General features: G+C 40.0%; 93 protein-coding genes and 2 pseudogenes (1 of these 95 running past the window's edge). 12 read left to right on the top strand and 83 right to left on the bottom strand.

Features of this window, described 5'->3' with window-relative positions:
• From BUB11_RS19865 to BUB11_RS19795, 15 genes are all read right to left on the bottom strand, one after another.
• Positions 1-103, bottom strand: partial view of a MarR family winged helix-turn-helix transcriptional regulator gene (locus BUB11_RS19865; RefSeq protein ID WP_242947619.1) — the 5' end (the start) only. Its footprint begins 335 nt before the window's first position; 103 of the gene's 438 nt are visible here — the first part of the coding sequence; the start codon lies at positions 101-103; its stop codon lies off the left edge, out of view.
• Positions 104-319: 216 nt separating this feature from the next.
• On the bottom strand, positions 320-2,215 hold the full coding sequence (locus BUB11_RS19860; RefSeq protein WP_073031650.1) for an ABC transporter ATP-binding protein: 1,896 nt from the start codon (positions 2,213-2,215) through the stop codon (positions 320-322).
• Positions 2,212-3,939, bottom strand: a complete 1,728-nt coding sequence (locus BUB11_RS19855) for an ABC transporter ATP-binding protein (protein ID WP_073031647.1) — start codon at positions 3,937-3,939, stop codon at positions 2,212-2,214. Before BUB11_RS19855 ends, BUB11_RS19860 begins: the two co-directional genes overlap by 4 nt.
• A gap of 23 nt (positions 3,940-3,962) precedes the next feature.
• A complete protein-coding gene (locus BUB11_RS19850; RefSeq protein ID WP_073031645.1) occupies positions 3,963-4,412 on the bottom strand; it encodes a MarR family winged helix-turn-helix transcriptional regulator in 450 nt (149 codons plus the stop codon).
• Between the two features lie 577 nt (positions 4,413-4,989).
• On the bottom strand, positions 4,990-6,114 hold the full coding sequence (locus BUB11_RS19845; RefSeq protein WP_073031643.1) for a toxic anion resistance protein: 1,125 nt from the start codon (positions 6,112-6,114) through the stop codon (positions 4,990-4,992).
• A 131-nt stretch (positions 6,115-6,245) separates the two neighbouring features.
• Positions 6,246-8,651 carry a YceG family protein gene (locus tag BUB11_RS19840; RefSeq protein ID WP_073031641.1) on the bottom strand — a complete coding sequence of 802 codons (2,406 nt, stop codon included), beginning with the start codon at positions 8,649-8,651 and terminating at the stop codon, positions 6,246-6,248.
• A gap of 86 nt (positions 8,652-8,737) precedes the next feature.
• Positions 8,738-9,079, bottom strand: coding sequence for an arsenate reductase family protein (locus tag BUB11_RS19835; RefSeq protein ID WP_073031639.1), 342 nt, complete (start codon positions 9,077-9,079; stop codon positions 8,738-8,740).
• A 355-nt stretch (positions 9,080-9,434) separates the two neighbouring features.
• A complete protein-coding gene (locus BUB11_RS29125) occupies positions 9,435-10,913 on the bottom strand; it encodes a TerD family protein (RefSeq protein ID WP_073031636.1) in 1,479 nt (492 codons plus the stop codon).
• A gap of 389 nt (positions 10,914-11,302) precedes the next feature.
• Complete coding sequence (locus tag BUB11_RS19825) at positions 11,303-11,851, bottom strand: universal stress protein (RefSeq protein WP_073031634.1); 549 nt, start codon at positions 11,849-11,851, stop codon at positions 11,303-11,305.
• A 185-nt stretch (positions 11,852-12,036) separates the two neighbouring features.
• The gene (locus BUB11_RS19820) at positions 12,037-12,609 is read right to left on the bottom strand and encodes a universal stress protein (RefSeq protein ID WP_073031633.1); all 573 of its coding nucleotides are present in this window, start codon (positions 12,607-12,609) and stop codon (positions 12,037-12,039) included.
• 50 nt (positions 12,610-12,659) lie between these two features.
• Complete coding sequence (locus tag BUB11_RS19815) at positions 12,660-13,262, bottom strand: hypothetical protein (RefSeq protein ID WP_073031632.1); 603 nt, start codon at positions 13,260-13,262, stop codon at positions 12,660-12,662.
• Positions 13,263-13,485: 223 nt separating this feature from the next.
• Complete coding sequence (locus BUB11_RS19810) at positions 13,486-14,199, bottom strand: hypothetical protein (protein ID WP_073031631.1); 714 nt, start codon at positions 14,197-14,199, stop codon at positions 13,486-13,488.
• A complete protein-coding gene (locus BUB11_RS19805) occupies positions 14,196-15,497 on the bottom strand; it encodes a sulfite exporter TauE/SafE family protein (protein ID WP_073031663.1) in 1,302 nt (433 codons plus the stop codon). Before BUB11_RS19805 ends, BUB11_RS19810 begins: the two co-directional genes overlap by 4 nt.
• 905 nt (positions 15,498-16,402) lie before the next feature.
• The gene (locus BUB11_RS19800) at positions 16,403-16,924 is read right to left on the bottom strand and encodes a universal stress protein (RefSeq protein ID WP_073031630.1); all 522 of its coding nucleotides are present in this window, start codon (positions 16,922-16,924) and stop codon (positions 16,403-16,405) included.
• A 2-nt stretch (positions 16,925-16,926) separates the two neighbouring features.
• Entirely contained in the window at positions 16,927-17,397 is a 471-nt protein-coding gene (locus BUB11_RS19795) for a hypothetical protein (RefSeq protein ID WP_073031629.1), read from the bottom strand.
• A gap of 315 nt (positions 17,398-17,712) precedes the next feature.
• Between BUB11_RS19795 and BUB11_RS19790 the strand changes: the two genes are divergently transcribed.
• Positions 17,713-17,955 (top strand): hypothetical protein, encoded by a 243-nt coding sequence (locus BUB11_RS19790; RefSeq protein ID WP_073031628.1) that lies wholly within the window; start codon positions 17,713-17,715, stop codon positions 17,953-17,955.
• A gap of 21 nt (positions 17,956-17,976) precedes the next feature.
• Here the strand turns inward: BUB11_RS19790 and BUB11_RS19785 are convergent, their stop codons facing one another.
• From BUB11_RS19785 to BUB11_RS19770, 4 genes are all read right to left on the bottom strand, one after another.
• Positions 17,977-18,426, bottom strand: a complete 450-nt coding sequence (locus tag BUB11_RS19785) for a hypothetical protein (protein WP_427846324.1) — start codon at positions 18,424-18,426, stop codon at positions 17,977-17,979.
• A 271-nt stretch (positions 18,427-18,697) separates the two neighbouring features.
• Positions 18,698-19,981, bottom strand: a complete 1,284-nt coding sequence (locus BUB11_RS19780) for an ArsB/NhaD family transporter (protein ID WP_073031625.1) — start codon at positions 19,979-19,981, stop codon at positions 18,698-18,700.
• A 100-nt stretch (positions 19,982-20,081) separates the two neighbouring features.
• Positions 20,082-21,539: an SLC13 family permease gene (locus BUB11_RS19775; protein ID WP_073031624.1), complete on the bottom strand. Its 1,458-nt coding sequence runs from the start codon at positions 21,537-21,539 to the stop codon at positions 20,082-20,084.
• A gap of 728 nt (positions 21,540-22,267) precedes the next feature.
• Entirely contained in the window at positions 22,268-23,788 is a 1,521-nt protein-coding gene (locus BUB11_RS19770; RefSeq protein WP_073031622.1) for an ATP-binding protein, read from the bottom strand.
• 344 nt (positions 23,789-24,132) lie between these two features.
• On the opposite strand from BUB11_RS19770, the gene BUB11_RS27895 reads away from it, so the two are divergent.
• The 3 genes from BUB11_RS27895 to BUB11_RS19760 all read left to right on the top strand — a co-directional run bounded on the left by BUB11_RS27895 (position 24,133) and on the right by BUB11_RS19760 (position 27,326).
• A complete protein-coding gene (locus tag BUB11_RS27895; RefSeq protein WP_200797958.1) occupies positions 24,133-24,306 on the top strand; it encodes a hypothetical protein in 174 nt (57 codons plus the stop codon).
• 144 nt (positions 24,307-24,450) lie between these two features.
• Positions 24,451-25,059: a hypothetical protein gene (locus BUB11_RS19765; protein ID WP_073031620.1), complete on the top strand. Its 609-nt coding sequence runs from the start codon at positions 24,451-24,453 to the stop codon at positions 25,057-25,059.
• Between the two features lie 533 nt (positions 25,060-25,592).
• Positions 25,593-27,326 (top strand): SulP family inorganic anion transporter, encoded by a 1,734-nt coding sequence (locus BUB11_RS19760; RefSeq protein ID WP_073031618.1) that lies wholly within the window; start codon positions 25,593-25,595, stop codon positions 27,324-27,326.
• Positions 27,327-27,808: 482 nt separating this feature from the next.
• On the opposite strand, the gene BUB11_RS19750 is transcribed toward BUB11_RS19760, so the two are convergent.
• The 14 genes from BUB11_RS19750 to BUB11_RS19680 all read right to left on the bottom strand — a co-directional run bounded on the left by BUB11_RS19750 (position 27,809) and on the right by BUB11_RS19680 (position 46,152).
• Complete coding sequence (locus tag BUB11_RS19750) at positions 27,809-29,164, bottom strand: sigma-54-dependent transcriptional regulator (RefSeq protein WP_073031614.1); 1,356 nt, start codon at positions 29,162-29,164, stop codon at positions 27,809-27,811.
• An 88-nt stretch (positions 29,165-29,252) separates the two neighbouring features.
• Positions 29,253-29,840, bottom strand: a complete 588-nt coding sequence (locus tag BUB11_RS19745; protein ID WP_242947618.1) for a hypothetical protein — start codon at positions 29,838-29,840, stop codon at positions 29,253-29,255.
• Between the two features lie 730 nt (positions 29,841-30,570).
• Complete coding sequence (locus tag BUB11_RS19735) at positions 30,571-31,188, bottom strand: hypothetical protein (RefSeq protein WP_073031608.1); 618 nt, start codon at positions 31,186-31,188, stop codon at positions 30,571-30,573.
• Between the two features lie 253 nt (positions 31,189-31,441).
• On the bottom strand, positions 31,442-31,981 hold the full coding sequence (locus BUB11_RS19730) for a universal stress protein (protein WP_073031606.1): 540 nt from the start codon (positions 31,979-31,981) through the stop codon (positions 31,442-31,444).
• Between the two features lie 37 nt (positions 31,982-32,018).
• Positions 32,019-33,830: a SulP family inorganic anion transporter gene (locus tag BUB11_RS19725; protein ID WP_073031605.1), complete on the bottom strand. Its 1,812-nt coding sequence runs from the start codon at positions 33,828-33,830 to the stop codon at positions 32,019-32,021.
• Positions 33,831-34,700: 870 nt separating this feature from the next.
• Positions 34,701-35,048, bottom strand: coding sequence for a YlbF/YmcA family competence regulator (locus BUB11_RS19720; RefSeq protein ID WP_073031602.1), 348 nt, complete (start codon positions 35,046-35,048; stop codon positions 34,701-34,703).
• A gap of 231 nt (positions 35,049-35,279) precedes the next feature.
• Positions 35,280-37,169, bottom strand: coding sequence for an adenylyl-sulfate reductase subunit alpha (aprA, locus tag BUB11_RS19715; RefSeq protein WP_073031600.1), 1,890 nt, complete (start codon positions 37,167-37,169; stop codon positions 35,280-35,282).
• 40 nt (positions 37,170-37,209) lie between these two features.
• Positions 37,210-37,647: an adenylyl-sulfate reductase subunit beta gene (gene aprB / locus BUB11_RS19710; protein ID WP_073031598.1), complete on the bottom strand. Its 438-nt coding sequence runs from the start codon at positions 37,645-37,647 to the stop codon at positions 37,210-37,212.
• A gap of 79 nt (positions 37,648-37,726) precedes the next feature.
• The gene (sat, locus tag BUB11_RS19705; RefSeq protein WP_073031595.1) at positions 37,727-38,896 is read right to left on the bottom strand and encodes a sulfate adenylyltransferase; all 1,170 of its coding nucleotides are present in this window, start codon (positions 38,894-38,896) and stop codon (positions 37,727-37,729) included.
• A gap of 251 nt (positions 38,897-39,147) precedes the next feature.
• Complete coding sequence (locus BUB11_RS19700) at positions 39,148-40,317, bottom strand: (Fe-S)-binding protein (protein ID WP_073031593.1); 1,170 nt, start codon at positions 40,315-40,317, stop codon at positions 39,148-39,150.
• Positions 40,318-40,398: 81 nt separating this feature from the next.
• Entirely contained in the window at positions 40,399-42,621 is a 2,223-nt protein-coding gene (locus tag BUB11_RS19695) for a hydrogenase iron-sulfur subunit (protein WP_073031592.1), read from the bottom strand.
• A gap of 4 nt (positions 42,622-42,625) precedes the next feature.
• Positions 42,626-43,867: a CoB--CoM heterodisulfide reductase iron-sulfur subunit A family protein gene (locus tag BUB11_RS19690; protein ID WP_073031590.1), complete on the bottom strand. Its 1,242-nt coding sequence runs from the start codon at positions 43,865-43,867 to the stop codon at positions 42,626-42,628.
• Positions 43,868-44,623: 756 nt separating this feature from the next.
• Positions 44,624-45,514: an NAD(P)-dependent oxidoreductase gene (locus tag BUB11_RS19685; protein WP_073031588.1), complete on the bottom strand. Its 891-nt coding sequence runs from the start codon at positions 45,512-45,514 to the stop codon at positions 44,624-44,626.
• Positions 45,515-45,768: 254 nt separating this feature from the next.
• Positions 45,769-46,152: a desulfoferrodoxin gene (locus BUB11_RS19680; RefSeq protein WP_073031586.1), complete on the bottom strand. Its 384-nt coding sequence runs from the start codon at positions 46,150-46,152 to the stop codon at positions 45,769-45,771.
• A gap of 243 nt (positions 46,153-46,395) precedes the next feature.
• Between BUB11_RS19680 and BUB11_RS19675 the strand changes: the two genes are divergently transcribed.
• The 4 genes from BUB11_RS19675 to BUB11_RS19660 all read left to right on the top strand — a co-directional run bounded on the left by BUB11_RS19675 (position 46,396) and on the right by BUB11_RS19660 (position 51,565).
• Positions 46,396-48,111: a long-chain-fatty-acid--CoA ligase gene (locus BUB11_RS19675; RefSeq protein ID WP_073031584.1), complete on the top strand. Its 1,716-nt coding sequence runs from the start codon at positions 46,396-46,398 to the stop codon at positions 48,109-48,111.
• Between the two features lie 161 nt (positions 48,112-48,272).
• Entirely contained in the window at positions 48,273-49,406 is a 1,134-nt protein-coding gene (locus tag BUB11_RS19670; protein WP_073031582.1) for a 2-hydroxyacyl-CoA dehydratase family protein, read from the top strand.
• Between the two features lie 15 nt (positions 49,407-49,421).
• Positions 49,422-50,663: a 2-hydroxyacyl-CoA dehydratase subunit D gene (locus tag BUB11_RS19665; RefSeq protein WP_073031580.1), complete on the top strand. Its 1,242-nt coding sequence runs from the start codon at positions 49,422-49,424 to the stop codon at positions 50,661-50,663.
• Positions 50,664-50,785: 122 nt separating this feature from the next.
• Complete coding sequence (locus BUB11_RS19660; RefSeq protein ID WP_073031578.1) at positions 50,786-51,565, top strand: acyl-CoA dehydratase activase; 780 nt, start codon at positions 50,786-50,788, stop codon at positions 51,563-51,565.
• Between the two features lie 34 nt (positions 51,566-51,599).
• On the opposite strand, the gene BUB11_RS19655 is transcribed toward BUB11_RS19660, so the two are convergent.
• The 11 genes and pseudogenes from BUB11_RS19655 to BUB11_RS19600 form a co-directional block, all read right to left on the bottom strand.
• Complete coding sequence (locus tag BUB11_RS19655) at positions 51,600-52,652, bottom strand: M14 family metallopeptidase (RefSeq protein ID WP_073031577.1); 1,053 nt, start codon at positions 52,650-52,652, stop codon at positions 51,600-51,602.
• Between the two features lie 366 nt (positions 52,653-53,018).
• Positions 53,019-54,374: a VWA domain-containing protein gene (locus tag BUB11_RS19650; RefSeq protein WP_073031576.1), complete on the bottom strand. Its 1,356-nt coding sequence runs from the start codon at positions 54,372-54,374 to the stop codon at positions 53,019-53,021.
• A gap of 45 nt (positions 54,375-54,419) precedes the next feature.
• Positions 54,420-55,298 carry an AAA family ATPase gene (locus BUB11_RS19645; protein WP_073031575.1) on the bottom strand — a complete coding sequence of 293 codons (879 nt, stop codon included), beginning with the start codon at positions 55,296-55,298 and terminating at the stop codon, positions 54,420-54,422.
• 52 nt (positions 55,299-55,350) lie between these two features.
• Positions 55,351-56,178, bottom strand: coding sequence for an MBL fold metallo-hydrolase (locus tag BUB11_RS19640; RefSeq protein WP_073031661.1), 828 nt, complete (start codon positions 56,176-56,178; stop codon positions 55,351-55,353).
• Between the two features lie 87 nt (positions 56,179-56,265).
• Entirely contained in the window at positions 56,266-57,426 is a 1,161-nt protein-coding gene (locus BUB11_RS19635) for a DEAD/DEAH box helicase (protein WP_073031574.1), read from the bottom strand.
• 221 nt (positions 57,427-57,647) lie between these two features.
• Positions 57,648-58,865 (bottom strand): thioredoxin-disulfide reductase, encoded by a 1,218-nt coding sequence (gene trxB, locus BUB11_RS19630; RefSeq protein ID WP_073031573.1) that lies wholly within the window; start codon positions 58,863-58,865, stop codon positions 57,648-57,650.
• A 39-nt stretch (positions 58,866-58,904) separates the two neighbouring features.
• Positions 58,905-59,231: a thioredoxin family protein gene (locus tag BUB11_RS19625; protein WP_073031572.1), complete on the bottom strand. Its 327-nt coding sequence runs from the start codon at positions 59,229-59,231 to the stop codon at positions 58,905-58,907.
• A gap of 374 nt (positions 59,232-59,605) precedes the next feature.
• A complete protein-coding gene (locus BUB11_RS19620; protein WP_073031571.1) occupies positions 59,606-61,648 on the bottom strand; it encodes an alkaline phosphatase family protein in 2,043 nt (680 codons plus the stop codon).
• Between the two features lie 278 nt (positions 61,649-61,926).
• Positions 61,927-63,399: pseudogene (gene mttB / locus BUB11_RS28455) on the bottom strand ([trimethylamine--corrinoid protein] Co-methyltransferase).
• Positions 63,400-63,459: 60 nt separating this feature from the next.
• On the bottom strand, positions 63,460-64,092 hold the full coding sequence (locus BUB11_RS19605) for a cobalamin B12-binding domain-containing protein (RefSeq protein ID WP_073031565.1): 633 nt from the start codon (positions 64,090-64,092) through the stop codon (positions 63,460-63,462).
• A 142-nt stretch (positions 64,093-64,234) separates the two neighbouring features.
• A complete protein-coding gene (locus BUB11_RS19600) occupies positions 64,235-65,665 on the bottom strand; it encodes a trimethylamine methyltransferase family protein (protein WP_073031563.1) in 1,431 nt (476 codons plus the stop codon).
• Between the two features lie 725 nt (positions 65,666-66,390).
• On the opposite strand from BUB11_RS19600, the gene BUB11_RS19595 reads away from it, so the two are divergent.
• Positions 66,391-67,812 (top strand): sigma-54 interaction domain-containing protein, encoded by a 1,422-nt coding sequence (locus BUB11_RS19595; RefSeq protein WP_084110419.1) that lies wholly within the window; start codon positions 66,391-66,393, stop codon positions 67,810-67,812.
• 90 nt (positions 67,813-67,902) lie between these two features.
• Complete coding sequence (locus tag BUB11_RS19590; protein ID WP_073031559.1) at positions 67,903-68,820, top strand: LysR family transcriptional regulator; 918 nt, start codon at positions 67,903-67,905, stop codon at positions 68,818-68,820.
• 322 nt (positions 68,821-69,142) lie between these two features.
• Here BUB11_RS19590 and BUB11_RS19585 read toward each other — a convergent pair whose 3' ends face one another.
• The 34 genes and pseudogenes from BUB11_RS19585 to BUB11_RS19415 all read right to left on the bottom strand — a co-directional run bounded on the left by BUB11_RS19585 (position 69,143) and on the right by BUB11_RS19415 (position 106,391).
• Positions 69,143-70,708: a BCCT family transporter gene (locus BUB11_RS19585; protein ID WP_073031557.1), complete on the bottom strand. Its 1,566-nt coding sequence runs from the start codon at positions 70,706-70,708 to the stop codon at positions 69,143-69,145.
• 496 nt (positions 70,709-71,204) lie between these two features.
• On the bottom strand, positions 71,205-72,584 hold the full coding sequence (locus BUB11_RS19580; protein ID WP_073031555.1) for an MATE family efflux transporter: 1,380 nt from the start codon (positions 72,582-72,584) through the stop codon (positions 71,205-71,207).
• The gene (locus tag BUB11_RS19575) at positions 72,581-74,917 is read right to left on the bottom strand and encodes a type IA DNA topoisomerase (protein WP_073031553.1); all 2,337 of its coding nucleotides are present in this window, start codon (positions 74,915-74,917) and stop codon (positions 72,581-72,583) included. Before BUB11_RS19575 ends, BUB11_RS19580 begins: the two co-directional genes overlap by 4 nt.
• 299 nt (positions 74,918-75,216) lie before the next feature.
• Positions 75,217-76,476 carry an adenosylhomocysteinase gene (locus tag BUB11_RS19570; protein ID WP_073031551.1) on the bottom strand — a complete coding sequence of 420 codons (1,260 nt, stop codon included), beginning with the start codon at positions 76,474-76,476 and terminating at the stop codon, positions 75,217-75,219.
• Between the two features lie 260 nt (positions 76,477-76,736).
• On the bottom strand, positions 76,737-77,387 hold the full coding sequence (locus BUB11_RS19565; protein ID WP_073031549.1) for a class II aldolase/adducin family protein: 651 nt from the start codon (positions 77,385-77,387) through the stop codon (positions 76,737-76,739).
• A gap of 119 nt (positions 77,388-77,506) precedes the next feature.
• A complete protein-coding gene (locus BUB11_RS19560; RefSeq protein WP_073031547.1) occupies positions 77,507-78,208 on the bottom strand; it encodes a response regulator transcription factor in 702 nt (233 codons plus the stop codon).
• A 15-nt stretch (positions 78,209-78,223) separates the two neighbouring features.
• Complete coding sequence (locus BUB11_RS19555; RefSeq protein ID WP_073031545.1) at positions 78,224-79,648, bottom strand: sensor histidine kinase; 1,425 nt, start codon at positions 79,646-79,648, stop codon at positions 78,224-78,226.
• A 9-nt stretch (positions 79,649-79,657) separates the two neighbouring features.
• Positions 79,658-80,410, bottom strand: coding sequence for an ABC transporter permease (locus tag BUB11_RS19550; protein WP_073031543.1), 753 nt, complete (start codon positions 80,408-80,410; stop codon positions 79,658-79,660).
• Complete coding sequence (locus BUB11_RS19545; protein ID WP_073031540.1) at positions 80,382-81,122, bottom strand: ABC transporter ATP-binding protein; 741 nt, start codon at positions 81,120-81,122, stop codon at positions 80,382-80,384. Before BUB11_RS19545 ends, BUB11_RS19550 begins: the two co-directional genes overlap by 29 nt.
• A gap of 82 nt (positions 81,123-81,204) precedes the next feature.
• Positions 81,205-82,470: a hypothetical protein gene (locus BUB11_RS19540; RefSeq protein ID WP_073031537.1), complete on the bottom strand. Its 1,266-nt coding sequence runs from the start codon at positions 82,468-82,470 to the stop codon at positions 81,205-81,207.
• A 306-nt stretch (positions 82,471-82,776) separates the two neighbouring features.
• Positions 82,777-83,202, bottom strand: coding sequence for a DUF350 domain-containing protein (locus BUB11_RS19535; RefSeq protein ID WP_073031534.1), 426 nt, complete (start codon positions 83,200-83,202; stop codon positions 82,777-82,779).
• A gap of 15 nt (positions 83,203-83,217) precedes the next feature.
• Positions 83,218-84,465 (bottom strand): glutathionylspermidine synthase family protein, encoded by a 1,248-nt coding sequence (locus tag BUB11_RS19530; protein ID WP_200797957.1) that lies wholly within the window; start codon positions 84,463-84,465, stop codon positions 83,218-83,220.
• On the bottom strand, positions 84,455-84,856 hold the full coding sequence (locus tag BUB11_RS19525; RefSeq protein WP_073031529.1) for a hypothetical protein: 402 nt from the start codon (positions 84,854-84,856) through the stop codon (positions 84,455-84,457). The genes BUB11_RS19530 and BUB11_RS19525 overlap by 11 nt, the downstream gene beginning before the upstream one ends.
• A 28-nt stretch (positions 84,857-84,884) precedes the next feature.
• A complete protein-coding gene (locus tag BUB11_RS19520) occupies positions 84,885-85,334 on the bottom strand; it encodes a hypothetical protein (RefSeq protein WP_073031527.1) in 450 nt (149 codons plus the stop codon).
• 245 nt (positions 85,335-85,579) lie between these two features.
• Positions 85,580-85,897, bottom strand: a complete 318-nt coding sequence (locus BUB11_RS19515) for a TusE/DsrC/DsvC family sulfur relay protein (protein WP_073031526.1) — start codon at positions 85,895-85,897, stop codon at positions 85,580-85,582.
• A gap of 180 nt (positions 85,898-86,077) precedes the next feature.
• Entirely contained in the window at positions 86,078-87,238 is a 1,161-nt protein-coding gene (gene dsrP, locus BUB11_RS19510) for a sulfate reduction electron transfer complex DsrMKJOP subunit DsrP (protein WP_073031525.1), read from the bottom strand.
• Positions 87,231-88,034, bottom strand: a complete 804-nt coding sequence (gene dsrO / locus BUB11_RS19505) for a sulfate reduction electron transfer complex DsrMKJOP subunit DsrO (RefSeq protein WP_073031524.1) — start codon at positions 88,032-88,034, stop codon at positions 87,231-87,233. The genes dsrP and dsrO overlap by 8 nt, the downstream gene beginning before the upstream one ends.
• Positions 88,031-88,513, bottom strand: a complete 483-nt coding sequence (gene dsrJ, locus BUB11_RS19500; RefSeq protein ID WP_073031523.1) for a sulfate reduction electron transfer complex DsrMKJOP subunit DsrJ — start codon at positions 88,511-88,513, stop codon at positions 88,031-88,033. The genes dsrO and dsrJ overlap by 4 nt, the downstream gene beginning before the upstream one ends.
• A complete protein-coding gene (gene dsrK, locus BUB11_RS19495; protein ID WP_073031522.1) occupies positions 88,513-90,132 on the bottom strand; it encodes a sulfate reduction electron transfer complex DsrMKJOP subunit DsrK in 1,620 nt (539 codons plus the stop codon). Before dsrK ends, dsrJ begins: the two co-directional genes overlap by 1 nt.
• A gap of 6 nt (positions 90,133-90,138) precedes the next feature.
• Positions 90,139-91,140 carry a sulfate reduction electron transfer complex DsrMKJOP subunit DsrM gene (gene dsrM, locus BUB11_RS19490; protein WP_073031521.1) on the bottom strand — a complete coding sequence of 334 codons (1,002 nt, stop codon included), beginning with the start codon at positions 91,138-91,140 and terminating at the stop codon, positions 90,139-90,141.
• Positions 91,141-91,157: 17 nt separating this feature from the next.
• Positions 91,158-91,703, bottom strand: a complete 546-nt coding sequence (locus BUB11_RS19485) for an RsbRD N-terminal domain-containing protein (protein ID WP_073031518.1) — start codon at positions 91,701-91,703, stop codon at positions 91,158-91,160.
• A gap of 442 nt (positions 91,704-92,145) precedes the next feature.
• The gene (htpG, locus tag BUB11_RS19480; RefSeq protein WP_073031515.1) at positions 92,146-93,993 is read right to left on the bottom strand and encodes a molecular chaperone HtpG; all 1,848 of its coding nucleotides are present in this window, start codon (positions 93,991-93,993) and stop codon (positions 92,146-92,148) included.
• A gap of 111 nt (positions 93,994-94,104) precedes the next feature.
• Positions 94,105-94,563 (bottom strand): YaiI/YqxD family protein, encoded by a 459-nt coding sequence (locus BUB11_RS19475; RefSeq protein ID WP_073031512.1) that lies wholly within the window; start codon positions 94,561-94,563, stop codon positions 94,105-94,107.
• Positions 94,564-94,622: 59 nt separating this feature from the next.
• Positions 94,623-95,468 carry a CvfB family protein gene (locus BUB11_RS19470; protein WP_073031510.1) on the bottom strand — a complete coding sequence of 282 codons (846 nt, stop codon included), beginning with the start codon at positions 95,466-95,468 and terminating at the stop codon, positions 94,623-94,625.
• A gap of 629 nt (positions 95,469-96,097) precedes the next feature.
• On the bottom strand, positions 96,098-96,850 hold the full coding sequence (sdhB, locus tag BUB11_RS19460; protein ID WP_073031505.1) for a succinate dehydrogenase iron-sulfur subunit: 753 nt from the start codon (positions 96,848-96,850) through the stop codon (positions 96,098-96,100).
• Positions 96,851-96,862: 12 nt separating this feature from the next.
• Complete coding sequence (gene sdhA / locus BUB11_RS19455; protein ID WP_073031503.1) at positions 96,863-98,602, bottom strand: succinate dehydrogenase flavoprotein subunit; 1,740 nt, start codon at positions 98,600-98,602, stop codon at positions 96,863-96,865.
• A gap of 72 nt (positions 98,603-98,674) precedes the next feature.
• The gene (locus BUB11_RS19450) at positions 98,675-99,280 is read right to left on the bottom strand and encodes a succinate dehydrogenase/fumarate reductase transmembrane subunit (protein WP_143187667.1); all 606 of its coding nucleotides are present in this window, start codon (positions 99,278-99,280) and stop codon (positions 98,675-98,677) included.
• Positions 99,281-99,496: 216 nt separating this feature from the next.
• Positions 99,497-99,820 (bottom strand): annotated as a pseudogene (locus BUB11_RS19445) (sigma 54-interacting transcriptional regulator); the annotation flags it as partial.
• 50 nt (positions 99,821-99,870) lie between these two features.
• Positions 99,871-101,151, bottom strand: a complete 1,281-nt coding sequence (locus BUB11_RS19440) for a TRAP transporter large permease (RefSeq protein ID WP_073031497.1) — start codon at positions 101,149-101,151, stop codon at positions 99,871-99,873.
• 4 nt (positions 101,152-101,155) lie between these two features.
• The gene (locus tag BUB11_RS19435; protein ID WP_073031495.1) at positions 101,156-101,656 is read right to left on the bottom strand and encodes a TRAP transporter small permease; all 501 of its coding nucleotides are present in this window, start codon (positions 101,654-101,656) and stop codon (positions 101,156-101,158) included.
• A 106-nt stretch (positions 101,657-101,762) separates the two neighbouring features.
• Positions 101,763-102,797, bottom strand: coding sequence for a DctP family TRAP transporter solute-binding subunit (locus BUB11_RS19430; RefSeq protein ID WP_073031493.1), 1,035 nt, complete (start codon positions 102,795-102,797; stop codon positions 101,763-101,765).
• Between the two features lie 104 nt (positions 102,798-102,901).
• Entirely contained in the window at positions 102,902-103,930 is a 1,029-nt protein-coding gene (locus BUB11_RS19425) for a DctP family TRAP transporter solute-binding subunit (RefSeq protein WP_073031491.1), read from the bottom strand.
• 125 nt (positions 103,931-104,055) lie between these two features.
• Positions 104,056-104,751: a response regulator gene (locus tag BUB11_RS19420; RefSeq protein WP_073031489.1), complete on the bottom strand. Its 696-nt coding sequence runs from the start codon at positions 104,749-104,751 to the stop codon at positions 104,056-104,058.
• Between the two features lie 47 nt (positions 104,752-104,798).
• Positions 104,799-106,391, bottom strand: a complete 1,593-nt coding sequence (locus BUB11_RS19415; RefSeq protein ID WP_073031487.1) for an ATP-binding protein — start codon at positions 106,389-106,391, stop codon at positions 104,799-104,801.
• A gap of 269 nt (positions 106,392-106,660) precedes the next feature.
• On the opposite strand from BUB11_RS19415, the gene BUB11_RS19410 reads away from it, so the two are divergent.
• On the top strand, positions 106,661-108,751 hold the full coding sequence (locus BUB11_RS19410) for a glutamine synthetase III family protein (RefSeq protein ID WP_073031485.1): 2,091 nt from the start codon (positions 106,661-106,663) through the stop codon (positions 108,749-108,751).
• 248 nt (positions 108,752-108,999) lie between these two features.
• Here the strand turns inward: BUB11_RS19410 and BUB11_RS19405 are convergent, their stop codons facing one another.
• Both BUB11_RS19405 and BUB11_RS28060 read right to left on the bottom strand, forming a co-directional pair.
• Positions 109,000-111,120: a ComEC/Rec2 family competence protein gene (locus tag BUB11_RS19405; RefSeq protein ID WP_073031484.1), complete on the bottom strand. Its 2,121-nt coding sequence runs from the start codon at positions 111,118-111,120 to the stop codon at positions 109,000-109,002.
• Positions 111,121-111,454: 334 nt separating this feature from the next.
• Positions 111,455-111,640: a hypothetical protein gene (locus tag BUB11_RS28060; protein ID WP_207650050.1), complete on the bottom strand. Its 186-nt coding sequence runs from the start codon at positions 111,638-111,640 to the stop codon at positions 111,455-111,457.
• A gap of 709 nt (positions 111,641-112,349) precedes the next feature.
• Between BUB11_RS28060 and BUB11_RS19400 the strand changes: the two genes are divergently transcribed.
• Complete coding sequence (locus BUB11_RS19400) at positions 112,350-112,805, top strand: hypothetical protein (RefSeq protein ID WP_073031481.1); 456 nt, start codon at positions 112,350-112,352, stop codon at positions 112,803-112,805.
• 603 nt (positions 112,806-113,408) lie between these two features.
• Here BUB11_RS19400 and BUB11_RS19395 read toward each other — a convergent pair.
• The 3 genes from BUB11_RS19395 to BUB11_RS19380 all read right to left on the bottom strand — a co-directional run bounded on the left by BUB11_RS19395 (position 113,409) and on the right by BUB11_RS19380 (position 115,288).
• Positions 113,409-113,636 (bottom strand): YdbC family protein, encoded by a 228-nt coding sequence (locus tag BUB11_RS19395; protein WP_073031479.1) that lies wholly within the window; start codon positions 113,634-113,636, stop codon positions 113,409-113,411.
• A gap of 72 nt (positions 113,637-113,708) precedes the next feature.
• Entirely contained in the window at positions 113,709-113,915 is a 207-nt protein-coding gene (locus tag BUB11_RS19390; RefSeq protein ID WP_073031478.1) for a hypothetical protein, read from the bottom strand.
• 422 nt (positions 113,916-114,337) lie between these two features.
• Complete coding sequence (locus tag BUB11_RS19380) at positions 114,338-115,288, bottom strand: ABC transporter permease (protein ID WP_073031659.1); 951 nt, start codon at positions 115,286-115,288, stop codon at positions 114,338-114,340.
• Positions 115,289-115,343: the final 55 nt, after the last annotated feature.

Raw genomic sequence — 115,343 nt, 5'->3', positions numbered from 1 at the left:
AAAAGCTGCTTTCGTAATAACGATGGACCTTTCTCATCACCCTGCTGAGTTTGTAGCAGACATACTTTGACGGCCTGCTGCTGTTAGTCTTAATCTCGTTCACTAATTTACACCTCAATATTGTTGGTAAGACATTTATTTGTATATCATTAATTGTATACAAATAATTATGAGTAAATTATATCTCATTTTCTTTTTTTTGGCAATATGAATTCGTATTCATTCCTTAGATATTTTGACTGTATAAAAAAAGATGCTGTCTCTTACCCTGACAGCATCTTTTTTTAGAATAATGGACTAATTGGTTGCAACTATATTTTTACACTGCATCATTAACTAGATCCGCTCCAGTGAACTGACTGTTGTAAAGATCTGCATAGAAACCGTTCTTTGCAAGAAGTTCAACATGATTACCCATTTCAATAATACTTCCTTTGTTCATAACCAAGATCAATTCTGCCTCTCTAATCGTCGAAAGTCTATGGGCAATTACAAAACTGGTTCTTCCTTGCATTAGTTCCGTCATCGCTCTTTGAATATAAACCTCAGTTCGCGAATCAACACTGCTTGTCGCTTCATCCAGAATTAAGATTGCAGGATCTGCCAGGATTGCCCGAGCAATTGTGAGAAGTTGTTTTTGACCCTGAGAAATATTAGACGCTTCCTCATTCAAGATCGTGTTATAGCCATCAGGCAGTGTTTTAATAAAGTGATGAGCATGAGCAGCTCTGGTTGCTTGCATAACCTCTTCTTCTGTAGCACCTTCACGACCGTAGGCTATATTTTCCATAATTGTACCGTTAAAGAGCCAAGTATCTTGAAGCACCATGCCAAACATACTGCGTAAAGCTCCACGCTTAATATCTCGGATATCAACTCCATCGATCGTGATTTTACCGGCATCTAGTTCATAGAACCGCATTAATAGATTTACTAGAGTCGTTTTGCCGGCACCCGTTGGTCCAACGATAGCGATTGTATTTCCCTGTTTGACATCAATATTCACGTTCTTGATCAGTGGTTCTTCCTCTTTATAGCTGAAATCTACATTTTCGAATCTCACTTCTCCCTTAGGCAAAGCAATAACTTTAGCATTAGCACTATCCGGTAATTCTTCAACCTCATCAAGAAGTTCGAATACACGCTCAGCCGATGCCACAGTCGATTGAATAATATTAGCTATATTGGCAGTCTGAACGATTGGCATCGTGAATTGTCTTGAATATTGAATAAAGGCTAGAATATCACCAATAGTAATCGAACCATTAATGGCAAAAAGAGCGCCTACAACACTGACAATCACATACCCCAAATTGCTGACTAATCTCATTAAAGGCATTATTATTCCTGATATAAACTGCGCTTTATAACCAGCAGTATATAGTCTGTCATTAATAGCATTAAAGGTTTCGATGGAATCACCTTCTCGTCCGAATGCCTTAACAATTCTATGCCCAGTGTACATTTCTTCAACATGCCCATTAAGTTCTCCCAGTGACTTTTGCTGAGCCGAGAATTGTTTCTGAGAGTGTTTGGCAATATTCATAGTCACTACAACATAGAGTGGAAGAGTTAAAATAACAATAAGTGTTAATATAGGGCTTATTGAAAGCATCATAACAACTACACCAATAATAGTTGCGATAGAAGTTATCAGTTGGGTAAGACTTTGCTGCAAGGTAGTTGAAATATTGTCAAAGTCATTAGTTACCCGGCTCAAAATTTCGCCATGTGTTCTGGCATCAAAGAACTTAAGCGGTAAACGGGAGAGTTTCTCATCAACTTCTTTACGCATATTATAGACGGTTTTTTGGGAAACTCCCGCCATAATATATTGTTGCAAATAACTGAATGCTGCACTAATAAGATATAATCCTAAAAGAATTAACACGATCTGACCTATATACGTAAAATCCATAGGTGGAACAGGCTGATTCATCTTTAGGGCCATCATTTTACCCGCAAAACCTTCACCTATTTTTGTGATCGCCTTACCCATTACTTTGGGTCCCACAATACTGAAAATTGAGCTCAGGAGGGCAAAGATAAACACTGCAATGAATTTGGTTCTCTGAGGTTTTAAATATCTGAGCAACCTGAAAAGTGTCCCTTTAAAATTCTTTGCTTTTTCTACCGGTTTTCCTAGAGATCCTGCCGGGCCCCCTGCTTTTCCACCAAACCCTTGAGATTTATCTGCTTTACGTTCTTCGCTCACGCTAATTCCTCCTCTGACAGCTGGGAAGCCACAATCTCTCGATATACCTTACAGGTATTTAGCAGTTCTTTATGCGTTCCAATGCCAGAGATCTCCCCCTCATCTAAGACGATAATTCGATCAGCATCCCGAACTGTTGAGACACTTTGAGCAATAATAAAAACCGTAGAGTTTGCAATTTCAGGTTTAAGCGCCGCCCGCAACTTGGCATCAGTTTTAAAATCCAGGGCGGAAAAACTGTCATCAAAAATATAGATCTCAGCTTTTCTGATTAAAGCACGGGCAATTGAAATCCGTTGCTTCTGTCCACCCGAAACATTAGTACCTCCCTGGGCAATAGGATGATCAAAGCCTGCTTCCAACCCAGAGACGAACTCCGTTGCTTGGGCAACCTGCGCCGCATGTTCAATCTCTTCCTTAGTAGCATTTTGTTTTCCGTATTTTATATTTTCAGCAATGGTACCCGAAAACAGCACGGTTTTTTGAGGAACGAACCCGATCTTGGCACGAAGCGCTTTCTGACTCATTTCCCGAACATCGACTCCATCGACCAAAACACTGCCGCTTTCAACATCGTAGAAACGTGTCATTAAATTAATCAATGTGGATTTACCTGAACCGGTACCTCCAATGATCGCTGTCAGCTCACCCGGCTTGGCACTAAAGGTTATATTGTTAAGAGCTGGTTGGTCTGCACCAGGATATCTAAAGGAAACCTCCTTAAATTCAACAAAACCTCTTTCATCGTTCACTTGTTTTGATTTTTCAGGATCAATGATGTCTAGATCCGTATCAAGGACTTCATTGATTCTTACTGCTGAAACCTGAGCACGAGGTACCATAATAAATAACATTACCAGCATGAGCAAGGAGAATAAGATTTGAGCAGCATATTGAATAAAAGCTAAAAGTGACCCAATTTGCATTGATCCCTCGTCGATTCTAAGAGCACCGAACCAAACGAGTGCTACAGTGGTTAAGTTCATAATTAGCATCATAGCAGGCATTAAGACAGCCATGATTAAATTGACCTTGATTGCGTTGTCCATGAGGTCTGCGTTGGCCTCATCAAATCGAACTCTTTCTTTTTCGATGCGATTAAAAGCACGTATGACTCTAATTCCGGTAAGCTTTTCCCGTAGAACAAGATTTAATCGATCAATCTTTTCCTGCATTACCTTAAACAAAGGCAACCCTCTCTTCAAGGTTAGACCGATAATAGCGAAAAGTATGGGAATTGCAACCACAAGTACCCAAGCTAAGGACGTATCCTGTTGCAAAGCCATAATAACTCCGCCAATACAGGTTAAAGGCGCAGTAATCATCATACTAAGGATCAAAACAGATACTTGTTGAATTTGAGTTACATCATTTGTCGTTCTTGTAATCAGTGTAGCAGTTCCTAATTTATCGAACTCATGCAAAGAGAAACTTTCAACTTTGGTGAAAATCTTTTCACGCAAAATCTTGCCAAAACCGACGGCAGTTTTTGAGGAGAGATAGGTCGCTATAATCGCGCATATAGTTCCTCCGGCTGCAATGAACAGCATGAAACCACCAATTTTAATGATATAATTAACATCTTTGTTAGCTAACCCTATATCAACAATATCAGCCATTAGGGTAGGTAAATAGAGATCTGAAAGCACTTGTACAAAAAGAAGTACAATCACAACTGCTATCTCTAAGGTATATTGTTTTAATAATTTAAACAGTTTAATCATATCTGTCTCCTCGTCTTTTAATGTTATTGATTGTTTTTCCCAGTGTCACTCAAAAGATTTTTCAGGGTATTAAGACCCTGAAAAATCTCATTGAGATCTTCTTGGGTTCCTTGTTTCAAGACTTTTTCAATATTAGACTTCAAATTTTTATGCATTTCTTGATGAACGTCCTTGAAGTGGGGAGAAATACTCACATAGACGACTCTCCGGTCCTCTAGACTTCGTTCTCTGACTACCATTTCTTGTTTTTCAAGGCGATCCAGAATTCCTGATAAAGTACTATTAGGCAAGCTAAGTTTACTGCTGAGTTCGGTTATCTTGACCTTTTTTTCCATACTTATAATTCGAAGCACCATACTCTGCAACGCTGTAATTCCTGAATCCTCAAAAACTTTACTCATACTCTGCTTAAAAAGGACCATCACTTCCTGAAAAAGGTTTGCTACTTTGGTGCTTTCATTAAAATTGTCCATTTCTTCTCACTCCTCAAACAATTCGCACACATACATTTCCATCTCGAATATTTCGTCAACGTTTATTTCGCACATGAAGTATATTACTCTCAAAATTATCTATAGTCAACAAAGAAACCCTTTCATCCTTTAGGATATTGAATAATTTTACAGATACTATATTTGTCCCTCAAAAAATACTGCTTCATTCCAACAATCGGAAATTAGTGCATGTTTTCTGATTACCAATTATTTCAACTTATAGCTTTTTCTATCACCAAGCCACAGGCGGGGGATTGACCTTAGTTGTCGTTTATGGCGCTGGCCATGACTCGAACAGGACTTCGAGATTATATATGGACTATTACAACAATGACCGTTACCAATGAAACCTATCAAAACGGTACCTAATCAATATGCCACTTAATTGAAAAGTAGTGAGTATCCAATAAAAATACAGAAGAATACCCTCACATCATTATTTGACATGAGGGTATTCTTATTTTAGCCTTTTTTAAATTTTCCTTGACACATGGTCCATTTTATAAATATTGTGATTACCACGTTTTTTTTACTTGTCAGACCCCGCGTAACTGCACTATCTTACAATCCCGCGATTAACAAAGTCTTGTTTTAGCACCTCTAATCTTTTTGTTCCATCCAGACGTTTTTGTCTCATTTCTTCTTGGATCGCTTTTGTTTCCTCGATGCCATTAACAATGGTCTGCCATGATTTTTCAAGGGTTTCAATACTTACAGAACTTCCTGTAGCCAGCTTGGCAACCATCTTTGATTGCAACGCAGTATTTTCAGCATTTCGAAGTAAAAGCTCATTGGTCTTCTCATCTAAGGCACTCATCGCTTTTGCTTGAACGGATTGGCGTTTTAACATGATAGCTTGTACTAAGCATTGCTTAAAGATTGGCATTGTGATCACAAAAGCAGAATTGATCTTGCGTACTAAGTTATAATTACCATATTCAATGGCCTTAATGGTAGGCATACTTTGGACGGCTACATTTTCCGCAAGTTGCAGATCGTAAATTCGTTGTTCCATAATCTCTTGTACCTGCATGAGGTTATTAACCGCAATTTGGTCCAGCCTCTCCCCAGTCTGATCAGCTTTGGCTTGGGCAGTAGGGATAATATTATTCTTAAGCTCAGCCAGAACGACTTGACCAGCATATATGTATTGCCCTAATTGCTCGTAATACTCGCTATTTTTGTTGAACATATCTTCCAAATGTTTGTTAGCAACGCCAATTTCCGCTTCGTATTTTTTCAGGGTGACAAAAACCTTATCAACTTCATCACCCATTGAGTTGTATTTCTTAAAGAGCGCATCCACTGAATTCTTAGCTTTAGAAAATATCTTTTCTAAAAAGCCGGGAGGTTTATCCTTAAAATCTTTAATGTCAAACTTTTCCATGATCTTATTGAGTTGAATTAACAGTTCTCCTGAGTCCTCGACTTTTGTAGACTGCATGGAATGAAGAATAGCATCTGAAAACCTCGAAACCTCTTCTGCGGTGTTTTTACCAAAGGTCATAATAGAATTTACATCTTCTATATTAATTTGGCGTACAATACTGCGAACCTCAGGGCTTTCCATAACTTTAGCCATAACTTCGTTTTTCTTCTTTTCAAGATCAAATTCTGGAATGAGTGCCGGAACTAAGCTTTTATCCTCAGTTAGTTTCGTTGTAAAACCTTGAATCTCCATTTACGCTCCCCCTTTAATTAAATTGCTGTCATCTTGCTAAGTCTAATGGCTGAAAGATTCGCACAAAGCGTTGAAATTAAGCAATGGTCTGTCCAAAATCCTGCCTATTAATAATATTGCGGCAGTATTGATCAACGAAGTTTGAAAAACCGAGATAAAAGCCCGGGTTTCTGGCTGAGAGCCGCCGGAATGTTGTTTAAGACCGGAAGTACTAAGTCGTATTTTACTTGTGGAAGCTGATATAGATCGAAAAGACTCGGCTTAATGAAATGCTCAATGGTCCTGTAATTAGTTGGCGTAAAGATGAGAATATCAAGGCCGATAAGATTAAAATAGGCAAGCAGAATGGAATCGTTTTCAGTGAAAGATTCTTTTTTATTGTCATAGATAATGATTTTGGGTATTTCTTGAGGATAATCAAATACTTCAATGAGTTTGAGCATTTCATCATCCAAGGTTAAAATTGTCATGATAATCTTAAGTTTAAATTTTTCATCTACCGGTGTTAAAAATATTCCTGAACAAAATAATTCGTTGATTTTCATAATTAGAAAATGCTGTAGCGGTGCTTTAAGATAGCCAAACTTGTAATGACTGCTCTTTACTGCCTTGAGCTCATCCAAAAGACCCTGTTCGTCCAATAAATAATTTGAGTGATATAGTTCTGGTTTGGTGTAATTGATCTTCGTAAACGGAACATTTTCCATGAGCCTGGTATTAGGAGCTGTGGAAAGCTCTTTTAGGTCTTGCCAATAAGCAGTTAGCTCCTCGCTAACACCATTGATTTTTGCAAATAAATTAGGTACATACACTTTTTTATTCTGAATTTTAAACTCTGGACGAAGTTTAGATGGTTCTCTCCAAAGTATTTTGAGTTCGTCATAGGTGGTTTTAAGGGTAATAGGCTGTGTCACGTAACTTTCAAACTGCCACGGTTTAAAAAGACCCACCTCTTCACTATAAATCACTTCCTCAATCTCTTTAGAAGCATTATAGGCAATTGTGCTTTTGCGTATCAATCTCTCCCCTTTTGGAAAGGGTTCCAACGGCAAATTATGCTTATTTCTAATAAGATGGGTCAACGTATTCTCCTCATCAAAGATTTGAAACGGCCTATCTCCATCTTCATCAGAATGCATAAAAAGCACATCGCATCCTAACCTGTGAAAAGCGGTTAGCAGAAAGATTTCATGAGCTTTAATATTTCCATAGAACAAGATTTTGGGGTTATGTTCGTAATTAAAGGCCTCGATCCCAGCGTTATTGTTTAGATTCCCTTTTGGAAATAGTTGGGGAAGATATCGATTGAACCAGCTAATTATTTTCAACGAGAAATTTAAAACTATAGAAATGTTAACATTTTTGCTCTTCTCTGCAAAAAGATTAACTATCTCAACAAAGGTATTTCTGATTGTATTATCCAAAAGCTCATCGTGCATTTGAGGAAGTATCTTATCCATAAGAATTTGTTCAATAATCTCAAATCGATTTTGGAATCGATAACCTATAAGCCTATTGGGAATCATATCGCTTTCCTCTGCACTCGGAGCAGCAATGCCTTCCATGAATTTAAGATAAAAGCCCGACATCTGCAATGATCTGTCCAAATTATAAAGACTATTGTAGTATTCCGCCTCCCAATCATCTGAAGAGCCGGGTACCCCAATATAACGAACAAAATATGCCGGAAGTATGGGATATGGTTTACCGATATAGCCGCTTCGTTTGTTTAAGGGAACAAGTATATCCTCTAAAATCGTCTCAGTTCTCTTAAGTTTTACCACTGCTGCCGGATCACTCAAGAAGCTATTATCCAGTTCATTTTGTTGGGTTGATTCAGTTTTCTTCTTCTCCGATTTAGGCTGGGCAGTCATAATCTTCATTTTTTCTAGAGTGTTCTGTGCTGCGGGAAAGGCTCCAATGGGAAGTTCATTGGGATATTTTATAATCATGGAAAATTCATTGTATTTATCTATATTATCGAACTTATCTCTTAGAGATGTATTAAGTACAAGAACATCACACCCTATGAGGGACATTAGGATAAGGAAATAAATTTCATGTTTCTTGGGACTTCCCCAGTAAACCACCTTAGGATTAAAGGGTGATTTCTTGCTAATTTGTTTACCGTAATCTCCAAACCAGAGCAAGATTTTAGTACCAAAGTTTACAGCAATACTTAAATTAATCACTTTCTCATTTGTTATAAAAAGATTAAGAATTATGCCAAATGCATTTTTTATCCTTCGATTAACTTGGCTATCTGAGCTTAATGAAAAATAGCCCTTTGAATCTAACAGATTTAAAAGTGCTCCATTGCTAAAATCCTTAAGCGGGACTGGCTCAAACAACTTTCTTGCACGGTCGATTATTTTAGAATCAGTACTGACAGGAATTGATTTTTCAAACAAAATGTAGTTGCCCGTTATTTTTAGTTCTTCAACTAAACTAAATATCTTAGAGAGGTACTCTCTCTCGTCATTACATCCAACAATACGATAGAAATAAACATAGGGTTGTGAACCCCTTTCTTTCAAAGGAGACAGTATATCTTTAAAAATATCATTGGATTGTTTTAAGACAGTTCTAGTTTCCTTACTTGTCTCCGTATCTTCTCACTCCTTTATTCTTGCCACGACTCCCAAATACTCGGTACGTAACCTACTGTCGCTTGTTTTCCATTGCGTACGATAGGAGTATTATAAAGACTGGGATTATTCAAGATCATTTCCTCCCTGCCAGACTCCGAAATGATGTGATCCATATTTAACCTTTTGTAATCTTTAGCGTTAAAATTAATCAAATTCTTTAATCCAACAGCAGTTTTGACACTTTGTAGTTCTCCTTTACTCAAGCCTTTCATTGTCAAATCAACAAATTGATATTTTATCTTTCTCTCTTTAAAATAACGTTCAGCTTTTTTAGTGTCAAAACATTTCTTGACTCCAAATATTTGAATATTCATTCTTAGTTCGTCTAACTCCTCAATTCAACTTCTCTAATTAGATTATGGCAATATTCATTCTAAGTAATACTTCATCTCTCTAATTATTCTACAGTAATATATCTAATTCCTTTATATATGTGAGAAAATAAGGTTTTACTGGATAAAATAGCATTAAAATGCCCCTAACCCTTATGGCGGCCAGAGGCATTTTTTGCTATTAAGCTCAATTGTCTATTTTAGGTTAATTATTCAATGCTAATGGTTGCCTATTTACTCCCATGACAGGCCTAGTACCTACAACCCGTTGCAGACCAAAATCGCGGTATCACCTAACTTTTGCACCTTCTGTCTAGAAGCCGAATTGCAAGGAAACCTAAAATATGAACTCCCTAGGGTCTAAGTGAACCTCGTAGCAAATCTCTTCCACAGTTTTCTTTTCTACCGGGGCAAATTCCCCGTCGGCAAAACCAATTGCACAACACAACCGAACCACCAAACGTGCCGCTTCAGGTTTACTAGCTAATTTCCCGATCGCTCTCAATGCTTCAGCCTTACCTAACATACGATCACTCTGAATTCGTTGTACATAGTAATTAAAACGAGAATCTACTTCAGTAATATTAATCCCACGCATTTCCTGACTAGTACGGAAATAATCAATGAGCTTTTCCCTTTCAGAAGGTTCGAGAACCCCGTCCGCTACGGCCACCAATGCGCTGCCGGCAACCAAGGCTTCTGTGAGATCTTTCCCCATATATTTGTTCACAATGCTTTTAGCATTTTCAGTTTGCTTTTGCAACCACTCAGCGGTATTTGTATTACTGCCCGAATTCCAGCGTTCCTTGCAGCTTAAACAGACAAATTCCACATTTTTGCTTCCAATAAACCCAGCCAACAACCCTACTGGACCTAACAAAACACCGCCAATTGCAGCCTTGCCAAGACCAAACCCTTTCTTACCCGCAGTTACCTGATTCGAATGGCAACGCGGACAGGCCATTCCACCTTGATGGCCGGCATTCTGAGCTTGTCCATAGGATTGTGAATTATTCTGGCTAAAGGACTGAGAGTTATTCTGGCTAAAGGACTGAGAGTTATTCTGGCTATATGATTGAGGACTGTTTTGTCCATGAGAATTATATTGGTTGTTTTGGGGACCGCCGTAAGGCACAGCAGAGCTGCCTGTTCCCTGATTTCCAAAGTTAGCATTTCCAGTATTTCCATAACCAGAGTTAACTGAAGGATTAGCAGCTGCAGAGGATTTTTGTTCTTCTTCAACTTCCAACCCAAAATTATGGCAAAGAGCAGCTAACCCCCCTTGAAATCCACTTCCAATAGCATTGAATTTCCACTCCCCGGCATGGCGGTAAATTTCAGCGGCAACAATAGCCGTTTCCACGGAGAATTCCTCGCCAAGTTCATATTTGAGCAATAATTCGTTCGTGCTGGCATTTAGAATCCTTACATAAGCATTCTTGATATCTCCAAAACTTTGCCGTTTCATTTGGGCGTCATTAATAGTAATAGTAAAAGAAATTCTCTCGATATACGCAGGTACTCCTGACAGATTGATGCGAATCTGCTCGTCATCCCCCTCCCCGGAACCCTTCTTATGATCTCCGCTGTGATTTACGGAACCTTGACCGCCAGATGGATTATTATAGAAGACAAAGTCACTTTCATCCTTTACCTTACCATTAGATCCAATTAAAAAAGCCGATGCATCTAAATCAAAATTATAACTGCTTGCTGACGAATTTGAAGCCCAACCTAACCCGACAATTATTTCCTTTAAGTTAGGATTGCTTTTTGTAAGGTCTACTTTTTGCCCTTTGCTAAGTCTTACTGCCATTGCTCTTCCACCTTTCTATTCATACCAGTAGTGCTTCAACTTGCACAATAAATATCCGTCTATAAAAATTAAAGATAAAATAAACCCTTCTAACAAATGCATTTTACCATATTAAGCCAAGCACAAGCAAACTTCGAAGCAAAGACATCTCAGTGCCTGAATTTACATCTTCATATTTCCTTCACAAATTTATTGTTTGTGTATTTATATCATATAATATTAACGGGCTTGGTATTAGGAATGGGCTCTTGAAATTCCAGAAAATATCTTGACGTAATCAAATAAGCCCCGAAGAGATGCAATATCTCTCCTGGGCTTATTGACACATAATATAAAAGTCATCTAATACTACTATTAGAATATATATTATTTAAGATTAGCAACATTCGTTACTCATCGTCGACAGAGCAATAATTATCAATAAATTCTTGAGGGAGCTTCTTAATCAATAAGACCGGTATATCCGACTTGTTAAGCACACTGTGAGCCAAACTTCCATAAATCAGACCTTTTAAACTATTAAGTCCTCGCGTTCCCATTATTATTAACTCAAAGTTCTTTTTTGTTGCGTAGCTAAGAATTGCCTCAGTGATGTCCGGTATATTGTAATTTGAATAAATCACCTGACGATTGACATTTTGTCCTTGTTTAGAAAAAATATTATTGGTTTTTGCAAGAATTTCAGAGTACTCCCTTCCCTGATCCGAATCTTCATCTATTAAGTGTTCTACCCAATCTGTGTTAGGGTTAGAAGACCAAGTTTCCAACAAATTATAATCTCCTTCAATAGACCCTTGAGCACTTTCATGTATATGCAATATTGTTAATTGCATATTGGATAAACTAGAAAACAAACTGGCAGCGTATACAGTTGCCGAAAAAGAATGCGGTGAACCATCCGCGTAAAGAAGTACCTTAAGAGATTTCGAGTCAATCATGACAATTCCACCTTTAAAACGATTTAATCTTAATTATATCATAATTTAGTATATGATATAATAGCAAATTAATGATAAATGCTTGTCATAAATCAAGAATAGAACTAAAAAACACAAGCCTTTGGATTTCCATAGGACATGTGTTTTTTAAATTCTGCTTTACGCTGGGTGATTGAAGACAACTGCTAGTACTTCATAAAGCTCTGGGGAAGCTTCTTAACTAACATCATTGGTATAGGAGAACTATTAACTAAACACCCGAAAAGCAAAACTTTCAAAGTGTTAAGTCCCCGTGTACCCATAATAATCAAATTATAAGAATTTTTTGCTGCATAATCATAAAGTGCCTCTAAGGTATCTGAAATACCCGGATTGCAATATATCACAACATGACTGACATCCTCTGCTCTTTCCGTAAACACTTCGTTAGTTTTGGAAAGAATCTCATTATATTTGTTTTGAATCGAAGAACTGGATCTTCCAAAAACACGATTTATCCAATCAGAGGTTGAGCTTATTGGCCATTGATATTCAGTCCCCTTAACATTACCTCTTGCCAGGGCCCATGTTACTAGATCCTTTGTATCGATCCAACTATATTCCGTAATCTTTGAATCTTCACACCCTTCTCGTGCCTGGACAACGGTCAAATGCATATTGGGCATATTTCTCAAAAGCGTTGCCGTATGAACTACCGCGTAAAAAGCTTGCTGTGAGTCATCAAAATAGAGGAGCACATTAAACTTTGGATGATTCAAATCAGTCACCTCCTCCCTAAAGATGGCAATATGGCATAATGCAGGTGGCATTAATTGAAACTGACGTTATTAATCCAAATATTAAGTCGGTCCTTGTTCTCAATAATCTTTTCAGCCAATTTTGTACCAACATAATGATAGTAATTCTCGCCGTCTTTCCTGCAGAAATAATTGTAAGTGTCAATAAAGTTAGCACTTGCTCCAACTCGGTGAAGTAAGGGAATTATATTGGTTTTCTTAATGTCAAAGTTCTCGATGGCTCTTTCAAATTCCTCTCCTAAGTTAGCGGTACTCCATGCCTTTGGTCCCTTTTCAGGCTTGATCTCATAGACACGCCTTAAAAATTCATAGGCAAAAGCACCTAAAGATATTAGGATTTTCGGTTTATAATCAAAGGAAATATCCCGGAATAACTCAATTTCTTTATCTACTTCAGGTCCCCACCAATTTAGGGTATTAGGAACTATTCTACTATCGCAAACAGCATTTCTAAAATAAATATTCGCAGTTTCAATTCTTGTATTCATTTCTCTATATACTTTGTCCTGAATTTCATCTAATACAGGTGTCCAATTGTCGTGGCTTATAGGGTGTTTGGGATTAATTAATACCCAAATGGGATAACTTCTTTCCCCCGAATCTCTCTTCATCATTTCTCAATCCCCTCATCAACAGAGTAAGGCTATCAAAAACAACGGGATATGAAATGCCTTTTATGCTAGAAAAGTAAAACCTTTTGCTGCAACTAACAAGTCTCTAATTGTGCCACTAATCGCAGCAAAAGGTTAAGTCTCATTGTATTGACTAAACTGGGCTTAAGACATCTGGTCCGCAATCACCTTAGAACGACAATTCATCCTCTGGTAATGCATGATTTTATGCAGTTTTCTTCTTCGGTTTGGCTACGACAATACCAAGACCATCAAAGAGATAATAGAGGCCAAAGCCATACCACACGGTATATATAAGGTAGAAGCTGAGCAAAAAGGCGAGACTGAATTTATTCTCACTAACCTTCTTAATTTCTACTCCGTAATAGTTGTAGGCAGGCTCAAGGGCCTTTTGTTGTACTTTAACCAAGTCAAATTCTTCCTGAAATTGTGATTTGGCTTTTAGGGCTGCGTCAATTTTCTTAAGAGAGCTGTTCCAATTGTAGGTCGCTTCGCGACCGTCGTACCCATATTTTTTTTCCAATGGTTGACTATCATTGTGATACATGAAATCGCTGTCAGTCACGACGGCGCCTAGAATTTTACCATAATCCCCATTGATGGTCAGCGAAGATTCATTAATTGTCACATCGGCGCCTGCAACAGTGTACAACTCACCCCATTTTACAGCCTCTTCAGGCGATGAAGCTTTAATTGCCAGGTTAATGTTTTTTCCGATTTGACCATCAGCAACTTTTTGAGACTCATCGATAAAATAGGCTGAGCCCTTAGACAAAGAGTTAAACATATCATCCGCGTATTGCAGGCCATTCCTGCCGTTACCAAAGTTTGGAGACATCATTCCCACATAGCATAGTACAAAAGTTAGAAGCATTGAAACACCGATCACAAAAGTTTTTTTGTTTCGAACAACACTCATTGAGAAACACCTCCCTTGGTGACGTTAGTATCATACTCTTCAGCAGCCTCAGCCCGGAGCTTAGGAATATTTCTGATAAATGTGCTAATAATCCAGAAAGCAAAGATCGAAACTAGGCCGAAGAATAACCACACTCCAATCTTGGTAATCAAAGCACCAGAGGCAGCGGACAGGGTGATATACCCCATCTGAGTTAATTTTTCCGGCAGTGCGAAAAGTCTGTTGACAAAGCCCGCCAATATAGCTAATGCATAGAAGGCCTTGATCTGTGTGCCAGGGACTACTTTAGTAGTAATTGCCCCAATTTGGATGCCGAATAACGAACCTAACAACATCCCCATTGCTAAGGTATAGAATACATATCCATAGATGGCGTACTGTGCAATAGAGCCATAACCAGCTGTGAAAATTATTTGAAATATATCTGTCCCAACTGTGGTTGCGGTGGAGATCCCCAGTCCGTATACAAACATAGGAAACGTTACAAAACCGCCGCCAACACCCAGTATTGAAGCTAAAAAGCCAGTAACAGCTCCGCATGCTGCTACAAAGAAACCAGAAATCCTTCTCCCGCCTGGGACTACGTGGTCATCAAACTTAATCATGGGAGCTAGGTTAATAGCTTGGAGCTTTGCTCCAAGGGCCGTTATTTTTTCCGGGCCGCCATGTGCATCTCCGCCGTCTTTAGGTGCATTTTTTCTCATACTCAGATATTCGCTCATCGCAAAGATGCCTAGGAATCCCAATAGAACCACGTAGATAGAACTTATTACAAAGTCGCTCATTATAGGGTTGAAATTATATAATGCACGATTTATCTTACCTCCGCCTGTGACCCCTAAACCAGAACCAATCAGAAAGGCGATGGCTAGACCAGCGTGGACGTTACCCATTTTCTTATGCAGGGTTGTTCCCATGATAGCTTTCGCAAAAATGTGAAACATATCAGTCCCTACAGCCAATATACCCTTTACTCCCAAACTCATCAGTGCCGGAGTAATGACAAAGCCACCGCCTGCTCCTATACACCCGGTAATAAGTCCTGCAATAACGCCCACGGCTATGGAGCCATAAAACGTAGCGGGTGAAAAATAGGACGGACCGAAAGCTGCTTTCCCTCCGATAAAGGCGGGCAGTGTTGCTGCCGCATGAGCCATCGCCGGAATGAGTAAGGGCAGAGCCATTACGAACAATATCAATAGCTTCTTCCGATTTTTTATAATGTTAAATGAAGTCTCAATCTCCCACTGGGCATGACCCCTAGCTGCGTACATTAAAGAGTTGTACAAATCTTTCATAGTCATCTTTCCCTCCTCCAATGATCTCCACTTTACAATTTGGAGCGTATATTTTTGTTCTTTGACAACCTCACTTTTTAAAAGATTTGTGATATAATTACTAGTGATTAAATTCTTTTGCGGCCTTTTATATAGGCTGCTTTTTTTCTTGAAGAGGTACCGATTTACTTCGAAGACTAACTATCGAATAGTCTCTCATTTAAATTTGTGATATTTAGAACAATTCTAGGAGTGACTTTTAGATAATCCGCTACTAAGATAGCAAATGTTATTCGATCCTCCTCAATTATATTGACCACCATGAAACCAAATAGTTGTTTACTTTCCTCTCCTTTCTTTGGAATTAGATTCACAAGTAAAGAGTAGCACTGCATTAGAAATGTGTCTATAGCGTATCCGTATTCTGATAATCAGGGATTCCTATAGTCAATTTACATGATTCGTTTATCGATGCCCATATCCAATATTTTTTGTTATATATACAAGCCCAGTTACTTGTTTTGAGATATTTTGATCATTCGGACTCAAAACTAATTTCTTTCAGAGTTAATGATTCTTGTATATCAAAATTTTATCAGTTTTAAGTGCTTGATGTCTCAAAGTCTTGGATAAATCAGCAAGACAACGTACACTGGATTATTGTTTTTCTTTCTGATGGAAGGATCAATAAGCAAGTACTCTTTGGAGAAGAGTACTTCATACTTCAGTTTATTAAATACAAAAAATAATTCATGGTAATTTAAATTCTCAATGCAAAACTTGTACAATTCGAAATTTTATTTTAAAAACTGAACGAGGGTACTTTGGTTCCCTAAAATCCGAAACTTAGTTTTCCTTCTAAAACATATAAAGAAGTGTAACAGTGTTACACTTCAAGAAATATCAGATATTCATATTAATTCAGGCTATCTTTCATAGTAGTCATTTTTGAACAATCTTAGGGTTGGTTTTGATCTGTAATTATCAAGATAATCCTCTGGAAAATTCTTAACCAACAAGACCGGTATAGAAGACCTTAATTGTAAGTTATGCGCTAGGCTACCGAAAATTAAATTCTTTATAGTTCTACATTCTCCAGTACCCATAACTATTAGCTGGATTGACTTCTTTCTTGAAAACTCAATAAGGGCGTCTACCGTATCAGGAATATTCGGATTACAATAGATAACCTGATGACGAACGTCCACTGACCTAATTTTAAATATATCCGTAACGTCTTGCATCTCGTCCGAGTTTAGATTGATTGACCCCGAATTAAGCCAGTTATCTTCACTTTCCCTTAAGCCATTGCTGCTTTCTTTTAGCTTCACAACAGTTAAATGCATGTTGGGCATATTCATCATTAGCATAGCTGAGTATATAACTGCGTAATAAGCAGGCTCAGAATCATCCAAATATAGCAGTACATTAAACCTGGATTCAGCCATCTCTAATACCCTGAAGACATCGCTAAAGCGTTGCTGGAGAAAATATTATAGCAATTTAGATTCATTACTCCACTCATCCACAATTCTGAGATTACATTATCATTCTCCTCTTCTGAATTATTTCGAATCGGGCAAGTTATTTTTATAATAAATTCTTCCTCTGAGGGGTTACCTCCTAACTCCCGAAACATTAGCAAGGCGATGTCCGTTGGTAAATCGCTCAATTCCTCTTGGCTAAATGGCACATCTGGTCTGATTTCCAAAGTAGCATTAAAAGATCGTTTAAACATACCTTCTCGGATAACTGTACCCGCGCTGGTAATAAGCGTTGCTACAGGTCGTTTAGCCCGTACCCGATTATTATAGAGTTCAAACTTAAAATCACGATCAGCCTTAGATTGATACACTGGTACAACATTTAAAAACTTGCCCCTAGTGAACCTTACCCCATAATCAAGAGATTCCTCTCCCATAATTAAAACCCTCCTTCAACATGGAGTGAAATATTAGTGTAATGAAAGCAATTAAATTTCTTAGCGGCCTTTAGACAGCTTTTTATAGTTTGTTTTGAAATTAAAAACAAAATAAACTGGTTAAACTTTCTTATGAGACTGTTCAAGTTTGGAATCCAGCCTCCTTTAGTGATCATTCTTTACAATAATAGATTATCATCCCATTTAAATCAGGTATATAGCAAAACCAAATCTTCATAATTATTTAATGTAATGGCGATAATTTAGGGGAAACAGGTATATCTTAGACACATCTTGGACCGGAGGGAACAATCAATGAAAAACGCAAGTACATCCTTAGAACCGCTTTTAGAATTTGAAAAGAAGTATTGCTGCTCATCAAAGTTAGCTAACTCTCAAATGATGTATTGGTATTACAAAATTTTAGGAGATAATTCATGGAAAAAGGTTATTCCAGAAATCGACAATTGGGTTTATCACTATGAGCAATTCTTAAATGATGGTGGAGATCCGTACCAGTTGAAACAAGCAGGTACTTTTCTGGGACAGTACTTTTAGTTAAATATGACAAATAGAATTTCATTTAATCCATATCTCTAAACTGTCCTTGTTCTGAATAATCCTTTCAGATATGTTTGTCCCTGCATATTGAAAGTATTGCTCGGTGCCATCATTGGGAATTATGCGACGAAGCAAAGGAATAATATTGGTATGGTCCACATCGAAATTATTAATTGATCTATCAAATTCATTCTTTAAAATAGAAGGGCTCCAGTACTTAGGTCCTTTTTTAGGTTTAATTTCAAAGACACGTCTCAAAAATTCATATGGAAACCCGCCAAAGGAAATGAGTAATTTCGGGTTATATTCAAGAATAATTTTCCTTAACAACTTTATTTCTGATGCAACCTCGTTACCCCACCAATTTAATGAACTTGGGACTATTCCACAATCACTGACTGCACTCCTAATGTAGATATTACTAGTATCAATTCTAGAGTGTATTTCCCTATAAACTTTATCTTGCATTTCATCTAAGACATGTCTCCAAATGTCATCGACAACGGTAGGATATTTTGGATTAATTAATAGCCAGATCGGATAGTTTATATCTCCTGAATCCCTTTCGACTAAAGGTATATATTTATCACGTGCTAAGCCGACAACAAATCTCTCCTTTCTTATTTTTGATTAACATTCCAAAGTCTCAAAAACATCTTTACCTCTGGGATCTGGAATTTGGCCTCTCCTTTATTGAATTGAAATAAATGCTGATACTGACCAGTGATTAAATTTCTTCCTATGTCAGATAGAAGAAATACAGATAAACCGAGGAAATGAGAATTGAAACAATCATTAACGGAAATGCCACTTTCATAAAACCTATGAAAGTAAATTTGTTGCCTCTTTTCTCTGCCATGCCTACTACCACAACATTGGCAGACGCTCCAATAATTGTACCGTTACCTCCAAGGCAAGCGCCGAGGGATAATGACCACCAGAGAGGATTGAGGTCTGTAATACCGCCTAATCTGCCCATATCCTCAATTAAGGGGATCATTGTGGCCACAAAGGGGATATTGTCCACAAAAGCCGAAGCTATAGCAGAGAGCCAAAGGATTAACATTCCGGTAGGCAAGATTTCTCCACCCGTAAATTTCAACGACTCCATTGCAATCCATTCAATAACGCCCACATGTTCCAAGGCTCCAACCAGCATAAATAGTCCTGCAAAGAAGAATATCACGGGCCATTCCACTGCACCTAACGCATGCTCTGGGTCATCACGAGTTATTAACAATAGTAACGCTGCTCCAGTCAGAGCAATAGTAGCTGATTCAAGGTGAACATACTTGTGAATGAAAAATCCAAAAACTGTAAGCGAAATTACAAATAGTGACTTTTTTAATAAGGTCGAATCTTTTATTTCGCTGGTAGGATCCATCATCATAATGTTGTTCTTCAATTCTTCACGAGTAACCATTTGTTTATGATAAATCAATTTTAGTAATAATACAGTCACAATCATGATTACAATGACAACTGGTGCAAGGTTAATAACAAAGTCCATAAAGCCCAAGCCTGTCGCAGAACCAATCATAATATTAGGAGGATCACCGATTAAAGTTGAAGTACCGCCAATATTAGACGCAAAGATTTCCGAAAATAAAATTGGCATTGGGTTGATCTCCAGGGCCTTAGCAATTGAAAAGGTAATAGGGACGATTAACAATACCGTTGTAACATTATCTAAGAGCGCAGAAAGGATTGCTGTGATAATTGTAAGTGAGACCATAATCTTCAAAGGATCTCCCTTACTTTGTTTGGCAGACCATACTGCCAGGTATTCAAAAAGCCCTGAGTTTCTGGCTATTCCCACAATGACCATCATTCCCACTAATAGCCCAATGGTATTGAAGTCAATAGCCTCAATCGCTTGTTCTTGGCTTATAACCCCGCCTATGATGACAAGCATTCCCCCAAATAAGGCGACAACTGTCCTGTGAATCTTTTCGGAGATAATAATTGCATAGGAAATTAAAAATACCGCAGTAGCATATATTATTTGGCTGTTACCTTCCACCGACATCCCCTCAATTCTAATTCAAAATATTAATCAAATTTAAAGTTGATACACCTAGATCAAAACCCAGGTGTATCAGTTCATAATTACTTCTACTAACCTACTTTAGAAGTGGTGACAGCCCTACAATTGGCCAGTAGGTAAAAGTCATGAGTACCAGGACCCCCATGATAAGCGCACTTGCAGGGATACCACTTACAAAAAATTCACCCGTGGTAAACTGCTTAGACTCATAGGCCATTGCGTTAGGAGCAGCTCCAATCAGGAGTAAGAAGGGCATACCAGCCATTGCAGTGGCACCATACAGGATAAGTTCCGGGTTAACTCCGAGATACTGAGCCATGACAAGAGCTACAGGCAGGGTAATGGCAATAGCCGCTACATTCATAATAAAGTTTGTCATAATCAGTACAAGGAAACAAACCGCTAACACAAAGACCAACCAGTGTGCACCAGCAAGCATTCCCAACCACTTGATGGCGATCCACTGAGCTGCACCTGTCTGCCATAGGCAGAAACCTATGCTCATGGCACCGGAGAACAGTAAAACGATGTTCCAAGGGATTTTTTTCTCCAGATCCTCAACAGTCAATACATTAGCAAGGAAGAACAGTACACCAGCGAGCAACAACGGAACCGAACGATCCATTGTCTTTAATGCCGGAATAACGGCTTGTAACACAAGCATAGCCAGTGCAAAAACAACAACGACGCCTACGAATATTTCATTCTTTTTAATTGGGCCAAGTTTTGCATACTCTGATCTAGCCTTCTCACGCAACCCAGGGATCTTAGTTTTTTCCGGCTTATAAATAACCATTAACAAAGCCCAAATAAGAAATACAGTTGCCCAACCAAAAGGTGCCAAGTGGAGCGAAAAGTCAACAAAAGAAACCTCGACGCCTGTAAACTCTGTATAAAAACCAACCGCAGCGGGGTTACGAGCACCGCCCAATAAAGTGCAAATACTTCCAGCACCTGCTGTGTAGGCCATCCCTATGAACAAAGCCTTACCAAATTTTGAAGGCTTGCCATCGGAATTATCTCCATTATACAAGGCCAGAATTGTCACTAAAATTGGAAACATTGTAGCCGCCACGGCCGTATGGGCCATGATATGGGTTAATAATGCCGTAATAACAAATACCCCTAATAAAATCTTTCTGGTATCTTCACCCACAATGTCCAACATCTTATAGGCAATTCTTTTGGTTATTCCAGCCTTGGTGAAAGCCAGACCTATAAGCAGTGATCCTAAAATAAACAATACCGTAGGGTCCATAAAATCTCTAAACGCATCTTTTGCGGGACGTATTAGAAATAAAGCCTGCACAACCCCAATCATAATACTGGTAACACCAATGGGAGTCACCTCAAATACCCACCAAATACTGGCCAGAAAGAATAAACCAATCGCCGCTTTACCTTGTTGGCTTAACTCGAAGGATTTCCCAGAAGGATCTACCGCCGCTCCAAACTGTGGAGCATAAAAGAATACCAAAAATAATGCTACTCCAAGCAAAATAAAGAAAGTTCGCTTTGCATTATTACCACTCATTTTTAACACACCCCTCTATCATTTTTTAGGTGCTGCTTGTACAGTACTATGGTCATTAACCCAATTACCTAAACAAATAATTGCAAACATGGTCTCACACTTTTCTGCATTTTTGTGTTATAATACAATTACGATTAAATTTCTTAGCGGCCTTACGAGGCTGCTTTTTTTATTTATTTAGAACGTTTAATATCACTTCCCTCCTTTATTTGTTCATGCACCCCTCCAATCACTCAAAGCCTATACTTCCTTAAAAGGTTAGAATGTTTTTTCATGCCTTTTTAGTTGTTATTTTCAATCTCCCTTCTATTTGTTATGTGACTATACTCACAAGTAAAGAGTATCATTGTGCTCGCAATGCGTCTATAGCAAATCAAAATGCTCATAATCGCTTTACACTATTGCTAAATCGATGGTTAACCAGATAATTCAGCAGTAATCATCTGAACTTATTAACGTTGCTGTTCCATCCCCCCTTTTCCACGTAAAAAATAGGCTATTAGAGATGTGTCCCCTTCCTAAATCGTCTCCATTGCAATGAATATGGGCTATAACTATATCAGTCCAAAACTTTCTTAATTAATTAGATCTATTATCACAAAAAACTCCGAGAGAAATGTTTCTCTTCGGAGTATTTTTGTGCGAAAAAGGAGGTCTGTGCTATTTCTTTATTATTTCATAGCCCTTTATTGATATCATCTTTAATCAGATTATTGTGTTACGAATCATCATTCGTTTGTAAGCAGGTTTGATTTAGGAATACTCACAGCCATAGCAGTCCCTTTTGGGGAAGTTTCAAAAACCCAGATTTTCCCCATGTGCATGTGGATAATTTGATAACTGATAGACAATCCTAACCCAGCCCCATCATCCCTAGTCGTGTAAAACGGATCAAAAACACGTGAAAGATCGTTAGGCTCGATCCCTGTACCCGAATCGGTGAAAATTACTTCAATTGTTTCTTCCTTGACGATCGATTCAATGATCAGTTTACCTCCCCCCTCCATCGCTTGAATAGCATTAATAATTAAATTGACAAAAACCTGTTTCATCCTATCCATATCGATGTTTACTAAAGGAAGGTTAGGTTCAAACCTTTTCTCCAACTCAATATTATTTTGCCGTAGCATTGGGAAGGTAAAGATAAGAACGGATTCCAGTAAACGGTTCAACTCGGTTGGACTAACGATTGGTTTACAAGGACGACCAAAGTCCAGCAACTCTTTAATAACAAGATTTCCTCGATCAACTTGATCACAAATCACCTTCGTATATTCCCTCAACCCTTGTTGTGTTTTGAACTCTCCCTCCATAACTTGGACAGTGGCTTTAACAATCGCCAAAGGATTTCTCAACTCATGTGCTACCCCTGTAACAAGTCGACCCAATGCTACCAGTCTTTCCGACCGCCTCAATTCTTCTTCTAGTCGTTTCTTTTCCTTTAAGTTATCAGCCATGTTGTTAATGGCTTGGACAACTTCCCCGATTTCCCCAGGCATCGCAGGCAGTCTTTTTTCACTGTCTTCCTGCATACTCAAAATTCCGTTTTTAATCACTTGTACCTCAGCGGCCAAGTTGTGAATGACATAAAGAGCAGTTCCTAGGCCAAATATCAGTCCTAAAAGCGTCATGTATCGAGTGATCAGACTGAATTGCCTGCTCTGTGCAAAGACCGGATGAACCTGTTCGTCTGCCCAAGCTATAGCGATCAGTTTTCCTTGTTGCATCACGGGCATTAAATATTCAAAAGCTTGGTTTCCTTGAGAACCTGCGATACGGGAAAGCGGCTCTTTAGTCGCATTAACAGCTACTAGCCCTGAGGAAGCTTCGTCTAAAATTCGATACTCTCTTGCCTTTATTTCCTCGGGCGTTTGAGGCCGATATTGATGTAGAAAACCATAGACGAACAGATCATTAGTTTCTGGAATGTACAAACCCAAGCGTACTCCCGGGTTCCCGTCTGACAATGGTTTGGCAATTATTTCAAAGGCATTGGCGACTATATTTATATCCTTTTTAGAGAGCGGGGTATTGTACTCTAGATTCGAACGGTCCAAAACTTCAGTTAAACTCTGAACTGTGGCATTAACCATAGTCCCTAATCGCTCTTCCTTGGTTTTTAATAGCATTTCATCTTTGGCACTGGAAAAAAAGATATCATACGTCATCACGAGTATGGGGATCAGCAAAATGGCTGAAACAGTGAACATTATTTGAGAAGCGAAGGATTTATTTTTTAGTCTTAACAAGTAAACGCCCCCTTAGCGTGAATTCAGACAATTCACTTGTGACTGTTTAAAAACAAACAAAAGGAGAATGCCTGGTAATAAAGAGCACGATAAGAAGTATTTAGAAGTTCTTTAGGTGCATTCAAACTCTAAGTGTTTGCTCTACTGTAGATGCATATGTCTGAAAACATACAAAACTCATCTGGAAAACGAGTAAAATGGCTGGCACTATAATTGCATGAGTAATTACTAAGTTGCACTCAGAAAAATGAAATGAAAGGTAAGTATGTATTGTATTTATGCAGGTATACCGACCAATGCTTCGCGGGGCTTTTTAATATATTTCATTTTAGGAGGTAATTGTCATGACTACAAATCAATTCACAGTATGGGTTCAAGAATTGTTTGATACTTGCAATATTCATAATGAGATTGAAACGAGCAAGCTTATTGTGGAAGTGATGCGGAAATTCCGGACTCTAAATCAGGACAAAATTCAAGAGCGAGTAACAACAGATCAATTATGCGTTAGAAATTAGCTTATTAAAGACAACCTCTCTCCCACATAATCAAAGCATAACATATGAGATTATTGAGTCTATAGCAAACCAAAATATTCATAATCAATATACTCTATGCAAAACATTAGATTTCAATATAATTCACTGAAAGGCGGGATTCGTTTGCCCAGCTTATTACTCGATAATTATTCAATTTCTGTTGATAGCATGATGAAAGAATCCGGAGATAGATCTTTTCCGATTTGGCTCTTAGTTAATCCCAAATACCCCACTGACGTTCTTAATATTTGGAATCCAATAATGTATGAGATTCAGGACAAAGTATATCGCAAACTTCATGCAAGAATTAACAGTAGAAATATTTATATTAAGAATGCAGTAAGCAATATTGGAAGAGTTTCTAATACCTCCAATGAGTCGGAAGCAAATAATAACATTGCAATGTTAAAGAAAAGTGTCTCAGAATATCAACCTAAACTTATAATTACTTTTGGAACCATTACAACTGAGTTTGTGAGGCGTGTCTTGGATACAAGACTTGAAAAAGAACCTAATTATTGGAGTACTAGTAACTTAGGAGATGAATTTGAGCGATCTATTGCAAACTTTGACATAACCCAAACAAATTGGATTCCTTTAAATCGTCGAACAATGAGGGCTACTACTAGCATTAAGGATTGGGAAGAAGGCAAAGGTCACTATCATGACGTTGCAACAAAGATTGCCGATCTGTTCATTGAAAACAAAGACAGTCTGAAAATATGGATTTGATAAGCGACACTTATCAGAGGACCAAATGGTCATGAAGAAGGAAAGGAGGATAAATATGGATGCTTTGAAATTTATTTGGGGTTTTTTGGCTTTCTTCGGTGATTGGCTCTGGCATGATGATCAAACATTAGACAAATGCTGATTTAACTAGGATCTATATCAAAGAAGACGATTCGAATTTTTTTCTAAATTTGAGTCGTCTTCTTTGATAAAATACCACAGCCTGAATTCAGGCAATCCAATTGCAACTGTTTAAAAACAAACAGATAATGAATTCCTGTTGTAAAGAGCAATAATTCGGGAGAAAACAGGTTCCTCGGTTCTTTTGAACCCTAGATATTGACTCGCCAACAGATTTATATGTCTAAAATAACACAAACATCTGGATGAATTGAAGTAATATTGCTGGCATGATAATTGCATCAATAACTAATTGAGTGCACTTAGATAAATGGAAGGTAGTTCTTGGACGTCAGAGAATCGCCTTAAAACGCACCATGTTTCACAATTTACTTTGTTGGGGGGCAATAATTATGAACATTGTCAAATTTATCCCGATTCTAGATACCTTAATCAATTATGATAAAAGAAATTTCAGATTTGATTTGATTGCTGCGCTAACAGTTGCCGTAGTTGCTTTACCACAAACTATGGCGTATGCAATGATCGCAGGTGTACACCCGGCTTACGGCCTCTACTCCGGTATTGTGCTAACAATCATCGCATCCTCCTTTGGCAGTTCCAATCAGTTAGCCACGGGACCTACTAACGCCATCTGTCTCTTAATAGCGTCCTACATGATACCCTTTGTCGGGAGTGAAAATTTTTTTGGCAACTTATTTCTTCTAACATTTTTAGTGGGAACCATTCAGCTTACAATGGGTGTTCTGAGACTGGGCTCTCTAGTCAACTATGTTTCCCACGCAGTAATAGTTGGCTTTACCGCCGGAGCAGGTATTATCATCGCTATGGGACAACTTAATAATTTAATGGGTATTACGTTGACAAGTGGACACCTTTCGAGTATAGGCAAGGTTATTGCATGTTTTCAAAGTATTGATAAAATTAATTATCACGCCTTTAGTATTGGAATCTTTACTATGGCAGTAATAATATTCCTTAAAAGAATTAATAAAAATTTGCCCGGAGCTTTATTAGGGGTTATTTTCTCAGTACTTTTAGTAATGATTTTAGGCTTAGAAAAATATGGAGTTAAGGTTGTAGGGCAAATACCTCAAGCCATCCCGCCTTTAAGTATACCTAATTTCACTCTCTCGGCTATCGGTGATTTGGGAACAGGGGCAGTTGTCATAGCTATTATTGGTTTGGTTGAAGCAGTATCAATCTCCAAGGCCATCGCCTCTAAAACACATCAAAAAATAGATCCAAATCAGGAATTTATAGGCCAGGGAATGGCAAATTTAGGAGGTTCTTTTTTTAGCAGTATAGCAGGTTCCGGTTCCTTTACTCGTTCGGCTATTACTTATCAAAATGGGGGTAAAACAAGAGTAACCGGCGTACTGGTAGGCCTGATAATACTCATGGTTTTGGTTTTTTTCGCACCCTTTGCGAGGTATATCCCAAATGCGAGTTTGGCTGGGGTTATCATGCTGGTTGCCTACTCCATGATTGATAAAAAAGCTTTAGCAAAAGTATTAACAACCAACCGCAATGATGCCGCAGTATTGCTCGTAACCATGTTGACTACCGTCTTCGCACCTCATTTAGAACAAGCTATTTATGCTGGAGTTGCAATCTCATTATTGCTCTATCTCAAAGATTCCGGTGTAGCAACTGTCAAAACTCTTGAACCGGTCAGAGGGAATGATGGGCAATTTGTGGAGCAAATCGGCAATGGACAAGACACATCTATCTCAATTCTTCAACTAGAAGGAAATTTATATTTTGGTTCCTCGGCCGATTTGGACAAGAAGTTGAGTGACTCTTACTCCAACTCTAAGGTTTTCCTTATTCGTTTCAAAAGTGTATTAATAATCGATATTACTGCTTTGGAAGTTATCGAGGGATTTATTAACCGTGCATTAGCGGAAGAAAAGAGAGTTATTCTATCTGGAGTCACTCCTAAAATATTACGTATGTTAGATAAAATGCACATTATTCAACATGTTGGAATAGAGAATATCTTCATGGAAGACGATGAGGTATTTGCCACATCCGGGAAGGCTCTGGACGAAGCAAGTTCGTTTGTCCGAAACGTGAGTTATAAAACCGAAAAGATATCTGCTCAAGCATATTTAACTAGGTGATGTAATCAAACATAACCCCCTCAAAGATAGTTTATCCTTAAGGGGGAGTTTGAGATATCGAATGATTAATAATACTCTCCTCGCTTCGAACATAATTGACGGGCATGGAAACGAAACAAAGAACGCATTATACAGCAGCAGTTGCCATAGTTCTCCTAAATGTGAATAAACGCCTACGTTCTTCAGACGACTCATGACGGCATTTATAATATTCGCATCGGGTTGGGATTATCGAAATGTCTGTAAAGATCATATAGTCTATCTCTTTGGGTGACGATTGTTGTATATCTGCTTCCGATTTTTTAATGACTTCCTGAATTATCCTGTTAAGATTAGAGCGAATATGGCATAACTCCATATTAATACATCGGCTACACTTAGAGGTTTCGTTCATGATATATATCCCTCCCTAAGATATAACTCGTTAACGTTTAATTCTCCTACAAAGCAGCTTTGAATTACTTTTAGAATACCGTGATTCGTTACAACCTTACTTGGTACTTTTGAGCCCTGTATAGAAGCGCCGACCGAGTAAGGCCTAGAAGTTGAGCCGCTTTAGTTTGATTTCCCCTGCTTTTCTCAAGAGCCTTCAGAATCAGCTCTCTTTCAACCTCATCAAAGGATATCCCCTTGTCTGGGAAATTTAGAATCAAACCTCTATCTAACTCGTTTTTTCTTAAATCAGCTTTTTGAATTTCCTTTGGTAAATGTTGCACCTTAATCTCATTACCCTGAGAGAGGATAACCGACCTTTCAATGACGTTTTGTAACTCTCGGATGTTCCCAGGCCACTCATAGTTCATTAATAATCCCATCGCATCTGAAGAGATCATTTGTTCCTGAGCAGGGTTAAATTTTTGAAGAAAGTGCATAGTCAATAGGGATATATCTTCTGATCTTTGTCTTAAGGGCGGAATGTGAATCGGCAATACATTTAATCGGTAGTACAGATCCTCCCGAAAAGTGCCTCGTTTAACACACTCTAAAGGGTCACGATTAGTTGCTGCAATAACTCTTACATCTATTTTTATACTTTCTGTGCCTCCAACCCTTTCAAACTGTCTTTCCTGAAGAACTCTTAGCAATTTCACTTGCATAGACAGAGGCATTTCAGTAACCTCATCTAAGAACAGCGTTCCTTTATCAGCCAGTTCAAAACGGCCTAATTTTCTGACCACTGCACCTGTAAAGGCACCCTTTTCATGTCCAAATAGTTCACTTTCCAGTAAAGACTCTGGCAGTGCAGCACAGTTAATAGGCACATAAGATTTTTCGCGGCGATAGCTTAGGTTGTGAATCGAAAGCGCAGTTACCTCTTTGCCAGTCCCGCTCTCTCCTGTAATAAATACTGTAGCATTACTGTCGGCGACCCTTTCTACAAGAGTGTTAACTTCTTGAATCGCTGGACTGTTGCCTAAAATCCGTGCATGTTTTTTGTTCAGTTCAGAGCGTAAAAAAACAACTTCCTCCCGCAAATGGCTTACCATTAAGGCCTTTTTCACGACTATCTTGAGTTCGTCTAGGTCAAATGGTTTGGCAATATAGTCTATTGCTCCCAACTTCATAGCTTCGATAGCAGTGTCTATTGAGCCGTGAGCAGTTATCATAATTACCGGAAGCTTTGGGATGAGGTCTTTGGCCTTAACCAATACCTCTAACCCATCCATTTCAGGCATTTTGAGATCAAGAATGACCAAGGAAGGTGTTTCATTCTGAATTAGTTCCAGGCCTTCTTTCCCTCGCGTGGAAGTCATCACTTGATATCCTTCCTGACGGAGGCCTTTCTCGAGAGCCCAACATAGATGCTCTTCATCATCAATGATAAGGATCTTATTCAATAAAAACACCTCCTTCAATTAACTTAAAATGAGTTACAAATCCGGACTGGCCCTTTAACGTCCACACATTGATTCCGGTCGTTGAAGTTTACTTAATCCAAATATCAAGATAATCCTTGTTCGCAATTATCTTTTCAGCGATTTTTGAACCAACGTGTTGGAAGTAAGTCTCCCTGTCTGTCTGAGATAAACAATTGCTAGTTTCTATGAACTTATCAGTAGCAATGACTCTGCGCAGTAAAGGAATCCTGTTAGTTTGATTTATATCAAAATTATCCATTGAATTTTCAAATTCATCTTTTAAAATAGATGAGCTCCAAGCCTTAGGGCCTTTTTCCGGTTTGACTTCGTAGACGCGCCTCGCAAACTCAAAAGGAAATGCACCAAAAGAAATCAGCATTTTTGGCTTGTGAATATGAGCAATCTCTCTGTAAAACTCGATCTCTTTTGCTACTTCCTTGCCCCACCAATTTAGGGTATTAGGAACTATTCCTCCGTCGCTTACAGCACTCCTGATATAAATGTTCGAGGTATCTATTCTTGTATGCAATTCCCTAAATACTCTGTCCTGTATCTCATCTAATACAGGTCTCCAGATATCATGGCGAACTGCAGGGTATTTTGGATTAATTAACAGCCATATGGGATAAGCTCTTTCCCCTAATTCTCTTTTCATATTCTCACCATCAGACTGAGAGTCATTTAAAGTTAAGCAGGACAAATCAACCCCCACCTTTCATTTTCTGTACTGCCACAGCCAGCGAAAGAATTCGCTCCCTGTTTAGTCAGGATTACTGAGAACGGTCGTAAATTTTCACTGTTTAGATTTTAATACTACGATCAAATTTCTTAGCGGCCTTTCAAGGCGGCTTTATAATTATATCGTAAGAGGTAACCTTGATGAGCTATTCAGTACTAAGATTATCTAACTCCTTTCTCTTATTGTGTCTTTTCTCACAATTAGAGATTATCATTATGACACAATTGTGTCTAGTGGAAAACAATATGCTCATAATTAATATACTTAATATCAAGCATATATTTATTGATCATTCAACCTTGTTCTATAAAAAAATTGGACAACAAGTATAAATACCCTGAAAGTATATATGCCCTGAAGCATTAGCGAATCTTTCAAAACCAACATATTTCCTGAAAAATATCTCTTTAACTCCCTCTGACCATAGTTAGATTGTAAATATTTACAATGTATATTTATAAATCTCCTTGTCCGGTAATTACAAATAATCATTATGTCCGTTTTATCCACTTCAAAACCATTTCTTCATAATCCACTTATATTATTATGATTATAAGGTATTTACGAGAAATTTAAAAAGCCCCGACGATATACTTATTATTCGGAGCTAAAGTTTCATTGAATTTTAAATCAAGACTCTATAGGCTTAGTCCATCCATATTTTAAGACTTTCTTTATTCTCGATAATCTTATCCGCTATCTTTGTTCCAACATAATGAAAGTAATTCTCGGAATAACTGGGATCTTCTATAAACTTATCACTTGAAACTACTCTACGTAGCAATGGAACTATATTAGTTTTATTTATATCAAAGTTTTCCATTGATTTTCCAAATTCATCCCCTAAGTTAGTTGTTCCCCAAGACTTAGGACCTTTTTCGGGTTTTATCTCGTAAACACGTCTTACAAATTCAAATGGAAAGGCCCCAAAGGAAATAAGAACCTTTGGTTCATACTCAAGAGCAATATCTCTAAACTGTTGTATCTCTGCAGCTACTTTGGTATCCCACCAATTTAGAGTATTGGGAACTATTCTACTATCATTAACAGCACTCCTAATATATATTTTTGAGGCATCTATCCTTGTACGCAGTTCCCTATATACTCTGTCCTGTATTTCTGCTAATACGGGCGTCCAAATATAGTGGCGAACAGCCGGATGTTTCGGATTAAATAATAGCCAAATTGGATAGGTTCTTTCACCTGACTCCCTCTTCATCTTATCAACCGAAGGCATATCTTCATTAAGTGTTATACCGGACAACCCGATCCCACCTTTCTGTTTGAAGGATTACTACAACATACGAAACGGCTCGATGAATGTATAGCTAAAATTGAATATGTGAATGATATAATTTAAGATGGAATAAGCAGATTTGTTTATAAGACATTAAAAGCCCCGCAGAGAGACAATTTCTCTGCGGGGCCAATTGTTCTGCGGACAGACGAATCACAAGACGAATTTGCACACACAAAGCTAACTCTTATAATTCATAAATACTCTTCAGAATGCAAAATCAGGTGTCTGAGCAATAGCTGTCAATAAAGTCTTGAGGTAACTTCTTAATCAATAACACAGGTATGGGAGATCTGTTAAGGACGTTGTGTGCAATACAACCAAAAATCAATCCTTTTAACGTAGTAAGTCCTCGTGTACCCATAATGATTAATTTAAAATGTTTCTTCTCTGCATACTCGAGAAGAGCGTCTACAGTATCTGTAATACTCGGATTACAGTATATTACATGGTGATTGACATCCTTGACTCTTTCCGTAAATATTCCATTGGTTGTAGTGAGTATATCATTATACAAACTTCTGACATTCGTATCAGATTCAATGACGCGTTTCATCCATTCCGAGGTAGGACTGACCGGCCAAGTATCAATCCAACTATACTCAACCCCCATCGAACCTTCATCACTTTCTTGAACCTGTACGATCGTTAATTGCATGTTCGGCATTTTTCTTAGTAGGTTGGCAGAATAAACAGCCGCAGAAAAAGCCTGCTGAGACCCATCAGAATAAAGAAGTACATTAAACTTTGAATCACTCATGCCAAAAACCTCCTTCACATTTACACTGCTTTCTTGTTCATAAGGAAGCGGTGTTCTTATTTATAACACTTGGGCCCGTATTAGCAGCAGTTTCAGATTCTAGCAGAGTGCACGCTGCTGATTTTTCTTTATCTGCACTAACTTCACAACTTAAAACAGTTCTGGCCCTCTCTAAGGCATTAGTTGAAGAGGCGAAAATTTCATTTTCTGACATAAAGATGTTGTCTTCTCCTATATCTGAAGTAACATTCGAATTCGTCAGTAATGAATTGAATTCCGATTTTACACCACTAAAGATAACAATTCCACCTGATTCTCTGACGGTCCTAATAAATACCTTCAAAGCACCTAAGGCCGTCAAATCTATTGTTGCAACATACTTCATCCTCAGGATAAACACCTTAGATTTATCAACTAAGTCATCCAGCTTGGTCTGAAGATCTTCCGCAGAGCCAAAGAAGAGATTTCCTTCCGGCTGAATAATTACAATATCTGCTTTATCCTTTAACGCTCTTACTTCTTTTTCAATAACATGCCCATTTTTTTCTTGCGATGGAACGAGGATTTTCAACGGGGCTTTGTTAGTATCTTTAAGGTACAAAGCTATGGAAAGTGCTATGCCCGTATAGATTGCAACGTCAAGATGAGGCATCAGAATTGTTGCGATACAGGTTGCCCACATTGCAAGCGAATCAGATTTGAATCTGCCTACTTTGACTATATGCTTTATTTCCTTTTTATCCACCATGTTATAGGCGATAACTAAAATCACTCCTGCGAGACATGGATTCGGAATAAACTGGGCAAATCGAGCAAAAAACACAAGGACTATGGCTACTATCACACCTGACAGCATTCCGGCGATTCTGGTAACTGCACCACTTTGGTAATTGATCGCAGAACGTGTGAATGAACCCGAACCAGCAAAGCACTGAAAGAATGAAGCACCGGCGTTTGCTAAACCTTGTGCTATAAATTCTTGGTTGGCATCGATTTTTTGTCGTGAGGTAGTCGCTATGGATTTAGCAATTGCTATGGCTTCAACTAATCCGATAATAGCTATTGCTATTGCCCCACCGAAAAGATTCTGCATAGCAGTAATGTCGAATTGTATCATTTTGAATGGTGGCAATGAAGATGGAATAACGCCAGTTAGTTTTACGCCCTTCTGATCTAAAGAAAAAATAACAATAAAAATAATTGGGATTACAATTCCGATTAAAGCACCAGGGAGTTTCTTATTGATCTTTTTACAAATTATAATAATCGCCATGGTCATAACACCAAGTCCAAGGGCATATAAATTGGTTTCACTTAGGTGAGTCATAACATAATAAAATTTTTGAATGGTTGACATATGAGCTGAATCTTTAATGGATATACTTAACAGTGTGCTCAGTTGGCCGAGTCCAATTAATACACCCGCACCAGCAGTAAAACCAATAACTACAGAATGAGACACAAAATTGATTACTTTACCCAGTTTAATAACACCAAAAAGTATCTGTAAGATACCCACCATAAAAGTCATCAAAAAAAGCATTTGATAGACATTTTCTTGTCCCATATAGCTACCAAGGGTGCCTGCCACGAGCAGCGCAATTGCATTAGTCGGTCCGGCAATGATGTGATTAGAGCTTCCAAAAGCTGAAGCAATAATAGTCGATACGATAGCCGTATACAGACCGTAAACCGGATTAACACCCGCAATCAATGCATAGGCCATAGACTGTGGAATAACTACTACAGCTACTGTCAAAGCAGCAACTAAATCCTTACTAAAATATTCCTTTTTGTAGTTTCCAATCGTTCCAATTAAAGGAATATATTTAAATCGTGTTAAGTACAAGTGAATTCCACCTTTCAGTATGAATATTTTCCACCTGATCTACATAACTTTTGGATACTTTCATCATCCATATATCGTTTGATTATCATTTGAATTCCTAATACCAAAGATTTTTTAGGGGATAAAAAATACCCTCCATCCTCTTTTGAAAGGGTGTATCTAATTTAATCAACCATGTTTTTAATGAAGATATCATAAGAGCAACAAACATTTTGCAGAAATGATCGAAGATTTATTAGATAATTGTAAAAGATTTTTTTCACTAATTATTAAATAATTCTACTTTTTTCTTAAAATAACTCATCCCACCTTGATTATATAGACCTCTCTGCGTTCCCGGGAAGTCCTTGTGGGAGTAAGTCCTTACACTCCACCTCCAGTGCAAAGATTCATATATTACATACCTATTTTAATACCTGTATGGATGAATATAGAATAAACGTAATATTTTGCACAAGCTATTCTGCTATTGACTCATAAATATCTATCAAGAGTAGATTAGCATTGATATTATATCAAGTCAATATTACAGCAATCAGTATATCCTATTGCAATCCATATATTAATTATTAACTTTATAACGCCAAAAAATGGCAAACATGTAACGCAAGAGACTTATGTCACCGCGTTTATGTGTTGCCATTTTTGTTTAAGAATGATATTTATTTTTCACCAGGTTTTACCCTTGGATGGATTCAAAGTACACCGAAAAACCAAATATCTCATTTATCAATTAAGGTTTCTAGTGTGCCCCTCCAACATTGGCTCATCCGGTGTTATATTCACGGACTTTAATTCCCTCTATGATCATCGCTCTATCTAACCAAAATGGGGGTTGGTATGCTGGGAATGAATTATCTTTATCGTCATTTATTTATCGACGCTTTTAATCCCATTTTTTATATTGCTGGATATCTGCTCCATAAACTCCTGGAACCTTGTGTTAGCCTCGTTCGAAGACAACACTTGACGATTGCGTATACATGTTTGTTCTAATTCTTTTAGTTCTTCCTGTTCTGCTTCAGTTAACACAATACCGGCCATCATCTTACCACGATGTTCTTGCTTCATTTTTTGCAGATCTTCTACTAACTTTCGTGCTTCTCCATTTTGAAAAAGATCATACTCAGCCTTCTTAAATTCCTTGTACACATCTGTTTGAGCAATAGCTTTACCTAGTTCAATGCTCTTTTGCATAAGTTCTTCTACTTGATCCATATCATATTTCCTCCTTTAAATTAGTTCAACAAAGTAAGTTCTTAGCTTATAAATTATAACTGATTAACACAAAATCTTAAAGGAAGAATTAAGATTTGTACTAAATAAATGGAGGATGAATACAAATTCCGAGATATTACGAAAATTTGCACCCATCCCCTCTTGTAATCAGTTTTGAAATAGATCATAATTTGAGATCTGATCTATTATACCAACTGACCTAATCTAGTCTTACTCAACGCCAAACATATCGATAACTGGCTTTTTGAAGACTGACCATTCGTTTGTATTAGGATCCCACTTCATGTTAACAAAGCAGTGCCAGTTCTCTTCGTCAAGGGTTGGCTTGTCTGTTCTGAAGTAGTATCCAGGCCAACGAGTTTCTTCACGGAAGGTTACGGCGCGAAGGTGAGATTCAGCTTGCCATAATCTGTGTTTATTTTCCCAAGCTCTCAACAGTTCATAAAGATCTCTAGCGGCTAGTTTTTGGGAGTCCTCTTTAAGGAACTCGAATAATTCAGATGCGCGAGTCAGAGAAGCTGCGTTCATGTTGAAGAATACGTTAGCTCCGCCAACATACTCGTCCATGAGCTTTTGTAAGCGATACATGAACTGCTTAGGCATAATGTAGTTAGGGTTAACTTCAGGATCTGTGCTGAAGCCACTGTGTGCTTCGAAGATTTCGAGAGGTTTAACGATCTCTGCTTTAACTGCTTCAATAACTGCAGGATCTGCTTCAGTCAGAGTATTATTCTCTAAGATATATTTAATAGCTGATTTAGCAGCAATACGGCCTTCAGCATGAGTTCCTGAGGAGAACTTGTGCGGGCAAGCTCCGGTAGCGTCTCCGGCAGCGAAGAGTGCAGGTACTGTGGTCATTTGAGCATAACCCCAGAAATAGTCTGTTCCAGCGGAAAGGTCTTCTGGTCCAGATACCCAAGCTCCTGATGATCCAGAGTGAGAACTGATGAAGTATGGCTCTGTAGCAGCGATTTCAGAAGATCTAACTTCTGGCTCGACATTGGTAGCAGCCCATAGTAAAGCTTGAGCAATTGTCATATCGAGGAAATCTTCCCATGCTTCATTCTCGAGCTCTTTCATCTTTTTCTTGAAGGCTTTTGCATCGTCTTCATATTTTTTGGCAAGGTTAGCGATAGCTTCCTCTGTACGCATGTAGAGAGGTCCTTTACCTTCTTTGATGTCTAACAAGCCAAGGTGGTTACGCAGATTGGCTGGGATTGGCTTAGCTGATCCGTATTTACCCCAGTTTTTCAGTTCATCTGCACGGGTTTCCATATAGTTTTCGCCCAATGCATTGGTTGCGCGAGATTTAAAGAGTAAGAACCAAGCTCCAACCGGACCATAAGCATCTTTAAAACGGATTGGCACGAAACGAACTTCTTGACAGGTCATTTCTGCTCCGGCCTTCATGGTGAAGTATGCGGAAGAACCTGTGGAGAACGGAGGGTACCAAGAGCGGCCTGCGCCTTCACCAGTGGATTTAGGTTTGAATACTCCAACAGTACCACCCATAGCACATAAAGTAGCTTTAGCTTTGAAGACATAGATTTTGTTCTCACGAACACTGAATCCTACAGCTCCTACGCATTTGCCATCTTTCAACAGTGGCTCAGTGATGAAAACTCTCTCATAGATATTCTCTTCACCCAAAGCGTTCTTTGCTGCTTCAGCAACGATGACTTTATAAGATTCACCGCTGATCATAAGTTGCCATTTACCCTCGTGTACATATCCGCCATTTTCATCTTTCCATAAAGGAAGACCCCATTTTTCAAACATATGAACGGAGCTGTCAACGTGACGGGCAATGTTAGCGACTAAGTCATCACGGGCTACCCCCATCATGTCAGTTTTTACGTATCTGACATAGTCTTGAACAGTGTTATTGCCTTCAGCAAGTCCCACATATAAGTTAATAGCGGACAATCCCATTCCAACTGCACCGGAACGTGGCATTGATGCTTTGTCAACTAAGGTTACTTTAAGTCCATGTTTTTTGCCCCAATAGGCTGCTTCAACAGCTGCACCACAGGACCCCATTCCGCCTCCAATGATGAGAAGGTCGGTTGTTACTTCTACTGTTTCAAAGTTCATTGGCATTGATTTAAACCTCCCTATTTATTCCCTTATTAATAAGAGCTTACTTTTTATAAGTCCATACTGGCATATGCATTGAAGCTGGTTCGGTATACAGTTCGTGGCTGTTGATGTCAGTGGTAATTTCATAACCGGCATCTGGAACAGCTGATCCTTCTTCGGTTGTACGAATAGGGAATTTGAAGCGTTTGGTCATGCCATTACGGAATTTAACAGTCCACATGATGCTGTCTGAACTACGAAGAGGTGTAACTGAAGCACCTAGTGGAACAAAGTCAGCATAGCCGCGGACGTCCATTGCTTGTTGAGGACAAGCCTTAACACAGCAGAGACACTCCCAGCATTGGCTAGGATCCAGGTTTGTAGCCTTCATTACATCTTTGTTTAACATCATCAGGTCATTTGGGCATGCATACATGCAAGCTGTTTTGTCTTGCCCTTTACATCCGTCACATTTTTCTGCAATTACAAAACTTGGCATTCGTTTAACCTCCATCATTCATATATTTTTTGAAACTAAACAAGAGAATTTATACTCTTGTTTAGTTTTCAACCAAGGGTTACTTCTTTGAAGCGTAGTATTTGAGTAGAATTTTTAAGACTTCCGGACGACTGAAATTGCCTGGTGGAAGCTCTCCAGCTGCTAGCATTGCTCTCAACTTTGTTCCACTGATTTTGAGATGATCTTCTTTACCGTGGGGGCAAGTTTTTTCTGTAGTCATACCATCGCATTTTGTGCAATACATAGCTGCAGTAACTTTGATAGGCTGACAAAGAAGTTCACCCGGTTTGAATAAGTCAAAGATTTCTTGGGCCTGATAAGCGGAATAATAGTCGCCTACACCTGCGTGGTCACGACCCACTAAAATGTGACTGCAACCAAAGTTTTGGCGGAAGATGGAGTGAAGAATAGCTTCGCTAGGTCCAGCATAACGCATTTCCATAGGATAAACTTTCATCACAGCATTCTTTTCATTGAAATAATTCTTCAAGAGAACTTCATAGCATTCCAGACGTGTCTCAGCCGGAATATCGCCCTCTTTGAGTTTTCCGACGATTGGGTGAATAAACAGTCCATCACAAATTTCATTTCCCATTTTGCAGAGGAATTCATGGGAGCGATGTAGCGGATTCCGTGTTTGGAAAGCAGCAACAGTTGCCCAGCCCTTTTCATCGAATAATGCTCTGGTTTGCGCTGGTGTAGCATAGTAATCACCATATTTGGAAGCGTAGCCAAGTTGGCTGAATGTTACTAACTCACCGCCGACATTGATACTTCCTTGAGCCATAACTTTTACAACACCGTCGTGTGCAGCGTCATCTGTGAAGAAAACTGCCTTGCACTCTTTGACTTTGTCATACTCATATTTATCGCTAACCGTAAGAATACCGCAATAGGTATCGGTTTCATCATCTACTAAAGCGACTTCCATACCCACTTTGAGAGTTTCAGCCTGTTCAGGAGTAACGGACAAAGTGATCGGAAGAGGCCATGCTAAGCCATTAGTTAAGTGTTTGGTTTCAACAACACTCTCATAATTAGCTTTGTCCATGAACCCTGTTAATGGGCTGAATGCACCCATTCCAATCATTAATAGGTCCGAGGTTTCTCTGGAAGACATGCGAATCACTGGTAATGTTTTAGCTTTTGCTAAAGCATCTGCTCTTTGTGATTCAGGGAGTAATACCGGTGTTAACTTTCCACCATGTGGTGGTACTAGTTTCGACATCGTCTTATCCTCCTTTAATTAATTTTATAATGAATGTGAGTCTACTGCAGAAACAAGTGTTTAAGATGCCCACAGTCATAAGTAATTCAGTCTGAAGAGGCACCGTTAAAACAGAGTTTCTGGCATCCCCCCTTTCACTTATAGTTTGTAACCTTTTTCACCATATCAGTTAGCTAACCTCATAACTCCGTATCAAAATATTGATTATGAGGTTAGCTGAACATCTAAATAGCCGGTAACTGTGTCAAGGTCTATTTCTCAAGGGATTCACAAAGGAATTCGGACATTTCCATGACTTTCAATACATCGCCCTTTTCTAACCCTGCACAAGCGTCATCAAGCATTGTTATGCAGTAAGGACAAGCAGTGACTAAAACATCCGCATTTTGCTTAACAGCATCGTTGATTCGCAATTCACCAAAGCGCTCCCCAAAAGGTACTTCAGCCCAAATCCGTCCGCCTCCGCCTGAGCAACAAAGGCTCTTATTCTTAGCGCGATCCAATTCAACGAATTCTGCCCCCGGAACAGCTTGGAGAAGTTCTCTTGGTGCATCATAAACTAAATTGTGTCGTCCTAAATAGCAAGGATCATGGAATGTGACTTTTTTAGCTTGTTCCCCTGGTAAAGAAAGCTTGCCCTCTTTCAAAAGATTACCAAGAAGTTCCGAATAATGCATCACTTCATACTCTCCACCCAGTTCTGGGTAGTCTGTTTTGAAGGCATACAAGCAATGGGGTGAGGTTGTAATAATTTTCTTGACACCTTTTCCGTTGAACAGCTTAATATTTGATTCTGCCAGTTTTGTGAAGAGATCCTCATCCCCGATTTTACGAATCGTCTCACCACAGCAGTTCTCTTCAGCCGTTAAGACTCCAAAACTAACTCCAGCTTGTTGTAAGAGTTTCACAACGCTTTTGGCAATCTTTTGACTGCGAGTGTCATAACACGAAGTACAGCAGACATAGAGCAGATATTCCATATCTTCGGTATAAGCCGGAACATTTAAGCCTTCTAACCAATCGGCTCTCTTCTCTTGAGGTCCAGTCCATGGGTTGCCATTAGCATGAAGACTTCCTGCAACAGGCCGTAAATGTCCAGGCAAGATGCCGGCTCCAACTATAGTATTACGCATAGAACGTACATTCTTTATAATTTCTACACTTCTTGGACAGTTTGATTGACACATACCACAGGTAACACAGGCAAAAAGAACTTCTTCATCATCGAATCCTTCTAAGCCTAGTTGCCCTTGACGTTGCATTTTTCGAATGTTAAATACTTCGCTCAGCTCGCCAGGTACCTGTCGGTAAGGACATAGATTGGTGCAGAGACCGCACTGCATACACCAGTTGAGCGTATCGGCGCCTGAAGAAATAATATATTCTCTCATCTCCAGAGATACTTCTTTTATTTCATCCATAATAATGCTCCTTTGCTATCTAATGGGGACATACCTCCTGCCCGGAGCCTAACTCATCACTAGGAGGTGACCTTAGATCACTTAGAACCCTTTGTAGGGGTTAGGGCCCAGTTCATCCAGTCTCTTGGCAAAGTCATCCAATAGAGCCGGTATCTTGTCATAATCCGTAATGGAGACTTGATCCATTCGCACTCGATCAGAGTCCAGATCCAGCCTGTCTAAGGTTTCCGACACTTTTGATAGCCTGATTTCGGCCAACTCACTTCCTTTGATGAAGTGGCACTGATAATCATCGCCATGTTTACATCCTAAGAGGAAGATTCCATCGATTCCGGCTGACATTGAATCGGCAATCCAAACTAAGCTCAATGAACCCAGACATCTTAGAGGGATAACACGAACCCAAGCATTATATTTGAGTCGATTAATACCCGCCATATCCAAAGCAGGGTAAGCATCATTTTCACAAGCGAAGACGAGGATTCTTGGTTTTTCTTCATCTTCATCAGGAACTTCTATAGATTTAATAAGGTTTCCAATCATCGGGACCGAGTAGTTCTTAAATGTAATAATCCGTTCAGGACAAGCGCCCATGCAAATTCCACATCTGCGACAACGTGTAGGATTTGGCAACGGATTGAATTTATCATCTTCGTTAATAGCACCGAAGGGACATTCCACTGTACACCGTTTACATTGTGTACATCTCGACATTGCAAAGTCTGGGAAAGACATATCCCCGACACGAGGATGTACAGCAACGCCTTGCGCGCTTGATTCCATGCATTGGATAGCCTTTAAGGCTGCTCCGGCAGCATCTTCAACCGAAGATAACTCATCCATCGGAGCTCTAACGCTACCAGCGGCATAAATACCAGTTCGGCGAGTTTCGTAAGGGAAGCAGATAAAATGGGAATCTGCATAACCGTATTTTAACGTAGGCATCTCTGGACCTTGGCGATAGGCTAAGTTTAAAAGATTCGACTTGCGAATAATTTCCGGCTTAGGACCAGCATCTTCTTTACAGTCTTCTTCAGTATCAGCCTTGGCTGCGATATCCTCTCCTAAGGCTGTGGTGGGCACCATACCATTTGCCAAAACCACCATATCTACGCCTTCAGTAGTAATCGTTGCCCCTGATAGAACATCTGTTGCTTCAATAAGCAGATTCTTTTCGCCATCTTCAGTGATACCATTGATTTCTCCTCTGACGAAAATACCTCCATCTTTTTGTACTTGTTGATAAAGACGTTCATACTGACCGGATGCTCTCATGTCTTTGTAGAAAATAAAGACGTTTGCTTCCGGATTTTGTTCTTTTAGATAAGTCGCTTGTTTCAAAGATTCTACACAGCATGTTGCAGAGCAATAAGGCAGGTGTTCCTGATCGCGAGATCCAGCGCATTGAATAAAGGCAATACTCTGTACTTCTTTGCCATCTGGGCGTAGAATTTTACCCTTGGAAGCTAATTCTTCCATTTTTTGACTAGTAATTACATTTTCATATTTACCATAACCAAGATAGTCTAACTTAGCAGGATCATAGGGCACGGCCCCAGTAGCAAGAACTACCGAACCGACTCTTTCCTTAACAGTCGAACCATTTTGATTAATAGAAGCATCGAACATGCCAGGTGCACCGGCAATTTCTAAGATTTCAGCACCAGTGTATACTGTAACATCAGGGTTGGCTTCGACTTGACTCACAAGCTCTGCGATATCAACTGCTTCAGGTGTTGTAAAAGGCGCCTTGCGAGGAGCTTGTTTAAATAAGCCATTCATCCATCCGCCCAGTACCGGGCTTTTCTCTACTAAAACAGCCTTGTATCCAGCTTTGGCAGCTTCTAACGCCGCTGTCATTCCTGTCAAGCCACCGCCTACTACCAGTAAGGTTTTAACCATATTTTCACCTTGATAAGGCTCCGGCAGATCGATATGCTTCACTTTGGCAAGACCCATTCTCAGATAATCCTCAGCCATCATCTGGGTATCCTCATCGTTGGCTGGTTGACTCCAGATGACCTGTTCTCTAATGTTTACTCTCTCCATGATGCATGAGGAGTCAAATTCAAAAACATCATAATTGACACGTGGTGAGCAAGCAGCAATCAGAAGTGTATTAACGCCCTCAGTCTCAATGTCATTCTTGATTAGTGCCACCCCTTCAGGTCCACAGAGAAAGGGGTGTGTTTTACAAACCGGAACCTTGCCCTCCTTGGTGGCAACCTTGGACAGGCTCTCTATTTCCAGAGAATCTCCGATACTACATCCAGTGCAGATATAAACACCTGTTTTTTTATCCATTGGGCTACCTCCTCACCGTAGATTGAATGGCCTTAAGAGCAGCAGAAGTAGAATCTTTAACCGATGAGGAAACATCCAAAGGCTTCTTAACGCATCCTGCGCCATAAATCCCTAATTGTTGTGGATTGGAAACAACGAAACCATCCTCATCATAGGCAATTGCATCCGGTACATTCGAAGTAGCCGGTACCATACCTGTCGCCAGTACAACCATGTCAACAGTTTCCTTCATGATCTCCCCGGTCAACTGATTCTCTACTTGAACGATCAAATCTTTGGTCACGGGATCTTCTGAAATCTCTCCAACTTTTCCTTTGATCATGGTGATATCATCTTGAACTTTGGTGTAAAAATCTTCATGTTTACCCATCGCCCTGACATCTATATAAAACATATAAACCTTAGAATCTGAATTCATTGCTTTAACGTATGTGGCTTGTTTTAATGAAGCCATACAGCAAACTCCAGAACAATAGGGCAGATGATTTTCGTCTCGAGAACCAGCACACTGGACAAAAGCAACCGATTTAACTTCTTTGCCGTCTGAAGGACGAACAATTTTTCCGGCTGTAGGGCCATTTGAGGCCGCTAATCGTTCCATTATGACGTTGGTAATAACATTTTCATGCTTTCCATAACCATAATAATCAACTTTCTTGGCATCATAGGGCTGCCAACCTGTAGCCCAAACAATAGCTCCAACATTCAAATTGAAGCTTTTTGCCGACATGTCCAATTCGATAGCGCCATACTGACAAGCTGCAACGCACTTTCCGCATTCAGCCCCCAGACAAGCTTGATCGTCGATCACATACTTCATAGGGAAAGCAAACTCATGAGCTTTATAGATAGCCTGAGTTTTATCCATTCCATAATTAAATTCGTTTGACCTCTGCGCAGGACATACTTCAGAGCACTTACCACACGCTGTGCAGTTCTGATTTACATAACGGGGATTTGACTTAACAGTTACTGTATAATCTCCTTCTACACCGTCGATTTTTTCAATTTCGGCCAAAGTGAAGAATTTGATCCGGGGATTTTGCTTAATCCTTTTAAAATTAATCTCCAACCCGCAGTTCGGGGGGCATAACTTTGGAAAATACTGGTTCATCTGGGCAACTCTGCCACCTAGATAGGATTTCTGTTCAACCAGATAGACCTCGCTTCCTGCTTCGGAAGCTTCAATAGCGGCTGTAAGTCCGCTTACTCCCCCTCCGACTACTAAAATACTCTTATGCGCCATCCTTCTACCTCCCTTATATGTCAATAAACTCTCAGCTTCCGCCGAGGCGGTTGGAACAAAGATATCCTTGAAACCAACCTTATAGCATTCCTCCTATTTTAATAGGAGATATTTGCTTTCTATAGTACTTTTGGGATAAATATAGAGACTCTGGCTAGTCATAGTATAAATCGAGTTTTTAGCCTTCAACTAAACTCTCTAAGTAACAATAGGGAATATGATTTCTTTCACATATAATATAAGGAACTTGCCTCATAGCAATGAATCCAAGTTAAACGTAACAAAATGCACAATCTATTTTAAAAAAATTTGTATTTGCAAATTAAGACTAGCACTGTGGTCGTAATTAGTCAATATGGCGATAATTAAGAAATCCTATGGTAAAATTGTAATTATCATACATTTATGGTTCTGGTCGAACAATAAATGTAAAATAATCCTGCCATTTCGACTTTAGTTACGAGCTATTCACGTGCTTAATCCCCTATTACAACATACTATCTGAAAGTTCTTTTTAGTTTATCAATCTCTAGCAAAAATGAATCAGCTTAAATATTCATATTAATTCCAATTCAGAGCATTTATTCCTTGTATCTTTCACCTCTTCCACATTCACCCTTAGAATTCCTTCTATTGGTAAATAATTTGTCCCTAGAGAAAAAGCTGGCAATAGAAAAACTTCATATGAATCTATTCTAAATAACAGGGGGAGAGTGGTGCAGTTGCTTCACTCTCCCCCTGTTATTTAGTTTATGATTAGCTCTTGCATTCTTGATAAAGTTTATATAACGCCTGAGTTCCACTGTTTTCTTCTCCTTGATCTGCTAACTTCTCATATAGTGTTTTAGCTAACGCCAAACCCGGGGTAAGCAGACCCATTTGTTGTGCGGAATCCAAAGCAATCGTCATATCCTTAATAAAATGTTTAACATAGAAGCCTGGGGCAAAATTATTGGCTAGCATACGTGGAGCCAAGTTACTCAAGGAAAAACTGGCAGCTGCCCCTGTTTCGATGCTTTTCAAAACATTTTCCGGATTCAATCCGGCTTTTTGCGCATAGGCCATTGCTTCGCAAACCCCAATCATGTTGGAAGCGATGGCAATTTGGTTACACATTTTCGTATATTGCCCGGAACCGGCACTTCCTTGTAAAACAATATTCTTTCCTAGGCAATTGAAAATAGGAAGCATTGCTTTATACGCCTCTTCTTCTCCGCCAACCATTATAGCCAAACGAGCTTCTTTTGCACCTACATCCCCACCGGATACAGGAGCATCGAGGGCATACATTCCCAAGTCCAGAGCTTCTTTATAAATATTCTTCGCCAAGTCTGGGGCTGAGGTTGTCATATCTATTAAATGACTCCCCGCCTTAGCATGCTTTATAATTCCATCTGCTCCTAAGTAAACTTCTTCAACATCCTTCGGATAACCCACCATGGTGATAACAACATTACTTCGTTCAGCTAATTCAGCAATTGTATCTTGCCAAACCGCCCCCATTTTAATTAAATCTTCAGCACTTGCCTTCGTTCGATTGTAAACAAGCACCTGATAACCTGCCTTCAATAAATGTCCAGCCATACTCTTACCCATAACACCCGTGCCAACAAAGCCAATGATAATATCCTCTTTAGTATGTGTCATTGATCCATTTCCCCCTTCAATTAACCCATCAGAAAATACTATAGAATATCGAGAAAAGAGTGTCAAGCAACTCCTTTCCATATGACAGGAATCCAGTTGCGAAGTTCTTGAATCCGTAAGTGCTTCGCAAGACGTACAAATAATCTTGCATAGTTCTATAGAATCAAATTTCTCCAAATGAATCCTCTAAAAGACTTTTTCAGGACAGAGATAGGCAGGATAAAATCCTGCCTATCTCTGTATTTTCTAATAAATTATTTACCTGCCTTCCAAAGACCGTGAATATTGCAATATTCTCTAACTTCGACAACGTCGTCCGCCGAGACTAGGAAAGATGCTTCAGGGGCTTGGCCTGGTTCAAGTTCTGCTCTATGAACCTGATCCTTAGTAAGAACTTCGATAAATCGGATTGAATGCTTTTCCTCCATGGGGTGTGGGACACTGCCCACTTTAACTTTGATTCCCCCGTTTATCTCTTCAATAACAGGTACATGTTTTTCTAGACTGGCATCTTTAGTGCCTGCCTCTAATTTCTCCATTGGTTTGTTACAGCAGACCAATGAAGACGCTCCCGAATTAACTACCTCAATAACATTTCCACAAATACTACATACATATAGTTCTCTTAGATTTGTCATGACCAAGCCTCCACTTCTTTTTTTACCAATGTTATTAGTATTCTCCAGAAAAAGCTGTTTTCCTCCTTGTAAACATTACTTTTTTATAATAATCATTAAATGCGCAATCTATTATTAATCACGCATTGAATCCCGATTCATGAATAAAATTCTTCTAACCGAATTTTCTGTCTAATCTAAATATTTTAATTAATTCCTTTGCCTAGGTTAATTTCACCTTAAAGTGAAAAAGGAGGGCAAGTAATGAACAACAACTCGACCAGTGAAAAAATCCTTCCTTGGACCAAACATTACGATCTTGAAGTCCCCACTACACTCAATTATCCGAACGTCACGCTGGATGAATTATTTCGTCGAAGTGTCAAAGACCACTCGGAGGCTATCGCCTTAATTTTTTTCGGTCGAGAGATATGTTACAGGCAATTGGGTCACTGGGTAAACAGCTTGGCTGGTGCGATGCAAAAAATCGGCATACAACAAGGAGACCGAATCGCGCTTCTGCTCCCTAATTGTCCTCAATATGTGATGTCTTATTATGCCATTTTAAGTATTGGAGCAGTGGTCGTCCCGGTTAATCCCCTCAGCACGGAATCTGAACTCCTGCATATTTTTCGAGATGGCCGGGTCCGGGTTGTCATCAGCTTAGATCTCTTAACTGGACGGTTAGAAAATGTTCGAGATACTTGTCAAAGTACCGGAGAACACCATATCCTAGAACACACTTTTTATACTTCTTTAAACGAATTTATGCCTCTCCCAATTAAGCTTTTATACCCATTGTCTCGGAAATTCTCCGCCGAAACTAAAGCTCGTCTACCTCAATGCAAGTGGTTAAAACCCCTGCTTCAACAAGAATATCAGCCAATCATTCCAATAGATATTGATCTCACTCAAGACATTGCGCTCCTAATTTATACAGGAGGAACAACTGGCAAACCCAAAGGAGTCATGCTCTCGCATAAAGCTCTAGTTGCCAACGCCGCCCAAGGAGCCTCTTGGGTCCAAATGCGAGAGGACGACCGTTTATTAGCGGTTCTCCCAATATTTCATGGCTTTGGCATGTCAGTTTGTATGAATGCACCTCTGATTTCAGGATCTTCTTGTGTTCTTATTCCACGCTTCAATGGAGATGACATTCTCAAAGGAATTCACCGCTTCCACCCTACTCTCTTTGCTGGAGTACCCACCATGTATATAGGTCTCATTAACCATCCTCGTTTAGCACGCTATAACCTTTCCTCTTTGCGCGGATGTTTTGTCGGAGCCGCGCCTTTAGCCCCAGAAGTTAAGCGCCAGTTTGAAGAACTCACCCAAAGCAGACTGATGGAAGGCTATGGTCTTACTGAAGCTGTCACAGCACTCTGTGCCAATCCCTATAACGGCGTAAATAAAACAGGCAGTATTGGTATACCCTTTGCTGATGTCATTATGCAAGTCAGAGATATTGAGACCGGGGAAAAACTCCTTCAGCCCCTAGAAATTGGAGAAATCGTGCTTACTGGTCCGGAGATCATGCTCGGATACTATAATCAGCCTCAAGAAACTGGTTCGGCAATCCGAGAAGGTTGGCTCCATACCGGAGATATTGGCTACATGGATGAAGAGGGCTATTTCTATATTGTAGACCGCAAGAAAGATATGATTATTACTGGCGGGTTCAATGTTTATCCACGGGAAGTAGAAGATGTCCTCTATCAGCACCCAGCTGTGAAAGAGGCATGCGTTATAGGCATCCCTGACGATTATAAGGGGGAACGTGTAAAGGCATTTATCACCTTAAAAACAGATGTGATGGTCGAAGAGCAAGAGATTATCACCTTCTGCCGACAGCATCTCTTGCCTTATAAAGCCCCCCAACTCATTGAGATTCGCCCCGACCTCCCTATGACAGCTATAGGTAAAATTCTAAAACGCACTCTTCGGGAGCCATCCTCCCCTGCTCCAACAGAAACTCAGTGAACTCGTTCAGCTAAAGCTGAACATCGAGACTTACGGTGACGATAGTCTCCGGTGGAGATTATCGCCGAAAGCGCACGGCCCGCAACGAATTCATTTGCGCTGAGGATTGGAACACCGCTACCCGATTAATTATTAAACGCCTAAGGAGATGAACTACCCAAATGGTTGAAACTATTAACCCGACAGATTCTAAGGAAGCATTGGAACTGCTTATTGAAGAGGCTTCTCTCAAAGGCAGTGATCGTCTAAGCCGGTACCCCAAGCACAGGTTTTTTGGTTATTTCTGTTCCTATTTTCCCGAAGAACTAATTATAGCGGCAGGTTTACACCCCTTGCGCCTCTTACCGGATTCAGAGAACTCAACTCCAGTTGAACTCCCGGCCTATTGTTGTTCTTTAGCCAGGGGAACTCTAGACATGGAAGTAAGAGAGAAGTGGCGCGACCTTGTCGGCATCGGGTTTGCTCATACCTGTGACACTATGCAGTGTCTAAGCGGAGTCTGGGCATCCAGCGGTCAGAGCAAAACTGTTGACATTGTTCCCCCCGTTATGTTAAAAGCCCCGGGAGCTTCACGCTATTATCATGCTGAACTGCATACTCTCTTGAGTAAACTGACAGGCCTGACTAAACAAGAAATCAAAGCCAAGGCCATCAGAAATGCCCTAATCTTATGTGCAAATGCGCGAAAATTAGCTGCTGAACTTGATGTCCTTCGTCCTAACCTTCCTTCCCCTTTGATTTCCTCCCTGCTCAGAGCTGGACAGCTAATGCCGCGTTCTGAGTATACCCAAGCCCTTGTAAACAGCCTTCCGGCGTTAAAAGCAATGGCCGAAGAACCTCATGACAAAGCAAAGGTTCTTGTCAGCAGCGCCGTGCTGGAAAATGACAGCCTTTTCGAAATGATCGAAGAATTGGGAGGCAGAGTCGTTGCCGATGATACATGCACCGGATTTCGACACTTCTCAGGAGTCACAGTGGGCGAATCGGAAGACCCACTTTTGGATATCGTCCAAAGGTACTCTGAAATGCCCCCCTGCCCCTGTAAAAACCGCAGTCTTAACGAACGAATTTCTTATTTAACCACTCTAGCTAAACAACGGCATGCTCAAGGCGCCATTATTATCATCCGAAAATATTGCGAACCCCATGCTTGGGATGCCGCTACACTCTCCGAGAGGTTGCGCAAGAACGGCATTCGCACTCTGACGCTTGAACTGGAAGGGGCAAATGCAGGAGGACAAGAAAGAACTCGACTTCAGGCCTTTCTAGAGAGTTTGCCAGACTATGAATTATAAAGGAGAAAGATTAAGATGCATACAACAAAAGAGAAACGCCCCAGTTACCGGCCTCTAGTCAGCAACAAAGTACTCCAACAAACTATGGGCCGCTACTATGCTTTGACAAGCTGGCATCGTTACTGGGGCAAATTCTTACGACGTCCTTTGGCCTGGGTCACCAGCGGTGCCCCCGTCGAACTCCTCCGCGCTTTTAATATTCATTGCGCTTATCCGGAACAATATGCGGCTATATACAGTGCGCGCAAAGCCACTGTTGCCCTTTGCGAAGTGGCTGAAGCGGCTGGTTATTCCCAAGACCTCTGTTCCTATGCCCGGTCAAATATCGGTGGAGTCCTTAGGCCAGACCTGGCCCCTTTGGGAGGGATGCCGAAACCCGACCTCTTGGTAGCCTGCAATAATATTTGCGGAACAGTGTTAAAGTGGTATGAAGTTTTAGCGCGTCATTTTAATGTACCACTATTAGTTCTAGATACACCATTTATGACTGACCAACTAACTCCGCAGGCCAAAGACTTCGTCATTGAACAATTATCTGCTATGGCAGCAGATTTGGCAGAAATCACCGGTCGGCGCTTCAATGAAAAAAAATTAGCTGAACAAATGAACTTGAGTCGCAAAATCACCTCTCTCTGGATAGAAACCCGACAATATTGTCAAGCCAGTCCCTCTCCCCTCAACGCTCCCGATCTCTTCATCAACATGGCACCTATTGTAGTCTTAAGAGGCTCACAGAAAGGAATTAATTTTTACAGCAAACTCAAAGACGAAATCAAAGAACGAGTTGAACTTGCTCAGGGAGCAATCGAAAACGAGAGAATTCGCTTAGTCTGGGACAACATCGCCATCTGGCCACAATTGTTTAGTTTTTACAAAATGTTTTCTGAAAAAGGGGCATGTTTTGTGACTGACACCTATAGTGGGGGTTGGGCTGTCGAGCAAGCTCCCGGTACTCCGATAGAAAGCATGGCGACGACTTACACTGAAGTTTTTCTCAACCGTTCCCCTAAGTTCCGTGCCAATCAATTAATTAATCTAATCAAGGAGTACAGAGCCGATGGTTTCGTAATGCATTCAAATCGTTCCTGCAAACCTTATTCCTTAGTTCAAGAAGTGATTCGCAGAGAAGTAATGCGTGAAACAGGGGTGCCTGGGTTAATGATCGAAGCGGACATGGCAGATCCCAGAGCCTATGCAGAAGAACCCGTCCGCAATCGAGTCCAAGCTTTCTTAGAAACATTTGATGATCTAAAATAATCGAGACCGAAGCACGAGGTTCGAGGTTCAAAGTTCGAAATAATTACTCACAAAAAATAGGACAACAATTTGTGCTCTAAGTTTAGTCTCTCGTACCGTGAATCGAATAAGGAGGACAGCTCATGTCAAACTACTATGTAGGAGTAGATATTGGATCTCTTACTGTAAAAGTGGTTCTAATAAACAATGATTTAGAAATTCTCGGCCAGGCAAAAATCCGCGCAGGCTATCATGGGCGTGAAGTCGCCATACGCCTTGAAGAACAACTTCTCGCTGATTTCGGTCTAACTATTAATCAGGTCACTGCCACGGTTGCAACCGGTTATGGCCGAGTCACCTTCCCCTCTGATCGGGAACTGTCTGAAATCACCTGTCAAGCCAAAGGAATTAGTCATCTTTTTCCAAGTTCTCGAACCATTATCGATATAGGGGGGCAAGATAGCAAAGTAATTAAATTATTACCAAATGGCAAAGTCGCAGACTTTACAATGAATGACAAATGCGCTGCAGGTACAGGTCGGTTCTTAGAAGTGATGGCCACAGCTCTGGAAATAGAATGGCATGAGATTGGGGAATTGGTTTCATCCTCGGAAAACCCCACAAAGATTTCCTCCTTTTGTACTGTTTTCGCTGAATCCGAAATTATTTCCCAGGTATCCGCAGGAGCATTGAAATCAGATATTTTAGCGGGGGTTTGTGATTCGGTAGCCAGCCGAGTAGCCTCTATGACTCGACGAACCGGATTGGAAACGGATATTGTGTTTACGGGCGGAGTGGCCCTCAATCGAGGCGTGGTTAACGCCCTAACCAAGCAGCTGGGCTATCCCCTTCTCGTATTTCAAGAACCTGTTATTACAGCCGCGTTGGGCGCAGCTTTACTGGCCAGGGAGATCCGTAAATAGTAAACTTGTTCGGCAAAAGAGAAACGCCCAAATTTTATACATACATACCCATTAAAAATATCCCAATTACCTTGCCCCATATCTCCCAAAACTGAGATATGGGCAGAGGATTAATTCCGTGACCACATTCGACTGTAAAGCCGGGGCGTCTCCATTCTTGAATAAACCAATCCTTATACCCTGCGTCACTTTCCACATACCGTACTGCTTCGTATCCGCTAACTTCTATGAACCGATTCACGATCTGTTGTGATTCATTGGGTTCTAACCCCCTGTACCCCCAATAGATCTCCTCTCCCTGAGTATGAAAAGCACTTACTAAACGAAAGTTATGGGACCTTGTAAACTCTGCCATCGCTCTAGCTTCCGGCTCGGAGAGAGGTGCTGTCCCTGTATAATCCCGGGGAGACGGGCCAGAAGATGCTCGTCTGGACACTTCAGTCTCCCAGTTGGCCGGAAACTGATCATTTAAATCTACCCCTCGAATGTTAGCCTTCCAACCACTGAAATCTCGTGATCCACCATTGATCCGCAGCGCGTTGGCAAAGGTTGAAGTATTCGTATCGATTTTCTCCTGAACCAGTTGCACTCCATCAGGATTGACCATAGGAACAACCCACAAGGAAACACTGTCAAATAGGCTTTTAATATTAAAGGTTCCAATTTTTTTCCCTGAAACGTAAGCTTTAGCATAGACTTCAATAAACTTCATCAATAACAAAGTTGTGATCCACTCATTGGCATGAAAAGAACCATTATAATGGACTTCTTTTTTTCCTTGCCCTATCCTTACCACTGGAATTGAACGACCCATAACCGTAGTTCCAATGGAATCCACCTTAATGAAAGGATAGCTTTCTCTAAGCATCTCAAGGTCATTAACCATTTCACTATAACCGTAGCTCTCTCTGGGAATAACGATGGTTCTCTGGGGTGCTGCCTTTGGGACATTTACCACTTGCCCAGGTCTAATCAAGGAAGGGTTTTTAATATTTGGGTTGGCAGCGAGAAGCGAGCTAAGGCTTATTCCATACTTCTGAGCAATAATAAAAAGTGTTTCCCCTTGTTTTACTGTATGTTTTATCACTGGCTCATTGACACCTCCTGAATAATCACCCTGTATGTAACCATGGCAAAGTATTTATTTTTGACTTATAAGCAGTATATACCCGACCCCGCAACTTCGTGTCAGCACACTGACTTGCAGCATTAAATTTAGCTCATTTATACCCACTTCTCCATGATGAGGATCCGTCCATAGATGTTTCCCTATATGCACTGCGCTCTGATCACGGACGCATGTAAAGTAAATAAGCCAGTCGCTTCACATTAAAGCAACTGGCTTATACCTTTATAACTTTTTTACTTTATAACTTTTTAATTTTGTAACTCTTATCTAAATCAAGATCTAAAAATCTAACAATTGATATCCGGTAGATCTTGAGCAACTCTCTTAGAAAACATCCTTAACAATTCTCTGTAAATCGCTGGCCGTTCGGCACCGATAGACCTTTGAGCAATTATTTTGATATACTTTCATAACATTATCAGGCTCAGACCATTCCATCTCCTCTAAAGGGTTCAACCAAAACACCTTACGTACCTTTTCAGAAATCCGGGCAAAATATTCCGGCTGAGCTGGGCGATAGTTGTTTTTACCATCTCCCAGTACGATAAGAATAGCTCGTGATGACACTTCTCTAAGTATGTTCTCAGCGAGTTCTTTAAATACCGCTCCATAATCTGAAAACCCCGAACTTGCTTTATGCCCCCAGCTTTTAATCTCTTGTTTCACTCCGCTAAGATCATCATCCCAAACAAACTCACTGACATCCCAGACTGAATCGATAAAAAAGAATACCCGTATTTTTCGAAAACGAGCCCTAAGACACGTCACCAGATGAATTAAAAATTCTACAAATGAGGCCATGGAATTCGAGACATCGCAGAGCACTACCAGTTCTGGAGCACGGGGAATTCTACGCCGGTAGCATAAATGAAAAAGTCCCCCCTCCCACTGAACGCTTTGCTGTACAATTTTCCCTATATCAATTGTTCCTTTGTTATAAGATTTCCAACGAGAACCTGGTCGCAAGGCTAATTTTCGAGCCCATTTTCGAATACTAGTCCTCACAAGCTCTTTTTCTTCTTCAGATAGCGAACTTAGCGGTTTGAATAACCAGTGTTGCCGAACAAGGGGTTTCCAGCTGTTTTCAAGTGTGACTTGGCTCATCAATACCTGTTGCTGAATCTCACGCAGGATAAAAGCCCGATTGTTTTGATGGGTATACCATTCGTCTTCAGAAAGAGTACCTCGCTGATAAGCTAGATCGAAGGAATTAATCCACGTATAATAGTCAATATCTGCCAAAACGGTTTTAACAACCTCTTCATACTCTGCCCCACTGCTTGCTAACTCTTCAAGCCGTGAAAATGGAATCAATTTAGAAATGTGACAATGATCGAGAATATCTCCAATTGCAGTCAGGCTGATTCCTCCTGATCCACGCCCTGCTCCTTGGCCTCCAATTCCTTGACTGTCCCTGTTTTCTTCTTTATCTTTGAGGGTTGCATCCAGGGAATCCTTCAGTTCAGTGGATTCTCTGTTCTCAACTGCGATTTTCCAAACCGTCTCAAATATGCCCGCATCTTGGGGGCGATGAATTAAAAGCGATTTCAATATCTGTTTACATGGTATGTCAGGATATCGAACCAGACAAGTTTGAGCATCAAGAATATCCTGCGAGGAAATCGGTAAAGAAACCTGCCTGAGAGCGTGAACCAACCTGATAAAAACCCATCCGTCCATAGTCTCCATCCCTTACTATTCCATTATGCCAGGGCTAAAACCTGATTACTCTCGGGATCGCAGTGCTTCAGTTTCCCATTTTTTAAGACGCTCTTCCAGCTTAGCAACATCCTTTGGATATTTCAGCAACACGCTGAGTGTTCCCATCAGGTCTCCATAGTTCAATTCTACTTTTTGGAGGGCATCCAGCGCACGCGCAAAATCGATGGTTTCAGAAACACTCGGAAGCTTCTGCAAAGGCAACTTTCTTATCTTGGCAACGAACTCACAAACGTCCTTAGTTAATCCCCTAGAAAGCTCGGGAGCATGCGAGCTTAGAATAGATATTTCTCGCTCTAAGGAAGGGTAAGTCAGATAGATATGGATACAACGCCGTCTGAGAGCATCACTAAAGTCTCGAGAATTGTTGCTGGTTAAGATGACAATAGGTTTGGTTTTTGAAGTAAGAGTTCCCAGCTCTGGAATTGAAACCTGTTGTTCAGCAAGTAACTCCAAGAGAAAACTTTCAAACTCCTCGTCACTCTTGTCTAATTCATCAATCAGCAGCAGAACCGGTTCGGGCGAAAGAATTGCTTCCAAGAGAGGCCTGGAAAGCAAAAATTCTTCCGAGTAAAGATCGAACTTTATCTCATCCCAATCTTCTGTCTTGGCAAGTTGCAAGCGCAATAGCTGTTTGGCATAATTCCAATCATATAATGCCTTACTTATGTCCAGTCCTTCATAACACTGCAACCTTATCAGTCTTCGTTTTTCCGCTCGGGCAAGTGCTAAAGCCAACTGTGTCTTGCCAACCCCCGCCGGACCTTCAATAAGACATGGTTTTTCCAAGGCCAAAGCAAGGAATAAGGTAGTCGCTGCTTCTTGACCGATAAGATAGCCTTCTTTTTTAAGTTCATGCGCTAAGTCCAAGGGCGATGTCTTCATAATCTCAAATCTCCCTCCATGTCTCCCCAAGGCACTTTACCAAGTCGGTCTCTTACGTCCTGGTACCTTTATCTTCAATAAGCGAACGGACCAAGTTGTAAGAAGAAAATTCTCCGAGACTGAAATAGGCAATAGCAGGCGTTTGTGGAAAGATTCTCTTGACGATTGCTTTAATATCCAGCCCCTTATGAGAAAGGTTCAAAATTTCCTCCTGCAATTCTTCAAGGTAAGCCAGCTTTTGCTCAACTAAGCGATATCCTTGTTTAATCTCTCCTCCATGAGAACAGTATACTGTTTTAAAACTTTCCTTCAACAATGTGCGCAAGGATTCCATGAGTAGGGGTATGTTTTCTTTTCTCCGTACAACTCGAGTCTTTTGGTGAAGAAAAAGGTCTCCGCTAAACAACCTGCCTTCCTCTCTATCCAAAAAAACAACATGATCTGTCGTATGCCCAGGAGTTTGAATCACTTCAAAACGAGAATGTTCATTTTCAATATAATCAGGCAATGGCTCTGCTTGGAAGCCCATTCTATGCCCCCAAAAAGCTAAACGATAGAAAGGTATATCCCCTTTCTGACGGCAAATACCTAAAGATTCCGGATGGACATAAGCGGGAACTTGGAGTTTTTTTACCAGATATGCTGTATTTCCCGTATGGTCTTCGTGAAAATGGGTGTGAACAATTTTATCAGGTTGATTTTGTAGACAAAAATCTAGAATTCCCCTTCGGAGTTTATGGGGTCCACTATCAATGAGCATACCATCAACTATGTAAGCATAAACATTGAGCGTGGTACCCAACATGCGTACTATACTGTTAAATATTCTTACTTCTTGTTTATCCTGTCCTATGTGACGGGTCAGTATATGGACTGCCATACAAGAAAACTCCATTTCCTTGGATTTCCTCCAGGTTTTACTTAATTATACTATCAGTGAAAAAAAGAGCAATATGAGATTTCCCCCTTACCCTTTCTTCTGTAATTTTTTCCTTACATCAACAATTTTCCCTTGGACCATTTCTTTAGGACTGAACTTAATCTCAAAGGAATTTTCCAGTCTTCGCAAGTATGAAACTTCTTTTGCGTTGGCAATGGAAATAGCAATCCCCCTATTACCTGCTCTGCCCGTTCTACCGACCCGATGCAGATAAAGCTGAGGATCTTCCGGCAAGTCAAGGTTAAAGACATGGGTAATCCCCTTGATGTCCAATCCTCTCGAAGCTAGATCCGAAGCCACCAGCAAGGTGCTTTTTCCACTTCTAAAATCATCCATCGCCTTTTTTCGCTCGATCTTATTTGCTCCTCCGTATATTCCTTCTGCATCTAAACCATGAAATTTAAGTTTTTCCACCATTTTTTCGATCTCTTCACTTTTATTAATGAAAATTAAAGCTCGAGTCGGAATAATAATCCGAATTAGCTTCCTGAGAACTTCAATTTTATCTCTCTGTTCTGCTAAGAAGAAGATATGCTCAACAGTGGGCGCGATCATTATTTTATCTGTTACCCTAATGACCTCAGGAGTCTTTAATAATTCGGAAGCCCGTTGATAAGTCGTTGGGGGTAATGTCGCTGAAAATAACAAGAGCTGAGTTCTGCTTAAGGTTGTTTTGATCACCGACTTAACATGATGGGCATTATTTTCATCAAGTAAACGATCAGCCTCATCGAGCACTATTGTTTTAATAGTTTGAGCAACAATTTTTTTCTTCTGGATTAACTCTAAAATTCTACCACTGGAACCCACAATAATGTGTGGTTTTTGTTTTAACTTTTCTATCTGGCGCGCTATATTCACGTTTCCGATGATAGCAGTTGACGTGATATCCAGATTAGAGTTTTTTGACAAAGTTTCCATTTCACGTTGAATCTGAATAGCCAGCTCATGAGTCGGCGTGAGAATCATCGCTTGAGTTTCTCGCTTTAAAATATCTATTTTCTGAAAAATCGGGAGCAGATAAGCCAACGTCTTACCCGTGCCTGTTTCTGACTGACCCAATACATCTTTTCCAGTTAAAATAAAGGGTATCGCTTGTTCTTGGATCGCAGTTGGTTCAACAATTCCTTGCAGTTTAAGGGCATTTACCAAAGATTCGTCGAGCCCAAGCTGATTAAAGGTATTCATGATAATCCATCCTATCTAATCTAAATTAAAGTATAAATCCATTATATCCTTTTTCTTGGCATATCAGAAATAAAACGTCATAATAAATTCATTTCTGCTAACATATTCGAAAGGTTATAAAATTCAAAGGAACCCATCCCACAAGATAGGTTCCTTTGATTTTCTATATCAACCATTAAAAGTAATATGCTCTTCTAATGTTTTACTAATAATGATTTGTCTTATCTTAATTGGGCCTTAAGTTTTTCTTTCTCCATCGAATAGTCCAATCGCTTGATCTCTTGCCCTCTGTCCAATACAACAACTGAAGGCACGATTTTGACATCATACTTTTGGGCAAGATTTTTCTTAGTAGCCGTATCGACTTTCACCACTTTGTAGGGTTCCGAGAGTTCTTGATTTGCCTCTTCTAATAAAGTGCTAAACTCCAAGCTTTCATTATTTAAGGCATTGAAGAAAAGCAAGAGCACTTTTTTGTCACTTTTCAGTACACTCGTACTAAAGGCATTCAGTTCCTCAATATAGCGCTCGGCAGCGACTGCGGCCGTTGCCCCATCCCCTGCAGCTGAAACCACTTGCCTTAAATATTTAACCCGATTGTCTCCCACCGCATATACCCCTTCGAGATCCGTTTCCATCAAGTCATTAACGGGAATGTATCCTCTTCTGTCCATCCCAATGCCACTTTCCTGAATAAAATGAGTCGAAGGAATCATCCCAACAAAGAAAAATACGCCCTGGCAAGGAAGTTCAGTTGAACGGCCTGTTTTTAAGTTCTTGATTTTAACCCCCTCGACATTAGACTCACCCAGTACTTCTTCAAGCGTGGAGTTCCATACAAACTCCATCTTTTCATTTTGGAAGGCCCTTTCCGCACTCACTTTATTACAATCGAGAACGCCTTCATCATGGAGTACAATCACGGTGACTTTACGAGCGAACTTGGTAATGTACATGCCTTCTTCAATGGCTTGATCCCCGCTGCCAACGACAACAACGTCTTCCCCTTCAAAAAACTCGGCATCACAGGTTGCACAATACGCAACCCCACTGCCCTGAAGCCGCTTTTCACCAGGAATATTTAATAGTCTCGGCTCACTGCCACAAGCAACGATAACCGCCTTGGCAGTGTATTCTTTATCTTTTTTCGTACAGATGATTTTATCTTCTTGAGCAAAATTAACACTCACAACTTCATCTCGTGAAAATTCTGCGCCAAAGGAATCGGCATGCTTTTTAAAGTCTTTCATAAGATCAGATCCACTGATTTGACCATAGCCCGGATAATTGACAATTTCTCGTGTCGTATTGACCAAACCGCCAACCGTCCCTTTATTGATAACCAAAGTTCTCAGCTTCGCTCTTCCCCCATAAATAGCTGCCGTGAGCCCTGCGGGGCCCCCGCCGATAATGATTAAATCGTAGGTCACATCTCCCATTTTCTTAAATTACTCCCTCTCTTTAGAATGTTTTAGTGATTACGATTCCAGAACCTCCGCAATTTTATCAATGACTTTGTCTTCGTCAACAGCCCCTGCCAGCTTTGCTTGATATTCGCCATCCTTAAAGAAAAGAATCTGAGGAACTCCTTTTAAGGAGAATCTTTGGGACAAGTTTTTATCTTCTTCTACATCCACGTAATAGAATCCAACCCTATCTCGGTATTGCAGTTGAAGTTCCTCCAAAACAGGAACGACCTCTTTACAAACGTGACAAGATTTTCTTGAGAAAATAACGAGACAGGATTCCTCATTATCATAGATGATTTTTTCGAAACTATTTGCATTTAATTGTTCTAAGGACATATTTTCCACTCCTTTAAAATAGTCCATATTGACAAAAATTAAGGAATTTCAAATAATCATTCAGAAGTTCCTTTACTGGAAACTTATTGGTTTTATGCTGTTAGGGAGCTTATCCGCAAATCAACTCAAAACCTATCGTTACTTTTCAACAAATTCATCCAAAAGTAAAAATCATTGTCCAAGAAGTCTTAAAAGAATTTCCGTTTCATGAATAAAAGAATAAAAGGCAGGCTATTCCACGAAGTCAAGGATAATTAGCCTGCCTTTTTATACTACCAGAAAGTATAACCTTGCGTTATATACTTTCTAAGCATAAGTGCAACTAGGGCTGCCGCCTTCGCCGGAGGCTCGGCGCCAGCCAAGTTTTCTTTATATTAGACTTCTTCGGTTAAAATCTGATAGATTGGTCCACCTTCACACTGGGCAGGCATTCTTACACCTACTAATGTTGCAATAGTCGGTGCAATATCAACTTGTCTAATGGTTCTAACGGTTGTAAAGTTTTCTTTAATTCCTGTCCCTGCAGCTAGAAAAATTGGGGAAACAGAAGTATCGAAAGCACCCTCTACAGTGGATAACCCATCACCATGTAAACGGCTATACCCCTCATCTACAGTGAAGAAGATATCACCACACTGCGGACCGTTTGTTCCTAATACGACAGCGTCTTTATTCCGCATTGCCAGCCCTATAACACGCTGTCCTTTATATCTATAAGAGTACAGGTCAGACATAATTTTTCTTTCCAGTTCATATTTGTCCGCCGGGTCAACAATGCCATGGGCATCACGACCCTTTAAGTTGATATATATATAGTTACTTCGAGTCTGAACAGCTGTTGTCTTTTCCCAATCTACTTCTTTCAAAGTTTTACCGTTTGCATCCTTTTTCATTACGGTATAACCGAGTTCCTCCATCACCTGTACATTCATGCCGCCATATTCACCAATTTGTGGTGGGAATTCTTCCCCGACCAGTAAACCATGGTCAGCTACAATCATGATTGTCCATCCTTCATCTAATAGATGTAAGAATTCACCTAAATATTTGTCTGTCTGAATGTAAAACTTCCGGATAAAGTTCTGATTAACTTCAGGGTCAGTATAACTCCAGCGCTCCAGGTTTTTCGCTAAGTGCCAAAACATATGACCTGCACAGTCAATATTATGCAAATGTGTGAACACTACCTGGTAATCCCGGTTTTTAATTAAATGATTTAAAGCCTTTGCTTGCCATTGACAATACGAATCCCAGGCTGGTTCATAAACCTTCTCAACAAGGTATGCATCTTCTCCCCCAACCAAGCTAACAGGCTGAACCGGTCCAACATGTTCTACGACATCTTTTAACAATTCTTTCGGATGCCATAATTTATCCTGGGCAATATCCAAGGCATTACTGATCCACAGTTTCACCGATGTACCATCGGTCGAAAGTTCCAGGAGTTTCATAGAACGACAGGCGGGTTTTAATACACCCTCTTTATTAATGTCATCTACAATACCGGAAACCATTTTCCCGAGTTCTAAAACTACGATTGGCTTCTCTGCCTTCTTATTTTTATAAATTGCAATGCGGTCATAGATGCCATCAGCATTCTTTAAAATCAGGGTGGGTCGTCTTACAATACCATCAGACGTTAAAATAGTAAATTCCTTGGCGTCTTCCGGTGCAGCTGCCCATCCTGCTGCATTTTTCAAAGGGGAATTGACTACATCATAATGAGGAATAGATTCAATGACCATTTCCATATTATCTGGTCCCATGATATATTCACGGATTTCACTGCCTGACATGGCAGCTTCACCATACCATAATTCCATCATATCGGTAGCTGGTTCTTCTTCAGTAATTGCACTCAGATCGGAAATCATGCAGCCGGTACCGGCAGGACGTTCAAGTTTTGGAGCATATATTAATTCTGTAATTTCCTCATTAGCAGCGATAATTTTTTCCCAATCAAGTTGTGCCACACCCATGTTAACAGAACCCGGCTGTGTTCCATCAACAACGTTTAAATTTGGGTTGTCACTGGTGGGAGGCCAAGCGGAACCGGGCCAATGCCATACTAAGGTTTTAAGACCGGCTTCAGAAGTTACATTCCATAACTGCTCAGCTTCACAGTTTCTGGAATCCATATTATAGACAACCGCGTCCAAACTCTTTGGTGACTGTCGCCAAAAGCAGGTAATACCGTGTGTTCCAGGATAAGCACCTGTTGCTAAGGTCGTCCAGCATGCAGGTGTAATCGTTGGCAGGGCACCTAAGTGGGATAAATCTTCTCTAGCCGCACCTTTTTCAATGAACTTTTGTAAGTTAGGCATTATTCCTTCAGCCAAGAACTTCCGGGTTACTTTGGGATCCATCCCGTCGACCCCTAATACCAATAATTTCTGGGTTAACGCTTCTCTTTTCATTATTAAAATCACAACTCCTCAAAGAGTTTCGAAATTGTCGACCTTCCCGGTTTACTCATTTCGAGGCTCAATCACTTTCAGGCCTACAATCTGACTGTCTACGCTTAACAACTAGAATTACTTCTTAACCCCATCCAAGACTCGCTATTGGTGGTGGCTTGAGTATACCAAGTGGGTTGGAATTCCTTAAGTAACTTTATTTAGTAATGAGAAGAACTAAAGTAGTTAGCTCGTTCTCCTCATTACTATCATTAATATTTAGTTATTCGGTCATTAACTTAACTATTGACACCATACTCTTTTTCAGTTTCTTCCACTATAGCACGTAATTCTGCTTGAATATTTTCCGGCAGATGCTCTGGCTTATAGTCTTCGAGTATGGATCTTGCTACTTCGTAGGCTCTTTCTGAAAAGTCCTTACCCCCATCAGCCAGCCAGACATCTCTCATACGGCGGTCAATAACATTACTTTTAGATTGAGAACGCATGTGTTTGAAGGTATGCTCTTGACCAATAAAGTTACCAGCGGTACCTACCTCTTTAATAACATCTATTGCCAGAGTTTCATCAGACACACTTATCCCACAGACAGCTTTTTTAATCATCCTAGCCATCTCATTATCCATCACCATTTGTGCATAGTCATAGGTGATGCCGAGTTCCAACATACCTGCGCCATAGATCAGGTTGGACCCTGCCAACGCTGTCAGCATAGCGGTAATTGTGAACTCATGAGATGCTTGGGCATCCGGGAGTTTGCTGTCTACCTAGCCACCGGCTACCCAGCTTGGCAGTAAGTAAAACTGGGCAAGTTTCGCCACACCTGCATTGATCATTCCGAGTTCCGGAGATCCAACCGGTGCCGTAGCAAAACGCAGATCCATGATTGTCGTTGAACTGCCATAGATAACCGGTGCTCCCTTGCGGGTTAGCTGGCTTAAGACGATGCCACTTAAAACTTCAGCATTGTGTGTTACAAGACTGCCTGCTAACGTAATTGGAGAGGTAGCTCCAGCCATAGCCATCGATAGTACGTTTACTGCTATACCAGCCCGGGCACCTTCAATAATTACTTCAGTACAGTGGCCTACTAATTGTAACGGGCTTGTCGGGCAAACATTGCAAGAGAAGATTGGTCTTTCCCGCAGCTTTTCTTCTCCACCGACTATGGCAGCAGCCATCTTCAGAACCTTTTTGAAGTTTTTTCCACCTTCAGTACCGATAAATACATGCTTGGAAGTATTATTGAAGATAACCTCGGCATTATGAACGACAGCAGCCACTGGCGGAACATCCTGAGGTGCTACCGGTCGTAAAACTGCATCCATTTCACTCATTGCATCACAGAAGCGCGAAATATTAGCTACATCCTGCTTAGTAGTCTTCCGATACTCTTTGGTATAGGGGTCGATGATTGAGACCCCTTCGCCAAAATTAATAAAGTGAACTCTTTTACCACCCAGTATAATATCATGTTTAGGATTTCTACCTGCTAAAAGAATCGTATTAGGGGCTGAGCGAATAGCATCCTCTACAATATGAGGAGGAATTTTAACGACTCGCGTTTCGAAATTTACACTAGCTCCTCCGGCAGCGAAAATTTCTAAGGCTTCTTTAGACTCAACTTTAATCCCTGTTTTTTCTAACACTTCAAGAGTTCCACTGTGGATATCATAAAGTTCATTGTCAGAAAATATATTAAGTCCGAAACCCTCAAATTTTGAAACTCCTGCTTGAACTTCACTTCTCAATTCTTCCACCTCCACAACTTCTGCAACATTTAATATGTCCTAATATCTTTTCCAAGAAAACTAGTTTAAGAAAGCGGTAGCCATCTCTTTAGCAGCCATAGCGTCGGCACAATAACCATCAGCCCCGACTTCATCGGCAAAGCTTTGGGAAACAGGAGCCCCACCAACAAGAATCTTAACTTGATCCCGTAATCCTTCTTTGGCGATATGGTCTATCGTGACTTTCATATTTAGCATTGTTGTGGTTAAGAGAGCAGATAAACCAACTATTTTTGCGTCGTGCTCTTTAATAGCTGCTACAAATTTTTCCGGAGATACATCAACACCTAAATCAACCACATTAAAGCCGCCGCTTTCCATAATCATGACCACTAAATTCTTACCGATATCATGTAGGTCTCCGGCAACTGTCCCAATAATAATTGTTTTACTGACTGCAATATCCGCCCCAGTAAGCAAAGGCTTAACAATATTCATACCCTCTGATAAAGCTCTTGCCGCCATCATTACCTCAGGAACATACATCTCGCCGGCTTTAAATTTAGGAGTCACAATATCCATCCCAATTAGTAAACCTTTAGAGATGATTTCCATTGGATCGCCGCCGGCATTTACCAGCTTTTGAGTGAGCTCTTTTACTGCAGCGGCATTTCCTTTAAACACATAATCGGCTAATTGATCGAAATCGCTCATTTTATTAATCCTCCTTCAAGATGCAATAACTTGTGCAAATTATAAACTAGTAACATTTCCCAACTAGATCATATTATAATTACATTACGTTGCATAATTCCGTCTTTTTATGCCGGGTATAAATCTCAACAGCATTGAAAAATTATGATTGATGAGCTCTAGCTTTCTCGATAAACTCTAACAATGCCTTATCCGTCTCTGAATCGAGTAAAGTCTCGGGTGCATTTTGCAGAATATGTTGATACTTACGGTTTGCCTTGATAACAACATCTTCCGAACCGGCGTTCTTCCAATCGCTATAATTTCCCCAATCTGAAATAGTAGGCGTCCACAGTGATCTGAATTTCTCGAAGGTACTTATATGCGACAAATAGGTTCCCGTGTGTCCTATCTCTTGAATAACGTCAACAGCTAATGCTTCATCCGAGGTATCGATCCCTTGAGAAATCCGCCTTACTCTTCTAATCAATTCTTCATCAATGATAAACTTTTCGTAGGAAGTCGTCATAATAGCGTCTAAAACACCCAAGCTTTGAACTGACATTTGGGCGCCGCTCAACATTCCCATTAACAAGCTTTGCATGGTTTCATACCCTGCTTGACAATCAACTGTCTTAGAATGTGTGATCCCCGACATTGTTCTAACGGGTAAGTGATAGTAATCTAAACCCATTTGCAAGCTGGCAGTATTTATTAACATAGCCTCGGGAGAACCTGCTGCATAAGTTGCTTCTTTCATATAACCTGAAGTTGAAGCGGTAGCATATACTAGCGGAGTCCCCGGATTCACTAATTGAACCAGAACCAGTCCTGCTATGGTTTCAGTGTTTTGCAAAACCGCCGTTCCTAAAAGTGATATTGGGCCACTTACTCCAGCCATAATGCACGGCGCAAGTAGGATAACTTGATTTCGTTTTGCATATTCAATCATAGTTTCCAGAGTATCAGGAGCATAGGCTAATGGACTTAATGAATTTACTAGTACCGCTGTACAATGGTTCTCCAATAAAAATCCAGGTGTACCCATAGTCATCTCAACCATATCCAATTGTTGGCGGACCTGTTGTGTATTAGCACAGAATCCTATCACTGGTTTCTCAGTGTTTTTTAACGCTTCGTACATCATAAGTAAATACTTATCACTGCTCTTCACATCACTGGGATCAACCGGGATTGTGCCAACTAAATCAACGACATCGCTAGCCTGACAGAGTTTTTGGATATTAGCATAATCCTCAAGAGTTGCCTCCCGACGTCCCTTAACTAAGTCTTGAATATAAACCGGGCCAACATTTGGCTGTATCAAGAAACCTTCTCCGACGGTAACAGAGTATTTATCATTACGAGCCCGCATGCGGAAGGTACGTGGAGCTGTAGCCAGGGCTTGATCTACCAGTTCGCGAGTAATGAAAACTGTTTTGTTTTCTACTCTTGCACCATGTTTCTTGAAGACTTCAATAGCTTCCTCATTGTGAAATACTACTCCGGTCTCCCGAAGAATCTTCAGGGTGGCTTCATGAACCCTCACTAAATCATCCTTCGTTAAGACTTCCAGCCGTGATTTTAAAGCCATTATTACACCCTCTCCTATCGTACTTGCGCGAACTTCAGGTAGCTAATTAGCTTTAACCCTTAAAGTCACTTTGAGTCAAATAGACTTAGGTAGAGTCTATTTGACTTGAATTAGAATTCGAACAATCTTGAATTAAAGACCAATAGATTCAGAACTCTAGGCATTCCTCAATTTTTTAAGTATAACCGCTCTTCACCCCCCCCAAATCTCCCTGCTGGCCGATAAACTACTACCACTTGTCGGTATATTGATAGATTAGCGGTAGTCAAGCCTTCCCAAAAATGTGTTCAATTCGACTTGGATGATATGTCAAAATATAATGCAATTTTCATGCCGTTCTAAGTATTAAGCCAAATCTGTTTTCTACAATGGGAAAAACTTATTATCAATTACTTCTACATGTGATGGGCTGCCAAATTAAGCTTAAAATAGAGTCAAATTCACTCTATCATCGCTATAACGCCTTATGCCCAAAGGTCGTTGCTTGCTTTCTGTATGGGTTCATTTCAAGCCTCGACATAAAATGATAGAATATTTAAGTCATATTGACTTAAATATTCCAACGTTGCAGGATTTTATGTTTGTCTTACCGAATAAAATAAATAAATAATTTAATATTTTCAAAACAAAATCTTTTGTATGACATTAGATTTTAAATATATACCGATTTTTGCTGATACTCAATCAATTTTGCTGTGAACATTGCAAAAAGGGAGTTGTCGAAATTGCTAGATATAAACGAACAAAGTTTGAACAGAGAAGATTTTAAAATGATCCTGGACAATTCGTTTGATGAGATCTTTGTCGTTGATAGCAAGGGAATTGTAACCTATGTCAATAAAGTATGTAAGAAGCATTATGGCTTAGATCCTTCTGAGATAATCGGAAAGAATGTAAGCTATTTATTGAGTGAAGGTTATTATTCACCAGCCTTAGCTCCCATAGTCTTTCAAAACAAGCAAACTGTTACCGTTGAACAGCAGACTAAAACCGGAATTAAACTTGTTGTCACTGCCACTCCTGTGATTAACAAGGATGGTGAAGTTGATTTCATCGTTATGAATAGTCGTGATATCACACAGCTTGAAGAGTTAAAACAAGATTTAGACAAGACTAAGAAACTTGTTAAGCATTACAAAAACAAAGTCGATGAATTAAGTCAACAAGTCAGCTACTTTAAGGGATACTCCTTTCGAGATGAAAAAATGAAGTTATGCCTTGAAATAGTTAAGAGGGTTGCCTTAGTGAATTCTACAGTTCTTATCCTAGGTGAATCCGGAACCGGGAAAAATGTACTGGCCATGGATATTCATAAAATGAGTGAGCGCAAAGATGGCCCCTTCATCTGTATTAATGGGGCCACTATCCCAGAGCACCTCTTAGAGTCAGAGCTCTTCGGATATTGTCGCGGTGCTTTTACCGGTGCAGACAAGTTTGGGAAAGTAGGATTAGTTGAACTAGCCCATGGTGGCACATTGTTTCTTGATGAAATAGGAGAAATTCCTTTAGGAATTCAAGCAAAATTATTAGAGCTTATTCAAGAGCGCAGATTTATTCCGGTTGGCGGAAAAGAGCATAAGAAAATTGATGTAAGAATTGTTGCTGCGACCAATAGGAACCTTGTTCAATTAATCGAAGAAGGAAAGTTCCGCGAGGACTTATACTATAGATTAAGCGTCATCGAAATTGATACTCCTCCTTTAAGAGAAAGAACCAATGATATTATTCCTTTATTAGAGTTTTTTTTGAACAAATATGACTTGATGTATAAATACTCTCACAAGTTTGATGAACAAAGTCTTGCTGTTCTAAAAAGTTACAACTGGCCCGGAAATATTAGGGAGATGGAGCATTTAGCCGAACGGATAGTGGTCACTGTTCCGGAGGGATATATTCTACCCGAACATTTACCCAGTAAAATGTTTAAAATACCCTCTACTCATGCACACTCAAACATTGTGGAAGAAGAACTATCCAACTGGAAAAATCTCAAAAAAACGAGTGATGAAGAGGCTATCATAATCAGATTGTATAATATGTTGGGGAGTTCCTACAAAGTCGCAAACACCTTAAATATTAGCCAAAGCAAAGTTACACGTATATTACGCAACTATAAACAGCGGTCTACCCCGATCAATCCCAGTTAGACCCGAAAGGTAGCTTCTCGCACAGGAGTGAACGAATGGTGCGGAGATGTGTACGGAACAGAGTTTTTTGGGCAGCGGAGGTATTAGATTATGAGATTAGAACAATTATTTCTTTTAATTGAAGTCGCCAAATACAACTCAATTTCATTGGCAGCAGAGCACGCCTTTATTACCCAACCCGCTGTAAGTTCATCAATTAGTAAACTTGAAGATGAGCTCGGAACACAACTTTTCAGGCGAACTCCTCAGGGTGCTTATCCAACTTCAATCGGGGAAATCGTCATTGAAAAGGCCCGACTTATTCTTGATACTGTTGAAGAAATTAAACAAATTTCTAATACCTCTGCATTAACGGGCAACCTCTCCGTTGGGATAATACCCAGTATGGGTGATAAGATAATCCCCAATGTTTTATACTACTTAAAGGACAAACATCCAAATATCAACATTTCTTTGACCGTTGCTGAATCAATTAACATTCTGCAAAATATTCAATCCGGCAAAAACGACATTGGTATTGTATTGCTAACTGAAGAAATAACCGGTAAAGAACTTAGTTGTGAAGAGTTATTTTCAGATGAATTTTTAATATATGCTTCTAAAGACTCCCCTCTTGCTCAAAAGGAATCGGTTTCTCTAAAAGAAGCACTTGGATATCCCTTTGTTGCTTATAATGACGAATTCACGAAGAATAATGGTGGTATCACAAGTATTCTTAAAAAACATGGCGAACCTAATGTAGTCTTTAGATTTTGTAATTTCGAATTGATTAAAAGAGTCGTATCCCAGGGAATCGCCATCTCCTTCTTCCCCAGATTCATGTCGATAGACGATATTTATTTACAATCCGGAGAGATAATCCCTATACCTATCAGTGACGTTAGTTTAGGTATTACCGTCGGTCTCATAAGATCAACCCGCCATGCAGTCTCTCTCATTGAAAAGGAATTTGTGGAAGCCCTGAAATCCATGTGTAAAACTGCCGCACCCATTTCAAATAGCAACTAGAACGTAAGAGGTCTCTTATCTGTAGAAAGAGCAATCCCAAAGAGGATGGCCGTGATTAGCCATCCTCTTTGGGATACTTTTACTTATTCAAACCTCATTATTTATTTGACGGCAAAGGGGCCGTAACGAAACTTGAGATTTTTTCAAGCTGGTGGTGTGTTATCCCAAAATAGAGGACTGTACACCTTTGAAGTGGTGAACAGTCCTCTGATATATAAGGGGATTACAAATAGAATGGGGATGTAATAAACCGGAAAACAAGTTTCGTTACATCCCTTTTGCTATCTTCCGGGCTGGTCTTACTGCGACAGCCCTGTTATGATTAGTCTTCTTCCGGATAATCAACAACTTGAATTTCTTTTTCTCTGCCGAAATCCTCCTTGAGCCACTTGAGTAGGGACATTGATAAGATGATGATAATAAATATAATGGGTACACTGGTGGCAACCGATGAAAGTTGAACTACCGGTAATCCGCCCACCACCATGATAGCTATCCCGATCACAGCCAGGAGTGCACACCAGAAAAGTCTTGTCCATTGGGGAGATTCCTGACCATTCTTAACCTCTTTGCAAGAAATACTGGAAATAATATAGGCATTGGTATCAATGGTAGTAGCTTGGAAAATAAGCATGACAAATAAGAAATAGGGAACAACTATTACAGCTAAGGGTAAGGTATGCAAGAGTTGGGAAATCATTGCCCCGGCACCGGCGTCCTTCATAGTCATATCAAGTGCTACCCCTAGATTAAGCTGAAGATTTACAGCATAGCCGCCGAACACTAAGAAGAACAGCGAACAGCCGATTGACGTTACAACCATCATATTTAGAACCACGTTTTTGATCGTTCTCCCCTTGGAGATCCTGGCAACAAACAAGCCGAAATACATAGCCCATGCTGCCCACCAGGCCCAGTAAAATACTGTCCAGTCTTGAGGAAAACCGGATTTGCTAATCGGATCTGTATATAAACTCATACGGAAAAAGTTAGTAATCAAAACCCCTAAGTTGTCAACATAAAAGGAAAACAAAAACAAGGTGGGGCCAACGATCGCAACAAACGCTAATAATCCCATACATAACCAACTATTTAATTCCGACAATTTTTTAATTCCGCTATTTATACCGGAGACAGCACTATAGGTAAATGTTGCTGCAATCACCAGGGTGGTCACGACTTTAACCGTCATAGTATCCGGAATACCCAGATAACCGGCTGCAACAGCCGACATCATAGGAATAACTGTTCCTAAGGTTGTTCCTAATCCGCCGACCAGACCAAGCACAACAAAGATATCGATCGCTCTGCCAAGCCATCCGTCTACCCGATCACCCAATACTCCCCGGCAAGCATAGCTTGGGGAAAAGTAGGGTTTTTTTCTTACGTAAAGCATGTAGGCAAAGGCGATGGCCCCTGGAACAAAGATAGCCCAGGCCGAAATACCCCAGTGAAACATTCCATAGGCAATAGCGAATTGCGAAGCTTGCCCAGAAAATGCCTCATTCCAGTAAGGAGGAAACTTTAGATAATACAAAGGCTCGGCCATGGACCAATAAACTAAACCTGCTCCAACACCGCCAGTGAACATCATTGATAACCAGCTGAAGTCTGAGAATTCAGGTTTATCATCTGTTCCACCCAATTTTACATTGCCATATTTGCCAAAAGCCAACCAAAATGAAAATATTACACATCCCAAAGTAAATAATAACCATAACCAGTCCATTCTATAGGTTATGGCTTTTAATATGACTGCAACATAGGGTTGCAGTTCTGTACCATAAATAAGCATTGGGGCATATAACAAAACGCATAAAATAGCACTGCCCCAGAAAACAACAGGATTAATACGAGCATATATCCCTTTAGACTTCTCTTGTGACAAGTTATTCACCCTTTCTTGAGATTTAATCTGAGAACCGGGTTTAAGAAAATAAGTCAGATGATAAATTCCACGTGTCTATCTATTGTATTTCATTGCCCTGAAATGACCATCAAAACCTCCTTTTTATAAAATGTTTAACTTCTGTCCACAACTTTAATTGCAAGTTCTTTGCCAATTATCACATAAATTAATATGTTATCTCAGAAAGTTTAATAGCAGTGGACTATGTACGTATTTCAAGGACTTATGCCAAACTTTCAGGCCCTATTTATCAAACACTTGAAAATCCTTAACTCAGAGTAATTTAAGGATTAGAACTTTTCCATCACAAATTATTAAGTCTCAGCGACTCATTTAAGTCACCAAGACTTAAATGAGTCACCAAGACTTAATTTTCGGAGTATTGCTATAAGTCACAACAATTCCTTGTTGTTTGAGAGCATTAGCCAAAGATCCGTCGAGCCCAAGCTGATTGAATGAGAATGCTTAGATAGCACTACATCCTTTTTTTCTCTGAAGAGGCAACTTCTAGGTTTTTATGTCGGCTCTGTACGACTAAAAGACGCCCTAATAAACCAATAGCACTCACAGCTAATCCCAGAACTAAACCAATCCAATAACCCGTTGCCCCGAGCGAAGTATTATTAGCCATATAGTACCCTGCCGGTAATCCAATAACCCAATAGGATATGCAAGCCGTGAGGAACGTTACATTCACATCCTTATAGCCTCGAAGCGTTCCCTGGATCGGAGCAGCAATGGCATCTGATAATTGGAAGAATACAGCATATATTAGGAAATGTTGGGCCATTTGAATCACAGCAACTTCCCGAGAATATAAGGCAGCCACTTGCTCCCTAAAGAGTAACAGGATTGCAGCACAAATACTGGCCATTCCAATTGACATTACCATACCAAGATAGCTGTAGTGACGAGCATCCTTATCCCTTTTAGCACCAACCTCAAACCCCACTAAAATAGTTAAGGCAGAGGAAATGCTTAATGGCACCATATAGAGCATAGTAGCAAAGTTCATTGCCGCCTGATGAGCTGCGATAGTCACAGTATCAAATGTACTCATAAGTAAAGCAACTACTGCAAAGATACTGGTCTCGATGAAAATAGCAAATCCAATTGGCAAGCCAGTCTTTAATTGTTCTTTCCATTCTTTAAGTGATATTCCGTAAAAATGTTTAAACACCTGAAATGAAGCGAAGGATTTTTGACTGTTAATAATCGTGTATGTTATAAGAGCTAAAAACCAATAAGTAAGTGCAGATGCTACACCAGCCCCAACACCCCCTAAGGCTGGAAAACCAATTTTCCCAAAAATAAGAACATAATTCAGGGACACGTTAATTGGTAATGACAATAGGGCAATCATCATAGATACTCTGGTTTTCCCCAACGCATCGATAAATGCCCGTAAAACTTGATATACAAAGAGTGCCGGAATTCCACAGGCAAGTGCCAACAAGTAACTGCGTGAAATTCGAAGTACGTTATCCTCCAACCCCATGAGCGAAAGAATTGGATCTAAAGCAAAGGCTCCTCCCACTATAACTAGAATTGAAATCAACAATGCTAAATAAATCCCCTGCATTACTTGGAAAGCTATATCTTCTTTATGCCTCGCCCCTATTAATTGAGCAACAATTGGAGTTACGGCTACGAAAATTCCGCCTATACCAGCACCTATGGGCACCCATACGCTGGAACCGATTGCGACTCCCGCCAAATCTGGAGTGCTTGCTTGTCCAGACATGACAGTATCAAAAAAACTCATGGAAAACATTGTAACTTGTGCAACCAGGATAGGCCATAAAATTGCGAACAATTGTCTAATCTTTTGCAGGAGCGTAAATGTCTGTTTCATGAGGTCTCAATTTCGAACTTCAACTTAGCTTCAGACTGATCTTCCCAGATCAAATAGGCCGAGAAAGACTTTCCCGATTTCGATTTAAAACCTTTAATCAACGGAGTCTTCCCCTTCTTCAATAAGCTTTTAACCTGATTTGGAGTAAGCACCTTACCACAGATCGGAGTTTTCCAGAGGACAAAATGACATCCTTGTCGCCAATTCGAACACCCAAACCCCTTTTGGCCTTCGATCACCTCTGCACCACACTTAGGACAGTTCCCTAATGCCAGTACTTGACTCTTGTTTGTTACTTTATTGTCATCAACCTTCTTCGCGGACTCTCGAACCTTATTTTCTTTCTTACGAGCAGTTCTTGCTCTTGGCTCCTCTTTTCCTTTACCCTTTGTTGAAGGGTGTGCCGTCGGTGCAAGAGCCAGAGGGGTTTTACCGTGTCGTTGTTCGAAGGAACGCAGTTCCTTAATAATTCGTCTGATTGCATCTTCTACTTCTGTCATATACTGTTCGATGCTTAGTTCCCCTTTTTCCACTTTAGAAAGATCAAACTCCATTTGTCCGGTCATTTCCGCACTAATAAGGAGCTGAGCCTGAGGAAGTTTTTCCTTAATCAGTCGAATAAGTTCGACCCCTTTTTCTGTGGGTTTCAAAGCCTTATGATCCTGCAGTATGTATCCCCGGTCAATTAAGTTTTCCATAATAGCCGGACGAGTCGCCACAGTACCTAACCCTTTCCCTTTCAATTGCTGACGGAGCACCTCATCATCAATCTGCTTGCCTGCACCTTCCATGGCTTTGAGAAGGTCTCCTTGGGTAAAGCGTTTTGGCGGTTTTGTGCTCTTTTCTTCGCTGAAAACACGTTTTGTCTGCACCTCTTCCCCCTTACTCAAAGGAGGCAGAGTTGCGTTCTCATCCTCTGTCTGCTCCCGCTTGTCCTTCTTCTTGCCCTTTTTGACACCCTCATCCTCTAAATCATCTGGGTCGTAAATTTTCTTCCATCCCAGGCTTAATAATACCTTGCCTTTGGTTCGAAAAGATTCACCCTCGATCATTGTTACTACATCCGTCTGATGATATTGAGCAGGGGGAAACCAAACAGCCAGAAAACGTCGAACGACTAAATCATAGAGGTTCTGTTCTTCACGATTGAGCTTGTGAATGGCGACTTTTTCAGTCGTCGGAATGATGGCATGATGGGCAGTGATCGTATTGATTACGCGTTTACCTTTCGGCACACCTAATAGACTGGCTTCATCTGCCAAACTCGAATAGGGCTCTTGGTGTACAGCTTTAAGATGATCCGGCAACTTTGGAACAATGTCTTCTGAGAGATAAGCACAATCAGTTCGTGGGTAAGTAATAGCTTTTTTCTCATAGAGTGACTGGGCTAATTGGAGAACCTTTTCCGCACTAAACCCATATTTTTTGGAAGCAGCAATCGTCAGCGAGGTCAGATCAAAGAGCAGGGGCGCAGGCTCCTGTACGTTTTTTTGTTCTATTTTAGTAATTCTTCCTGGTTTTCCTTGAGTTCTGGCTACGATCTTCTCGGCAACTTGAGGATCTGTAATCCGTTTTGAGTCCTCGCTTGGATCAAACCATTTACCGAGATACTCCCCATTTGCACTCGAAAATTCAGCCCTGACTTCAAAGAATGGCTGAGCAACAAAGCCTTCAATTTCCCATTCTCGCTCGACAATCAACGCAAGTGTCGGGGTCTGTACTCTCCCTATAGAAATAACATTGGGTTTTTTCCTTACAGCATCGAAGCTCCCAAATAAGGCGGTGAACCCTTCCGTCAGATTCATTCCGAAATCCCAATCTGCAAGGGCACGGCCATTTCCGGCAGCCGCCAATCCTGCTACCGACTCTGCGGAACGAAGGCTTTTCAATCCTTCTTGTATAGCCGCAGTTGTCAGCGAGGAAATCCACAGCCTTGACAAGGGCTTATTACACTTAGCGGCATCCCATACTTCCTGAAAAAGCAACTGCCCTTCCCTGTCAGCATCCGTTCCACAAATAATCTCTCCAATGTCCGAAGACCTTAACCAATTTTGGATTACTTCATATTGTTTAGCAGCTCCGGATTTAACCACCCGACGAAAGGCCTGCAAACTGGGTAACACCGGTAAACGATTTAAACTCCAGCGTTTCCCTACTCGATCCAAATCCATATATGCTTCAGGACGCTCCAGCTCTAAAAGGTGTCCATAGCACCATGTAATCACATACTTTTCATTTTCCAGGTATCCGTCGCCTCTTCCTCTTACTCCCAGGGCTGCAGCATATTCACGAGCTTGTGAAGGCTTTTCTGCGACTATAAGCGTTCTTTCCATTCCTAAGCCTCTCTTTATACATTAACTATCTAAACTTGTCAGGATATAACATGATGAAGTCTAAATATACTTAACAATGTGTTTAATAGATATTTTGATCTCAACTATTATATCTTAACACATAGATATTTTATAGGATATGGGGGCAACTTTTATCTCTGAAACAATTACTCTGTCCTTTCTTGGAAAGGCGAATATATAAAAAAAGGTGCTGATCATATCTCTACGGTCAGGCACCTTCTGAATAAAACTTGGAAATTGCCATTGTATATTTAAACTTTTATTCTATATTCCTTATTTCACGCTTCTGAACTCCAAGACCCCAGATAAGCTTCCTGCTCTTCGGTTAATTTATCAATTGATAAACCTAGAGATTGAAGTTTCAGCATCGCTACTTTTTCGTCTATTTCTGTATTGACTTGATAGACTTTAGGCTCTAACTTCTCATGATTCAAAGCAATATATTCTAAAGACAGAGCTTGTAAAGCAAATGTCATATCCATAACTTCTGCCGGATGCCCATCTCCGGCAGCCAGATTAACTAATCGGCCTTCGGCCAGTACATATAGGTTTTGACCGTTAGGAAGGGTGTACTCAGTAATATTTGTTCGAGCTGTTCTTTCGGAGACAGAGATTTCTTTTAATTGGGCTACGTTAACTTCAATATCGAAATGTCCTGCATTACACATAATTGCACCGGATTTCATGACAATAAAGTGCTCCTTATTGATTACATTCATATTGCCGGTAACCGTTATAAAGAAATCCCCGTGCTTTGCTGCTTCAACCATAGGCATTACTTCGAATCCATCCATCAAGGCCTCGTTTGCTTTGATAGGGTTAATCTCGCAAATGATTACTCGCGCTCCTAATCCTTTAGCCCGCAGAGCAACTCCTTTACCACACCAGCCATACCCAGCAACAACAGCTGTTTTACCAGCCACTACCAAGTTCGTCGTGCGCATGATTCCATCCCAAACGGATTGTCCGGTACCATATCTGTTATCAAACAAATACTTGCATTGGGCGTCATTGACAGCTACCATCGGAAACTTCAGGACCCCATCACGGGCCATTGAATGCAAACGTAAAACACCAGTTGTCGTCTCTTCGGCTCCGCCCTTAACTTTCTTCAGAAGTTCAGGACGAGTTGTGTGGATGGTTGAAACTAAGTCTCCCCCATCATCGATAATAAAATCGGGTTCGGTATCGAGTGCCAACTGCAGATGAGAATTATACTCTTCCTCTGTCGCATTGTACCAAGCATGTGCCCCGATCCCACTTTGAACAAGAGCAGCCACAACATCATCTTGAGTAGAGAGAGGATTGCTGGCAACTACAGTCACCTCTGCCCCTCCAGCTTTAATCACCTGTGCGAGATAAGCAGTCTTAGCTTCTAGGTGCAAACAAATTACAACTTTCTTTCCTGCAAAAGGCAATTGTTTTTCAAATTCCTTACGTATACTGTTAAGCACTTGCATTCGAGGAATGATCCAATCAATTTTCCGCTGTCCTTCTGATGCTAATGATAAATCTCGAATAGTAAATTTTAAATCCATTTTATGATTACCTTCTTTCTTGCTTCTCGTTAAGGAACTAGAATTAAAGTGTGTTCGACATTAACTCAATGTTAATTCAAACTAAAATACGGTCTGGTAAGTATCTATTATATGCAATTCGAGCAATTATGTGTTGTCCTTACTAATTATACTCTAAAATCGTGAATTTCTTCAACAATCTTTAGATCGCCCTATTATATACGGTTTATCACAAATAAACAAAGTGGGAGTCTTCGTTGAATTAATCAATGACTCCTTTGTCACTTCTGACCATAACCTTTTAGGTAGAAATTACGCATTCCGTCAATATCCCCTTGGGATAACTCAATTGCTCCACCCATCATTTGCGCTAGAAGAACGATTTGTGCTGATTTTTCAACAACTTGACATACTTTCAATGCTTCATCTAAATCGCGCCCTACCCCCAACATACCATGGTTAGCTAACAAAACTGCATTTCGGCCTTCAAGTGCTTTAACTGTATTAATGCCCAGTTGCTCCGTTCCGGGTAATGCGTATTCATTGACCCTTACATTACCGCCTGCGATCTGGACTAAGTCTTCAATTGCTCCCGGAATTTCTTTTCGTGCGACAGCCATAGCAGTTGCATAAGCACTATGAGTATGTACAATAGCCTTGGCATCCTCTCGTGCTTTATAAATCGATAAATGTAAAGGAACTTCAATAGAAGGCTTTCGAATACCATTAATTATATTTCCTTCTAAGTCCATTATTACGATATCTTCAGGCTCCAAGTCATCGTAATTCATTCCGGTAGGAGTGATCGCTATGTAATTCTCTCCAGAAATCCGACAACTGATATTCCCCCATGTCCCAACCGTTAGGTTCGTTGCAAGTATTTCTATCCCCTTTTCGATCACTTTTTTGCGAGCAGTCAATAGTTGATTCATCTCTTAACCTCCTTTGGAATACCTTAAAAAAGCTCTCCAATCTTTCATTAGAAAGGAGAGTCTTTTCTTGAAGAAAACTTGGTTAGTGCTAGCTGTAGACAGTTTAAAATTTAGATTCACTATATCCTAAACCGATACCCCGCACCCCAAACCGTTTCTACATATTGAGGATTAGATACGTCACTCTCAATTTTTTCGCGTATTCGAGCGATATGAACTGTGACTGTGGCAGAGTCACCTAAAGCATCTAAACCCCAAACACGTTCAAATAACTCCTCACGCCCAAAAACCCTGTTTGGATTTTGAGCTAAATACAAGAGTAAGGCATATTCTTTCTGAGCCAGATTCACTTCCTTGCCGAGAGCAAAAACTCTGCGTGAATCCTTGTCGATTTTAAGTCCCCGAATCGTCAAAATGTTTGACTTCTTAGCCCCTTCGCTAAACCGAAGTTTGAGCCTCTCGTAATTTTCCAAATGGGCTTTTACCCTCGCCACCAGTTCCCCTGGACTAAAGGGTTTCGTTATGTAATCATCAGCCCCTAAACTTAGCCCTTTGATCTTGTCAATTTCTTCTTTTTTAGCGGATACTAAAATAACAGGTACATCTTTATCTTCTTTCAAACTGCGTAAAATCTCTAAACCATCCATTCCCGGCAACATAATATCCAGAATGAGCAGATCAACCTCATGCTCTTGGAACGCTCTTAATCCTTCAATTCCATTGTCATAGACACTAACCTCGAAACCTGCAACTTCCAGATAGTCCTTTTGTAACTCTGCAATACTTGAGTCATCTTCAATGATTAATATCTTCTTGTTCATTGCTTTCCCCCATCATCATGACTTACTGAGCGAGATCATGATACTGGTCCCTTCTTTTCCATGGCTGACAGCCCATACCCTTCCATTATGCCCTTCAATGATCTGCTTTGCAATGGCCAGTCCTAACCCGCTGCCTTTGGTTCGAGCCGCATCCGCCCGATAGAATCGATCAAAAATATGAGGTAAATCTCCTTCGTTGATCCCGGAACCATTATCACGAAGCTCGACGATGATACTGGCAACAGTTTCTCGAAGAAAGATGTTAATTTCACCTTGATCATTGCACATGTACTTACGAGAATTATCCAGAATGTTCATAATGACTCGTTTCATTCTTTCTCGATCTAACAGGACATTTCGCTTATGATTCAGCTCATTGTGAAAGGAAATCACAATCTTATTACTTTCTAACTCCGGTTCATTTTCCAGTATACAATGCTGGAAATACTCTGCGATGTCTACTCTCTCAAAATCAAAAGGAATCTGGTTTAAATCCAGTTTGGCATAAAGTAAAAGATCGTCAATCATTTGATCTATTTGGTGAGCCTTTAAGGCTATAGTCTTTAAATAGCGTTCCATTTTATCCGGATTACTGGCTATCCCATCCAAAATACCTTCTACGTAGCCTTTGATGGAGGTTACAGGGGTCTTTAAATCATGAGAGATACTAGAAATGAGCAACTTTCGATTATCCTCATACTTCAATTGAGTGTGTACTGACTCTTTTAGCTTAATGCGCATAAGTTCCAAATCACGACACAACTCTTGAATTTCCCGATCCCCTTCCTCAACAATCGAGTAGTCGAGATTCCCTTTAGCTATTTCTGCAGCAGCACTTTGCAAGGTATATAGAGGATTGATAATACTTCGTGAAAATTGATAGGAGATAATAATATTCGTTATCGCAAAGGTAATTATGAACGTAATAGAAACTAGTGCGATTAAACCTGTAAAACTTGTCTCCCACCGATCTACAGGCACAAGTAACAGCAAACTCCCCTTAGAGCCTTCTTTATACATAAGATCCGTAACAAAGACAGTATAGGAAACATCATTGATAACAACAGGTTCGTTCCTTCCCTTTATATTCCCTGACGCTAAACTTTTGGCCACTTCAATTTTAGAAAACTTCTTGGAGGAAAATTCCACTTCATCATCCTTGATCAACATAAGCTCCCCATGAATCTCAGCAAGCTGTTCAAGGAGATACTTCTGATAACTCTCTTCTTCCAAAACCTCGGGTGTCTGTTTCCAGGTGCTGGTTTCATTGATGAGCTTAACCTTGATCATTGACTGTTTTTGTTGATGTTCATAAGAAATCCCACTTCCGAATAACTTGTCGAAGACAAAAAAAGCAACCAATGCAACTAGAACAGTAATGATCGTAGGAATGATTACTGTCGAAGCATTGGCTAAAATCATACGTGTTTTGAGTTTCATACCGTCACCTTAAAATTCCTTTTTATCAAAGATATAGAACCCTGCCGTAAACAACATGATCCCAGACCCGAGCATAATTAAAAACTGACGCAAAATCTTTAACATTGGAAAAGAATTTACCAGAAATAGATTATACCAGTCAAGTTGAGTCGTCAAGAACAAACTTGAATACTGAGAAAAAAGTACACCAAGCACTTTTAAGGCAAGGAATGTTAAAATGGAGACAAAAAAGACAGCTATTCCGCTCTTGAAGATATTTGCCAACAGGGCAATGGCTAAAGCCAAAACAGTCAAGGGAAGCAAGCTCACGAAGTAAGAAAACACAGTTCTGCTCAATGAATCAAGTGTCGCCGAATTGGTATTAAAGATAAATCCAGCCAGCAGAGAAAAAACAAGGAGCAGAAGAAGAGCTCCCAAGATAAATAAGACAATGGCTGTAATTTTTGCTGTATAGATCTTAAATCGACTGACAGGTCGAGTCAGAGTGATGCGCATACTGTTTTGAGTAAACTCACCTGAGAAACTGTCAATTGCAACTAAGGCTGTAAAAAGTGGCAAAATGGTATTGACCACAACCGATAGTACAAGCATTGGGAATTCTACACTTCCCGTTCCTCTAAGTCCGAATCCGCTTCTTACTCCAACAATCACCAATTGCCCAATAACAATTACTGCAAGAGACAGCAAAATGGCAACTAAGACTTTTTTCTTTTTATAGAGCTTCTCCAGTTCATTAAGAAGCGCTGCTTGAAACACGGCCATTTCTCTCTACCTCACTTACAAAGTAATTCTCAAGTGTCGCATAGTTTTTCAAAATCGTTTGAGTGTTTTCGACATTTAATATTTTTCCATTGTAGATTACCCCGATGCGATTACAGGTTAACTCTACATCATGGATCAAATGACTGGAAATGAAAAACGTAGTCTGTTCCTTTTCCGCTAAATGCTGGATCATCTTGCGAATATCAATCATACCCTCGACATCAAGCCCATTTAAGGGTTCATCAAGAATGACGACCTGAGGTCTGGACAATACGGCTGCTGCAAGTCCTAAGCGCTGTTTCATGCCAAGAGAAAACTTTTTCGACTTTTCATGCTTAAATTTAAGCATTCCCGTCAGTTCAAGAACCTCATCAATTCGTTTATGATCAACACCAGGATAATAGCGTGCTAGTTGTCTTAGATTATCAAAGGCACTCAGATAATGATAAGACTCTGCAATTTCAATCAGACATCCTACCTTTGCCATGGCCTTCTCATACTCTTCCGTTACACTGTGTCCTAAAATTCTAACATCACCTTGTTCAGGTCGGATAAGCCCTGTCATAATCTTCATAGCCGTCGTTTTTCCTGCCCCGTTCGGTCCAAGAAAACCAAAGATATCCCCTTTATAGATATCCAAATTCAGATCGTAAATTCCGCGACCATTTCCATAAGATTTGGTCAGATTCATGATCTCAATAACTTTTTCCATGCTCAACCTCCATCGTGAGAAACTAAGGCGACTGCCGGGATATATCCCGGCAGTCATCACCTCTTCGTTGTGACTTGCGCTCTTAATCTAAAACAGGACTAAAGGATGAATTAAACATCAAACCACTTCCGAAAGATCCATTGAAATTATCAATATTAAAGTTTACTTGGCCTTCATATTCACTCAGATAGATATGACCTCGTACTTTATCTCCAGAATCGTTTGTGCCTTCAAAATTCGCACTCGTTTTTTGATCTTGTTCAAATTTGGCTTCAAATTTGAAATCACTTAAACTTGCAGCATATTCTTCAAATTCGGGCTTAAACTCTGAGTAATATCTACCCGTGACACTCTTTCCGTCTATTTGAGTGATATCCACAAACCGCTCACCGACTTTGATAAATTTGTTGTCTTTCTCAATTATGATGTCGTTTTTAAATTTGCCTACGAACTTTTCAGGATTAGACATCTCAGCGTCTCCATATCTGGCAATGTCCTTAACAACTTTCTTCCCCGTAAGATCAGGCTTTGTGACCGTTGTGGTGTTAATGTCCATCACTTTAACTAAAGCCTCAAGGGATATTTCATGGACAGTCCCTTGCTCATCTTTCCCCGACAACACTGCAGTTCCCAGGATACTTTCCATCACGCCATCTGCGTTTACTTTTGCTGAACCTTTTACCTCTTTGACAAAGACATCCTTGGTCAGACGAGGCATCTTGCTGTTATTTTGGTTATTATTTTGATTATTGAACTCCTGCTTTAACTGAAACGAAGCAACAGCATTGACTAAAGACGGGATTTGAACCTCTGTTAGAGAACCTGTGATTGCTTTGCTTCCATCAGGATTTTCTGTAACTACCACATGATCTTTAAGACTTCCTACAACAGCATCAACTATTTTTTCAATATCAGCGGCTTCTTCTTCCTTGAAAGGATTATTAAAAGCCTCATCTTTTCTTTCCTTGGTAAATTCAGTCACATAGTAAGTCGGGTCACTCTCACTCACCCGAATCATGGTCGTCTTGTCAGAATAACTCTGAGAAGATCTTTTATCCCCGTTTGCGCTTAAACCTGAAGATATGTTTTCAGAAGCATCCTTTGTTCTATCCACCTTTAGAGTTTCGTTACTAGACTCTAAGGTCTTTCCATTATCCTTCAAAGCCATAGAATAATCCAGGGTGAAACTGTCAAACTTTTCGCTGGCTTGTTCAGTTGTTAGCTTAATCGCACCCTTAAGTTCATCATACCCGCTTTTACTTGCAATGTCAGCTAGAGCTGTTGTTGCTAACAACAGTGTTCCAACCGTGAAACTTACAAGCATCACTGATTTCTTTTTGAATTTCATCTTGTCAACTCCCTATTTATTTTTAAGATCCTATATATATTCTAACCTAGGGGTCTTGATTTTCCCTAAACAGTATATAAACAAATTATAAACTATTCCCATCCCTCTTAGACATACATTTCAACTGCGGCAAATTAAATTGTTATAGAAAGAAGGCTTCCAAGTCATCAAAGTGAGGGGTTCGCTTGGAAGCCTTCCTGATTTCGAAATAATAATTCTTACTCGCAACTGCCTAAAATAATCTAACTGCAGTACAGCATATTACACCTTGTTCCACGAGTCCGAGAAGAATACAAAAAATCCCGATTAGTAACTAATTAAAGAAGCCATTAAGATCCCGGTTGCTAAGCTTAAACAAAAAGAGAAGAATCCTACAGCAATATTTCCATTCGGAATTTCATGGCGAACTTTGAGCATAGGAGTTAATACCTCAAAGAGCCAGTAAACGATTATAAGGGAGATCGTCCCTGTCAAAGTCCAAGCAATCATGTCCCAGATGCCTATAGAGTGATAAATAGCGGATGCAAGCAAAATGGCTGTTCCTAAGACCTTGCCCCCTAAATCAAAGGCCACAGCTTTTGCTGCAGAAACTTTGCGAGGATTGTCCAGATCATCTCCATCAGCTAGAATTTTAAACTCTTTATAAGGTGTTGTGAAGGTAAAAAGCATCACAGAGAAAACCATTAAGGGAATTGTAACTCCTAAATAGATTAAAAAGTTTATTAAATACATAAACCCAATTCCACCTCACTCTACTTTTATTCCCGTTGGTAAGAAACACGCCAGATTACCAGTTATTCTCTCCCCGATTCGTGCGCTGATGGCTGAGGCTTTACCCCCAACCAAGAAAGATCCCCAAAGTAACCGGCCTGTGAACTGCCCAATTTCTGTATTGCATTCAACCTCTTCCATTTCAACTCGTTTCTGATAAACCATAGGTTGATCCCAATAATCATTGTCTTTGTCCCGTTCTACCAGTGTACCATCTGCTTCATGCAAACAAACAGCACCACCTTCTCGACCAAAGATGGGCTTTGTTACATAAGGATACTTATTTTTAAACTGATTTTCCATGTAAGTAGGCAGCATATACTTCTCAATCATCTGGTGTTCCTCAGTGGTATAGAACTCTCCGACTTCATGCAGATTCCAGATAAGGCTAAGGAGTGCTTTCGATTGAGCTACGAAGGCTGATGGAGGATTAATGATTGCCAGCTTACCTCTAGCCACGAGATCAAGTACATGGGCACCCGTAGGATATTGATCTTGTTCATCACGTTCCACCGCCAGTTTCTCAAGGGCATGAAGACGATACCAGACGTCAATAGGTACAAGCTGTTCGTCAATTGACGCGCACAAACGATCGCCCGAAATACGCAGATCTTCAAGGGCAACAAATGTTGCCGGCAAACCGGATTGATCCAACAAATACCTCACTGTATCCCTATCCTCATTGTGCCAGCCTAAAGCACTAAATACTATAGAGTCAGTAGCATAACCTAGCTCCTTGTATGATTCAAGAATTTTCTTAAAGGCTTCTTTGATATGTACTTCCATACCATCATTTATGCTTCTTGCGCCAAAATAGGAGCAGGCTTTATGGTTAGCATAGAAGGCTTCAACAACACTCGTTGGTGTGTCTGAGTTGAACTCAATCATCTTGAGTCCCTCAACCGTATTAATAAAATCAAATCGGCCTATTACCGTGACCATTTCAGGTTTTACAATAATACGAGCCGTAGTGAGCACCTCATTAGGTATTCCCAATGCATGTAATAGTGTGTCATCAGCAGTTTGTACCGCATAGACAGTTTTGGCAAAAATCTTGCCCAAGGCTTCTGTAGCGAAGGCAATTTCTCCGCGAAATTCTTGGGTAATATAATGAATCCCAGCCAGCCCATATTCTACACCATCCAAGCGATCCCAAGAAAAAACAGAACGCAGCGGTCCATAAAGTCGTTCTCTGATTTCCCCATAGGACGGCTCAGCTTGCACTTGAGCCACCTCCTCCGATCCCGCCATGTGTGCCGCTTGAAATTCCAGTTGAACTCTTTGTACTGCTCCCAGATGAAATACCGGCATTACTATTCGTCGAACCGGGATTATTGGTCGAACCTGAACTGTCTGTGTTTGGATAACTGGACCCGCCGCTAGTAACCCCTGATGGCTGTACAGGACGTATTCCACTGGAAGAATGCTTCCTGGAAAAACCGAAGGGGGCTAAAAACATACCAAAAAAGCCGTCGTCATCGTCATCTTCTTCAACCGTGATCGGATTACCTTCTTGATCATAGACTTGCTGCTGTTGTTGCGGAGCACATGCAACGGTTCCAAACACTAACGCAGTTGAAAGAAATAAACTCACCATCTTAGAACTCTTGTTCACCTAGTTTCCCCTTTCAAAATTAATTCACTTAACGTGTTTTGATTGCATAAAGAACATATCTCTGTCGGTCCTCATCGACCTCAAAAGAAGTCTTTTCCCACTCTACACCACCTAATGTCAAGTAATTGCATTGTGCGAGAAGAGCCAGGTCTGATAATGAAGTGAATTCTAAATTTGTTATGACCGGATATTCAGATGCATACTCAATAAATTCTCTTATTTCTAAGACAATATAACCCGTTGCAACTTTCGATAATCGATTATTTAGCAAAGGTTTTTCATCTTCTGAAAGTTTAACATAGATAATATAAAGTGGGACCTCAATTGCATTCGAAGTTTTTTCGTAAACGACACCATCCTTGACCAAGTAATCCGCTAAGAAGCGAACCATAACTTCCTCTTTATCGATAGATTTGAAGTGATAAAGCGCCGGAAAATTCTTTTGCTCGTCGAAGAGCCGATACTCCAGTTGTTCCATATCATTATCCTTTCCGAAACGAGACTATTTTCCTATATATTCTACATCATACCTGGAAGTCCTGCCCCTCGGCTACTTTTGGTAATATCATAAATTCATTTTAAGAAATTTTAATTAAAATCTTCACCCTTAAACCTCATCTTAAAAATATTAATACTATCGATTATCATCTAAAAAAAGAGCCAATCACAAGTGTGATGGCTCTTTTGGAGTGGACTGTAATCGAATAAACAAAACCTAGAGGCTTATACGCAACCGGTTGGTTTAGGAAGTCCAGCAATTTTACAAGCACCTTTTCCTGGGCCAGCTGGGAATAATTCGTAGATTTTCTTTTGGTCATAACCAGTGTCTTTAACCATTTTACGAACCATTGGTGCAACACCAAACTGCTCATAATAGTCACGGAGATAGTTGATCATTTTCCAATGATCTTCAGTAAGTTCTTCTACTTCCTCAGTAGCAGCAAGAGCATGAGCTACATCTTCATTCCATGCTGAATGATCCTCAAGAAAACCGTCTTCGTCCAGTTCAACAGTTAAATCGCCGACTTGTAATTGAGCCATAATTCAAATTCCTCCTTATGTGTGTTTATAAAATTGATACTGTTTGAGATTAAGTTACAGGACTTAGTACTGTCTATCCACTTACGTGATTTTACAGTTTCAATTCGTGCTGGGACAGCACATTCTGAATGATAATCCCTCACCCCCCAAACAAGCATCAAAGACCATCAATACCTAACTCTAGCTTGCTTTCTCTTCTCTAACTGATATTGCAACTTTATAGAGTATTGTGATTAGCAACGCTCCAATAGCATAGACACCTAACGTCACTAATATCTCATTAAGAGTCGGTGCATATTCAATGACTCTTTCAAAGGAATTTGGGACAAAACCTGCAACAATTAGGATCATACCTTTATCAATCCAGTTAGCAATAATGATTGACAATAGGCCGATAGTTAAGGTCGCTCCATTTTTCCGGGTTGGGAAAACGAGCAATGCAATTCCTAAAAAGGCTAAGGCAGTAGCTGTCCACATAATGGGAACCAGACTCGTATGACCATCTAAGCCAAAGAAGATATATCTTAAAGGTGCACTGTATTCTGGGATATTACTATAGAATGCAGTGAATAACTCTAAAATATAGAAGAATACATTGGCAATCATGGCATATCGAACAATTTTAACAAGGGACTGAATTGCTCCCACACCAGGATCCGGATCAAACTTACTGACCTTTTTAACGATAAAGCATAAAAGAATCAGGATTGCCGGACCAGCTGCGAAGGCAGATGCCAGGAAGCGCGCTGCCATAATAGCAGATAACCAGAGATGCCTACCGGGTAAACCGGCGTATAAGAAGGCTGTAACTGTATGAATACTAACAGCCCAAGGGATTGATAGATAAATGATTGGTTTAACCCATTTTGGTGATGGTGCTCCCTTACGTTCAGCACCGAGAGTCGTCCAGCCAACGACTAAGTTTATGAGAAGATATCCGCATAAGACAATCATATCATAAAACATGACTGATCGTGGACTTGGATGGAGGATTACGTTCATAATCCGCATCGGTTGCCCTAAGTCTACGAAGATAAATAAGATACACATTATCACAGCCGGGATTGCTAAAAACTCTCCCAGGATAACCATCTTGCCGAATTTCTTAAAGTCATGCAGATAATATGGCAAAACAAGCATAACAGCAGAAGCAGCGACACCCACAAGGAAAGTAAATTGGGCAATATATAATCCCCATGATACATCCCGGCTCATGCCTGTAACACCTAAACCATTGTTAAACTGATTCATATAAGCAAATAAGCCAACAGCGATAACAGCTAATAACAGTGTAACCCAAATCCAATACCTTTTACTGCCCGACAGTGCTTTCTCAAGCATCTTCGCCACCCCCTACCAGGTAGTAAACACTTGGCTGAGTGCCCAATTCCGGTTTGCGTCGAATAGTAAATTTCGTACTGACAATTTTCCGCACTTCTGAATTAGGATCATCTAAATCTCCAAATATTAATCCACCGTTAGATTTTTCCACACAAGCTGGCATGAGACCGTCTGCCAGACGTTCGTAACAAAAATTACATTTTTCTACGACACCTGGAGTTCTTGTTGGATAATCCGGAGAAATTTCTCCTTCAATAAAGGGCCTTGGATCTCTAAAGTTAAAGCTTCTCGCTCCGAAGGGACAGGCACCCATACAGAATCTGCATCCTATACAGCGATGAAAGTCCATTGCGACTATACCATCCGGTCTCTGGAACGTAGCCTGAGTAGGACATGCCTTCACGCAAGGAGGATTCTCACAATGATTACATAATACCATAAAAGGACTGTGCAATACATGATCATCCAAATATTCGTTATGCCCACCTGCAAAGGTATGATGATAATCATCTTTCCATATCCATTTAATCTCATCTTTTGTGTTTGGGAATTTAGGAACATTATGAAGCTTATGACAAGCTTCAATAACCCCATTAATATCAGCGTCGGTTTTGAATTTACTCATATCGACAACCATAGCCCAACGTTTAGCCGGTAAATCTTTTGGAGCCTTGGCAAATCCAGCTGCTTCAGCAACCTCTTTTTTACGGAAACCGCTAATTATAAAGGAACTCCCTAGTCCCAAAGCAGTGATCATACCAGCTCTTCTCAGAAATTGTCGTCTATTGATGCTCATTTAGTTGCCTCCTTTGGCTCAAAATGGCAACTCCAACATAACGGCTTCACAGCTGAATAATCGTGGCAGGAGGCACAAAATTCAGGTGACTCGTTTAAAGCCGGATTACTCACTCCTGCTGTAGTCGATACTGGATTGTTCAGAACTGCCGGTTTCGAAGCCGACTCAGTTGCATGACATTTCAGGCACGTATCTTGAAGACTAATTTCGAATTCTTTTCCTTGACTATTAACATAGACAGTCTGACCATTTCGAACTGCTTCTTCTCTCCATTGATTGAGAAGTTGCATGTGATTGGCTCTCATAAATTCCGGTGACTCAACACATTGTTGCTCAGATGCCGGCAACTGTTGGATAGCGGCAGTATTTAGCGCTACATCCGGTCCAGCATTGACTTTCCCCATATTATAGAAGAACGGTATAGTGAAAAGCGCTGCAAAGATAATGAGTGAAGCAAATATTTTTCCGCCTTTATACATTACTCATTACCCCCTTTTCCCGGCAAGTCTTCAAAGCGAAGGTTAGTGGTTCTCTCTTTCTCGCCTTTCATCACTAACGCATTTGCTAGTAATTCAGTCACACCGGTGACCCCTACACCTGGATTCCAGTAGTCCATTAGAGCCGGGAAATGGGCCCGGTCAACTGCACAAATGTTAGCTAACATGTTAACTCCATGTTTTTCTTGCACATACTTAACGGCATTAGCTCGAGGGAATCCACCTCTCATACGCTGTTCCATATTTTCAGAGGCATTAAGCCCTGATCCGGCTCCGCAACAGAATGTCTTTTCTCGGATCGTGTTCTCTGGCATCTCATAGAAATTATTACAAACAGCCTTAATAATTTCTCTCGGTTCATCGAGAAGTCCCATGCCCCTAGAAGGATTACACGAGTCATGAAAGGTTACCTTCAGATGATCATTGCGAGTTGGGTCTAGGTTTAATTTGTTGTGTTTAATTAAGTCAGCCGTGAATTCGGAAATATGAATCATTTTAGTGGATCTAGCATTTTCAAAGACTGTGCCTGTTATTGGCGATACCGGAACCTCCAGGAAGTCTGCAGGACCATGCCAAGTATCCATATATTGATTCAGGACCCTCCACATATGGCCGCATTCCCCACCAATAATATATTTTACCCCTAGTCGTTTTGCTTCTGCATAAATCTTGTAATTGAGTCTCTTCGCCATGTCATTCGATGTAAAGAAACCGAAGTTTCCACCCTCGGAAGCATAGGTGCTCCAAGTATAGTCAAGACCAAGTTCATGGAAAAGCATGAGATATCCCATACAAGTTTGAATCCCAGGTTCACCTAAAAGGTCTCCTGAAGGAGTGATAAACAATATCTCGGCACCTTTTCTGTTAAAGGTTGGATTAACCCTAATACCCGTTATATCCTCAATATCGTCTACCATGGATTCAATATTTCCGGCAATCGCATGAGGCTCCAGCCCAAGGTGATTTCCCTTCATGTAGCAATTCGCAACCGGTCCCGAAATCCAATCAATGTTCAAACCGACTAGATTCAGAAGTTCTCTGCCAATGATCGTGACCTCCGCTTGGTCGATACCATATGGACAGAAAACGGAACATCTACGACATTCAGTACATTGGAAAAAGTAAGACCACCATTCCTTTAAGACGTCCATATCCAGTTCTCTTGCCCCAGCCAAACGTCCAAGGAACTTCCCTGATTTTGTGAAATACTTTTTGTAGACAGATCTTATCAGCTCTGCCCTTAGAACCGGCATATTTTTGGGGTCACCAGTGGCGATATAAAAATGACATTTATCAGCACAGGCACCGCATCTGACGCAAATGTCCATGAAAATCTTGAAAGAACGATACTTACTGAGTCTTTCAGCCATTCCTTCCAAGATGGTAGTTTCCCAACCCTCCGGTACCTTCCAGTCTTCGTCGGCTGGCGACCACTGTCTTGGGTTAGGTAAACCTAACGTGAGCAGATCTTTTTCTTTTGATCCCCAGCAAAAAGTACCCGGTTTGAATTCAACTGGTGTATCCATCCAATCCGTTGCCGGTGTCTTAAATTCTATCTTAGCTAATTCTCCCGGTTTCGGAAGTTTAACTTTCGGCGCCATCCACGATCACTCCTTTTCTACCGGTATACCAGCTTTTTTCATTTTTTCCCTGTACTCGTCTTCATACTGTTCATAAGTATGAACTTCTACTTCGTGATTCCAGGGATTAATGTGTCTGACCATACGATTGTTACTAATCATGTTGCGCGTTGGGCTCATGAAAATCCCGCCCATGTGCATTAACTTACTCATTGGGAAATAGGCAAAGAGAATACTGACTAAGAAGATATGAATGAAAAACATAGGCCCGATTCCTGTTGGAAGCACCGGTTGAAAAGTAGCTAATCCAATTGCTAATTGCTTAACAGCAACAAGATCTACTTTATAGAAGTAACGCATCAAGACCCCTGAGATTGCTATGCTCATAATCATAAACAGCGGAAAGAAATCTGCAGGAAGTGAGATGTATTTCACCTGTGGAACAATAATTCTTCTGAGGAACAGATAGGTAACTGCGACTAAAATAAAAACATCTGTTAGATAAATGGCGGGCAACCCGATTTGTAACATTCCGTCAACACTCTCAAGAATTTGCACCGCAAACGGAATAGGTTCTAAGAAAAATCTAAGATGCCTGATAATGATTATGAGGAACGACCAGTGAAAGAACAAACTGCCTAACCAAAGCCATTTTGCCGAACCGTAGGATAGTTCAGGGCCATTCTGCCCTTCCCTTAATTCAGTCTTAGTATTACGGAACAGCGAGCGAAAAAAGAGGACTTCCATAGCCATTCTGACAATAACACCAAAGGCACTTGTGGGGTTCTCAATCTTATTTTGCTTAATCCAAGGAAGAGATTTTTGCTGACCAATGGTTGTAGGAATACGAAACGGTACTGGAGACCGACCCCATTTAACAACTCGGTAAATAAATCCACCTACAAACATGGCAAAGGCTAAATACGGGATAATAATACCAAAGACATAATGCAAATTTGTAATAAACGCTCCCATGGTGGCGACTAGAATGAGTAAAATGACTGCGAGGAAAGAAAACAAGACTTTCACTCTACGACCTCCTTCCTTTATTTTTGGTCTTTGTGTTCAAATTCTTGATCTGGAATCTCGGACATTAAATTCGCTTTCTTTAACAGTGAAAAGGTCATTCGTTTTAGCTCATCTGTCCTCAGTTCATAGATCTGTTCTCGGTATTTCACATATATATCAAAGGCAGTTAGCGCCAGATCGTCAATCTTTGATTCAAAATCCAATAACGCATCATAGATCTGGTTCTGCCTTATTTCCTTTCCAAGTTCTTCTCGAACTATTGTTTTGAGCTGGAAGACAAAAGCCATTGCCTTTGCGGGTGTAAAATCCTGAATTGCCCTGACCTTAATAATATCCTCGAGGAATGATACGCTTTCCGAAAAGTCTTCTCCTTTAACGAGTACCTCAATGATGCCTTCAATCCCTATTGTAAATGTGTAACCAACCGGGTTTGCAAACCTGTCCTTTTGATTCATCAAAAACCCTGAGTTGTCATTGGGATAGGATGCTATCATTGCATCTAACCACCGACTCGAAATGGCGGATTTTTTCTCATTGAATATTCCAATAAACTTTACGTCCAATTTTGACCACTCCTTGTAGTTTAAATAGCAAAATCCATTCTGTCTTTTCTACCAGGAACGTTCAAATCCACCATTTAATACGCCTTTGTAACACAATTCAGTCGATGTTGAATGAAGCTCTGTTCAACATCGACCTATCCTGAGAACGTTTTCACATAAATGGTGTCCTATCTCTCCTTTTAACTATGGCTACCCTCTACTCATAAATATGAGCGCATCCTCCTTTATCGTTAAATTCTTTAACAAAGGGGTCAGTAAACCAAAGTCTGAGAAAGGCATTTGTTCTTATTATCACTATCAGTCTAAGTAATTTTACTTAGCTTGTAAAATTCTTATTTCTTATAGATCAATTAGATAATCGTATTGCGATCATTAATAAGAAAGAGCTACGGAATTATGTAGCTCTTTCTTATTAACTCGCCGTCCTTGGACAGCGTTTATCTTATCCTAAGGCACGTTCCAGGATCTCATTGAGACGATTTACCATCCCTCTGGGATCAACGATAAGTCCTGCGGCGATTTGAGCATTTTCGAATATCTGCTCTGCTGCAATTTTAGCAAAAGCGTCTTCATTTTTACGAGCAGTATCTAAGCGCTTAATCATGGCATGTGCTGCATTGATTTCTAAGACACTGGGGCCTACATTATTAAGATCCTTATTCATCATTTGCATCATCCGTTGCATACTGTTTGTGCCATACGGGCTGAGCACTACTGCCGGACTGTCAACTAAGCGCTTCGACTCTCGCACATCAGTTACCTTACTCCCTAATACTTCTTTGAGCCAACTGGTAAGGTTCGAGACTTCTTCTTTCGAAAGAGCTTCTTCACTTCTATCCTGCTCTTCGGTATCACCTAAATTCAAATCTGCTTCATCTGCAGAAATAAGTCTTTTACCCTCAAATTCTCTGATTGCTCCAAAGATATAGTCGTCAATAGCTGCATACGTATATATGACTTCAATCCCTTTGTTCCGGAATACTTCCAGATAGGGGCCAGACTCAATAACTTCACGTGATGGACCATTGACATAGTAGATTGCTGATTGATCTTCTTTCATCCGGCCTGTGTAATCAGCCAGAGATACTAGTTCCCCAGCCTGTGTGTTGGAAGACTCAAAGCGTAATAGTTTAACCAGATCTTTTTGATGAGTATAATCATTGGCAGCCCCTTCTTTAATGAAGAAGTTGAATTTCTCCCAAAATTCTTTGAACTTCTCCGGCTCTGACGTCGATTGCCCGTCCAGAAATTTAAGGAAGCGACTTGTAACGACTTTGTTCAGCTTACTGATCAAGGCACTGTCTTGCATTGTTTCTCTTGAAATATTAAGGGGCAATTCTTCACTGTCTATTACCCCTCTTAAAAAACGCAACCATTCAGGCAAAACCAGTGGGGACTTTTCTTGAATGAGAACTTTTTTGCAATAGAGGCTTACCCCAGGCTCCGTTCGTCCAAAACCAAATTGTTCGAGATTCTCCTTCGGAACGAATAATAAGGTATTTATATTTAAAGGAGCATCTGAAGAAAAATGCAATCGAAGGAGTGGTTCGTCATGGGCATTAGCAATGAACTTATAGAATTCATTGTAGTCATTGTCTAAAATCTCACTTTTATTTTTGGTCCAAAGGGCGTCAACCGTATTTACCTTCTGCTCATTGACCATGATCGGATAAGGTACAAAACTGGAGTATTGCTTAATGACTCGTTTAATAGTTTCTTCCTTGGCAAAGTCATAGGCATCCTCCTTCAGGTGGAGAACCATCTTGGTTCCTCTGACGCGCTCCTCCCCTTCAGTAATTGTATAACTTCCGACACCGTCAGATTCCCAGGTAAAGCTTTCACCCTCTTGATGATATGAGCGTGTGTAAATCGTCACTTTATCTGCCACCATAAAGGCTGAATAAAAACCAACTCCGAATTGCCCAATGAGGTTAAGATCCTTTTGATCCCCTTTAGCACTTAAATGTTTAATAAATTCCTTTGACCCCGAATGAGCAATAGTTCCTAAATTCTCAACTAACTCTTCTCTGGTCATTCCAATTCCTGTATCCGTTATGGTTAATGTATGAGAGTTATCATCCGTATCGATATGGATTTCTAACACTGCGTCTTTATCCTTAACCTCAGGTCCTGTTAACTGCGTGTAACGAAGCTTCTCCATAGCATCGGCAGCATTGGAAATAAGCTCTCTTAAGAAAATCTCGCGATCAGTATAAAGAGAATGAATAACAATGTCCAATAATTGTCTGATTTCTGTTTGGAATTCCTTTGTTTCTACTGCGGTACTCATTGTTTACCTCCATCGTTGTTTAAATATACAGGGGCACCGACGAGTCGAGCCTCTATCCATAGTTTAATCAAATTTTACCAAAAGTGCAAAGTCTTTTGCAACATTCTAGAGTTAAAGTTCTTGCCCATCGCCAGTAAAGCTTGATTTAAGTACTGCCAGCAGACAGCTTTCAAATTGCAGATCATTTTCAGGCATTCTTTTTTTGGGACCTTTCGTTCTGCCCCCGCTTCTGCGGAATTTCGCTTTGGCCTCTCGTTCCTCCAGTAAAAACTCAATAGTAGAAGGGTTAAACTCTCTTCCTATAGGATTTAAACACTTTACCCCTTTCCCCAATAACATGGCTGCCAGACCCCAATCCTGAGTAACTGCTACATCTCCCTTTTGCGCAATATTTATAACCCGAATGTCTGCCTCTTGTGAAGAGTTACCTACAACAATATGGTTGTCAGATACAATGTTATGGTTAAAACTGGCTACGGTCCAGACAGGGATAGCATAATCACCGGCCAACCTCTGGCAAATCTGTAATACTGCCTTCGGGCAAGCATCAGCATCGACGATAATTTTCATAATCTCAACTTCTCTCAACCGATATGTATGAAACACCTCTCGAAACAGACCCTATTCTCCTATCGGTTAGGTAATTTTTTCAGACCATCTTCTGTCTGGATCACTTTGTTCTCCTTGAGAAGTTTACCTAAAGCTCTTTTGAAGGCTGCCTTACTCATGTTAAGACGACTTTGGATTTCGATGGGACTGCTTTTATCATTAAGTGCTAAAAATCCATCGTGATCTTTAATTCCTTGCAGGATCTTCACGGTATCTGATCCCATCTGGATATGGGAAAGTTCTCTCGGAGACAGGTCAAGCTTGCCATCCTCTCGAACTCGGATCACTCGAGCCTCTACTTGATCTCCTTCTTTTAGTTCTGCGAAGTACTCATTAAGAGGGATAAGTCCCATGTACTTATTATCTACAGCAACAAAAGCCCCAATTTCGGGATTTACGGAGTAGACCGTACCAACAACTTTATCGTCCTTTTGATAAGGCGTACTTGCACTGAGATACTCATAAATTTCCGTCGTAGCACTTAGTCTCTGACTCTTATCTAAATAAACTTTTACTAAATAACTTTTTCCTACTTCAATGGGATATTTCTGTTCCTTAAAAGGCAGAAACAATCCTCTCTCTAAACCCCAATCTAAAAAGGCTCCGATTTTTGTCTTGGCGTTGACCTTAAGGTAGGCTAAATCCCCTAATTTGGCCAGCGGTTTTCTAGTCGTGGCGATTAATCGTTCTTCAGAATCCCGATACATGAAAACCTCTAATTCATCTCCCTCTTTAGCACCCTCCGGTAATTGTTTAATCGGCAACAAGATATTATCGTGCCTCACGCCTGTACCCGCATCTAAATAGGCACCGAAGGATGTAAAGTTTGCAATCTTAAGTTTATAAAATTTCCCAATTTCAATCATTGTTAGTTTCCTTTCCCTCATGCAATATACCATTCTAATTCTTAGGCATTTAAAGACACACCATGTATTCCCATTCATTATAGCGAAAGGGGGCTCATGGTGCAAAATAATTCAGCTGCCAAAGGTAGTATGTCTTATTTACATATCATTATAATCGTATAAGTGTTACATTTGCCTGAAAACAGGTTATAAGGCAAAAAGGATTAGCCTAGAGGCTAATCCCAAGTATTTGTATCTATAAAAACATTCTTTTCTGGATCTGAATGACTAATGCTTATGAAAATCCATTATCAAAAGTAATTTGATCTATCAGGCTGCTCGTGACAATTTGGACGACAATATTGACACCCATTGGCGCAACATGGGCCAAATAAACTTAGATTATCTTGTTGGACATTGCGCTCTTCATCACTGAATGACATTCTTGACCATGCTTCTGCGGAACTCAAATCATTTTGATTAGCAAAGGGTTCTTCTGGCAGAGTTTTCATAGACTCAAAATCTCCTTTTCAATAATCTAGCATTTAACTTAGAATTGATCGAAGCTATCCATTTTATACTACTAGTATATTAAGTAGGTAAATTAAAATTCTGAATTTTACTAAAAATATTACTATATTCTTAAAATATCACTTTCTTAACCATTGATCAAGAGCAAATTTATTAGTTTCACGATTTAAGTCTGCCAAGCTGGTTGTCAGGGGTATCTCCTTTGGACAGGCACGTACACAGTTTTGCGAATTGCCGCAATCGGCGATTCCACCTTCATCCAGCAAAGCCGCCAATCTTTCATGTTTATTCATTTCACCCGTAGGATGGGTATTAAATAAACGAACTTGAGAAATAGCAGACGGACCTATAAACTTAGAACGTGAGTTGACTTGTGGACAGGCTTCCATACAGCAACCGCAGGTCATACACTTGGATAATTCATAGGCCCACTGTCGCTTGACTTCTGGCATCCTAGGGCCTGAGCCCAAATTATAGGTCCCATCAATGGGTATCCAAGCATGAACTGTTTTCAAGTGATCGAACATGATCTGCCTGTCAACCATTAGATCGCGTACTAAGGGAAATTTGGTTAACGGTTCAAGCACAATCGGCTGGTCAAGTTGGTCTACCAACGCAGAACACGCCTGCTTGCCCTGTCCGTTAATATTCATGGTACACGCTCCGCAAACTTCCTCCAGACAGTTACATTCCCAAACCACCGGGGTCGTCTTTTTACCCGATGCGGTAACCGGGTTTTTCTGAATCTCCATTAAACAAGAAATTACATTCGACTTTTCACGATAGGCTATTTCGAACTCTTCCCAATGGAAGGGTTTATTCGGGCCGTCCTGGCGGCGGATTTTCAAACGAATAGTTTTTTGCTCAGCCATCTTAAACCCCTCCTATTTATCAATATCGTAACGACGGGCACGCAACGGAATCAATGAGACATCAACCGGTTCATAACTTAGTTCCGGGCCGCTCGTTGTCCACGTAGCAATGGTTGTTTTCAACCAGTTTTTATCATCTCTTTCCGGATAATCCGGCTTATAGTGAGCCCCTCTGCTCTCATTACGGTTTAAAGCTCCTAAGGTTATGACTCTGGCTAATTCCAGCATGTTCCAAAGTTGGCGAATAAACGTTCCTTCCTGGGTTCCCCATTCGATGTTGTCACTTCTTCCGATATTATGCCAACGTTTCATGAGACTCTGCAGGACAGCGTCTGTTTCAGCTAATTTTTCGTTATAACGTACGACAGTCACGTTCAGAGTCATAATATCTCCGAGTTCTTTATGAAGAAGATAAGGGTTTTCCGGGCCCTTCATAACCTGTATCTTAGCCCATTGATCAACTTGACGTTTCTTTTCTTTCTGAAACGCCGGCTCATGAATGCTGGGAGTCTGTTTTTTATTATTGTTCTTAATATATTCCATCACCTTCGGACCGGCTACCATACCTCCGTAGATAGCGGAAAGTAACGAGTTAGCCCCAAGACGGTTTGCACCATGATATTGGTATTCACATTCCCCAGCAGCAAAAAGTCCCGGAATATTTGTCATCTGGTCATAATCCACCCAAAGACCGCCCATAGAGTAGTGAACTGCCGGAAAAATACGCATAGGCACTTTCTTCGGATCATCCCCAACAAACTTCTCATAGATTTCCAGGATACCACCCAACTTAAGTTGCAGACGGTGGGGATCAATGTGGGACAGATCCAGATAAACCATATTTTCGCCATTAATACCAAGCCCCTTGTCGAAGACCACTTCGTAAATCGCACGTGTCGCAATATCCCTTGGAACCAAATTTCCGTAAGCCGGAAACATTTCCTCAAGGAAATACCATGGTTTCCCGTCTTTATAAGTCCATACCCGTCCACCTTCTCCGCGAGCAGATTCAGACATTAGCCTAAGCTTGTCATCACCCGGTATAGCAGTGGGGTGAATTTGGATAAACTCACCGTTCGCGTACTTCACTCCTTGTTGATATAATGCTGAAACTGCACTTCCGGTACAAATTGTGGAATTTGTGCTTTTGCCAAAGACCGCTCCCGGGCCTCCGGTAGCAATGATCACGGCGTCAGACGCAAATGATTCAATGCCCATATCTCGCAGATTTTGAGCAACGATCCCTTTGCAATCCCCTTCATCAAGCACAACCGAGAGTAATTCCCAGTGTTCGTATTTTTGAACCAATCCTTCAACCTCATAACGTCGAACTTGCTCATCGAGGGCATAGAGAAGCTGCTGACCAGTTGTAGCCCCGGCAAAGGCTGTCCGACAAAACTTTGTTCCACCAAAACGTCGAAAATCAAGAAGCCCCTCAGACGTTCGACTAAACATCACTCCCATTCTGTCCATCAAATGGATAATTCCTGGCGCTTCATCGCACATGGCTTTTACGGGCGGTTGATTAGCGAGAAAGTCACCTCCATAAATTGAGTCATCAAAGTGATTCCATGTAGAGTCTCCCTCACCTTTGGTATTGACTGCTCCGTTAATTCCCCCTTGGGCACAAACGGAATGCGACCGTTTGACAGGCACTAAAGAAAATAAGTCGACGTGCGTACCAGCCTCGGCCATCTTAATCGTGGCCATAAGTCCTGCTAAGCCGCCTCCCACTACGATGACTTTACTCATCCCCTGACCCTCCACTCTTTCATGTCAATTTTGTGCAGATGATATTGATACCGGTGTCTAAGCAATTTGCTATTATTTTAGAAAAGCAAAGATATCCGACATTCCGATTGCAGACAGGAGAACGAAAACAACTCCTAAGGTATATAACCAAACTTTCTGTGAATGCGGTCCAATGGTCAACCCCCATGTAATCGCAAAAGCCCATAAACCGTTAGTGAAATGAAAGATTGAGAACAATACGCCAAGAACGTAAAAGAGCAATCCCAGAGGCTGACTCAAAAATTGTGACAACGCTGAAAAATTTGCTTCTCCGAAACGCAAAAGATAAACATGAATAATTACAAAGACAAAAGTGTAAAGGCCAGAAATTCTCTGGATAATATAGAACCAATTTCGGGCGTATTTATAGCTTAAAATATTGACCTGCCCGGTATAGACCACCCATGTTCCATAGATCGCATGCACGGCGATAGGTATAAATATGACGACAAGTTCAATAATGAAAATCCCCGAGAAACTTTGCATGGTACTTATAATCAGGTCATACTGTTTCGCCCCCCCAAGGGCTGTTAAATTAAGAATCAAGTGAAAGGTCAGAAAGAATCCTATTGGCACCAAACCTAAAATAGAGTGAACTCTTCGAATTAAAAAGTGGTAAGGACTTTGTGTCGTACTCATATTCTCAATCCTCTCTTCCGAAGTCATTTGCCGAGTAATTCTAGTATTTTTTCTGTAGAGTGAACATCTTTGTCTAATCCTCCATTTATGTTTTTGCTTCTATATCTATAGATAGCAATCTCTGTGCCAAATAGATAGAATTTAGTAACTTTTCTGATTTTTATTAGTAAAAATTTTTTCATCCTTTTGTTTAGCTGATTCCAGCTGTACTTTAAAGTAGTATAATTTTGATGCAAACCAAATCTGCAACTTTAAATGGAGCAAATTGCGATTAGTTGCAGCAATTACGCGAACATCCACTTTGATCGTTTGTGACCCACCTACCCTTTCTAACTCCATCTTTCCCAGTTTTGTTTTTAACGCCCCTGTAAATGCACCCTTTTCATGTCCAAAAAACTCGCTCTCGAGCAGTATTTCCGGAATAGCAGCACAGTTGACCTTGATAAATGGTTTGTCAAGACGCAAACTTGTGCCATGAATTGCGTGAGCAAACAACTCTTTTCCAGTACCGGATTCTCCTGTAATAAGAATTGTTGTATTGCCTGACGGCCTAACGAAAGCTTCAAATAAGGCATCTATGCGAATAACAATTAATCCATTAATATACGTGGGATATAGAGTGACAGCTCGGGGAAAATAACAAACAGGATCATCGCGGCAATCATCAGAACTATAAAAGGAATGACTCCTCTAACAACTTCTCCCAAAGGTTCCCTAGCCATTGAACTGACAACAAATAGATTTAAGCCTACAGGCGGAGTGATCATCGCTAATTCCATATTCACAGTCATGACAATAGCAAAATGAATCGGATCAATGCCTAATTGCTTAATAATCGGCAATAAGATTGGCAAAGTAATTAAGATAACCGATACTGCTTCTAAGAAAGTGCCCATTATAAAGAAAACCAGTTGAGTGACCAAAAAAAACATCAAAATATTTAGATTTGCATCACTTATCCAATCAGCGACTTTATTAGGTATTTGATTATTTGTTAAATAGAGTGCAAAGACTAAAGCTGCGGCGATGATCAGAAAGATCATCGAAGATGTATTAATTGTTTCCCTTAAAATTCCACGAATGTCTTTAAAGTGAAGTTCTCGGTAAATGAAGATGGAAACAACCAGAGTGTAGAAGACGGCAACCACCGCTGCTTCTGTCGGGGTACAAATTCCCGAGTATATACTTCCTAAAATAACCACAGGTAACAGGGCCGCAGGTATGGCCTTTAGAGAGGCCTTCCACCGTTCAGACCAAGTGTATTTTCGACCGTGACCATAGTTATGCTTCTTGGCATAGATTATGGCGGAAACTACCAGAATACTACCTAAAATCAAGCCGGGTACTACTCCAGCCATAAACAGCTTTCCGATTGATTCATCAGCTGTAACACCATAAACAATTAAAGGAATGCTGGGAGGAATCAAAATACCGAGTGTCCCGGCGGCTGCAATCAGTCCCATTGCATAGCGTTTTGGATAACCGCCTGCCACCATAGCCGGAAGCATTATAGCCCCGATGGCCGCCGCAGTCGCAGGACTCGATCCGGATATCGCTGCAAAAATCATACATGCTAAAATAGTAACTACGGATAAACCTCCGGGTAAATGCCCAATCCAAGACCGCAAACTCTCAATCAAGTATTTTGAGACTCCCCCGCGAGACATTAAAACTCCTGCTAGAATGTAGCCTGGTATCGCCATTAATGTCGCCGAATTCAGTCCAGCGAACATCCGTTGAGGAATCATCATTAGATTAAAGGTTTCCGTAGTGACAATAAGCGCAATTGTGGACATTGCCAAGCTTATGGCAATAGGAACGTTCAATAAAAAGAAAACAACGAAAAGTATAAACAATAACGCTACTAACATTTTATTACATCCTTTCCGCCACTTTACCGGCCCCGCCGGTATTACGTGCAGCTTCATATAGTTTGATTACAAAGCGAAACGTTAAAAGCGCTCCAGTCAGCGGAAGAATGCTGTAAACCATATACAGAGGAATTCCTACGTCCGTAGATACTTGCCCTGTATTGTGGGTGAACGAGACCAATTTAAAGCCATAAAACCAAAGGAAAAGACTAAAGGTGATTCCAACCGTATGCGCAAACAAAGTTACATAGTACTGCACCCTTTTCGACAAGACATTAAATAGCATATCTACCTTAATGTGATGATCATTGCGCAAAGCTACACTGGTTCCAATTAAGGTCCCCCAGATAATCGTGTATTGAGAAATCTCATCAACCCAAGAACGCGCATCATTAAACACATAGCGCATGATAACCCCGTAGAAAATCATCGTAACACCAACCGAAAGCAGGCCCCCAGAAACGATGTCCTCCAGGAATTCAAAGACTCGCCAAAACTTTCTCATATTCATTCACCTCAATCTATGCAATTATACTCGTACTTCTTTTGATATAATGAGGGTTCTTGCAAGAAGAACCCTCATTATCCCTTTAATTTGGAAGAGACTTGACTTATTTCTGTCCGGCTTTAATGGCAGCGTCGATTAACTCTTTGCTGAGGACACTTTCAAATTGGGCATAAACTGGTTTCATAGTTTCTTGGAAAACTCCCAGTTGAGCAGGTGTTAGCTCTGTGAACTGCATTTTTCCACTATTTTTTAGGTTATCCATACTTTTTTTATCAAGAAGTTCTGCTTGTTCAACTGCATATTTAGTTGCTTCAGCCATGGAATCATCTAATGCTTTGCGGATATCCGGCTCTAGTCCTGACCAAAAACTCTTATTGACAATGATCATATAATCGAGCCGACCATGATTTGTGACGGTAAGATACTTTTGAGTTTCTTGGTATTTCTGAGTATCAATGTTATTAAAGGTATTCTCTTGTCCGTCCACCGTGCCTTGTTGCAGGGCAGCATAGGTTTCCCCAAAAGCAATGGTTGCAGAACCTGCTCCTAAGGATTTAAACTGAGCTTCCAAAACTTTTCCCGCTTGAGTTCTGAACTTTAAACCTTTAAAATCTTCCGGGCTTACTAATGGACGCTTATTATTGGTAAATTGCTTGAAGCCATTTGGCCAGACAGCTAACCCTTGCAGATTGTATTTATCTAAGGAATTCATGAGTCCTTTCATTTGATCTGAAGCAAAGAATTTATAAACAGCTTCATTATTTGGGAATAAGAACGGAAGATCAGTATATTGGAATTTGGGGTTCAACCCGACTAATTTTGTAACTGATGGTGCAATGATTTGCACATTACCTGACTGAGCTGCCTCCAATTCCTCCTTATCTCCATAGAGCTGAGATGAAGGATATACTTCGACTATTACTTTTCCATTGGTTTTTTGTTCTGCTAACTCCTTAAACTTTAAAGCTGCCTGCCCCTTTGGGGTGTCAGGAGTCACAACATGAGCAAATTTAACGATGATCGGCTTTACTTCTTTATCCCCACCGGTAGCTGCGGGTTTTCCTCCACATCCAACTAAAGAAAGTGTTAAGACTAGGACAGTGCTTAACGCTAAAGCGATTGGTTTTTTTCTAAACATTTTCTCTCCCCCTCTTATTTTATTCATACAGCCATTACCTGAATTTCCATGTTCCGTTCTCAGCCTCACCTCCCAATCTCATTTTGAAAATATTCTCTTTCGGCTCACTCCATTTCTTTACTTAATTTCTTTACTTCGGTAAGAAATTCCGACCCATTTTCCTTTTCAAATTTGGTATAAACAGAGGAGAAGTCTTTTCTCCAAATCATTTTCTCCCGAGGGGTTAAAGAGTAAATATTGAGCCCTTTCATTTTTTTAATTTCTTCTAATTGTTCTTCGTCTAATTCTTTCGCTGTCTCTCTTTCCCAAAGTGTTACTTCTGACATAGTTTTTTCTATAACTTCACGTGCTTGAGTTGGCAGTTGATCCCAAAAATCCGCATTCACGATTACGGCGTATCCCATAAAACCATGTTGACTGAGGGTTAAATATTTCTGAACTTCGCTGAATTTTTTTGTGTAAATATTGGATATAGTATTTTCTTGACCTTCCACGCTGCCTTCTCTTAAGGCCTCATAAACATCATTAAAGGGAAGAATAATAGCACTTGCTCCAAAATTAAAAAATTGTTCCTGCAAAATCCCCGGAGACATAACTCTAAACCTTAAGCCTTTAAAATCACTGAGTTTGATAATTGGATGAATGTTATTAGTCAGATGTTTAAAGCCGTTATCCCACATGGCCAGTCCACGCATATTTTTCTCTTCTAACTGCTCAAGTAAGGTTTTTCCCAGGGGACCGTCCATTATTTGATGAACACTTTCAAGATCAGAAAACAAATACGGAAGATCCCATATCTGCCACTGAGGAAATAGTTGGGACATCTTAGAGGTGGCAGGAGCAATCATTTGTACATCTCCCCTACTTAAAGCCTCAAATTCTTCGCCATCTTTAAATAATTGGGAGTTCGGAAAAACTTGAACTTCAATGGAGCACCCTGACCGTTCCTTAATGAGCTGAGCAAAGCGTATGGCGGCCAGTCCCTTAGGCGTATTTTCCTCAACAACATGTGAGAACTTAATGACTATTTTTTCTTCCTTATTGACTTGCTGCCCATCTACAATCCTATTACTGCAACCTGATAATCCCAGAAAAAGGATCATCATTAAGCAAATCCAGCTCTTTCTAGCCATATGGTACGATCCCTTCACGCTTATTAGTTTGAATGTTTTTAGTTTATTTTATATTCTGATAATTCACAATACTTTAGGTCCTTTTGATATTTATGGTCTTATTGGTCAAAATAATAAAATTGTACCTAAAGTACAATTTTATATTTGTTGATAGGCCTGCCTACCGATCCATATTGAGTTTCCAGTATAACTCTCTCATTCTTTTCCAGATACTCTAGATACCTGCGTGCTGTAACTCGCGCCAACCCAACCCCTTCAGCCACCCCCTCCGCCGACAGCCCTACACGGCTCTCTTTAAGAAAGTTATAAACTTGTTGAAGGGTAATTTCTCTCAATCCCTTAGGTAATTCCTCCCTGATCCGATTAGATGGATTTTCCTGACTAGGGAGAATTTTAATCAACCTGTCCAGATCCTCTTGATTCATTTCTCCCCGATTTCTAAATTGCTCCGAGTAAGTTCGATAATTGTTTAAGGCTGTATTGATCCGTTCAAATTTAAAGGGTTTTATGATATAGTCCACAACTCCAAAACGCAAACCTGCTTGAACTGTTGCAACATCTTGAGCTGCAGTGATTAGGATAATATCTGTGGGAATTCCTTGACGCCGTACCTCTCGAAGAATCTGAATTCCATTGAAGTCAGGCAGGTAAATATCTAAAATGACTAAGCGAGGCCGCAGCTCTTGAATAATTTCCAGTGCTCGCTTCCCTGTTTTTGCTTTACCACAAATTCGAAATCCACCGATTCTTTTAATAAATCCTTCATTGACCTCCATTACCATAGGATCATCTTCAACTAAGACTAAGTCAATAGGATTCATTTTTGTCCCCCTCCTAACGAACTTCAAATTAAGTGTTCCTACCGTCACTAAAACTTTGGAGAATAATTAAGAGGGATCTTCACTCCAAAGCGCGTACCCCAGCTTCCTGACTCCAAATCCAGGGTACCTCCAAGCCTTTCGATGGTCTGTTTAACTAAAGGCAGACCAATTCCTCGATTTCCGGTTCCCTTTGTTGAAAACCCCCACTGAAATATCTTAGCTTGGTTCTCTGGAGTTATCCCTCCCCCCGTATCCTCGATGCTAAGAATCAATTCTGTCTCCTCCTGTTTGATACGACAGTGCACTTCACATAAGGCCTTTCCCACCACCGCTTCCATGGCATTTTCCAGTAAGTTCCCTAAGATAATTGTTAGCGAGTTAGCATCCAAGGTCTCAGGCAACTCCCCTAAGCAGGAATCCTGCTCAAAGAAAACGTCAACTTTAAGTTCTTTACCACGGTTATATTTTCCTAAAAGTAAGCCCGCCACACTTGGATGTTTCACCTTATGGCTTAAGAATCTCGTAACTTCTTGTTGTTCCTCAGTCACTTTGTAAACGTAATCCATAGCTTCTTGAGCCTTATTTAGCTGAATCAGCCCTGAAATAGTGTGCAATTTATTTAATGACTCATGATTTTGGACTCTTAAGGCTTCTATAAAGGTCTTAACTCCCGTTAATTCCTCAGCCATTTTACGCACTTCTGTTTTGTCTTTAATTGTAATGACATGCCCTACGATCTGATCGTTAACCTTCACCTTGAGAAAATTAATAAGAACCCAGGTTTGATTAAGGAGCAGTTCCGTGGTTTCCGAAGAACCGTTTGCTTCCAGAAGGTCAGCAAGAACACAAAGTACTTCCAAATCATCTAAACGAACTCCCAGAACCTTTCTATTTATACCGGCTATTCGATAAGCTTTATCATTAATCACCGTAATGCGGTTTTCGATATCTAATGCTACGACCCCTTCATCCATGGCTTGGAAAATAGCCACACGTTCCTCTAGTATCCTGGCAATCTCATTAGGTTCAAGGGAAAACATATTCTTTTTTATGTTTCTCGCTAAATAAAATGAGCCTATGATTCCAAGGGCTAATCCTACTAACAACGAAGAATAAAGTTGGATTCTTAATGTACCCACTATATCTCTAATTGTCGGCACGAGAATTCCCACCGCTACTACTCCAACCTGTCGGGTTCCTTCATCCGTCAGAACCGGTACAAACGCACGTATTGATGGGCCCATTACCCCAACCGCCTGAGAAAGATATTCCTTTCTTTCTAAGGATGGTCCCTCATCTCCATCATTAAAAACAGTTCCTATCCGATCTAAATACGGATGAGAATAACGCATTCTTTCCATATTAAAGATCACAATATATTCAACTCCGGTTGCAATGCGTATTCGCTCAGCAAGTGGTTGAATCCACTTAGAGCCCTCTTGCTTATTTAGATTTTCTTGAACTTCCTGTAATTGAGCCACAGTACGAGAGATTGCCATAGCCCTATGTCCAATCTCTTGTTCCATCTTACTTGAAATACGGTTGACTATAACCACTCCGGCTAATACCACAGACAGTAAAACCAGAATAAAGGAGAGGATCGCAATTTTCGTTCCCAATTTTAAATGAGGTACTTTCAAGAACCGCTCTCCTTTCTTTAATATTTCTGAATATACATATTAATTCGTTAATTCAGTCAAAATACCTTCTGTTTATGCCCTGTAATCTCTTCAAATTTTATACTGTATACATATAAAATTTTCTCTTGTCAACGGTTCAATAAAATGTTAAGTTTATATCATATTCAAATAGAGCAATGACGCTCTTTGAAGATTTATTGTATAATCTTTGAGGGGAGCGTTTTTTTGTTTTTTACAAAAAAGCTAAAACTAAAAGGAGGCAATGATCAATGGATATTTTTGGGGAAAACGTCTTTAATGACGCAATAATGAGAGAGCGTTTACCAAAAGCTACTTACAAATCTTTACGCAATACAATTGAAGAGGGGCTCCCTCTAGACCCTGATGTAGCTGAAGTTGTGGCCAACAGTATGAAAGATTGGGCCATTGAAAAGGGAGCAACCCATTTTACCCATTGGTTTCAACCTATGACCGGAATCACTGCGGAAAAGCATGATTCTTTCATCTCTCCTACCCAAGATGGCCGCGTGGTTATGGAGTTTTCCGGTAAAGAATTAATAAAGGGTGAGCCGGATGCATCGTCCTTCCCAAGTGGCGGGATTCGCGCTACGTTTGAAGCAAGAGGTTATACTGCTTGGGACTGTACATCTCCAGCCTTTCTTAAAGAAGATGGCGGTGTTTTAACCTTATGTATTCCAACAGCCTTCTGTTCATACACCGGTGAAGCTCTCGACAAAAAAACCCCTCTCTTGCGCTCTATGCAAACCCTCTCTACACAAGCTTTGCGTTTATTACGACTCTTTGGCAATACCACCTCTACCCGTGTCACCAGCACAGTCGGTGCAGAGCAAGAGTATTTTCTCGTTGACAAGAAATTCTTCGACCAACGTATGGACCTTATGCTCACAGGCCGGACTCTTTTCGGAGCGATGTCAGCAAAGGGGCAAGAACTTGAAGATCATTACTTCGGTAGTTTAAAAGCTCGGGTAGCTGCCTTTATGCATGACTTAAATATTGATTTATGGAAGCTGGGCGTTCTTGCCAAAACTCAACATAACGAGGTGGCTCCGGGACAATTTGAGTTGGCTCCTATATTTGGAACAACAAATATTGCCACTGACCACAACCAAATTGTCATGGATACCATGAAAAAAGTTGCCCTGCGTCATGACATGGTTTGCTTGCTTCATGAAAAACCCTTTGCTGGAGTCAATGGGTCCGGCAAACACAACAACTGGTCAATGTCCACCAACGATGGACTTAACCTCTTGGATCCCGGTAAGACTCCCCATGAAAACTTGCAATTCCTAACGATTTTATGTGCTATCATTAAAGCTGTTGATGATTATGCAGAATTACTGAGATTTTCAGCAGCCACTCCTGGGAATGACCACAGACTTGGTGCAAACGAAGCCCCTCCAGCCATCATCTCTGTTTTCCTAGGCGAACAACTCTCAGATATCTTTAAGCAGTTGCAAAATGGGGAAGTCACTCGTTCCCTTCAAGGGGAGAGATTAGCCAGCGGTGTAATCACCCTGCCCGCCTTCCGTAAAGACTCTACAGACCGCAATCGCACTTCCCCCTTCGCTTTTACCGGCAACAAATTTGAATTCAGAATGGTAGCATCTTCTCAATCCATCTCAGGTCCAAACGTAGTACTCAATACTATATTTGCTGAAGTCTTCTCCCAATTTGCAGATCGCCTCGAAAAAGCAACAGACTTCGATCAAGCCCTCCTGGAGTTGCTTAAGGAAACAGCTACTAAGCATCATCGAATCCTCTTTGATGGTAACGGCTATTCTGAAGAATGGGTTGAAGAAGCAACAAAACGCGGACTTCCCAATATCACTTCAACTGTTGATTCCGCACGAGTTCTGCTACGGGAGTCCACCATTGAACTCTATGAAAAACATCAAGTTCTGAATAAAATAGAATTAGAATCCCGCTATGAAATCAGCTTAGAGCAATATTCTAAACAAATTAACATTGAGGCTTTAACCATGATTGACATGGCTAAGCATAAAATTATTCCTGCCGCCGTCAAATATTCCACTGAATTAGCTAGTTCAATCAATGCCATAAAATCCGCTTCAAGTGCTGTCGATGTATCTGTCCAAGAAGGCCTCTTGATCGACCTCTGCGCAACTTTGGTTTCCCTTAAAACAAATTTAACCACCCTTGAAACCGTTACTCAGGAAGCTGCGTCTCTGACAGATGCCTATGAGCAAGCCGTTAATTACCGAGATGTAGTCTTTAAAGCCATGGGAGCTCTCAGGATTGACGGAGATAAACTTGAGACGATTATTGATTCAGAACTCTGGCCGCTTCCTACGTATGCAGAAATGTTATTTATGCTTTAATATTGAGCAAGCCATGAAATTAGTTCTCACCTAACTGCAAATGTTCTCATATGAATTATGGGGCTGAAACAACTTGATCATGTTGTTTCAGCCCCATTTTATTTATCTCTTGCGAATGACTTTTTCAGCTAAAACTGAACTTCAGCGCAGAAGCCATGGGAGACCATTCCCCGCTTTATGAATAATATGCTAAAAGGAATATAATAACTTTCTTATGAACTAACTAAAGACAATTACTTTTAAAAAAACTACTCTAGTCTAACAATTTTTACTTCACGCTTATTATTTAGAATTTCAAAGATATTAGAAATAGCCAACTTTTCTGGAGATTTCTTATTATTATAGTCATTCCTTAATGAACTACAAATTCTAATTATGTTACCTTCATTTATAAAACTTTTAGAGTATTCATAGAACTTTTGATCTTCATTAAGGTAAAAGTAGTCATCATTTAAGTTAAAAGTTGTTTTAAAATCAGAGAGCATATCTGCCATGATTGTACCATAATCTTTATCATATTTAACCAGTAAGAGCCATACATAAGCAGATTTATATGTAGTATATGTAAGTCCAAAACATTCATAATTACGAATAATTGTTTTAATTAATAACGGCCAACAATAAGTTTCAACTAACTCTTTGGGAAATGCCGTTTGTTTTTCAATATATTCAGAAAGTAAATCCTTGCTTGCGTTTAGAATGTTGGATGATATACCTTTTTGCAATTCCTTTATGTTTAATAATAAAATATCAGCTCGTTTAATAATATTCCACATTACTCTAATATCATCTTTTCCAGGCGTTGAATAAGCTTTCTGCCACCTACCTCTTTCGTTGCTTGCCCATAAATAGTTATTACTATAACCATATTCAAAAATTTGGTCTATTTGTTTCTGGACTAAATTTCTATTTTCTTGAAGTGAAATTGAGTAGATTTCACTAGAGGTTACAGCTTCGGATCCCAAGTCTTTTAGACCTTTCTTTCTTTCCTCATGAATTACTTTTAATTTATTTAAAACCCATTTCGTTTGTTGAATAATTTCATTTTCAGTTAATCTTGTTAAAATACTATCATCTGGAATTAAATGCTGTTGGAATTGAATTACCGGATAGTTATTTACTGAATAAGTTCCATAACAAGATTGAGAATTTACTGAAATTTTATTTTGCTCTAGTTTAAAACAAATACTTCCTTCCTTAGATTTACATTTATAAAAGTCAAAACAAGAGTTATTACCAGAAGAAGCTAATGAACCATCAATGTTAAAATATTCATTGCATCGATTTTGGGTACAGAATACGTTTGTAGACCATCTAATTAATGAATTACGTGTTTTTATCCTTGGTAATTTATGTTTCCCATTAGCACTAACAACTGTAATATTGGGTCTAATTGTTTGAATTACTTCATCGTATGCTTCATCATTACCTACGTATGCTTTACTACCATGGTGACTAGCCTTATAAAAATCAGATTTAAGTATATTTGAATGTTTAGCAATTAAATATAACCAATTTTCTAAATCACCAGGGAATAACATGCTAAACCACTTTTTTTCTATAAAACAATCTATTTTAAAAACAAGGCTTGTATCATTTAACACATTATTCCCAAAAAATTCAGGTTCAACCTTCATTTTATTGCAAATTAATTGTTTATCTATATCTATTTTGCCTAAATTTATTTGTGTACTATCATTATTAATTTCTTTATTTTCTTCAACTAAATTTCTTCTAATCATTCCTTTGAAAAGTCTAGAATACATACTTTGTACAAGCAACCTTTGATCTTGCTCTAAGTCTATATCATTATTATCAATAACTAGATCACCTAAAAAAGTTGGATATTGTCCAAATAAACTTTCTATGTCTTTTTCTTCTAATAATTTTTCAAAAATTTTAATTGGAGGTGAAAGAACAGTAATCTTTAGACCATCCGTTGGAGATAACATACAACCTTCAACAGGAGATTCGATAAGGGCATTTTGTTTTAATAATTTTTCTTCAATAGATTTAGCTCTTTTTATGGCATTGATACCTCTCTGCCCAAATAACCATAAATATTTTTCAAAAGCAGGTGTATAAGGTGACCAATATCTCAAAACCTTAACTTTATCTATAATATTAGAAAAGCCTCCTATATGGTCCGAATCAAAGTGTGTCAAAATCGCTAAATCAAACTTTTTAATTTTTCTTTTTATAATTATTTTATCTATAGATGTGTTTGCAGTAGTAGATCCATCACCTGAATCAATAATGCAGTGCCAATTTTCTTGATTAAAATTATTTCTCCATGTAATTATTATACAGTCCCCATGTCCTACGTTTACAATATCGATTTGCAACTTTGATTTAGTCGTTGAATTCATAAGAACCTCTCCCCTTATAAGGTATAAAACTACATTCAATGGAAACATCATCTTGATCTATTTTAGAATCCACTTTTTCTCTTGATTCTCCTAAACTATTCTACATTTCCCCTTTTATCTCCTCTTTACTAAAAACCTTCAAAGCAAGGCTTTGTTAAATGTATGTGTTTAATAATTAACCCTGTCATATCAAGGGATGCAGATCTAAACTTTGACTGTGCCGGGGTCGAGAAGGTAATTTGAACCAACAGGGAGCTAAGTGTTTTTAGAATTAATTTCTCTGATGAAATTCCCCTCTACTTTTAATCCACTATTTACTCCACACTCATCCCATTCAAAAACTAAGTGCGTTTGGTGTGAACTCTATCTTCTCAACCAATACATTAAATATTTCTTCATTAAATTCTTCAAGGAATAAATCCCTACTGTTTATAAGGAGTTTATAAACGGGCATACACATCCTTCTCTTAATATACAATCCTATGGGGGGTATGCTCAGGTTGGCAACTAGCCACTCCACAAGGACTAGACGAGACCCGAATAGGAAAACCCGAAACAAACGCCATAGTAAATCAACGTGAGCGAGAGGAAAACGGACTTTGGGCTTTCGAACAAAAACACTCTGCGAGAGCCAAAAAACTCGAATATGAAAACAGGTAAATTAACTCTCAAAGATGAATTTGAACGAAAATGGAGAATAATGTTTGGATGGACTTTACGAAATGCTGGTTATAGGACTCAAAGGGAACCAAAGTAGAACTAGAAATCATTTAGTCTTTAAGTAGCGAATTTAACAAATCAGTTGGTGGATATAGAAAGGTAGCGGGGACCATTTGTTTTAATGCGATTTAAGTTGACCACAAACTAATTGTGGTATCTTGCAGTATGATATTCGGTGTAAAAATATTTTGATTATAGTATAGTAATTTGTATTAGAGAAGGTTAGCAAAGGAGACTGGTTCATGCCTCTTTTTAATCTTACCAAATAATTTTAGAAAACAATGAAATTCATGTAACCTTTTGACAAGGTCACCCCCTCTATATATTGAAGGGGGGAAATCAAACAAGCAAAGTAGGGAGGAATGCTATATACAGACAATTTAGCGTAAATAATAAATATTTTTCCCCAGCCATTTGGATATAATCCTATTAAAACGTTGGAGGTGGGTCTTTCCAAATATTTACAAAAGAGTGTTAGATTAATTAACTAAATGAAAGGCGGTTCACAAATGAATAAAAAGAAATATTTCTTAACTATAATTGGGGGAGTATTAGCTTTAACAATTACATTATTGGTCACATTTAATACTAGTGCTTTTTCTAATGATATAGTCAAAAAAGGCAGCAAATTAATCGAAGTAGAGACAAACGTGAAAGACTTGGCAATAGAAACCTTTGATATTAATACAAATAATGTAAAGGTTCTTTATGATAGCGATGTGTTTAATGATAAAATTGCAAAAGAGAGTGCCGATGTAAGATCCAAACTATTAATTGCTCTTGGTATATTGACAGATAATAAGACTTTCGTACCCGGTGATAAAATTCCAATATATTTTCTCGAAGGAAACAATATAGCTTCAATAGCGATAAAGCATGCTGATGGGACTATCTCTCTAACAAAATTTGATATATCAAAAAAGGAACCAGTGAAAATTGATCATATAGTTAAGGAGACAAAATAATGAAAAAAAAGGGTTAGTTATTACATTAACGCTAGCATTTGTATTATTATGTTCATCAGCCGCCTATGCTTGGAACATAATTTCTTATTATTGTGTCATTAATCATACTAGTTCTCAAATACAGGGTTATGTCGTTACGGGTTGTGATGTGAAGGCTGATTCAATTACAGAACGTGGCTGGTTATATATGGATGGCACCCTTATAAACAATAATAGTAATGGTGACTTTAGCACTACTTATTCACAATGTCCGGTATTTGCTACGAATCCATCGGGGGGACAAAACTGGGACTTGAGTGGGAGTCATACTGCAACTTATGGAGGTAGTACAATAGGACCATGGCCTTCAAGTAGTAGTATCTATGGAATATAGCTATTTTGTATAAATTTCCATTTATACATGGATTAAAATTTGGCTAACTATAGGTAGCTCTTATTGCTTCTGACGCATAAAGGGGTATGGCAACGATTCGTTCTTTTTGGGGCCACTAATAAATGAGCCCTTTTATACACGGTAATAACTATTATAAATATATTTGCAGACCCACGAGCATTGGCTGTTTCACTTGTTTTAGGCCACCACACGCGGTTTTATATGCTCAACTACTTTATAAAATTCAAACCAGCCAGCAAATCCCTCAACTTCTTCATTTCCTCCTTGGTGAGCGTTACGCCCTTCCCCATCTTCGTATGGTCAGGTGACCATTCTCGGATGTCATACTTTGGAGCATTATCATTCCAACTAACAAGGTTTAGTTCTTTCGACCAGCCTTTTGCAGATTCCGATAGGACTCCGATTGTTTCTTTGATTTCGTATTTTATTTCTGCCATGGTAAATCCTCTTTTCTCATGTCAATTTTGCCCAGTGTTGCCTGTATACTTATAATTGTTGTCATTAATTAATTATGCGTCGTACTCATCAGGATAGTCGTTATAAGTTAGTTCTGCTGAACGCTCGTAGCATTCGTTCAATTTTCTCTCAATAAACGTAGCATGGGCCTTACTATTTTCTCGTTGAGGATAATTTTTCCCACCTGGCATTGAGCGAGAAATATACGGAATGGATGTGTTTGTGTCATGCAAAAATATATTCTTCTTTTCAACCGACAACCGTTACGCCTCCTTTCCAGAATATAACGTTAATCTCTCTTTAACTAGGTTCAGCATCTTGGATTGTGTTATTTTATGATCATCCAAGATAGAATCCTTAATAGCATCTTCACATACTCTGATTATTTCAGCATGACTTAATACAAGGGATTCTTCAATTAATTGAGTAGATGGTACAAAGTCACTTTGATAAGTTGCAAGCTTATATTGATACAGCCGTTTTACTTCCCTCTGCTGTAGCCATACAAAACACCTCCTTGCATATAGTTATAGATAGTATACTATATCCTTTATGCAATAAAAATTTAGTTGATATGCGTATCAGCATTTTTGTGAGAATCTTTGAGGCTGCCTCGAAAGCAGGCCAGACTCTGGCTTAGGCTTTCCTTCCGATGAGCCCCAAAGAGTAGTAATGTAAGAATTTAAGTCGCTACATCTCTTTTCATAAAAACATACCAAGAGATGAGATTGAAGACTATAAAATAGACCGCCAGTACCATCAAAGAGAAGGTCATCGTCATCCCTTTAACGACGGGAGTTCCATCTGTGTAGACTGTCAAATTTATATTGGCAAAGAGGATATATTTCACCCAGCTATATTTGCTAAGCAAACTTACCAGTATAGTACCCGTAAACATCAAAAACAAGGAAATCCCTACTGCTAAGGTATTGTTACGGAAAACCGCGGAAATCATAAATGCGAAAGTAACCATCATCAGCAAATTAACGCATGCATAGGCATAGTTTATGAAAATATGCCACAGCATATTTACTTCAGTCACATTTCCATTCTTATAGCCAAGATAAGGTTGATTTAAGCCACTAAAGCTGTGAAATATTCCACCTACTACAAATGTCGCAACGAAAAGAAGGATCAGCGCAACGAAAGCAAACAATAAAACGGCTATGTATTTCGATAACAAAACCTTCCATCGTTTTATTGGTCTGATCAACAATAGTTTTATGGTTCCAGTATTAAATTCTCCAGCGACGATCCCTGCGGCAATAATAATTACGAACAAGGAGACTAACTCTACTAAAACGGAAAACTCCGTTACAAACCCCCATACTCCATACTCCGGAGGCAAATTATGCTCAAGGCGGTAATTGTTAGTTTCAATAATTTTCTCAATTTGGGCACTACTTTCTTCTGCTACAATACCCTGCGACTGTTGCAAAGATGCTTGAAGATTAGTGTTCTCCTCAGTAAGCTTTGTTCGCCAATCTGAGTTTGTTGTAGCTTGTTGTCCTGGTCCACCATTTGTGGAAATAAAACCGCCGGCAATAACCACTACGATCAATAGACCCAACATAATGTAGGTACTCATCTGGTGATAGATCTTCATGTTCTCATTTTGAATTAAATTAAGCATTCTACGCAATTCCAGACCCTCCTGTTATCTTAAGAAATTTATCTTCGAGGGTTTG

Origin of the sequence: Desulfosporosinus lacus DSM 15449 (assembly GCF_900129935.1) — a bacterium.
GTDB classification, from domain to species: Bacteria; Bacillota; Desulfitobacteriia; order Desulfitobacteriales; family Desulfitobacteriaceae; genus Desulfosporosinus; species Desulfosporosinus lacus.
The sequence above is the reverse complement of the archived record's forward strand: the minus strand, read 5'-3'. Positions and strand labels throughout refer to the sequence as shown.

Coding starts and splice junctions, on each gene's coding strand:
- BUB11_RS19835 (WP_073031639.1), bottom strand. CDS start 9,079: ATGAATATTCAAATATTTGGAGTCAAGAAATGTTTTGACACTAAAAAA.
- BUB11_RS19790 (WP_073031628.1), top strand. CDS start 17,713: ATGAAAAACGCAAGTACATCCTTAGAACCGCTTTTAGAATTTGAAAAG.
- BUB11_RS19550 (WP_073031543.1), bottom strand. CDS start 80,410: ATGGCCGTGTTTCAAGCAGCGCTTCTTAATGAACTGGAGAAGCTCTAT.
- BUB11_RS19825 (WP_073031634.1), bottom strand. CDS start 11,851: ATGATTGACTCGAAATCTCTTAAGGTACTTCTTTACGCGGATGGTTCA.
- BUB11_RS19450 (WP_143187667.1), bottom strand. CDS start 99,280: ATGAGTACGACACAAAGTCCTTACCACTTTTTAATTCGAAGAGTTCAC.
- BUB11_RS19435 (WP_073031495.1), bottom strand. CDS start 101,656: ATGAGAAAGTTTTGGCGAGTCTTTGAATTCCTGGAGGACATCGTTTCT.
- BUB11_RS19475 (WP_073031512.1), bottom strand. CDS start 94,563: ATGAAAATTATCGTCGATGCTGATGCTTGCCCGAAGGCAGTATTACAG.
- BUB11_RS19760 (WP_073031618.1), top strand. CDS start 25,593: ATGAACATTGTCAAATTTATCCCGATTCTAGATACCTTAATCAATTAT.
- BUB11_RS19675 (WP_073031584.1), top strand. CDS start 46,396: ATGAACAACAACTCGACCAGTGAAAAAATCCTTCCTTGGACCAAACAT.
- BUB11_RS19785 (WP_427846324.1), bottom strand. CDS start 18,426: ATGCAAGATAAAGTTTATAGGGAAATACACTCTAGAATTGATACTAGT.
- BUB11_RS19775 (WP_073031624.1), bottom strand. CDS start 21,539: ATGAGTGGTAATAATGCAAAGCGAACTTTCTTTATTTTGCTTGGAGTA.
- BUB11_RS19850 (WP_073031645.1), bottom strand. CDS start 4,412: ATGGACAATTTTAATGAAAGCACCAAAGTAGCAAACCTTTTTCAGGAA.
- BUB11_RS19440 (WP_073031497.1), bottom strand. CDS start 101,151: ATGTTAGTAGCGTTATTGTTTATACTTTTCGTTGTTTTCTTTTTATTG.
- BUB11_RS19470 (WP_073031510.1), bottom strand. CDS start 95,468: ATGATTGAAATTGGGAAATTTTATAAACTTAAGATTGCAAACTTTACA.
- BUB11_RS19650 (WP_073031576.1), bottom strand. CDS start 54,374: ATGGACGGATGGGTTTTTATCAGGTTGGTTCACGCTCTCAGGCAGGTT.
- BUB11_RS19805 (WP_073031663.1), bottom strand. CDS start 15,497: ATGAAAGATTTGTACAACTCTTTAATGTACGCAGCTAGGGGTCATGCC.
- sdhB (WP_073031505.1), bottom strand. CDS start 96,850: ATGGCTGAGCAAAAAACTATTCGTTTGAAAATCCGCCGCCAGGACGGC.
- BUB11_RS19680 (WP_073031586.1), bottom strand. CDS start 46,152: ATGACAAATCTAAGAGAACTATATGTATGTAGTATTTGTGGAAATGTT.
- BUB11_RS27895 (WP_200797958.1), top strand. CDS start 24,133: ATGACTACAAATCAATTCACAGTATGGGTTCAAGAATTGTTTGATACT.
- dsrP (WP_073031525.1), bottom strand. CDS start 87,238: ATGCTTGAGAAAGCACTGTCGGGCAGTAAAAGGTATTGGATTTGGGTT.
- BUB11_RS19405 (WP_073031484.1), bottom strand. CDS start 111,120: ATGAATTCAACGACTAAATCAAAGTTGCAAATCGATATTGTAAACGTA.
- dsrO (WP_073031524.1), bottom strand. CDS start 88,034: ATGAGCATCAATAGACGACAATTTCTGAGAAGAGCTGGTATGATCACT.
- dsrK (WP_073031522.1), bottom strand. CDS start 90,132: ATGGCGCCGAAAGTTAAACTTCCGAAACCGGGAGAATTAGCTAAGATA.
- BUB11_RS19810 (WP_073031631.1), bottom strand. CDS start 14,199: ATGAGTGTTGTTCGAAACAAAAAAACTTTTGTGATCGGTGTTTCAATG.
- BUB11_RS19665 (WP_073031580.1), top strand. CDS start 49,422: ATGCATACAACAAAAGAGAAACGCCCCAGTTACCGGCCTCTAGTCAGC.
- BUB11_RS19410 (WP_073031485.1), top strand. CDS start 106,661: ATGGATATTTTTGGGGAAAACGTCTTTAATGACGCAATAATGAGAGAG.
- BUB11_RS19670 (WP_073031582.1), top strand. CDS start 48,273: ATGGTTGAAACTATTAACCCGACAGATTCTAAGGAAGCATTGGAACTG.
- BUB11_RS19720 (WP_073031602.1), bottom strand. CDS start 35,048: ATGGATCAAGTAGAAGAACTTATGCAAAAGAGCATTGAACTAGGTAAA.
- BUB11_RS19620 (WP_073031571.1), bottom strand. CDS start 61,648: ATGAAAAGAGAAGCGTTAACCCAGAAATTATTGGTATTAGGGGTCGAC.
- BUB11_RS19660 (WP_073031578.1), top strand. CDS start 50,786: ATGTCAAACTACTATGTAGGAGTAGATATTGGATCTCTTACTGTAAAA.
- BUB11_RS19400 (WP_073031481.1), top strand. CDS start 112,350: ATGAATAAAAAGAAATATTTCTTAACTATAATTGGGGGAGTATTAGCT.
- BUB11_RS19645 (WP_073031575.1), bottom strand. CDS start 55,298: ATGAAGACATCGCCCTTGGACTTAGCGCATGAACTTAAAAAAGAAGGC.
- BUB11_RS19800 (WP_073031630.1), bottom strand. CDS start 16,924: ATGGCTGAATCCAGGTTTAATGTACTGCTATATTTGGATGATTCTGAG.
- BUB11_RS19535 (WP_073031534.1), bottom strand. CDS start 83,202: ATGTATTTAATAAACTTTTTAATCTATTTAGGAGTTACAATTCCCTTA.
- BUB11_RS19560 (WP_073031547.1), bottom strand. CDS start 78,208: ATGAACAAGAAGATATTAATCATTGAAGATGACTCAAGTATTGCAGAG.
- BUB11_RS19855 (WP_073031647.1), bottom strand. CDS start 3,939: ATGATTAAACTGTTTAAATTATTAAAACAATATACCTTAGAGATAGCA.
- BUB11_RS29125 (WP_073031636.1), bottom strand. CDS start 10,913: ATGGCAGTAAGACTTAGCAAAGGGCAAAAAGTAGACCTTACAAAAAGC.
- BUB11_RS19730 (WP_073031606.1), bottom strand. CDS start 31,981: ATGAGTGATTCAAAGTTTAATGTACTTCTTTATTCTGATGGGTCTCAG.
- BUB11_RS19545 (WP_073031540.1), bottom strand. CDS start 81,122: ATGGAAAAAGTTATTGAGATCATGAATCTGACCAAATCTTATGGAAAT.
- BUB11_RS19515 (WP_073031526.1), bottom strand. CDS start 85,897: ATGGCTCAATTACAAGTCGGCGATTTAACTGTTGAACTGGACGAAGAC.
- BUB11_RS19795 (WP_073031629.1), bottom strand. CDS start 17,397: ATGGGAGAGGAATCTCTTGATTATGGGGTAAGGTTCACTAGGGGCAAG.
- BUB11_RS19575 (WP_073031553.1), bottom strand. CDS start 74,917: ATGGAAAGAACGCTTATAGTCGCAGAAAAGCCTTCACAAGCTCGTGAA.
- BUB11_RS19605 (WP_073031565.1), bottom strand. CDS start 64,092: ATGAGCGATTTCGATCAATTAGCCGATTATGTGTTTAAAGGAAATGCC.
- BUB11_RS19590 (WP_073031559.1), top strand. CDS start 67,903: ATGAGATTAGAACAATTATTTCTTTTAATTGAAGTCGCCAAATACAAC.
- BUB11_RS19700 (WP_073031593.1), bottom strand. CDS start 40,317: ATGGATGAAATAAAAGAAGTATCTCTGGAGATGAGAGAATATATTATT.
- BUB11_RS19380 (WP_073031659.1), bottom strand. CDS start 115,288: ATGCTTAATTTAATTCAAAATGAGAACATGAAGATCTATCACCAGATG.
- BUB11_RS19425 (WP_073031491.1), bottom strand. CDS start 103,930: ATGGCTAGAAAGAGCTGGATTTGCTTAATGATGATCCTTTTTCTGGGA.
- BUB11_RS19635 (WP_073031574.1), bottom strand. CDS start 57,426: ATGAATACCTTTAATCAGCTTGGGCTCGACGAATCTTTGGTAAATGCC.
- BUB11_RS19520 (WP_073031527.1), bottom strand. CDS start 85,334: ATGGAACAACTGGAGTATCGGCTCTTCGACGAGCAAAAGAATTTTCCG.
- BUB11_RS19580 (WP_073031555.1), bottom strand. CDS start 72,584: ATGAAACAGACATTTACGCTCCTGCAAAAGATTAGACAATTGTTCGCA.
- BUB11_RS19555 (WP_073031545.1), bottom strand. CDS start 79,648: ATGAAACTCAAAACACGTATGATTTTAGCCAATGCTTCGACAGTAATC.
- sdhA (WP_073031503.1), bottom strand. CDS start 98,602: ATGAGTAAAGTCATCGTAGTGGGAGGCGGCTTAGCAGGACTTATGGCC.
- BUB11_RS19695 (WP_073031592.1), bottom strand. CDS start 42,621: ATGGATAAAAAAACAGGTGTTTATATCTGCACTGGATGTAGTATCGGA.
- sat (WP_073031595.1), bottom strand. CDS start 38,896: ATGTCGAAACTAGTACCACCACATGGTGGAAAGTTAACACCGGTATTA.
- BUB11_RS19540 (WP_073031537.1), bottom strand. CDS start 82,470: ATGAAATTCAAAAAGAAATCAGTGATGCTTGTAAGTTTCACGGTTGGA.
- dsrJ (WP_073031523.1), bottom strand. CDS start 88,513: ATGTATAAAGGCGGAAAAATATTTGCTTCACTCATTATCTTTGCAGCG.
- BUB11_RS19625 (WP_073031572.1), bottom strand. CDS start 59,231: ATGTCCTTAGAACAATTAAATGCAAATAGTTTCGAAAAAATCATCTAT.
- BUB11_RS19745 (WP_242947618.1), bottom strand. CDS start 29,840: ATGAAAAGAGAATTAGGGGAAAGAGCTTATCCCATATGGCTGTTAATT.
- BUB11_RS19600 (WP_073031563.1), bottom strand. CDS start 65,665: ATGGCTTTAAAATCACGGCTGGAAGTCTTAACGAAGGATGATTTAGTG.
- BUB11_RS19565 (WP_073031549.1), bottom strand. CDS start 77,387: ATGAATCAACTATTGACTGCTCGCAAAAAAGTGATCGAAAAGGGGATA.
- BUB11_RS19420 (WP_073031489.1), bottom strand. CDS start 104,751: ATGAATCCTATTGACTTAGTCTTAGTTGAAGATGATCCTATGGTAATG.
- BUB11_RS19430 (WP_073031493.1), bottom strand. CDS start 102,797: ATGTTTAGAAAAAAACCAATCGCTTTAGCGTTAAGCACTGTCCTAGTC.
- aprB (WP_073031598.1), bottom strand. CDS start 37,647: ATGCCAAGTTTTGTAATTGCAGAAAAATGTGACGGATGTAAAGGGCAA.
- BUB11_RS19570 (WP_073031551.1), bottom strand. CDS start 76,476: ATGGATTTAAAATTTACTATTCGAGATTTATCATTAGCATCAGAAGGA.
- aprA (WP_073031600.1), bottom strand. CDS start 37,169: ATGCCAATGAACTTTGAAACAGTAGAAGTAACAACCGACCTTCTCATC.
- BUB11_RS19395 (WP_073031479.1), bottom strand. CDS start 113,636: ATGGCAGAAATAAAATACGAAATCAAAGAAACAATCGGAGTCCTATCG.
- BUB11_RS19845 (WP_073031643.1), bottom strand. CDS start 6,114: ATGGAGATTCAAGGTTTTACAACGAAACTAACTGAGGATAAAAGCTTA.
- BUB11_RS19815 (WP_073031632.1), bottom strand. CDS start 13,262: ATGATGAAGAGAGATTCGGGGGAAAGAAGTTATCCCATTTGGGTATTA.
- BUB11_RS19640 (WP_073031661.1), bottom strand. CDS start 56,178: ATGGCAGTCCATATACTGACCCGTCACATAGGACAGGATAAACAAGAA.
- htpG (WP_073031515.1), bottom strand. CDS start 93,993: ATGAGTACCGCAGTAGAAACAAAGGAATTCCAAACAGAAATCAGACAA.
- BUB11_RS19685 (WP_073031588.1), bottom strand. CDS start 45,514: ATGACACATACTAAAGAGGATATTATCATTGGCTTTGTTGGCACGGGT.
- BUB11_RS19690 (WP_073031590.1), bottom strand. CDS start 43,867: ATGGCGCATAAGAGTATTTTAGTAGTCGGAGGGGGAGTAAGCGGACTT.
- trxB (WP_073031573.1), bottom strand. CDS start 58,865: ATGGGAGATGTGACCTACGATTTAATCATTATCGGCGGGGGCCCCGCA.